Source organism: Paenibacillus thailandensis (assembly GCF_042685365.1).
Classification (GTDB): domain Bacteria; phylum Bacillota; class Bacilli; order Paenibacillales; family Paenibacillaceae; genus Paenibacillus_AP; species Paenibacillus_AP thailandensis.
In genome coordinates, this window is the sequence record NZ_JBHUMY010000001.1 from 1 (window position 1) to 115343 (window position 115343).

91 protein-coding genes, 3 pseudogenes and 1 riboswitch (1 of these 95 running past the window's edge) are annotated in these 115343 nt (G+C 55.3%); of the genes and pseudogenes, 23 read left to right on the forward strand and 71 right to left on the reverse strand.

Annotation, left to right across the window (positions count from 1 at the left end; translation table 11 throughout):
• Positions 1 to 268: 268 nt before the first annotated feature.
• The 12 genes and pseudogenes from ACFSW5_RS00005 to ACFSW5_RS00060 form a co-directional block, all read right to left on the reverse strand.
• Positions 269 to 907 (reverse strand): UPF0158 family protein, encoded by a 639-nt coding sequence (locus ACFSW5_RS00005; RefSeq protein ID WP_054799813.1) that lies wholly within the window; start codon positions 905 to 907, stop codon positions 269 to 271.
• Between the two features lie 12 nt (positions 908 to 919).
• Entirely contained in the window at positions 920 to 2053 is a 1134-nt protein-coding gene (locus tag ACFSW5_RS00010; protein WP_379268393.1) for a DUF6155 family protein, read from the reverse strand.
• 88 nt (positions 2054 to 2141) lie between these two features.
• On the reverse strand, positions 2142 to 2297 hold the full coding sequence (locus ACFSW5_RS00015; protein WP_157462203.1) for a hypothetical protein: 156 nt from the start codon (positions 2295 to 2297) through the stop codon (positions 2142 to 2144).
• 296 nt (positions 2298 to 2593) lie between these two features.
• On the reverse strand, positions 2594 to 2863 hold the full coding sequence (locus ACFSW5_RS00020) for a hypothetical protein (RefSeq protein ID WP_074730222.1): 270 nt from the start codon (positions 2861 to 2863) through the stop codon (positions 2594 to 2596).
• A 217-nt stretch (positions 2864 to 3080) separates the two neighbouring features.
• Positions 3081 to 3347 carry a type II toxin-antitoxin system RelE family toxin gene (locus ACFSW5_RS00025; protein WP_023554895.1) on the reverse strand — a complete coding sequence of 89 codons (267 nt, stop codon included), beginning with the start codon at positions 3345 to 3347 and terminating at the stop codon, positions 3081 to 3083.
• On the reverse strand, positions 3331 to 3567 hold the full coding sequence (locus tag ACFSW5_RS00030; protein ID WP_023554896.1) for a hypothetical protein: 237 nt from the start codon (positions 3565 to 3567) through the stop codon (positions 3331 to 3333). Before ACFSW5_RS00030 ends, ACFSW5_RS00025 begins: the two co-directional genes overlap by 17 nt.
• A 346-nt stretch (positions 3568 to 3913) precedes the next feature.
• On the reverse strand, positions 3914 to 5188 hold the full coding sequence (locus ACFSW5_RS00035) for a Wadjet anti-phage system protein JetD domain-containing protein (protein WP_083351195.1): 1275 nt from the start codon (positions 5186 to 5188) through the stop codon (positions 3914 to 3916).
• Between the two features lie 24 nt (positions 5189 to 5212).
• Positions 5213 to 8668, reverse strand: a complete 3456-nt coding sequence (locus tag ACFSW5_RS00040) for an ATP-binding protein (protein WP_379268398.1) — start codon at positions 8666 to 8668, stop codon at positions 5213 to 5215.
• Positions 8637 to 9245, reverse strand: coding sequence for a DUF4194 domain-containing protein (locus ACFSW5_RS00045; protein ID WP_023554899.1), 609 nt, complete (start codon positions 9243 to 9245; stop codon positions 8637 to 8639). The genes ACFSW5_RS00040 and ACFSW5_RS00045 overlap by 32 nt, the downstream gene beginning before the upstream one ends.
• Positions 9246 to 9251: 6 nt before the next feature.
• Positions 9252 to 10670, reverse strand: coding sequence for a Wadjet anti-phage system protein JetA family protein (locus tag ACFSW5_RS00050; RefSeq protein ID WP_023554900.1), 1419 nt, complete (start codon positions 10668 to 10670; stop codon positions 9252 to 9254).
• 301 nt (positions 10671 to 10971) lie between these two features.
• A pseudogene (locus tag ACFSW5_RS00055) lies at positions 10972 to 11166 on the reverse strand (RNA polymerase subunit sigma-70); the annotation flags it as partial.
• Between the two features lie 165 nt (positions 11167 to 11331).
• Positions 11332 to 13065, reverse strand: coding sequence for a hypothetical protein (locus ACFSW5_RS00060; RefSeq protein ID WP_379268400.1), 1734 nt, complete (start codon positions 13063 to 13065; stop codon positions 11332 to 11334).
• Between the two features lie 311 nt (positions 13066 to 13376).
• Here ACFSW5_RS00060 and ACFSW5_RS00065 point away from each other — a divergent pair, with 311 nt between their 5' ends.
• The 7 genes from ACFSW5_RS00065 to ACFSW5_RS00095 all read left to right on the forward strand — a co-directional run bounded on the left by ACFSW5_RS00065 (position 13377) and on the right by ACFSW5_RS00095 (position 22347).
• On the forward strand, positions 13377 to 14354 hold the full coding sequence (locus ACFSW5_RS00065) for a sugar phosphate isomerase/epimerase family protein (protein ID WP_379268402.1): 978 nt from the start codon (positions 13377 to 13379) through the stop codon (positions 14352 to 14354).
• Positions 14351 to 15022 carry a hypothetical protein gene (locus ACFSW5_RS00070; protein WP_379268404.1) on the forward strand — a complete coding sequence of 224 codons (672 nt, stop codon included), beginning with the start codon at positions 14351 to 14353 and terminating at the stop codon, positions 15020 to 15022. Before ACFSW5_RS00065 ends, ACFSW5_RS00070 begins: the two co-directional genes overlap by 4 nt.
• Before the next feature lie 72 nt (positions 15023 to 15094).
• Entirely contained in the window at positions 15095 to 17374 is a 2280-nt protein-coding gene (locus tag ACFSW5_RS00075) for a helix-turn-helix domain-containing protein (protein ID WP_379268406.1), read from the forward strand.
• A gap of 377 nt (positions 17375 to 17751) precedes the next feature.
• Positions 17752 to 19386: an extracellular solute-binding protein gene (locus ACFSW5_RS00080; RefSeq protein WP_379268408.1), complete on the forward strand. Its 1635-nt coding sequence runs from the start codon at positions 17752 to 17754 to the stop codon at positions 19384 to 19386.
• Positions 19383 to 20351, forward strand: coding sequence for an ABC transporter permease (locus tag ACFSW5_RS00085; protein WP_379268411.1), 969 nt, complete (start codon positions 19383 to 19385; stop codon positions 20349 to 20351). Before ACFSW5_RS00080 ends, ACFSW5_RS00085 begins: the two co-directional genes overlap by 4 nt.
• A gap of 16 nt (positions 20352 to 20367) precedes the next feature.
• On the forward strand, positions 20368 to 21240 hold the full coding sequence (locus ACFSW5_RS00090; RefSeq protein ID WP_379268413.1) for a carbohydrate ABC transporter permease: 873 nt from the start codon (positions 20368 to 20370) through the stop codon (positions 21238 to 21240).
• A 30-nt stretch (positions 21241 to 21270) separates the two neighbouring features.
• A complete protein-coding gene (locus tag ACFSW5_RS00095) occupies positions 21271 to 22347 on the forward strand; it encodes a hypothetical protein (protein WP_379268415.1) in 1077 nt (358 codons plus the stop codon).
• Positions 22348 to 22485: 138 nt separating this feature from the next.
• On the opposite strand, the gene ACFSW5_RS00100 is transcribed toward ACFSW5_RS00095, so the two are convergent.
• Positions 22486 to 24813: a family 43 glycosylhydrolase gene (locus tag ACFSW5_RS00100; protein WP_379269778.1), complete on the reverse strand. Its 2328-nt coding sequence runs from the start codon at positions 24811 to 24813 to the stop codon at positions 22486 to 22488.
• Positions 24814 to 25228: 415 nt separating this feature from the next.
• Here ACFSW5_RS00100 and ACFSW5_RS00105 point away from each other — a divergent pair, with 415 nt between their 5' ends.
• Positions 25229 to 25969 carry a hypothetical protein gene (locus ACFSW5_RS00105; RefSeq protein WP_379268417.1) on the forward strand — a complete coding sequence of 247 codons (741 nt, stop codon included), beginning with the start codon at positions 25229 to 25231 and terminating at the stop codon, positions 25967 to 25969.
• 114 nt (positions 25970 to 26083) lie between these two features.
• Here ACFSW5_RS00105 and ACFSW5_RS00110 read toward each other — a convergent pair whose 3' ends face one another.
• The 9 genes from ACFSW5_RS00110 to ACFSW5_RS00150 form a co-directional block, all read right to left on the reverse strand.
• A complete protein-coding gene (locus ACFSW5_RS00110) occupies positions 26084 to 27010 on the reverse strand; it encodes a TauD/TfdA dioxygenase family protein (protein ID WP_379268420.1) in 927 nt (308 codons plus the stop codon).
• A 218-nt stretch (positions 27011 to 27228) separates the two neighbouring features.
• On the reverse strand, positions 27229 to 28572 hold the full coding sequence (locus ACFSW5_RS00115) for an LLM class flavin-dependent oxidoreductase (RefSeq protein ID WP_379269780.1): 1344 nt from the start codon (positions 28570 to 28572) through the stop codon (positions 27229 to 27231).
• A 63-nt stretch (positions 28573 to 28635) separates the two neighbouring features.
• Positions 28636 to 29412 carry an ABC transporter permease gene (locus ACFSW5_RS00120; RefSeq protein ID WP_379269782.1) on the reverse strand — a complete coding sequence of 259 codons (777 nt, stop codon included), beginning with the start codon at positions 29410 to 29412 and terminating at the stop codon, positions 28636 to 28638.
• Positions 29413 to 29527: 115 nt separating this feature from the next.
• Positions 29528 to 30391: an ABC transporter ATP-binding protein gene (locus ACFSW5_RS00125; RefSeq protein WP_379268421.1), complete on the reverse strand. Its 864-nt coding sequence runs from the start codon at positions 30389 to 30391 to the stop codon at positions 29528 to 29530.
• A gap of 12 nt (positions 30392 to 30403) precedes the next feature.
• On the reverse strand, positions 30404 to 31450 hold the full coding sequence (locus ACFSW5_RS00130; RefSeq protein ID WP_379268424.1) for an ABC transporter substrate-binding protein: 1047 nt from the start codon (positions 31448 to 31450) through the stop codon (positions 30404 to 30406).
• Between the two features lie 261 nt (positions 31451 to 31711).
• Positions 31712 to 32527, reverse strand: coding sequence for a carbohydrate ABC transporter permease (locus tag ACFSW5_RS00135; RefSeq protein WP_379268426.1), 816 nt, complete (start codon positions 32525 to 32527; stop codon positions 31712 to 31714).
• A 21-nt stretch (positions 32528 to 32548) separates the two neighbouring features.
• A complete protein-coding gene (locus ACFSW5_RS00140; RefSeq protein ID WP_379268428.1) occupies positions 32549 to 33427 on the reverse strand; it encodes a carbohydrate ABC transporter permease in 879 nt (292 codons plus the stop codon).
• Position 33428: 1 nt separating this feature from the next.
• Entirely contained in the window at positions 33429 to 34691 is a 1263-nt protein-coding gene (locus ACFSW5_RS00145; RefSeq protein WP_379268431.1) for an ABC transporter substrate-binding protein, read from the reverse strand.
• Positions 34692 to 34721: 30 nt separating this feature from the next.
• On the reverse strand, positions 34722 to 35864 hold the full coding sequence (locus tag ACFSW5_RS00150; RefSeq protein ID WP_379268433.1) for an LLM class flavin-dependent oxidoreductase: 1143 nt from the start codon (positions 35862 to 35864) through the stop codon (positions 34722 to 34724).
• A gap of 274 nt (positions 35865 to 36138) precedes the next feature.
• Here ACFSW5_RS00150 and ACFSW5_RS00155 point away from each other — a divergent pair, with 274 nt between their 5' ends.
• Complete coding sequence (locus ACFSW5_RS00155; protein WP_379268435.1) at positions 36139 to 37053, forward strand: helix-turn-helix transcriptional regulator; 915 nt, start codon at positions 36139 to 36141, stop codon at positions 37051 to 37053.
• A 139-nt stretch (positions 37054 to 37192) separates the two neighbouring features.
• On the opposite strand, the gene ACFSW5_RS00160 is transcribed toward ACFSW5_RS00155, so the two are convergent.
• From ACFSW5_RS00160 to ACFSW5_RS00185, 6 genes are all read right to left on the reverse strand, one after another.
• The gene (locus ACFSW5_RS00160; protein ID WP_379268437.1) at positions 37193 to 38134 is read right to left on the reverse strand and encodes a carbohydrate ABC transporter permease; all 942 of its coding nucleotides are present in this window, start codon (positions 38132 to 38134) and stop codon (positions 37193 to 37195) included.
• Positions 38135 to 38995, reverse strand: a complete 861-nt coding sequence (locus ACFSW5_RS00165) for an ABC transporter permease (RefSeq protein WP_379269784.1) — start codon at positions 38993 to 38995, stop codon at positions 38135 to 38137.
• 162 nt (positions 38996 to 39157) lie between these two features.
• Positions 39158 to 40843: an ABC transporter substrate-binding protein gene (locus ACFSW5_RS00170; RefSeq protein ID WP_379268439.1), complete on the reverse strand. Its 1686-nt coding sequence runs from the start codon at positions 40841 to 40843 to the stop codon at positions 39158 to 39160.
• Between the two features lie 99 nt (positions 40844 to 40942).
• Complete coding sequence (locus ACFSW5_RS00175; RefSeq protein ID WP_379268441.1) at positions 40943 to 42490, reverse strand: response regulator transcription factor; 1548 nt, start codon at positions 42488 to 42490, stop codon at positions 40943 to 40945.
• Positions 42487 to 44316 (reverse strand): sensor histidine kinase, encoded by a 1830-nt coding sequence (locus tag ACFSW5_RS00180; RefSeq protein ID WP_379268443.1) that lies wholly within the window; start codon positions 44314 to 44316, stop codon positions 42487 to 42489. Before ACFSW5_RS00180 ends, ACFSW5_RS00175 begins: the two co-directional genes overlap by 4 nt.
• Before the next feature lie 22 nt (positions 44317 to 44338).
• The gene (locus tag ACFSW5_RS00185; protein WP_379268445.1) at positions 44339 to 45916 is read right to left on the reverse strand and encodes a response regulator transcription factor; all 1578 of its coding nucleotides are present in this window, start codon (positions 45914 to 45916) and stop codon (positions 44339 to 44341) included.
• Between the two features lie 200 nt (positions 45917 to 46116).
• On the opposite strand from ACFSW5_RS00185, the gene ACFSW5_RS00190 reads away from it, so the two are divergent.
• Entirely contained in the window at positions 46117 to 46746 is a 630-nt protein-coding gene (locus ACFSW5_RS00190; protein ID WP_379268447.1) for a polysaccharide deacetylase family protein, read from the forward strand.
• 41 nt (positions 46747 to 46787) lie between these two features.
• Here the strand turns inward: ACFSW5_RS00190 and ACFSW5_RS00195 are convergent, their stop codons facing one another.
• Entirely contained in the window at positions 46788 to 47408 is a 621-nt protein-coding gene (locus ACFSW5_RS00195; protein ID WP_379268449.1) for a cyclase family protein, read from the reverse strand.
• Between the two features lie 3 nt (positions 47409 to 47411).
• Positions 47412 to 47846, reverse strand: coding sequence for a zinc ribbon domain-containing protein (locus tag ACFSW5_RS00200; RefSeq protein WP_379268451.1), 435 nt, complete (start codon positions 47844 to 47846; stop codon positions 47412 to 47414).
• A gap of 211 nt (positions 47847 to 48057) precedes the next feature.
• On the opposite strand from ACFSW5_RS00200, the gene ACFSW5_RS00205 reads away from it, so the two are divergent.
• On the forward strand, positions 48058 to 49173 hold the full coding sequence (locus tag ACFSW5_RS00205; protein ID WP_379268453.1) for an NADH-dependent flavin oxidoreductase: 1116 nt from the start codon (positions 48058 to 48060) through the stop codon (positions 49171 to 49173).
• A 307-nt stretch (positions 49174 to 49480) separates the two neighbouring features.
• On the opposite strand, the gene ACFSW5_RS00210 is transcribed toward ACFSW5_RS00205, so the two are convergent.
• Positions 49481 to 57925, reverse strand: a complete 8445-nt coding sequence (locus ACFSW5_RS00210) for a GH36-type glycosyl hydrolase domain-containing protein (protein WP_379268455.1) — start codon at positions 57923 to 57925, stop codon at positions 49481 to 49483.
• 430 nt (positions 57926 to 58355) lie between these two features.
• Here ACFSW5_RS00210 and ACFSW5_RS00215 point away from each other — a divergent pair, with 430 nt between their 5' ends.
• Positions 58356 to 59024 (forward strand): HAD family hydrolase, encoded by a 669-nt coding sequence (locus ACFSW5_RS00215; RefSeq protein WP_379268457.1) that lies wholly within the window; start codon positions 58356 to 58358, stop codon positions 59022 to 59024.
• Positions 59025 to 59134: 110 nt separating this feature from the next.
• Here ACFSW5_RS00215 and glgB read toward each other — a convergent pair whose 3' ends face one another.
• From glgB to ACFSW5_RS00260, 9 genes and pseudogenes are all read right to left on the reverse strand, one after another.
• Positions 59135 to 61213, reverse strand: coding sequence for a 1,4-alpha-glucan branching protein GlgB (glgB, locus tag ACFSW5_RS00220; protein WP_379268459.1), 2079 nt, complete (start codon positions 61211 to 61213; stop codon positions 59135 to 59137).
• Between the two features lie 349 nt (positions 61214 to 61562).
• Positions 61563 to 62843, reverse strand: coding sequence for a right-handed parallel beta-helix repeat-containing protein (locus ACFSW5_RS00225; RefSeq protein ID WP_379269787.1), 1281 nt, complete (start codon positions 62841 to 62843; stop codon positions 61563 to 61565).
• Positions 62844 to 63461: pseudogene (locus tag ACFSW5_RS00230) on the reverse strand (LamG-like jellyroll fold domain-containing protein); the annotation flags it as partial.
• Positions 63462 to 63684: 223 nt separating this feature from the next.
• Positions 63685 to 64188 carry a preQ(1) synthase gene (gene queF, locus ACFSW5_RS00235; RefSeq protein ID WP_379268461.1) on the reverse strand — a complete coding sequence of 168 codons (504 nt, stop codon included), beginning with the start codon at positions 64186 to 64188 and terminating at the stop codon, positions 63685 to 63687.
• A 31-nt stretch (positions 64189 to 64219) separates the two neighbouring features.
• Complete coding sequence (gene queE / locus ACFSW5_RS00240) at positions 64220 to 64951, reverse strand: 7-carboxy-7-deazaguanine synthase QueE (protein WP_379269789.1); 732 nt, start codon at positions 64949 to 64951, stop codon at positions 64220 to 64222.
• 2 nt (positions 64952 to 64953) lie between these two features.
• Positions 64954 to 65391 (reverse strand): 6-pyruvoyl trahydropterin synthase family protein, encoded by a 438-nt coding sequence (locus ACFSW5_RS00245; protein ID WP_379268463.1) that lies wholly within the window; start codon positions 65389 to 65391, stop codon positions 64954 to 64956.
• Positions 65388 to 66059: a 7-cyano-7-deazaguanine synthase QueC gene (queC, locus tag ACFSW5_RS00250; protein ID WP_379268465.1), complete on the reverse strand. Its 672-nt coding sequence runs from the start codon at positions 66057 to 66059 to the stop codon at positions 65388 to 65390. The genes ACFSW5_RS00245 and queC overlap by 4 nt, the downstream gene beginning before the upstream one ends.
• A gap of 122 nt (positions 66060 to 66181) precedes the next feature.
• Positions 66182 to 66225, reverse strand: a riboswitch (PreQ1 riboswitch).
• 219 nt (positions 66226 to 66444) lie between these two features.
• Positions 66445 to 66900, reverse strand: coding sequence for a hypothetical protein (locus ACFSW5_RS00255; RefSeq protein ID WP_379268468.1), 456 nt, complete (start codon positions 66898 to 66900; stop codon positions 66445 to 66447).
• A 107-nt stretch (positions 66901 to 67007) separates the two neighbouring features.
• Positions 67008 to 67682, reverse strand: a complete 675-nt coding sequence (locus tag ACFSW5_RS00260; protein ID WP_379268470.1) for a sulfite oxidase-like oxidoreductase — start codon at positions 67680 to 67682, stop codon at positions 67008 to 67010.
• Positions 67683 to 67883: 201 nt separating this feature from the next.
• Between ACFSW5_RS00260 and ACFSW5_RS00265 the strand changes: the two genes are divergently transcribed.
• Together ACFSW5_RS00265 and ACFSW5_RS00270 are read left to right on the forward strand one after the other, a co-directional pair.
• Positions 67884 to 68678 (forward strand): DUF2935 domain-containing protein, encoded by a 795-nt coding sequence (locus ACFSW5_RS00265; RefSeq protein WP_379268472.1) that lies wholly within the window; start codon positions 67884 to 67886, stop codon positions 68676 to 68678.
• A gap of 189 nt (positions 68679 to 68867) precedes the next feature.
• Entirely contained in the window at positions 68868 to 70250 is a 1383-nt protein-coding gene (locus tag ACFSW5_RS00270; RefSeq protein ID WP_379268474.1) for a hypothetical protein, read from the forward strand.
• 102 nt (positions 70251 to 70352) lie between these two features.
• On the opposite strand, the gene ACFSW5_RS00275 is transcribed toward ACFSW5_RS00270, so the two are convergent.
• A complete protein-coding gene (locus ACFSW5_RS00275) occupies positions 70353 to 70790 on the reverse strand; it encodes a MarR family winged helix-turn-helix transcriptional regulator (protein ID WP_379268476.1) in 438 nt (145 codons plus the stop codon).
• Between the two features lie 377 nt (positions 70791 to 71167).
• On the opposite strand from ACFSW5_RS00275, the gene ilvD reads away from it, so the two are divergent.
• Positions 71168 to 72856, forward strand: coding sequence for a dihydroxy-acid dehydratase (gene ilvD, locus ACFSW5_RS00280; protein WP_379268478.1), 1689 nt, complete (start codon positions 71168 to 71170; stop codon positions 72854 to 72856).
• Between the two features lie 58 nt (positions 72857 to 72914).
• Here the strand turns inward: ilvD and ACFSW5_RS00285 are convergent, their stop codons facing one another.
• The 5 genes from ACFSW5_RS00285 to ACFSW5_RS00305 all read right to left on the reverse strand — a co-directional run bounded on the left by ACFSW5_RS00285 (position 72915) and on the right by ACFSW5_RS00305 (position 78301).
• Entirely contained in the window at positions 72915 to 74006 is a 1092-nt protein-coding gene (locus ACFSW5_RS00285) for a sensor histidine kinase (protein ID WP_379268480.1), read from the reverse strand.
• Positions 74003 to 74677: a response regulator transcription factor gene (locus ACFSW5_RS00290; protein WP_379268482.1), complete on the reverse strand. Its 675-nt coding sequence runs from the start codon at positions 74675 to 74677 to the stop codon at positions 74003 to 74005. The genes ACFSW5_RS00285 and ACFSW5_RS00290 overlap by 4 nt, the downstream gene beginning before the upstream one ends.
• A gap of 29 nt (positions 74678 to 74706) precedes the next feature.
• Positions 74707 to 75519: an ABC transporter permease gene (locus tag ACFSW5_RS00295; protein WP_379268484.1), complete on the reverse strand. Its 813-nt coding sequence runs from the start codon at positions 75517 to 75519 to the stop codon at positions 74707 to 74709.
• A complete protein-coding gene (locus ACFSW5_RS00300; protein WP_379268486.1) occupies positions 75516 to 76547 on the reverse strand; it encodes an ATP-binding cassette domain-containing protein in 1032 nt (343 codons plus the stop codon). Before ACFSW5_RS00300 ends, ACFSW5_RS00295 begins: the two co-directional genes overlap by 4 nt.
• Before the next feature lie 362 nt (positions 76548 to 76909).
• The gene (locus ACFSW5_RS00305) at positions 76910 to 78301 is read right to left on the reverse strand and encodes a polysaccharide deacetylase family protein (RefSeq protein ID WP_379268488.1); all 1392 of its coding nucleotides are present in this window, start codon (positions 78299 to 78301) and stop codon (positions 76910 to 76912) included.
• Positions 78302 to 78499: 198 nt separating this feature from the next.
• Here ACFSW5_RS00305 and ytvI point away from each other — a divergent pair, with 198 nt between their 5' ends.
• The gene (gene ytvI / locus ACFSW5_RS00310; RefSeq protein ID WP_379268490.1) at positions 78500 to 79678 is read left to right on the forward strand and encodes a sporulation integral membrane protein YtvI; all 1179 of its coding nucleotides are present in this window, start codon (positions 78500 to 78502) and stop codon (positions 79676 to 79678) included.
• Between the two features lie 2 nt (positions 79679 to 79680).
• On the opposite strand, the gene ACFSW5_RS00315 is transcribed toward ytvI, so the two are convergent.
• The 12 genes and pseudogenes from ACFSW5_RS00315 to ACFSW5_RS00370 form a co-directional block, all read right to left on the reverse strand.
• Positions 79681 to 81585 carry a peptidoglycan D,D-transpeptidase FtsI family protein gene (locus tag ACFSW5_RS00315; protein WP_379268492.1) on the reverse strand — a complete coding sequence of 635 codons (1905 nt, stop codon included), beginning with the start codon at positions 81583 to 81585 and terminating at the stop codon, positions 79681 to 79683.
• Between the two features lie 147 nt (positions 81586 to 81732).
• Complete coding sequence (locus ACFSW5_RS00320; RefSeq protein ID WP_379268494.1) at positions 81733 to 83949, reverse strand: methyl-accepting chemotaxis protein; 2217 nt, start codon at positions 83947 to 83949, stop codon at positions 81733 to 81735.
• A gap of 223 nt (positions 83950 to 84172) precedes the next feature.
• Positions 84173 to 85426: a peptidase U32 family protein gene (locus ACFSW5_RS00325; protein ID WP_379268496.1), complete on the reverse strand. Its 1254-nt coding sequence runs from the start codon at positions 85424 to 85426 to the stop codon at positions 84173 to 84175.
• 88 nt (positions 85427 to 85514) lie between these two features.
• The gene (locus ACFSW5_RS00330; RefSeq protein WP_379268498.1) at positions 85515 to 86447 is read right to left on the reverse strand and encodes a peptidase U32 family protein; all 933 of its coding nucleotides are present in this window, start codon (positions 86445 to 86447) and stop codon (positions 85515 to 85517) included.
• Between the two features lie 26 nt (positions 86448 to 86473).
• Positions 86474 to 87553 (reverse strand): endolytic transglycosylase MltG, encoded by a 1080-nt coding sequence (gene mltG / locus ACFSW5_RS00335; protein WP_379268500.1) that lies wholly within the window; start codon positions 87551 to 87553, stop codon positions 86474 to 86476.
• A gap of 116 nt (positions 87554 to 87669) precedes the next feature.
• Complete coding sequence (locus ACFSW5_RS00340; protein WP_379268502.1) at positions 87670 to 87981, reverse strand: DUF1292 domain-containing protein; 312 nt, start codon at positions 87979 to 87981, stop codon at positions 87670 to 87672.
• Positions 87981 to 88280, reverse strand: coding sequence for a DUF1292 domain-containing protein (locus tag ACFSW5_RS00345; RefSeq protein WP_379268504.1), 300 nt, complete (start codon positions 88278 to 88280; stop codon positions 87981 to 87983). The genes ACFSW5_RS00340 and ACFSW5_RS00345 overlap by 1 nt, the downstream gene beginning before the upstream one ends.
• A gap of 8 nt (positions 88281 to 88288) precedes the next feature.
• Complete coding sequence (gene ruvX, locus ACFSW5_RS00350) at positions 88289 to 88705, reverse strand: Holliday junction resolvase RuvX (protein ID WP_379268506.1); 417 nt, start codon at positions 88703 to 88705, stop codon at positions 88289 to 88291.
• 20 nt (positions 88706 to 88725) lie between these two features.
• Positions 88726 to 88988, reverse strand: a pseudogene (locus ACFSW5_RS00355) (IreB family regulatory phosphoprotein).
• 52 nt (positions 88989 to 89040) lie between these two features.
• Entirely contained in the window at positions 89041 to 91674 is a 2634-nt protein-coding gene (alaS, locus tag ACFSW5_RS00360; protein ID WP_379268508.1) for an alanine--tRNA ligase, read from the reverse strand.
• 392 nt (positions 91675 to 92066) lie between these two features.
• Positions 92067 to 93134 carry an AI-2E family transporter gene (locus ACFSW5_RS00365; protein WP_379268510.1) on the reverse strand — a complete coding sequence of 356 codons (1068 nt, stop codon included), beginning with the start codon at positions 93132 to 93134 and terminating at the stop codon, positions 92067 to 92069.
• A gap of 308 nt (positions 93135 to 93442) precedes the next feature.
• Positions 93443 to 94003 (reverse strand): TetR/AcrR family transcriptional regulator, encoded by a 561-nt coding sequence (locus ACFSW5_RS00370; protein ID WP_379268513.1) that lies wholly within the window; start codon positions 94001 to 94003, stop codon positions 93443 to 93445.
• A gap of 133 nt (positions 94004 to 94136) precedes the next feature.
• On the opposite strand from ACFSW5_RS00370, the gene ACFSW5_RS00375 reads away from it, so the two are divergent.
• Together ACFSW5_RS00375 and ssuE are read left to right on the forward strand one after the other, a co-directional pair.
• Positions 94137 to 95375 carry an acyl-CoA dehydrogenase family protein gene (locus ACFSW5_RS00375; protein WP_379268515.1) on the forward strand — a complete coding sequence of 413 codons (1239 nt, stop codon included), beginning with the start codon at positions 94137 to 94139 and terminating at the stop codon, positions 95373 to 95375.
• A 21-nt stretch (positions 95376 to 95396) separates the two neighbouring features.
• Positions 95397 to 95939, forward strand: coding sequence for an NADPH-dependent FMN reductase (gene ssuE / locus ACFSW5_RS00380; RefSeq protein ID WP_379268517.1), 543 nt, complete (start codon positions 95397 to 95399; stop codon positions 95937 to 95939).
• Between the two features lie 58 nt (positions 95940 to 95997).
• Here the strand turns inward: ssuE and ACFSW5_RS00385 are convergent, their stop codons facing one another.
• From ACFSW5_RS00385 to cymR, 4 genes are all read right to left on the reverse strand, one after another.
• Positions 95998 to 96201: a hypothetical protein gene (locus ACFSW5_RS00385; RefSeq protein WP_379269791.1), complete on the reverse strand. Its 204-nt coding sequence runs from the start codon at positions 96199 to 96201 to the stop codon at positions 95998 to 96000.
• The gene (locus ACFSW5_RS00390; protein WP_379268520.1) at positions 96201 to 96752 is read right to left on the reverse strand and encodes a PRC-barrel domain-containing protein; all 552 of its coding nucleotides are present in this window, start codon (positions 96750 to 96752) and stop codon (positions 96201 to 96203) included. The genes ACFSW5_RS00385 and ACFSW5_RS00390 overlap by 1 nt, the downstream gene beginning before the upstream one ends.
• Positions 96753 to 96859: 107 nt before the next feature.
• Entirely contained in the window at positions 96860 to 98011 is a 1152-nt protein-coding gene (locus tag ACFSW5_RS00395; RefSeq protein WP_379268522.1) for a cysteine desulfurase family protein, read from the reverse strand.
• 14 nt (positions 98012 to 98025) lie between these two features.
• The gene (gene cymR, locus ACFSW5_RS00400; protein ID WP_379268524.1) at positions 98026 to 98445 is read right to left on the reverse strand and encodes a cysteine metabolism transcriptional regulator CymR; all 420 of its coding nucleotides are present in this window, start codon (positions 98443 to 98445) and stop codon (positions 98026 to 98028) included.
• Between the two features lie 250 nt (positions 98446 to 98695).
• Between cymR and mnmA the strand changes: the two genes are divergently transcribed.
• Positions 98696 to 99832 (forward strand): tRNA 2-thiouridine(34) synthase MnmA, encoded by a 1137-nt coding sequence (gene mnmA, locus ACFSW5_RS00405; RefSeq protein ID WP_379268526.1) that lies wholly within the window; start codon positions 98696 to 98698, stop codon positions 99830 to 99832.
• A gap of 223 nt (positions 99833 to 100055) precedes the next feature.
• Here mnmA and ACFSW5_RS00410 read toward each other — a convergent pair whose 3' ends face one another.
• Complete coding sequence (locus ACFSW5_RS00410) at positions 100056 to 101396, reverse strand: hemolysin family protein (RefSeq protein ID WP_379268529.1); 1341 nt, start codon at positions 101394 to 101396, stop codon at positions 100056 to 100058.
• A gap of 526 nt (positions 101397 to 101922) precedes the next feature.
• Between ACFSW5_RS00410 and ACFSW5_RS00415 the strand changes: the two genes are divergently transcribed.
• Entirely contained in the window at positions 101923 to 102495 is a 573-nt protein-coding gene (locus tag ACFSW5_RS00415; RefSeq protein ID WP_379268530.1) for a copper resistance CopC family protein, read from the forward strand.
• A complete protein-coding gene (locus ACFSW5_RS00420; protein WP_379268532.1) occupies positions 102492 to 103577 on the forward strand; it encodes a copper resistance D family protein in 1086 nt (361 codons plus the stop codon). The genes ACFSW5_RS00415 and ACFSW5_RS00420 overlap by 4 nt, the downstream gene beginning before the upstream one ends.
• Positions 103578 to 103850: 273 nt before the next feature.
• On the opposite strand, the gene ACFSW5_RS00425 is transcribed toward ACFSW5_RS00420, so the two are convergent.
• Together ACFSW5_RS00425 and ACFSW5_RS00430 are read right to left on the reverse strand one after the other, a co-directional pair.
• On the reverse strand, positions 103851 to 104105 hold the full coding sequence (locus tag ACFSW5_RS00425) for a hypothetical protein (protein ID WP_379268534.1): 255 nt from the start codon (positions 104103 to 104105) through the stop codon (positions 103851 to 103853).
• Entirely contained in the window at positions 104102 to 105418 is a 1317-nt protein-coding gene (locus ACFSW5_RS00430) for a replication-associated recombination protein A (RefSeq protein ID WP_379268536.1), read from the reverse strand. The genes ACFSW5_RS00425 and ACFSW5_RS00430 overlap by 4 nt, the downstream gene beginning before the upstream one ends.
• A gap of 297 nt (positions 105419 to 105715) precedes the next feature.
• Between ACFSW5_RS00430 and ACFSW5_RS00435 the strand changes: the two genes are divergently transcribed.
• Positions 105716 to 106294 (forward strand): GNAT family N-acetyltransferase, encoded by a 579-nt coding sequence (locus tag ACFSW5_RS00435; protein ID WP_379268538.1) that lies wholly within the window; start codon positions 105716 to 105718, stop codon positions 106292 to 106294.
• Between the two features lie 27 nt (positions 106295 to 106321).
• Positions 106322 to 107818, forward strand: coding sequence for a methyl-accepting chemotaxis protein (locus tag ACFSW5_RS00440; RefSeq protein ID WP_379268540.1), 1497 nt, complete (start codon positions 106322 to 106324; stop codon positions 107816 to 107818).
• A gap of 153 nt (positions 107819 to 107971) precedes the next feature.
• Here the strand turns inward: ACFSW5_RS00440 and ACFSW5_RS00445 are convergent, their stop codons facing one another.
• The 6 genes from ACFSW5_RS00445 to ACFSW5_RS00470 all read right to left on the reverse strand — a co-directional run.
• Complete coding sequence (locus tag ACFSW5_RS00445; RefSeq protein ID WP_379268542.1) at positions 107972 to 108727, reverse strand: tRNA threonylcarbamoyladenosine dehydratase; 756 nt, start codon at positions 108725 to 108727, stop codon at positions 107972 to 107974.
• Positions 108728 to 108874: 147 nt separating this feature from the next.
• Positions 108875 to 110689: an aspartate--tRNA ligase gene (gene aspS / locus ACFSW5_RS00450; protein ID WP_379268544.1), complete on the reverse strand. Its 1815-nt coding sequence runs from the start codon at positions 110687 to 110689 to the stop codon at positions 108875 to 108877.
• A gap of 204 nt (positions 110690 to 110893) precedes the next feature.
• Positions 110894 to 112147: a histidine--tRNA ligase gene (gene hisS, locus ACFSW5_RS00455; protein ID WP_379268546.1), complete on the reverse strand. Its 1254-nt coding sequence runs from the start codon at positions 112145 to 112147 to the stop codon at positions 110894 to 110896.
• Between the two features lie 658 nt (positions 112148 to 112805).
• Positions 112806 to 112964, reverse strand: coding sequence for a hypothetical protein (locus tag ACFSW5_RS00460; protein WP_379268548.1), 159 nt, complete (start codon positions 112962 to 112964; stop codon positions 112806 to 112808).
• Positions 112965 to 113035: 71 nt separating this feature from the next.
• Positions 113036 to 113479: a D-aminoacyl-tRNA deacylase gene (gene dtd, locus ACFSW5_RS00465; RefSeq protein ID WP_379268550.1), complete on the reverse strand. Its 444-nt coding sequence runs from the start codon at positions 113477 to 113479 to the stop codon at positions 113036 to 113038.
• Positions 113480 to 113508: 29 nt separating this feature from the next.
• A protein-coding gene (locus ACFSW5_RS00470) for a RelA/SpoT family protein (RefSeq protein ID WP_379268556.1) crosses the window boundary here: on the reverse strand, positions 113509 to 115343 show its 3' portion. The gene runs 349 nt beyond the window's last position; the window shows 1835 of its 2184 coding nt (coding positions 350-2184); its start codon lies beyond the right edge, outside the window; it ends in the stop codon at positions 113509 to 113511.

Sequence of the window (115343 nt, forward strand, 5' to 3'; positions counted from 1 at the left end):
TCCATGTCAAGTCCGGCACCAAACTTTGGCATAACCGAGTTTACACAAAATTCTTGACAGACTCATCATCTTTGCAAAATCGCATACATTCTGCTCAAGACCAAATAAACGTTTCATGTCTCGATAGTGTCGAAAAAAGACTGCGTTAGCTTGATCATTGGGATAACCTAATTGTTGAAGTTCCGAAATGACCGCTTGAGCATACAGCTTAATCATCGTCTGTCTTGAAGAACGTTTCACCGGTATCCCCTGCCCAAACATTTCTTGATTACTCGAGAATCAACTTCACTTCAATGGATTCCAACCAATCAGAAACACGTTTGCGATTCTGCTCTTCAACAAACTGGTAATACCGCTCTAACTGCTCGCTGTCGGAAGATAACGCATCCTTGAATCTTCGGAATATTCTCTTGCCGCCGCTTAATATGTGCATCAAAGTGGATTGCAGCTTTTTATCTTCAACCGTTTCCGCAAAATCAACCATGTCGGTATATCCTTCATCCGACTCCCGTTTCGGTATCCGAAAGTAAATTTCATTAAAGCCTTCTTCAATGATCTCGCTTAATTCTTCGTCCTCTTCATCCCGGTCAAACGTTCGCAACGTGACAACATCTCCAGTTTCGATATTCAGGAAGGACTCTATTCCTTCTACGTACATGTCGTATGCATCCACAATCTCCTGAAACTGCTGCTTGGTCAATTTCAATTCTTTCATAGGTTCTCCCTCAGCTACTATCGCTTTGATCAACTCGCCGCGTTGTTCCGCCTCATATTCCTCCCACGTGGTTCCATACGGGAAGCCGCCATCCGTATATCCGGCGATAAAATAGAAATTCTCGTCTTGTTCCAACAGCCCCGTGAATTCCGCTTTCTGACCGGTCCGCTTATTTTTCTTCCTGCCGCGCATTAAGTTCCCCACCTAAATCCATCTTATTTGAGCGTGCAGATTAGCCAAATTGTCATGAAAACCCCAGCCGATCCCTTCTGTTTTCGAAACCACGGCTTCAAGGCGCTCCTCGAATTCGTCGAACAACTCGGCTGTTTCATCTTTATTTACTTGATCAATGATATCGGCATACATGGACACCATGCTGTAGTAGAAGCGTTCATCAATATCCCCGTAGCTTAGGGTGAAATCAACTCCATTTTCAACGTAGACCAGCTTCAATTCCAGGGCGTACCTGGCATTTCCAGTCAATCTTTCGAATTCCGAGATCGCATGTTTCGCTTCCTGGAGTCTCAGCTTGCCAAATCCCCGCTCAGGGAAAAACTCTTTCTCAACCTTCTTGCAATACTCTTGAAAGAGAGACTCTACTGCTTCATCGCCCAGTATTCTTACAGCAAGAAACTTCTCCATATCTTTGCTGGCGCCATGACAAGCCTTCACCAAATCGATAAGCTGGTCGCTATTTAGCTGCTTCAGATGCTTATTCAGAGCAGACTTCGTCAGCTTCACAGGCTTTTTCCCTGCCGGCCGCTTAACCAGTGACTTGGGGATCAGCTTGTCCTTCTGTCGCTCAAGCTCCTGATTCACTTCTTCGCAGGAGAAATGTTCGGGATCATATCCTTCTCGAACCCAGCCTATAAAATGATCCCGCTCCGGATGATTGGGAGTAAGCAGTACTTCCAGCATATGCTGATGCCCCCACACGCCTCCCACATCTTCCTGCGGACAGCCGCGGGCACCATCTAGACACAAGGGTGCCGGGTCGGATGTCGATGCGTCGATTTTGATCAACGTAACCGTGTGCTGCCAATCATCTCCAAAATCATACACGTATGTAAATACGGTGTTTTCTTCGTGAACATGCTTCTGAACGATTTCTCTTCGAGCATTCAATACCTCTCGGTCTTCCATATCTGCGAATGTCGGATCGGGCAGACCGATCACCTTTTCTTTCACATGAAACTCGTATAAATGGTAATTTTCCCATCCCATGACCGATTGGATGATTTTGTGAAGCTGATGAAACGTCACGTCCGGATGAAATTGAAACTCCCGCCAAATCTTCGGGGCAATCTCATTCAGTTCGATTCTGCATCTATAAACCATGATCGTCTGTTCTCCTTTTAAGTATTCCGAGTATATAAACAATCCCACTGTATCCCGGTTGGAATTACAATGGGTAGGCTATTTAGATTCATTCCCATTCTTCTTCGCGCATCCTTTTGATTTCATCAGTCAAATGCGCAGCTTGTTCCGGAGTTAAAACTCCAGCCGATTCAAGGATATCGTCAATGCTGCATTCATCCTCAGACATTTGTCGGTCCAACTTATTTGGCAGGGGCATAGCCAACTGTTCTCCTCCCAATTATAAATCTGAGCAATCATTTTCATTTCTCTCCGGGAAGGAACATTCTAAACTTCATTCTCCTGCTGTTCAAAAGAAATCCTAGACCTCTTCACAATGATACGCGACAGTCCCGCATAGGTCTGTCTTCCTCAGTATAAGCTTTGCCTATAATGGGATTGGTGAGTATAGCTTCTGTTTCAAGAATGAATAATTATATGAAATCATACGTTTTCTCGGGAGAAAATCACTCGCTGCGAAACTGGGAGAGCTTACTGCCGGAGACCATAAAACTACGCGGTTCATGATCGAAAGTCCTCGGGAGATAAGGATTTCAGTAACTCCGATGTGCTCAAGGCTTTGCCAAGCTTGAATTCCTTCCTGCTTTGTTCAATCATGACCTTCAATTCCGGATTAGACTCAACGTCAGCTTGAATGGACCGCTGCTCTTCCTCTTGCAAGACGAGAGTGAACTTTCCCTTTCCTGGAATATGAAAGTGGTACACGGAGTTGTCGCGGCTCATATTCGATATGTTCTCCATCAACTCTTCCGGTGAATTGACCTTTTCCATTCGATGTCACCCCATGTCATAAGCTTTTCCGCTCTTTTATCACCAGTATAACATAAACCGCCCCGAATCCTGTAGAAGCAGAAAACCGGTCCCCACGGACCGGCATATCGCCCATGTAGCTCGTCCACCCTTACTTCGCAAACCGCGCCGTTAGCTGAAATTGCTGAAGATCTGAAGAAAAGTAAAAAGGCCTACCCTGTAAGAATAGACCTAGAAGTTAAGATTTATATACATCACCACGAGAGCCAATTTTAATTACTTGGATAAGTAACTTATCATTCTCAACTGAATAAATAATTCGATAAGAACCCACTCGTAATCGATATTCGTCCATTGTTCCTTGCATCCTTTTGATATCGAGCTCTGGATGATAAGGGTCTTCACAGAGAATTTGTAGATGTTGAGTAATTCGAATACGATTCGTCCTATCTAATTTTTGTAAATACTTAAGAGCATCTTTATAGAACTCAATTGAGTAAGTCATCGATAACATCCTTAAGTTTAATACTCTCGCCACGTCTAAAGGATTCTTTAGCTTTTTTAATTGCTTCAATATCATCTTGAGTAGTTGGCTCATCATCCCAAGGGATATGACGATACTCTTTATTTGTGACTAATTTTTCCAAGAAATCAGCAGCGATTGGAAGGGCTTCTTCAGGTAATTGTTGAATTAATTTGTTCAAATGATCTTTTGAAACTGCCATTCGATCAACCCCTATCTAGAAAAGCTAAATTAATTTTATTATAACACGTACTTAATGAAATTTCATAAAGATCGTACGGGCTATTTCAAGGTAGTCAGCAACATCAGCTAACACCGTATTCACGCTTCGGGCCATACGGCCCTTGGTCTGCCCGAGGCATTTCGGGGGAGAAGATTCATGCAGACAACCCTGCGAACCTAACCGCGTCGCGGCCGGCAGCTACGCTGCCTTAAGGTTCTCGGATTCGTGAATACAAGAACGTTACCTGAACCCCTCGTCAAAGATGAGTGGTCTGGTTTTCCTCCATAACAAAAAGTCAGAAAGTTAATGTCCATTGTTTTCTTCTTTAATCCAATTCCACAATACTTTCCTGTTCCAAGCGTATCCTTCGATCAAGCATCGTTTGCAGCACCTGCCTCCAATGGGTCAGTCGGGTATCCTTTAGAGCCTCCTCAAGCTTTCCGGCATATTCATCGCTGATTGACGCCGCTGAGGACTCGTAACGAAGAAGCGTCTCCGCATCCATTAGCATGGGCCTCAGATTAGAAAAGAATTTCTTCCGCAGGTATTCAAAAATCCGGATTCCTCCCAGATCAATATCACCCCAATGATACACTTCAATGTTCTTTTCCGATGCCGAGGCCAAATGCTCTGCCAGTCTACACAAAAAGGATTGCAATGACCGATGGGGAAATCCCCCGGTATATAGAACAAGCTCTGTGTCGCGGAGCTCGGAAGCGTGTTCGAGCCACAGATGATAAGTCGCCAAGTTTTCAATTGTTACTATCCGAGTGGCAACTGTTTGCACTTGATACATTTCTTCCACCGTTTTATCCGATAAGCCAACCCCACCGGCAAACACTCCAATATCAACCTTACGACTGTCGGTAGTACGGAATGAAAGAGGCCCGCTTACCAGCACAATTTGTGGATTTTTGGCCACCCCGAGGAAATCAAGCCATTCTTCCTCGGTTTCACGCTCCTCTCCTGATGCCTGCTTGGCGAGCGAAAGCAACCTTCGTTGAACGTTTCTTTCCATGTGCTTGGAGTCCTTGAACAGCCTCTGGCTAAGTAATCTTATTGGAACGGCTCGCTCGAGCCTAGGAAGCTCCAGCAATACACAAACAAGATCCTTATACCCCTCTGGATCGTCCACCTCCAGGTGGGCAGTTTTACCTTCGGCTAGCGATACATCGGCTTGTTCAGACCACACCCTGACCCATTCCCAAGGATGGCGGGATAAGGGAGTAAGGATGTGCCGCAAGCGTTCCAGCTTGTCCCGCTTCGGCATCCGCCCCGCAACGCGATAAGCCGTCTTCAACTCACTCCATCGCAGATAGATTCTTTCCAACTGCTCGCCGGTGCGAAACCGGGCCCAATTGAGTTCAACAAGTCCGAGCCGCTCCAACTCGGAAGCTGCTTCGTTGATCCAAATTCGTTTACGGAAATCCATTTCGTCTGTATAATCTTGCCAGAATGGACTTTTGTTAAGAGATAGCTGCGGCCTTTGCTTGGAAGGCTGCCCGGTTACAAAAGACTGGCTTAACTCGTATTTGTCCAACAGGAGGTTTAGCAGCTGGGAGACAAATTTGGATTTATATGGCGTTTCATGAATCTCCAAGCAGATCACCCCTTACCATAAAATCTAGAATAAAAAGCCTTGACCGTTTCCTTCATCCGCATCATCGGCTGAGGGGGATTTCCCGTTGTCAACGTTCGATAAATTCGATGCGGCAGCCGCCTCAGCCTCATATTCCGCTATTTCCACGGCTCCCGCTCTCGCCATCTCGTCTTCCGCCCCGTTGTCCCATTTGTCAATCATGTCTACATAACACTGGTAGTTATGCTTGCTGACGAACAGCGTGGTGGACACCTCAGGAGCCATATGCTGCATCTTCTCATCGGGAACGGCGGCAATCAGCTGCAGACCCATTTGCTTAATCAACCGCAGACTGGATTGAATCCGCTGCTCGTCCATTTTATTGAACGCTTCATCGAAAATGACAAGCCGCGTGCTTTTTCCGGAATATAAGTGGTGGAAGGAAGCCAATATCGCAATATAGAACGGTGTCTGCGTCTCGCCTCCCGATTTCTCCTTCAGCACTTGCGAGAAGCGGTATTTGCCGTTGCCGGATGTTACGATAATATCGAAATCCAAGTATTGCCGATAGTCCGAGAACTCCTCCAATTGTCCGGCCTCACCTTTGACCAGAAGATCGAACAACTCATGCAGAACCTCGGTACGATCATTGTCCGGTAATTCGAACAATGAACCCTTTTCCAAAAGCATGGGATCCATCACGGCATCATAGAAGCGCTTGTAACGTTCACTAGGGGAAACCTCAAAATGATACTTGTCGTCGGAAAAAGGAAAATGCCTCAGCGCATAGTTCAGCTCGTGAAACTCCCTACGGGCCATCTCGATCGCTTCCCTTAACCGAAAAATAAAGTGGGACTTGAACTCCTCTTCCGATTCTTTCAAAGCCGCCGCAACTTTATCCTGATATTCCGGAATATTCAGGTGTTCGATCGTTTCAAGCAGCCGATCGTAATCCTCGTTCGTGACCTTCTGGATGTCGGCGATAAAATTTTGATCGATATTATATTTTTGCCGCATTAATTGCAGCTTGTTGAACTGGCTGTCGCGCAGTGTCTGCTGACCCTTCCAGCTGCCTTCCCAATTTTGGATTTTCTGCCAAGCGGAGGCGGACGAATTGCATGCTTCTTCGTATCTTTGCATCGCTCCCGCTTCCCGCTCGCTGCCGTGCTCATTGATCCAATTCCGCCATGCGGCTTCGTACTCTTGCACCTTAATCCGAAGCAAGTGCAGCTTTCCTTCCGCTTCGGACTTTTTCGATTCGGTTTCCGTTTGCTTTTGGAGTAAGGATCCCCATTTTTGTTGCCACTTCTGTTCATCCTTCTTCCACTGCTCATACTCCGCCTGCAGCCGCTCCGCTTCGCTGAAATCGAGACCATTCAGTTCCTCTGTCTTCTGCAATAGCATTTCCGAGCATTCGTGGATATGCCGCATCAGGCCAAGATGGTCGGCAAGCTTGGTACAGCCCGTTTCCTTCAATTTGCCGATCCATTCGGAAAGGTGTTCACCCCAAGCATACAGCATGCGCCGTTCGTCCTGGGCAGACACCAGCTCGGAGCGGCGGATTTCCAACTGGCGGGCGATCGCTTTGGCGCCTATGAACGGAACCTCGTATTGCTCCTTGCGCATCTGCCGGGCTACCAGGTTGTTGTAAACCATGCATGATTGGGTCACCGCTGTACGATGGTGTCGCAGTTCCTGCTCGTTTGCAGCCTTCATCACCTTGCCCAGCAAATGCTCGACGTGCGCCTGGATTACGGGATGCTCCGCCTGCAGCTCGAGTGCCAGGGAACCGGTTACGGCCGTTCCCAAATACCGCTTCTCCTTCTCCGTATCGACGAGACCGACGCCTTCCAGCCGATAGGTTCGCTTCTCCCTTTCATAAATAGACAATGCCTCTGCGAAACATTCCGGTTCAACCAACAGATCGAAGCGCTGGGTGTTCAAATACCCTTCCACCGCATTACGCCAAAGCTCTTCCTTGAGCTCCATGTGCTCGCAAAACACCCAAACCGCCGAGCGGCCCCGCAGCCGTTCCTCCAAGATGCCCTTCAACTGGCGCACCGGTTCGGCATAGCTGCGCTTCTGCTGCTCCAGATCACGAATGATCGTTCTTAACTCTTCGATTCGAGCGTCCGTTTCACCCAGCTTTTCCTGCAACTGGTTATGTTGAACGAGCATCCTGTCACGCCACGCCGTTAGACCTTCTCCAATCTCAGCCAGATCCCGTGTCCACTCTTCTTCCTCATGGACTTCAATGATTCCGCAACGTGCCACAGCGTCAAGACGCGCCAGGCTCTCCTGATAACTGCGAAGCGTCTCCCTCTCTCCAGGCTTCCATGTCCAGTACGGATTGTCCGGCCAATCGTACAAGTTCGCCAATAGCTGAAGCTCCCGTTCAATTTGTCTCCGATACGTGAGCAAGAGCCTCTCTCCCTCGCTCTGTTGAGCGGTGAGCCGGGCAATGTCCTCGTGCAGCTCTTTCTTGCGCTTCTCCGCAGCATGGTTCTGCCAGCGCTGGTAAGCATCCTGCTGCTTGTCCCGGGCTTCCGCCTGCAACCGGGCGGCAAGGTCAATATCATCCGCAAGCTGTCGCAGCTCTTCTTCCAGCCGGACATTGTCCCGTTCGGTCTGCTCCAGATTCTCACTCTCGTAATCCGCTTTCAAGCGCCGGATCACATAATCCTGCTCAATGGCAGTCTCCTTGTATTTGGCATACTGGGCATAACACTCACGTATGGATTGCAGGTGCAGCTTCTTCTCCTGAAGATGCTCCAGCTCCTGGCGATACCGTTCGTGGATCTCGAAATTTTGCCGCATCAAATCCAACTGCAGCTCTTTTCGGTCGAGTATATAATCGTAGACAAAAGCACGGATATTCTGGATCGGCTTGAACGAGAGCGCTTTGGTGAATATTGTGAAAAACCGATCATGAAGCTGTCCCATCCGGGCGAGTAAGGCTTTCTGATAGTTGGTCTTGTTCCTTTCAAACAAAGCCTTTTTTCCGGAGAGCCCGCTGACCCTGACGCTTTCCCCACCGTAGCGCTTGCGGAATTCGTCTCGATTGAGCAGCTGGCCGTTGGATTTGACAAACTGCAAATCATCCAACCGCCGATCTGACAAAATGAAATACTCTTCTTCCCCGGTCGTGCTTCCTCGGTATACATCAATCGCTACCCCGACAACGAACCATTCCTTACGGTCCTCGTCCCGGAATTCAGCTGCAATATAAGTCGTAAAATCGCCGTCCCTCAAAAAGGAGCGCTCGTCGCTGCCGATTTTTCCCCTAAGATAATTGATAAAGCTGCGTTTGGCGTCATCGTGTGCAGCCGCATTGAACTTGATCATTCGATGATCAGCAACGAAAAGCACCTGCAGCGCGTCAATAATCGTCGATTTTCCCGCGGCGTTCTGTCCAGTGATCAACGTCTGTTTTCCGAATTCCAGCTCCTCGTCCTTGAAATAATGCCAGTTAATCAGACGCAGCCGCTTCATCCATTTCATCCAGCAATCCTCCCTCCGCGTTCGTCAGGTACAATTCTAGCTTATCAAGTAACGACTGCATCTCATCCGTCTGAATCATATAGATCCAAGTATGGAACAGCTTGAACCGGGCATCATCGGAACGAATGTCGGAATCCAGCGGTTCAATCAATTGGGCCTGTACACACAATCTAACCAGCCTGTCCAATGCGGTACGGTTTACCCATTCCAGCCGGAACGTCTCGTACTTGCTGCGAATTTCATAAAGGGTAATCATAGGATAATCCGCCAGCGATAGACCTTGCCTCTTCTCCTCATATAGTAAGCGCAGCACCAGCAGCCATAGTGTCTGTTCCCGGTCAAGCCTACGGCGAAGACGGCCATCGGGAATATGCAGATAGACGCATTCATGCCGCTCGTCCACGACAAGTTCCCAACCAAGGAATCGATAATAGCCCTCCAACGCGGTACGGTAGCGACGAATTGTCGCATACAACTCCCGGTCCTTGTCTTTGATCAGAAGGTTAACCTCCATGAGTCGCTGGATTACTTCTTTGACCTTCGATTGTTCAGAGTCGCTCAAATCTTGAAACATCATGAATCGTTATCCTCCCCGCTCTTTACGGACAATGTCGTGATTGTGGAATCGATATCTTCCGACACTAACCGTCTGCCGCTTGCCTTGCCGGTCCAAGCTGAAACGCGAGCCACCATCCGAGCCATACAAATAAACATACCCCAGCATAAGAAATTCCTCGGCACTACTTGGAGCGAGCTCGATCAGTTCCATGCGCTTTCGGTCACCAAGCCGGGTCATGACGTAATCATCCACTTTTTTACGGGTAATGGCCTTGCGCATTTTCTCTACGTTCCTCTGTCGCAGCTCCTCCATCACGTGTGCCGGAATCGGAACCGTAACATGGGTCTCCGGCTGATGAGCCATCCTTCGGCGGCGCGGCGGCAGGAGTGACTGCTCTGACCATCCGCGAACCTGATTAATCGCGAACAGCGAGTATTCCGCATCCTGCTTTTGCTGGCCGAGCAACTCCAGCAGACGTGTCAACCGGCGGTCCAATCCTTCATGCTGCTGACTCAAATATCTGGCCCGGTCGTAGGAAGAACGAAGATACTGGTTATGCCGCACATCAATCTGATAGAAAATCTCTTCCAGCCCGACAAAGGTTTCTTCAATGAAGAATAAAGCTTCCTTGACGGCATATTCCGCTTGTTCAACCGTTTCATACAGCTCGCTCTTGACGCCGTCCATTGCAGCTTCCTGCAGCAAACCCCGATCTAGGAGCCACTTCTGAACCGTATGAAGGATTTGAAAACGATAGCGCGCCACATGATCCGACGTTTTGAGCCGGTGATAGCTTTTATCTACAATTTGCGATTTATAGGTTTCAAAATGATGGTCCAGCACTTCGCGAATCGAAGTTTTTTGAACAACTGTCTCCATGTGATGCTTCATATTATTGTATAACCCAATCAATTCATGGCGAAATTGCCTTGTTACCTGTGCCGCCTCCATTACGGCGAAACAAGGGCGCATTTTGGCCTCCTCGCCGGTAAGAAGCTGATAAGTTACAAAAGCAAACCGTTGATATTCGACCGTCCGTGCTTCGCATAATTCCTGAAACACCGCAATCAGCCGGCTGGCATAATGGGGAAGTACAATATAAGCTTCGAACTGGCTGCGGGTTTCCACATCAATCCACTTCGCCCGTTCCAGCCGTCGCAGCAATGCATTGGCCTGAGCTCTGGAGACATCCTCTAACGTAAGCTGATCCTCTCTTCCAGCTCCAACCGGCTCATCCTCATCGGCAGAAATGACCATACCCGTTTCTTGTTGAGTCTCCAGCAGCTCCTGCAGCAGATCCCGCATGACTTCATAGCGAATGCCGAACCGCTCCCTTTGCGAATGCTCGTATAAAAGCAGCAGTGCTTCCGCATATATCTTCCGATTGGAACCCGTCAGAAGATGAAATAATCCTTCCGGTACTACATCAAACAAGTTCATCATACCGCGCGCATACCCTTTCGGAGAAAAATGTCGATACTTTATTATACTAGATTTGGAAGATATGAAGTATGGTAGAATACGGCTATTCCCTTCAATCTTAATGGCAAGCTCCATTGGTATACGGAATACTTGCCGTACAAGGCTCTCAAGTATCGGTATTAACTCCAGAAGAAGCAGAAAACCGGCCCCCTCGGACCGGCTGATTCAGGCTCCATATAGCTCGGCCCACCTCACCGCACAAACCGCCCGCTGCACACAAAACGCGCTGCTTCCTGACGTCGGTTCGTGTTCACAACGTGTTGACGATATGCGCGACGAGCCGCAAGTTATGTTCGATCAGCAAATTGCGGGAATGCTGGTTTCCCTCCGCCATAAGCTGCAAGTGCTTTAACTCTTCGTCCTCATGAAGCGGCTGCGGAAATGCGTTGTTTTTGACATACGAAACGAGCAGCATCAGCTGTTTGATGAAAAGCGCAATTGCAGCGAAAATTCCCATGAATAAGCACCTCCAGGTTCGGATAGCCGTTGGACGGCAAGCCCGCCCCGGCGCACATTGATGTTCGTTCTACATTGTATGTGGGCGGCGGCCTATATGTGCCTGTACCGAAGCAATTACCGAAAACCGGCGGTGCTCTCCTGTCCCTCGGGACCCAACCTTCCGTTATGCGCCGGGGCGTCCGGACAACCTGAGCGTGAAGGTCGCATCGATTGGCGTTACGAGATTTACTTTAACCGCCTGACAGTTCGCCGGCACTTCCGCGCCGCGGATTCCGTCGGCATAATGCTGAAGGAAAGCGCCTGTCAGCTCGATCCATTCGTCTCCGCAGCTGCAGCGGATCGTCTGATCCCGCCAGATCCGGGCTTTGCCGTCGCCGGAGTCCGGCAGCCAGCTTCCTCCGCTAATGTCGACTTCTTCGCCAAAAAGAAACACGATCTGAGTTACGACATCTTCAGGCGAAGCGGCGCGAATCCGCAAATCCCACCCGGCGGCCGTTTCGACCGTTTCAACCGTTACTTCGAGCCTTTGCGAATGGGTCAGCGGCCGCAGCTGGTGGGGCAGCAAATACCACGGACTGGTCCCGCTTGCCGCCGGAATCGGCCCGTAATAGCCTTTTTCGGCTGCCGCAGTCAAGCGGTAGCCGCTTTCGAGCTGTTCCAGCCGTTGAAACTTTATCGTGCCCGGACCGAAGGTCGAAGCCAGCTGCACGCCCAAGAGCCGGACACCGTTATGACGCAGCGCAAAAAAAGAAGGCGCCTCCGTCATGACCGTAGCGCTTAAGCCTTTATCCCGTATGCGGGCGACCGGCGCTCCCGCTTCCGTATGCAGAGAACTATGGAAGATCCGTCCGTGATGTCCCGCCCCTTCCATCCGGTTAAGCAAAGCCTCCCTGTCGAATGTACCGTTGATCACGATGCGGTAACGGTCCGGCAGCAATTCGGGACGGGCCTCTCCTTGATGCCGCCAATCCGGGTGAAGCAGATGGCCTAGCAAAGCATTGTTGGGAAGCGGTCCGGGATGCGTCATCCCTTCGCCGATATAAGCCGCCATCGCCTCAAACACCGGATCGTTATCCAGCTTGGCCATCAGCTTGTATGCGGAATAATATTCGTCCATCTTATAGATTTGGCCGAAGTCTTGCCGGCCGGAGTAGTCCGTTACAACCTCCCCGCCGGGATGCACCAAATACAACATCATTTTCAAGTTGCGCCGCACCGGCTCATACAGCTCGGGACGGTCCAGCGTCGCAGCGCTGTGGCACAGCATAATATTGCTGACGGTATTGTAAATGCCGTTGCTCCTTTCCGTCCATTCGCCATCGGGCGTTATATCGATGCCTTCCGCGAGCCACTGGGCGGCCCGATCCTTCAGCGCTTCTTCGCCGAATAACCGGTATAACGAACCAAGGGCGGCGGTGAGCACCCACCGATGGTTGGGCGTATGGCAGCCGCCTGTAAGCATCGCCGGAACCGTCCGCTCCAAAAACAGGCGCAGCGAAGCCGCCGTCCGGTTAAGCTCCTCCCACGGATGACCGATGAGCAGCCGGTACAGCTGCGTCAGTCCAACCACGACAAAAGCGGTATCCGGCGGCGAATGATAATTGGTCCAGCCCGGCGAGACGGTTCCGTCCTCATGCTGAAACCGAAGCATAAACTCGGCGGCCAGCTCCAGCCTCTCCAGCAAAGGCCCGTTGCGGTAATAGACCGAATCCGGATTCACAAGCGCCGCTCCCCATATCGCCATTACTTTGGGCGTGTTCATATGGCTGGGCCAAGGAATGCCCGTCGCGCTGTCGGCGACGCCGCCGTAATAGCGGCTGGACGGGTCCGTCACCTGCCGCTCCGATTCTGCCGCAGCCCATTCGTCGTTGATGGAGACAAGCCTTTCATAAGACATGGTGTTAAACCCTCCATTGTAACATTTGAAAAAAATGCCTTTCGTTCCCCAAAATTATAGACAGGCATCTTCCGCCTGAAAAGCGCTTTTGGCGTAATTAACCAAATCATAACAAATCGTCGGGCGTCGCGTTCCGGTAATCGTTCCTGCAAAAATTCCCTCAATTTAACAAGAACTTAATTTTTCTATGACGTTTCCTTAATATTCAAAAACGATAATGAGTACGCTGACAGAGAAGCTGAAACGACTTCGCCGACCTTGTCCAAGAACGGGCGGTTTCGGCGATTGAGATAAAAGGAGCTGAACGGTGCATGGTCCCGCAAACGGACAAGCAGGAATACGCTTTCTCCACCTGCTGGAATATTAAGCGGCATGCCGCTGACGGAAAAGGAATGATTGAGGAAATCAAAGAGCTTGGCTTCCGCCGGGTCGAGCTGAACTACAATGTAACGGAACGGCATATGGAAACGATCGAGCCGATGATCGAGCGCGGCGAGATCGGCGTCTCCAGCGTACATAACGTGTTCCCGTTCGTAAACGATCCCGATTACGGTACGGACTCCGTGCTGCTTGGCTTCGACGATCCGGTTAAACGGAAACGGGCGGTCGAGCTGCTCCTCGGGTCGATGGAGCATGCTCATCGCTACGGCGCTCAGGCAGTCGTCGTCCACCCCGGAGAGGTGCCGTTCGAGCATAATATCGATGCCGAGCTTAAAGCGCTCTACAGGGGGCAGGGACGCGAGTCATCCGCTTACCGCGAGCTGTGGGCCGTCATGTTGGAGCGCCGCGAGCGGCTGGCCCCGGCTTATTTGCGAACGATTCGGGAAAGCCTCGAGGAAGCGTGCAATATCGCGGCGCGGAAGCAATGGAATGTCGCCGTCGGCATCGAAACCCGCTCCCGCTGTTACCAGATGCCTACGCTGACGGAAGCGAAGGAAATCTGTTCGCAGCTTGCGGGCGCCGGCGTCTATCTGTGGTACGACATCGGGCACGCAACCATGATGGAGCGGATGGGGCTGTACGATAACGGCGAGCAGCTTGCCGGCGTTCTCCCTTATATTTACGGGGTGCATATCCATGAAACGGTGGAGCTGTCCGATCACTGGTGCCCTTATATCCATAGCGGCGACGAGGCGGATTTCGACCGTTTCCTGCCCGCCATCGCGCAGGCGACCGTCAAGGTGTACGAATTAAAGGCAGCCTGCACACCGCATGAAATTCATGAATCGCACCGGAAAATGACAAGCAAGCTGGACAAGCTGAACCGGCAGGAGGAAGAGGCGGTATGAACCGGCGGGATGAAGTGGCCGTTGCGGATTGGATGACTTATGCTCCTTATCTGCTGTTTGACCTTCGCGAGCCGTTTTATCCGGACGCCGTAGGCGTCACCGTATTGGATAAGCCCGGCCCTTCCCCTTCGTTCTACCGGACCTTCGAGTTCGACGAACCGGGTTTATCGCGCATTATCGAATATGCCATTTGGTGGGATTATGAAATCGGCCATTTGTACGAGCTTGAACACGTATGGGTTTACGTCGGCCGGGACGGCCGGGTTATCGGCTGCGAAGCGAGCTTTCACGGCAAAGTGCTGCTCGGCCTGCTGAAGGACCGCAGCAATCTCGCGGACGGGACGCATGTGCGGTTATATTCGCAGCCGGGCAAGCATGCCTTCTCCCCCCTTCCTGACTTGTTCGAGCTGCTGCCCGGACTATACCGTGCGGCAGGCGAAGACGCCGGCATCGACGGCTTAATCGTCAACGATCTGTTCCGCGGCAAGTTCGAAACGAATGACCGCATCAACGGACGGGTGCGGCAATACTTACGGCAGTTTGCTTTTACGCCTTCGCTCGAATTTAAAGAGTACCGGATTCGGGAGGAGTTTCTTATGCCTTGGAACGAGCTGTACGAGCAAATTCCGGGCAGAATCGGGGCCAGGCTGAAGGAGCTTGGCATTTGAGCCGGCCCGTAAGGAGCCGGCCATTCCCTTTTAAGGACCTTTCATGTGGAATAAGCGGAGGTGAGGAGCGACATGTTTCAACGCAGCCGGCACGATATGCCGATCGTAAAAAAAGGATACAAACGCATGCTGCTGTCCTACTTGCCGCTCGTATTCGTCGCCATTTCCGCCGTCGTTTTCATATCCTTTATCGTCGTCACAGACATGACCGTCCGGGAAGCGGAACGAGCGGACCGGCTCTCAACCCGGCAGATTGCCGGCACGATCGAAGCCTCCGTTCAAGATATCGAACGAACCGTTCTGCAGGAACTTGCCGTTAATCGCTCGCTTTACAGCTTCTTAAATGCGGACCCCGCCGACGACGAGAGGCTGATTCAATACGAGCTTTCCGAGGATTTGCAGAAGCTGAGGGAAAGCTCGCCTTCCATTCAATCGGTTTATGTTTACCGCGCCGCGGACGGGAAAGTGCTTACCGAGAGGGAAATCGTGCCGCTCGTCCGTTTTGCCGACAAGGAATTTGTCGCGGCTCAGCTTCACGCCGACAGGACGCAGAAGTGGCTCCCCGTCCGGATGTTCAGGGATAGCGAATTGAACCGGCCGGAGGCGGTCACTTCTTATATTCAACGTTTTCCGCTGCCGCTCGGCAGCGACGGAATCGTTGTCGTTAACGTCAATGTCGGTCAGTTGGTTGGGGAGACGGTTACGTACAATGCGGACGACTTGTCTATTCTCGATATTCGGGACAGCCGCACCGGCGCCAGACTGAATCCGGCGAACGGCGTTATCGATCCCGCCGCAAGCGCCCCTGCCCCCGACCGGAATGTCCTCAGCTTTGCGCAGCAATCCCCTTATCTTGGGTGGACGTTTTACAGCGGCATTCAAAAAGGCCCCTTGTCCGCATGGGTTTCGGTTATCTCTTATGTCTGGGTCGGCATAGGCGTCTTCGTGCTGGCCGGCAGCTTGTTTGCCTTCGTTTATATGGCCAAACGCAATTACCGTCCCGTCGAGCTTTTGCTTGCGCGGATTCAGCAGTTTCCCCTTCAACAACTGCCGAAGCAGAAGGCGGCGGACGAATTCGCATACATCGAGCGGGCTTTGGAAGCTTTGGTGGAAACGAACCGGAAGCATGAGCAGCTCCAGCAGGACGGCTGGACGGCCGGCAAACGCCAATTCATCCGGGATTGGTTGGACGGTACCGCAACGGTCGACTCTGCAGAATGGCAAGAGAAGGCGGCTTATTTTGAAATCCCGCCCGAGAGCGAGTTCTGCCAGGCTGCCATTGTTCAGGTCGAAGGATTTCTTCCTTGGCAGCGACAGGAGGAACGGGAAAAACGGCTGCTCAAATTTTCGCTTGCCAACTATATCCTGGAACAGCTGCGGGAGTTCGGCCATCTCGAAACCGAATGGATTGAAGCCGACAAGCTCGCCCTCCTGATCCTGCGGCGGGAGCGGGCTTCGGAAGGCGACGTTGCAGGCAAGCTGAATGAGATTGTCGGATGGACGGGACGCCATCTAAATCTTCGCATTTGGATCGGAACGGGCCTGGAAGCCGTCAGCCAAGCCGATGCGGCCGTATCGTTCCGTCAAGCCTTCGAAGCGCTCGGCTATAAGCTGCTGCTTGGCCGGGTCGCCGCGTATGCGGACGTATCCGCAAGGCGCCAGCCTTCGGCATTTGCGTATTACCAGAGAATGGCGGAATGCGTTCAACAGGCTTACGGCCGGAATGACGGCTGGAGCGGGCAAGCCGACGCGATCTTCGAGCAGATGAAGGCGGATTTGCTCGCCGACGAGGAGATCAAAAGCATTATATTGCACGGAACGGCGTTGCTGCTGGAGGAAGCGGAATGCGTCGCCGATCCCGAAGTCCGTTCCCGTCTTCGAGAGATCGTTCTCTCCCTGCAGCGGTTAACCGAGCAAGAGACGCGAATGGCGTCCCTGCAGGCCGCATTTGCCGAGCGGCTCGAGCGCTTCTCCTTCCATTACGCCAACTATAAGAAATCGAACAAATACCAGGAAACGATTAACCGGGTCAAACGCCATATTGAGCAGCACTTTAACGATCCGGATTTGTCGCTGACCCAAATCAGCGAAATGTTCGGCTTGAAGCCCAAATACGCAAGCCAATTGTTCAAGGACGAGTTCGGCATGAAATTTGTTGATTTTGTCGTGATGCTGCGCATGGAGGAAGCCAAGAGGAGGCTTGTGGCGACGGACGATCCCGTACAAGATATCGCCCTGCAGGTCGGCTACGCCACTCCGATTTCGTTCGGCCGCATGTTCAAGAAGCTGGAGGGCGTCCCCCCCGGCGACTACCGAAAAATGAAGCTTCGCGCGACACAACCCAATTCGTAACGCCTTCCGATCTGCGTAAGGGTCCGGCCATATCGGTCCTTCGCGCAGCGTCGGCAGGCGTTTTTCGCTTCCGGCGGAGAAGCCGGCGCAACCATTATCCGAAAGCGGATGTTTGCAAGAGGAATTCCGGTGCACGGAATGCCGCAAATCCCTCGCCAGGACTGGATTTTCCCCTTATTCGGACGGAATCGGGTTCATAATCGGAATCAGGTTTATCCGCTTGATGCAAAGCCTTGCCGTTAGGCGGATTCCGCGGTGCGGCGCCATCGGAAAATCGTCTATTTCGGATCGTCCGGGAGCGCGATATAACAAAAATGCGGACCGGTTGGAGACTCGTTCGGACCGCAAATTATCGTATAACGGGAGGAAACAAAAGCGTGTTGAACCGATTGGCAACAACAAAAGCAAAAGCAAAAAAGCGGCCGTTCCAAAGGGCTTCCGTCCTGCTGTCATCGGCGCTTGCCGTATGCATGCTGTCCGCCTGCTCGGCGGAAGGCGCAGCGGAGCCGAACGCCGCTTCGACTCAAAGCGCCGCCGGCACGGACAAGCCCGCCGCGGCCGCAACGCTGCAAATCGAGGTGTACGAGCGCGGCGAGGCGCCTGCCGGCACTTCGGTGACGGACAACTATTTGACTCGATACGCCCAGAAAAATTTCGGCGACCCGAACGGGATCAAGCTGGAATACGTGCCCGTCCCCCGTTCGGAGGATGTACAGAAGCTGAACGTCATGATGGCTTCGGGCGAGGTTCCGGACATTATTTTTACGTACGATGAGAACCTCGTCTACAATTATGCGCAGCAAGGCGGCTTGCAGGAGCTGGACCAGCTGCTCGAAGAGCACGGCGCTAACCTGACGGCGTTTCTCGGAGAAGAAACGCTTGCTTACGGCGTATTCGAAGGCAAGCAATACGCCATCCCTGCCAAACGGGTGAATGTCGGCAAATACGCTACCTTCATCCGCCAGGATTGGCTGGACAAGCTGGGCTTGCCGGCCCCTCAAACGACGGAGGAGGTATACGAGACGCTCAAAGCGTTTAAGGAGAACAATCCCGGAGGCGTGGACTCGGTCATACCGTTCGGCTTTTCCTTGACGCCTTCCTCTTACGAGCCCGTCGTATGGGGCTTGTCGGAGCAAATTAGCGAGGAGCAGCGCGTGACGGAGACACATCAGCTCGGTTCCCGGGATTATCCGACCCTGCTGCCCGGCCATAAGGACGCGGTCCGGTTTCTGAACAAGCTGTACCACGAAGGCCTGATGAGCCTCGACTTTGCCTTGGACAAGGATGAGAAGAAGCTGAATCAGGATATCCAGACCGGCAAGGTCGGGATGTTTGGCGCGGATGGCCTGGAACCGCTGCAGGAAGTATACGGCAACTTGCAGACGAACGTGCCGGGCGCTTCCTTGAGCGCCATCGACCCGTTCACCAACAGCACGGGACAGCATTACAAGCCGCTGTATAAGCCTGCCGGCATGTACATTATTATTCCGAAAGAAAGCAAGCATGCGGCGGAAGCGATCCGATACCTCGATTGGATGGCGCAGCCGGACGTAATGCTCGCCATGCAAAACGGCGAGGAAGGCGTCCATTACAAAATGGAGCAAGGCATCCCGGTTCGCATCGATTCCGAGCAAACGAACAAGGACCTGTTCAATACCGGCGACATGGTCATTATTAGCAACGGCCGGGACTTCGGCGACGAAGAGCTGAACAAAACCGCATCTCTTATCGCGCTTCCCGAGCAATACCGCGAGCTCGGAAGCAAGGTTCTCGACATTATGGTCGCAGACGGCGTAAGCCCGGTACGCTTCGACAAGCCGCTGGAATCGCAGATCAAATACGGAACGATGCTGCAAGAGAAGTACGACGAGCTGATCGCCCGCTCCATACTGGCTAAGCCGGACCAATTCGATGCGACCTACGACCGGCTGCTGGCAGATATGATGAAGAGCGGCGGAGATGCGATTCTGAAGGAACGCCAAGAGCTGTATGAAGCGATGAAGAGCCAATGAGGACGAAGCATCTCCAGCCGCGCGAAGCTGCCGGAACCGCGAGGCTTTACGCCCCGGGGCGCGGCCGAAAGCTGAAGCTGTTCATCCGGAATTGGCAGCTTTATGCCCTGCTCGTCCTGCCGATTTCCTTTTTCCTGCTCTTTAAGTACGGACCCGTGTACGGCATTGCCGCCGCTTTCAAAGACTATAACCTGTTTAAAGGGCTGGCGGGGAGCGAATGGATTGGGCTGGACACCTTCCGCGACATATTCGAGAACCGGGAATTTTACATCGCGCTGCGCAACACGCTTCTGCTGAACGGGCTCGATCTGCTCGTTTCGTTTCCGGCGCCGATCATTCTGGCCATTATGCTTCACGAGCTAACCTCGTCCGCCGTCAAAAAGGCGGCGCAGACGCTGCTCTATTTGCCTCATTTCATCTCTTGGGTCATCATCGGCGGCATCGTCTACCAAGTGTTCGCGACGAATTCCGGCATCATCAACGTGCTGCTGGGACGCATCGGCATAGACCCGATTCCTTTTCTGTCGGACAAGGTCTACTGGACCGTAACTTACTTGGCAACCGGCGTATGGCAAGGAGCGGGCTGGGGAACGATCATTTATTTAGCGGCTATTACCGGCATCAACAAAGAGCTGTACGAAGCGGCTAAAATAGACGGCGCTGGCCGTTTCGCTCTCATCCGGCACGTTACGCTGCCCGGGATCAAGCCTACGATGGTTACCCTGCTCATCCTGAATTTGGGGCAAATGGTGCAGATCGGCTTCGAGCGCCCTTATGTCATAGGCAACGTGATGGTCAAGGACGTTTCGGAAGTGTTAAGCACCTTCACGTACACCGTCGGTCTGCAATCGGGGCAGTTTTCGTTTGCCACCGGAATCGGCCTGTTCCAAGGCATCGTAGGGCTCGTATTCATTCTTGCCGCCAATTTCGCAGCCAAGCGTTGGACAGGCAAAGGCATTATTTAAGAAAGGAAGATGTACGATGCGTACGGCGGTTAGCAACCGGCTGTTCAACGGAGTCAATACGGCGCTTGTCATCGTATTTTCTCTCTTGTGCCTGGCTCCTTTTCTACATGTGCTGGCCGTATCTTTAAGCTCCAACAATCCGATCCTGTCGGGGAAGGTGCTGCTCTGGCCGGTAGACGTCAGCTTCGAAGCGTTCAAGCGCGTGCTGTCCGACCCCGGCATGCTTCGTTCGCTGGCGTTCACGGCGATGCTCACGGCGATCTATACCGCTTTATGCATGATCATGACGACGATCGCCGCCTATCCGTTGACGAAGTCCGGCCTGCCGGGGAGAAAAGCGGTCATGCTGCTGATCGTGTTCACGATGTTTTTCAGCGGCGGCATCATCCCGGAATATATTTTGATCAAAGAGCTTGGCCTTACCAATACGATCTGGTCTCTTATACTGCCAAGCCTGATTAATCCTTTCAATATGGTCATTATGATCAGCTTCTTCGAATCGCTCCCGAGAAGTCTAGAGGAAGCGGCGGAAATCGACGGGTGCAGCCATTTCGGCATTATGATCCGCATTCTGCTGCCGCTCTCGATGCCGGTCATCGCCGCGTTAAGCCTGTTTTATGCCGTCGGCCGGTGGAACGGCTTTATGGACAGCTTGTTTTATATTACCGATCCCGATATGTATCCGCTGCAGCTTAAGCTGTATCAGCTTGTCATGAACAATATGGCGAACGACATTATGCAGATGGAAGGATTTCGGATGGTGGAACTGCTCCCCGAAAGCTTAAAAGCGGCAAGCATCGTCTTCTCCACTTTGCCGATATTGCTAGTTTATCCTTGGCTGCAGCGCTATTTTGTTTCCGGCATTATGCTTGGCGCCGTCAAAGAATAATTCATTTCAAGAGAAGGAGATGAAAGATCTATGTTTCCATACGGTAAAAAAATGATCGCTGCGATCGCATGCGCCTTGACGTTTGCTTCCTTCGCGCCGTTCCAATCCGCTCACGCGGCCGGAATGTCCGCTTCCGATCAAGCTGCGCTGGCCGGCTACTGGTCGCCCGTGCTTTATCAGGACGTCGGCGCCAACCCGGAAGCCGATATCCCCGTACCGGTCAATTTTGACGGCGACTGGTCCGCGCTCAACAGCTGGGACAACATCGGCAATTATGCCAAAGGCAGCAGCCTTCCGCTGAATCCAAGCGTTTATTGGTCCCTTGTCGAAACGGAAACCCATTACTACATTAGTTACGATTTCTTCTATGCAGCGCACGATCCAAAAGGATCGCTTGGCGACCATGAGAACGACATGGAAGGCATAATGCTTACGATCCGTAAAGCGGGAACGGAGAAAGAAGACGGTACGACCGTCACGAACCCGAACGGAGAGATCGAGCTTGTCCTTATGCCCCGCCACGCCAAGCTGGGCATGTATGCGCCGGCAAGCGGGGCCAGCTATGAGCCGGGACTCGATACCGTCTATTACGACGACACCTTTACGGTGGAGAACCATGCGACCGGCAAGCACATACCCGTGTACAGCGCGCAAAACGATGAATATTACACGGAATCGGAAGGCGATTTCGGGCACGCCCTTAAGCCATACAACGGCGGCGGCGCAAAAGGCGATACCGGTTATGTGTTCCAATGGGGCGGCGCAGGTTCGGCTGCCGGCAATATGAATGCCTCCGACAATTGGGAGGCCAAGCTGGGCGACTTTGACGACAGCAAGCGCATGAACTATCAGCTCATACCGCTGGAGACGTCGTTATGGCCGCTCCGCAACGACTTTACGCTTAACCTGTGGAGCAGCTACGGAACGTTCCTGGGCGACGACGGGAAGGACAATGCCGCCAATACGCCATGGGGCTGGAGCTTCGAAGGCTACCGCGATTTGGGTTCCGGACGGATGCTTTACGATCCGGCAGGCTTTGTGGATGCGCTGTTTGACGGTCTGGGGCAATTCTCGACCGTCTACCTGACCAACCCTTATAGCGGATAAAAGATACGGCCTACGAGCCGAATATGGATTTCGTACATTGGCAAGCTGCTTCAGGTTAAAAGCAAAAAAGGCGGCCGCCCGGATATGCCGGCGGCCGCCTTCCGTTCTTGAATCATTCCCTTAACCTCAAGCTTCCCCTCAAAGTCCGGCCAGCTCCCGGATCTCGTCCTGCGTCAGCGCTTTGTTGTAAATATATACCTCGTCCAAGCTGCCATTCAGATAAGGGTCCGCCGCATAGCGGCTTTTGCCGAGGTAGGCTTCCGTGGACGCCAGCTGGTTCGGGTTGAAGGTCATTTTATTGTTCGCCGCTACAAGCTCGCCGTTAACGTAAAGCTTGCCGGTATCGCCTTCGATCGTAACGGCGACGTGAGTCCATTCGTTTTGCGGCAGCGGGCCGGTTCCGAACAGGCTTTGATCGACGCCGTCGTGAATCGTAAACTGCAGCGAGCCGGAGGACGGCGTCAGAAACATGTTTTGGCCGAGGCTGCTGCCGAAGTCGAATATCCGCTGCCAAGCGCCTCCGCCTTCCCAATACACCCACGAGGCAAACGTAAAGTCTTCGGCATCGGCTACGAGGCCGGGCAGCTCCACGTAACCGTCCGTGCCGTCGAATTGCAGGGTTGCGCCTTGCTTGCCGTCCGGCTGCAGCGCAGCTCCTCCCTCTAGAACGCCATCGAGCCCATTGTCGCTCGAATCGACGATAACGCCGTCTGCGGCATCCTCAAAACCGTAATGCGCAAGCGTCGGCCCCTCCAGTTCGGCCAACACCGTCACATCAAACGATTTCCGGTCTTCGGCTTTGCCTTTGCGGATCGTCGCGGTAAGCGTCACTTCAGCATTGGCTTCACCCGCCGAAGGCCGCGTTACGACGCCCGAAGCGGAGACGACCGCTTCGTCCGAGGAGCTCCATTCGATGACGGTGCCCTGCGTCCCTTCCCCGGGAAGCTCGAGATTCCGGAAGACGGCGGACGTATCGCCCAGATCAAGATCTTCTTTAACGGCGGCTACCGCATCTTGGTCCTTCAGCTCCTCCGTTTGGCTTCCCCAGACGGCGACGCCGCTTGAAGACAATGCGGTAAACGTCACGACGGCTGCCTCGGCGGAAGAGTCCCACTCGCGGGCGAACACGCCTTTATAAGTTTCCCCGTCCAATTGAAGCTCTGCCGCTCCGTCCTTGTCCAAGCTCCATGTGCCTTGAACGGCGCCGGATACCGTTCCGTCCTTGTTCAGCTGGACGGCGACCGGCGTTTGAACGGCCGGCGTTATGCCCTTGCCATGGTCGATGAGCTTGTAGGTGCCGGACGCTTCGCTCGCGGTCACTTTTTTCACGTTATCCAGTCCCGCATAGCGGTAAGGCGCAACGACAGGCCAGCCGTCCTCGTTCATATACATTTCGTGAACGCGGATTTCATGCTCTTCTCCTCTTCCCGGGAACCGGGTATGGAAAATAAGATAATGATTGCCGGTTTCTTCATCGTAATAAGCGGAGTTATGACCCGGCGACACATAGCCGAGTCCGGCGCCTTCGCCCGGATCCCCGACGGCTCTCGTCCATTGGTAGTTGCCCATCAGCTTCACGCCGTACGGCTCGATCGATTTGTCGTCGAAGAGCGGCAGCGTTGGATCGGCTTTTACGTTGATCATGTCGTTCCCTTCCGCGTCGACGTACGGGCCGTCCGGATTGGCGGAGCGGGCCACGCGGATGTTGTAGCCGCCTGCGGCGTCCAGCCCCCCAAACGATAAGAACAGATAATAATAGTCGGTTTCGGGACTGTACAGGATGTACGGACCTTCGATCCGGCTATGGTTGCCGCCCGTGAGCTTTTTGCCGTAGCCTTGGCCGGGAACGATTTTGCCGGTGTCCGGGTCCATTTTCAAAATAAAGATGCCGCCGGAATAGGAGCCGTACACCATCCAAAGCTGGCCCTCCTGATCGTAAAACACGTCCGGGTCTACGACGTTCGGATGCACCGTCGCGTCGTAGATCGTGCCGTCTTCGCTTGGTTCCCCCCACATGCCGGATTTCAGCAGGATGCCAAGATCCTTGTAAGGGCCTTCAATATCGTCCGCGACCGCGACGCCCAGCGCCGATCTCGGCGAATCCCCTTTACAAGCGTTATAGTACATATAATACCGGCCGTCGTTCAGCTGAATGACGTCTGCCGCCCACAGCGTGCCGGACTGCGCCCAATCAAGCGTCTCCTTCAGCTCTTCCGTTACGTTCGGAATGAGCTTGTTGCCGTCCGCGACCCCGGAGGCGACCATCGTCCAGTTCATCAGGTCGGCCGACTTTGCCGCGGCGAGATGGGAACCGAACACGTAATATTCGCCGCTTACTTTAATGACGGAAGGATCGTGCACGGAGCCCTCCCGGAATACGGGGACGGGATCCGCTTTCTTTGCTTGCCCGCCTGCGGCTTGTCCGTCCGCGGCCGCCGCCGCGCTGCCGAGCGAACCGTTCAGCATGGTGAAGGCGGTCGCGACGAACGCGGCCTTTCGAGTTGCTTTCCACAGCTTGCGCAATGCTTTTCCTCTCCTTTTTTTGAATGGTTGTTCACAAGTAAAACGCTTACAAAGGATATTAGTTAATATAAATATTAATTATTAACTAATAATTAAATTTTAGCATGAAATCGTTTCCGCGATCAACAGGCGTCGGGGCGCCGGCCGGCAAATGAGCATTTTGGCTTACAAGAGACGGGACCCGGGAATCACGCGCCGCTTCCCCTCAATCGAAGTTTCCTCCACCTTCTGAACCGCCGGAATGCGCGCTCCCTTTCTGCCGTACGGCTCGTTTCGTGTTTAAATTTCGCGAACAAGGTCATGATGGCCGGTCTGATGTCATATCTTTTTAAAACCATGGGTATTGGAGGGGAAGAGCATGTCTGTATTGCGAATCGACGGAACGTCTCCCGAATGCGTGGAACAGGTGATACGGCAACTGGAGGATATCGGAAATATTCGCCGTTTCTCCGTATTTTCACAAGACATCCCTCAACGCTACTCGGATGTACCGGGCTTTTATATAACCGAAGACGGAGAACGGTATGAGAACAACTCGAGTTACCGTCTCATCCTGGAATGCGCGGAATCCGAGCGCGCGGTTTGGATCGAGCAGGCGGCATCCGGGGACGAAGAAACGGAGACGAACGGGACGGTCGAGATTTTGCAGATTTTAGGGGTGCGAATGGATTATAGCCGTATTGCGGCCGAAAGGACGATCCTGAACGAAAACGCGCAGGTCGAGCATAATCTCAATTTTATTATTCGGCAGAAGCAAACCGATGACGGGCCCGACGATTTAAGCAACGAGAAGCTGATGAAAGTGATGATGAAGTTCGATCGGCCGTACGACAAATGGAAAACGAAGGAGATGCTGCGAATGTTCGGCCGCATCGAGCCTCTCCGCGGTCTCGGCGGCGAAGAAGCGGAAATCTATTACTTCCGGACGCCGTTTGACACGAAGCAGGAATTGCCCCATTGCGCCACCAACAATGTTCTGACCTTGCACAAGCGATTGGAAGGCGCGGACGTGGAAACGATCCATAAGCTGGTGCAGCAAATCGCCGAGGAGCACCGTGCGGAAATCACGACAAGAATCTATGAAAAAACGCCTCAATGAAAATGGATGGGCCCATCCCCAAGCGCCAAAGACGGCTTTCGGGTGGGCCCTATTTATTGGATTCCGGCCGGATTCGGCTAAAGTCGAGCCGTCCCGTCAGGACGACGGCTCCCTCTACTTCCCGGCTTGAGCCTGCTTGTGCCGCGGCTCGGCTACGCGCGTAAAGCTGCGGCGGCCGTCGACGCTGACCGGCGCCTCGCCGTCGATCGTCACGCGGCGGACGACTCTGTGCTGATCGCCGTAATCGTTGATCGCGTAATGCTGCGTCGCCCGATTATCCCAGATGACGACGTCGCCCGCCGACCAGCGCCAGCGGACCGTATTTTCGAGCCGGGTAACGTGCCGCTGCAGCAGCGCCAGCAGCTCGGCGGAATCGGCCGAGGAGAGGCCGATGATTTTTTTGGCGAAGTGGCCCAATATAAGCGAACGCTCGCCGGTTTCCGGGTGGACGTGGACAAGCGGATGCTCCGTTTCGTAGTAGGTGGATACGAATACGTCTTTATGATGCCGCGCCGAAGCTTCGGATACCGTCTCGCGATGGGCGGCGTAGTCGTACTCGTTGGAATGGACCGCCCACAGATGGTCGACGAGATTGCGCAGCGAATACGGCAGCTTCTCGTAGGCCGCTGCCGTATTCGCCCATACGGTGTCGCCGCCGTACTCCGGAACGACTACCGCGCGGAGAATCGAAGCTTGCGGGTACGCCGCTACGAACGTGACGTCGGTATGCCACGAATCCGCCCTCCCGCCGTGCGCGGAGTTCAGCTCCAGCAAGTATGAGGTGCCGTCCTTGATCGGTACCGTCGGATGGGCCACCGGGCGGCCGAACAACCCCGCCAGCGCCTCCTGCCCCGCATCGTCCAGATGCTGCTGGCCGCGGAAGAACAGCACCTTGTGCTTGAGCAGCTCCTTTCGCAGTACAGCCGCCGTCTCCGGATCCAGATCCGCGCTTAAGCGGACGCCTTTCACCTCGGCTCCGATGCGTCCGGCGACCCGGCTTACTTCCAATTGTACGGCTTGATTGCTTTGAACGGTTGACATGGTCATTCCTCCTTAACGTTTTGCGGAGCGTTGCTCCTTGAATTTTCTTCGCAGCAAAATCGTGCTTCGGAAGCATTCGCTTCGTTTTGCGGAGCGTTGCTCCTTGAATTTTCTTCGCAGCAAAATCGTGCTTTTATCAATCATATCCGAGGCCCGCGCGACAAATTTAAACGATAACCGGGGCCGGATGTTGATCCTTCCTTTAGCCTGCAAGCCCGTTAGCGGGCGGCCGGCGCTGCGGAGGCAAACGAATTGGCCGGGCGCCGCAGGCCGAAATGCCCGCGAAGCGTCGCGCCTTCGTATTCGGTGCGGAACAGCCCGCGCCGCTGCAGCTCCGGAATGACCTTGGCCGCAAACGCGTCCAGTCCTTCCGGCAAAACAGGCGGCATGACGTTGAAGCCGTCGCTTCCGCCGTTCGTGAACCATTCCTCCAGCTGATCGGCCACTTGAACGGCCGTTCCGGCGAACGTGCGATGTCCGCGGGCGCCGGCCAGCCGGTGAATGAGCTGACGGATCGTCAGATTCTCCCGCCGCGCCAAGCCGGACACGAGCTCGAACCGGCTTTTGTTGCCGTTGATGCCGCGAATGTCGGGCAATTCGGGCAGCGGGCCGTCAAGCGGATACGAAGACAAGTCGACCCCGAGCATGTTTTTCAGCTGCTGCAGACCGTAAGCGGGAACGGTCAGCTCGTTCAGCTCCTGCTCTTTCTCTTTCGCTTCCGATTCGGTTTCGCCGATAACGGCGCATATGCCCGGCAGAATGAGCAGCTCTTCCGGCTCCCGGCCGAAGGCTGCGAGCCTCGACTTCAGATCGGCGTAAAACCGCTGCGCATCCTCGAGCGTCTGCTGCGCGGTAAACACCGCCTCCGCGTGTTGGGCCGCAAACGCCTTGCCGGCCTCCGAGGAACCGGCCTGCACGAGTACCGGATAACCTTGCGGCGGTCTCGGGATATTCAGCGGTCCCTGGACGCTGAACGTTTCGCCCCGGTGGGCGAGCACATGCACTTTATCCGTGTCCGCGAACACGCCGGTATCCCTGTCGAGAACGACGGCGCCATCCTCCCAGCTGTCCCAAAGACCCGTCGCGACTTTCAGAAACTCCCGCGCCCGCTCGTACCGCTTGCCGTGCTCCAGATGCGCCTCCGCTCCGAAATTGAGCGCTTCCTGCTCGCTGCCCGACGTCACGATGTTCCAGCCGGCCCGGCCGTTGCTGATATAATCGAGCGAAGCGAACTTGCGCGCCACATGGAACGGCTCGTTGTACGTCGTCGAGACGGTGGCGATCAGCCCGATCCGTTCGGTGACGGCGGCAAGCGCAGACAGCAGCGTAAACGGCTCCAGCCCGTACGATCCGCCGTGCTTTATGTTCCGGCCGACCGCAAGGCCGTCCGCCAGAAAGATCGAATCGAATTTGGCCTTCTCCGCGGTTTGAGCCAATTGCGCATAGTAGCGGATATCGTGTATCCGCTCCGGCTGCGTGCCGGGGTAACGCCAAGCCGCTTCGTGGTGCCCCGCGTTTAGCAGAAATAAATTCAGCTTCATTTGCCGCTTTGCTTTGCCCATCTTCTTCACGCCTTTCTTCCGCTTGTTTTTGTCTTGGTTTCGCAGCTCCGAGAGAAGCTGCATTCATTCGCCGTAAGCCTGCTTCCACCTCGTCAGCTTCCGCTCGATAAAAACGAGCGTATAGTTCACGGCCAAACCGATAGCCGAAATGGTAATAATGCCCGCGTACATCTCCGGAATCAGAAAGCTGAACTGCGCGTACTGAATCAAGTAACCGACGCCCGATTTGGCCCCGACCATCTCGGCCGCCACCAGAACGAGGATGGAACTGGCGCCGGCTTGCCGGACGCCGACGAAGATCGTCGGAATGGAGGCGGGAACGATCACCTTGCGGAACAGCCTGACCGGGGACAACCCCATGGATCGGGCGGATTTGACAAGCAGCGGATCGACGTTGCGGACCCCGCTGATCGTATTCAGCAGCAGAGGGAAGGTGCAGGCGTAAAATACGATGGCGATTTTCGACGTTTCCCCCAGCCCGAGCAGCAGAATGAACACCGGCAGGATGGCAAGCGCGGCCGTGTTGCGAAGCAGCTCCAGGAGCGGGTTTAAATATTGGGCAACCGGCTTATACCAGCCGATCGCAAGCCCAAGCGGCACGCTGACGAGCAGCGCCAGCGCAAGGCCCCCCGCCGACCGCAGCAGGCTTGCCTCCAGATGGTCGGCCATATCCCCCGACAGCAGCAATCCCCACCATGCCCGAAGCACCTCGCTAAAAGGCGGGAAAAACGTCCCGTCGACAATGCCGAGCCTCGGCGCCGTTTCCCAAACGAGCAGGAAAACGGCGATGGCGACGGAATTGCGGTACGCCGCGCGCAGCCGGGACCACGATGATTTCAACGCCTTCGGCTTGCCGTTTCGCGCGGTACGCCCGTGGACGGCGGCGTCCCCGGCATAGGCGTTCGGATTGCCATTAACGGCCGAATTCGCTTTAACGTTTACGTTCGCATTCGCGTTAGCCACCGGCGGCCACCCCTTTCTCCGCATCGCGTTCCTCGCCCGCTTCCGGGCGGTGCGCATGAGCGCTTTTGTCCTGTTCCAATTGCTGCGCTCTTGAAACCTCGTCCTTCAGCAGCTCCCAGATTTGATGGCGAAGCCGCGAAAAATCGGGGCTCGAACGCAAATCCTCCTCCGAAGAGCGGGCCTGAAAAGGAACTTCGATCACTTCCTTGATCGTGCCCGGACGGGAGGTCATCACCGCCACCCGTTGTCCGAGAACAACCGCTTCGTCGATGCCGTGCGTAATGAACACGATCGTCTTGCGCGTCGCCTCCCATATCCGCAGCAGCTCCCCCTGCAAAATTTCGCGCGTCTGCGCGTCCAGCGCGGCGAACGGTTCGTCCATGAGCAGCACCTCGGGATCGTAAGCGAGGCTTCGCGCGATGGCGACGCGCTGCTTCATGCCGCCGGACAGCTCGTGCGGATAGCGGTCCTCGAAGCCTTGCAGCCCGACGAGCCGGATGAATTCCCGGGCGCGCTCCCTCCGCTCCCGCTTTCCGGCGCCTTTGGCTTCCAGCCCGAACTCGACATTGCCAAGCGCCGTCTTCCAGGGGAATAAGGCGTATTGCTGGAACACGATGCCCCGATCCAGACCGGGTCCGGCGACCGGTTTCCCGTCGATCCGGATTTCGCCGCCATCCGGCCTCGACAAGCCGGACAGCAGATCCAGCAGCGTCGATTTGCCGCAGCCGCTTGGCCCGACGATGACCATAAACTCGCCCTGTCGGACATCCAGATTAAAATTTTGCAGCGCGGGCAGCCTTTCCGAATGTTTGCGGAACGATTTGTGCACATGCCGAATGCTGATTTTGGCCGTCATCGCTTAACCTCCTTACGGCTTCGCATCGGAAGCGAACGGGTTGAACTCGTTGGTGTACAGCTTTTTGCCGTCAAGCTCGCCGATCTTGAGCGTTCCTTCGTTTACAAGCCAATCGACCCACGTTTGAAATTCCTTCTCGGCGATGAGCCCGCCTGTGCCGGCGATGCCCGTGCTCTTCCAGTACTTGACATTGGACGCGTCCTCCTTGCGTCCGCGCTTCTCGATAATCGCCTCGTATCTGGCGATAACCTCCTCGCGCGGCGTCGTCCGCGCCCATTCGATCGCTTTGGCCGTCGCTTCGACGAATTTGCGCGTCGCGTTCGGATTGTTCTTTATAAACTCGTTCGTCAGCACGTAAGATCCGGCGCTGAACGTCCCGAACAAGTCCTTGTCGGTAAACAGCGGACGGATGCCGCCGCGCTCGAGCGCTTTGTCCCGCAGCACGCCTCCGAGCGCGGCGGCGTCGATCTGCTTCGCCCGGAGCGTCTGCTCGCCGGTCACCGGCGGAACGACGACAAGGGTAACCTGCTTGATTTCCTCCGGCGTCAGGCCTTCCCGGTGCAGATATTCTTTGATGACGAATTCGTGATGGGCGCCAAGCGTATTAACGGCGATCCGTTTGCCGATCAAGTCCTTTGCGGTGCGAATGCCGCTGTCCTCCAGCACGTAATACCCCGTCCACGTGTTGTCGTCGATGCCGTAATACGAAATGACGGGCGTAATTTGGGCCTTGGCTGCAAGCAGCTTCACGATCGCCCCGTTGAACGCGCCGCCGAAGTCGGTATCCCCGGTTACGACGGACTGAATGTCTTGCGGACCGCTGATCGTATTGCCGATAAACTTCAGCTTCAGCGGCGCCAAATATCCGAGATCCTCGGCCAACTCCGGATAAGTAACCGCGCCGACCGAACCTTGATAGCGCAGCTCGGCGACCTCCAGCCCGCCAAGCTCGGCGGCGCCGGCCGCCGAAGTCCCTTTGCCGCCGCAGCCGGACAGCGGCAGCAGCGCCGCGAGCAATAACGATACGGCCGCTGCGGCCAGTCGTTTGCTGTGATCCATCGTCTATCCCTCCGTCCTCCAAAAATAAAAAAGACGCTCTATCCAAACGATAGCCGTCTTCTCCGGTAGTCCGGTCGTTATTCCATATTTACCAATCCAATTACTAGGATTTGGTGAACATCTTACATGCGCCGCGCATCTTCCGTCAATAGTGCTTTAGACCTTCCATTCGTCCGACAAATCGCGACAATGCCGTGAAAGGCCGCAGCTCACGAAGAAAGACAATAAGCGGCCGCCGCAGACCGCTCGTTGTCTCTATGATCAACCTTTCAACGACCCCGCGAGCGCGCCTGAAATAAAATAACGCTGCAAAAAAACGAACAACGCGATCATCGGCAGCGAGACGATCGCCACCCCCGTAAGCAGCATCGGGTAATCGGTGACGTATTCTCCCCTGAATTGCAGCAAGGCCAACGGCAGCGTTAGCTTCCGATTGCCGGAAACGAGCAGCATCGGAAACAGCAGATCGTTCCAGACGATCACGAACAGAAAAGCCGACGTCGCGGCCACATACGGGGCGCATAACGGAAAGACGATTCCCGTCATTAAACGCCACTCCCCCGCCCCGTCGATCGAGCCGGCCTCGAGTATTTCCTTCGGCAGCGTCCGCATGAAATTCGCCAGCATAAACACGGACAGCGGAAGCAGCGTCGAAGCCGTTACCAGCATGAGCCCGGTCAAGCTGTTCGTCCAGCCCAGCTCCTTCACGAACCGGTAAATCGGGATCATGTTGACCTGCGACGGCACCATGAGGCCGGCTGCAAACAGCGCGTACATCCACGCTCCGGTCCGTCTTCCGGAACGAATAATCGCAAACGCGATCATACCGGCGAGCAGCAGCTCGAGCAAGACGGTGCCGACGGTGACGAAGACGCTGTTGCCGAAATAACGCAGCATGGGCTGCCCCTCGAAAATCGCCGTATAGTTATGGAAAGACAAAGCCGGCGGCAGGCCGACCGGATCCGCGTAAAACTGCGGCGTAGTCTTAAGCGAAGTGAAAACGACAAGCAGCAGCGGCGCAACGATCGCAATCGTAAAAGCGGCCAGGAACAGCCTTCCGGCAAGCCGCAGCAGCATGGGCATCCTCTCCTTTCCCCATCATGAATAAGAGGCGCGGTCCGCTCGCAGCACGCGAAACTGCAGCCATGTAATCAACGCGATAAGCAGCAGAAAAAACATGGACGCCGCGGAAGCCAAACCAAACGAGTAGTTCGTAAACGCCGTGTTATAGATAAAAGTCGACAATATCTCCGTCGAATATACGGGACCGCCGCCCGTCATCGTAAAGACAAGATCAAACGCCTTAAACGATTGAATGGTCGTATACGACACGACCACGGCAGCAGCCGGAGCGAGCAGCGGCCACGTGACCCGGAAGAAAACCTGCAGCCGCGTTCCGCCGTCCAGCTTGGCCGCTTCCAGCAGCTCGCGCGGAATGCTTTGCAGCCCCGCCACGAACAAGATGACCATCTGACCGATATGGGCCCACGACTGCACGGCCGCAAGCGAAAAAATGGCGATATGTGCGTCGCCCAGCCAATTTTGCGAAAGAACCGGCAACCCGATCCGGTCCAAGACGCCGTTAATGAGGCCGAGGGACGGATCGTACATAAACGTCCATATGAATCCGACCGACACCGACGACAGGATTGTCGGCACGAAATAAAGCGAGCGAAGCGCTGTCGACGCTTTGGAATTGCGCTGAAGCATCAGCGCCAGAACAAGCGAGGCGACCGTCTGGCAGAAGACGACCGCAAGCATGAACTTTAAGTTGTTGCCGATCGATTTGCGGAACACGATATGTTCGGTTAACGTCGCGTAGTTGTCGAGCCCGATATACCGGTAGGACGGCGATAAGCCGTCCCAGTCCGTAAACGAATAGTAAAAGCCGGACAATGTCGGATAAACGAACAAGGCGAGATAAAGGACGGTGCCGGGCGCAAAAAACAGCAGCAGAATCCGTTTTCCGTTCTTCATTTTATTTTCCCAGCTGCTGGCCGACGATCGCCTGCGCGTCCTCGGCCGCCTGCTCCGCCGACGTTCCGCCAAGCACCGCTTGGATCGAGCTCGTTACCGCCGTTTGGATTTCGGTATTCGTGATTGTGAAGCGCGGCTGGAAACGCGTTTTTTTCGTCGTCCATTCGGCGACCGCCTTCAATTCGGCGCTTGTGTACTCGACGTTTTGCACCGTTACGTTTTGCCCCGTGGCGTTGGCATATTCGCCTGCGTTTTCCGCTTCGCTCAGAAACGCGATAAATTTTTTCGCTTCCTCCGGATGCTTGGACTTGCCGTTGACGGCAAGCATAAACGTCGTCGTATGGATGCCTTCGTAGACTGCCTGGTCAGCCGGCACCGTAATCGGAGCGAGCAGCTTTTGCTCCAGATTCGGGTTATTTTTTTTGTTTTGCGCAAGCTGGTAAGAGCCCGTTGCCAGGATGGCCGCTTTCTCCTGCACGAACAAAGCGCCTGCGCCTTGATCCTTCGTTCCGAGCGCGTCTTTCTGGAAATACCCTTTATCGTTCAGCTCTTTAATTTGCGACAGCGTCTTGACCCACCATTCGTCGGTCAGCTTCGTTTCGCCGGCTTCAAGCTTCTTGAAAATGTCGGGATCGGGCGCGTTGTTCATAACCATCGTGTTCATAAACTGGCCCGGTCCGATGTCCGCCCCGGGGAAAGCGATCGGAACGATGCCTTCCTGCTTCAGCTTCTCCGCCATGGCAAGGAAACCGTCCCAGTCGGCAGGCGGCTCCAGACCGTATTTCTCGAACAGCTTAACGTTATAAATCGGCATGTTGTAGACGAGCTGGTACGGCAGCGCATACTGCTTGCCCTCTTTTTGCCCCGCTTCGATCAAGGAAGGCGTATAGCTCGATACAAACGCCTCTCCGGTCAAATCCGTAAACAAGCCGGCTTTGGCGATCGCTTCGAATTGAGCGCCCGGAAACGATGTGAACACGTCGCCGACCGAGCCGTCCAGCAGCTTCGCTTGAACGGTCGTCTGATATTGATCCGACGGAAACACCTGCTGCTCCACTTTAATGCCCGGATTTTCCGCTTCGAATTTCGCGATGAGCGAGTCGAACGCTTGAGCGTCCTCTCCGCGCCAATGCACGAAGCTGACCGTTACGGCGTCTGCGCTTCCGCCCGAAGCCGGGGAACCGCCGGTTTCATTCGATCCGCAGGCGGCAATCGCCGAGATCATAAACGCTGCTATAAGCACAAGAAACGTATGTCGCTTCATAATCGTTCACTTCCCATCTTTTTCGTATTATTACGGGCGAGCGGCTTCCCGCTCCGCCAGCTTGCGGCGAAGCAGCGGCATTAACAGCCGTCCCGAGATCTGAGCTTCTTCCAAATGCGGATATCCCGATAAAATAAACGTGCTGACCCCGGCGTCTACGAATTCAAGCAGCCGGTCCGAAATTTGCTCCGGCGTTCCGACGAAAGCGACGCCGCCTCCGCCGCGAACGGCGGTAAGTCCCGACCACAGGTTCGGTCCGATCATGTAATTTTCCTTCTGGGACCGGCTCCACAGCTCCATCTGGCGCTTCTGGTTCACCGCGTCGCTCTCCGCGTGCAGCTTGGCCCTTTCGTCCAGCGTCTCCCGGTCGACCCGGCTTATAATCCGCCAAGCGGCGGCCCAGGCTTCTTCTTCCGTTTCGCGGACGACGATCTGCGCCCGAATGCCGTATTTCAGCTCGCGGCGGATGCCTTTCGTTTCATCCAGCTCCTTCAAGTAGCCCTTCATGCCCGCAATCTGCTCCTTGATCCAGTCCAGCGGCTCCGTCCACATCAGGTATACGTCGGCGATTTCCGCTGCCGTCCGCTTGCCGGCTTCGGAGCTGCCTCCGAAATAAAGCGGCGGATGCGGACGCTGGACGACCGGCGGCTTGCACATTCCGCCCTCCAGCTCGTAATAGCTGCCGCTATAGTCGAATCCGGGCTGCGACGGGTCATGCGATTGCGCCCACACGCCTTTGACGATTTCCATAAACTCCTTCGTCCGGGCGTAGCGGTCGTCATGGCTGTTATGAAGCTTGTCTCCGGTCGCCTTCAAATCCTCTTTATAATGACCGGCGACGACATTGATCAGCACCCGTCCTCCCGACATTTGATCCAGCGTGGCCGCCATTCTGGCCGACAGCACCGGATTCATCAGGCCGGGCCGCATGGCGACGAGCGTTTTCAGTTTGTTCGTATGGGAAGCCACCCACGAGCCGACCACCCAGGAATCAAGACAATCGCCCCCGGTCGGGATAAGCGCAAATTCGTAACCCGCTTCCTCCGCGGCTCTAGCAACCTTGATCAAATAATCGTCCGTCGGTTTCCGCTCAGGCGGAACGCCGATAAATTCGCCGTCCCCCGTCGTCGGGATAAACCAGCCGATCTGCACGCTTGAATCGAATTGACTCATAATCAAGTTCCTTCCTTGCCGGGCGGCATTCGCCCTTATTTTTCTGCGGCGATGAGCGCTCATCGCCGTTTGATATTGTCCGGCCGAATAATTCCTACAAAACTGGTATGAATAATGCCTATTGGAATCATAGCAACGACGTCAAATGCAAGCAATGTCAATTTGCGTGGAACGTTTTTTAGCATTTTGTGGTATTCCATAATCCATCGCTCTATGATATAGTTTTCCTAGCGGAAAGGTTGTATTTAAGGCGTTCAAAGGGGGGTCAACAGCTATGCGCCCGAACATGAGAGAAGAGCATAACGAATTTCTGGAGATCTACTTCTTGAATCCTTCATCCTTCGAAATGGCCGGGGCGGCGTGGCCGATCCGGGTCGGCCATAACGCGGCCAAGCCCCATTACCGCATCGGTCCGCGCATAACGCCGTATTATTACCTGATGTTCGTGCTGGACGGCGAAGGAACGTTTATCCAGCATAACCGCACCTACCCGCTCCGGCGTCACGATATGTTCTGCTTATTCCCGCAAGTGACGCATGAATATTATACGAACCCCGAAAAGCCGCTAAAAAAACTGTTTGTCGCGTTTGACGGCAAAGGCGCGCTCAAGCTGCTGGAGCGCGCGGGGCTAAGCGCAAGACAGCCCCATAGGCCGGGCGTATTGACCGAGGAAGCTATTGGCCTTTTGTGGTCGCTGACGGAGCTGATCGGCAAAGGGGAAACGAATTATACCGATTTGGAGCGGTTAAGCGCCTTTTATCGCATATTCGATTGCTTGTCTCATCTCGCGTCGGAAGCGGATCACGCCGAAGCGCATTCGGCCTCTTGGCTGCACAGAGGCAAGGAAATATTATCCATTCATTATAACGACGGCATCGCCATCGAGCAGGTTGCGCAATACGTCGGGGTCGACCGCACCCATTTCAGCAAGCAATTCCGCAAGACGTTCGGCTTGTCGCCCGTTCAATATATTCAAAGTCTCAAAATGAAAGAAGCAAAGCTGCTCCTGCTGCAAACGGATTATAAAATAAGCGAAATCGCCCAGTCTGTCGGTTACCCCGACGTGTTCTCGTTTTCCAGAGCTTTCAAGAAGCTTGCCGGAATGTCTCCGAACCGCTATCGACAAGGATTGGCGGACGGAACGGTTGCGCCCCCGACCGTAACGGACGATCTTGCCTCGCATCGATAGCGCTGTCCGCAGCAAAAAGCCGCGGAGCGCCATGCCCCGTGGACAAACGTTTCCTTATTCATCGCAGCTTATCCGTGTTAAATATCGACTGTTTCATGGCGGCTTCCGGCAACATACCCGGATAGATGGCGACAGCCCGTTATTCCTTTACGCTGCCGACGTTTAAACCGACAACGAAATATTTCTGGAGAAACGGATAGACGAGAAGAATCGGGACCGACGCGACGATCGTCACCGCAGCCCGAATGGATAGCGGCGTCACCATCTCGGCGGCCGAATCTTTCGTCATGCCCGCTCCCGCCGCCACGCTCGGATTGCTGTTGGAATTCATGCTCGAGGACAGCAGCTTCATCAGTTCGTATTGCAACGTGCTCAGCTCCTGCTTCGACGATGTATAAAGGAAGGCGTCGAACCAAGAGTTCCACGCTCCGACGGCGACGAACAAAGCGATCGTAGCGAGCACCGGCTTGCATAGCGGAAAGATGATTTGAAGAAAAATTTTAAAGTCCCCCGCCCCGTCCATCCGTGCCGATTCGACCAGGCTTTCCGAAAGCGATCCGATGTAGGTCCGAATGACGATCATATTAAAGGCGCTGATCATGGAAGGGATGACGTACACCCAGAAGCTGTTCAGCAGATGCAAATCTTTGATGAGGAAATAACCCGGGATAAGCCCCGCGTTAAAATACATCGTTAAAATAAAGATAAGCGTAATCGGCTTGCGGAACACATATTCGCGGCGGCTTAACGTATAAGCCAGCATCGTCGTCAAAAAGACGTTCAGCACGGTCGACAGCACGGTCCTCGCCACCGAAATGAGGAAAGCGTCATAGATCGTTCCCGAAACGAACACCGCTTTGTAATTTTGCAGCGTCCATTCTCTCGGCAGCAAATAAATGCCGCCGCGAATCGTGTCGTTGCCCGCATTCAGCGATACGGCGATCGTGTTCAGAAACGGATACAGCGTCACGACGAGCAAACAAATCATAAATATCGTGTTCAGCGTGTGAAACACGGCCGGTTCGGCCCTGCCGCTTGAGATGCCTCCCCGCATACCCGGCCGGATTTGGCTTTTGTCCATCTATAACAACCTCTCTTCCCCAAGCCGCTTTGCGGTCCAGTTCGCGATCAGCAGCATCGCGACGCTGACGACCGTTTTGAAAATGCCGCCCGCGGTCGCAAGCGAATAGTTGCCCTGCGAGATGCCGTATTTCAGTACGAAAATGTCGATCGTCTCCGACCAGTCGACGACCAGCCCGTTGCCAAGCAAATATTGCACCTCAAAGCCCGCTTCCAAAATATGGCCGATCGACATGATAAGCAAAATGACAATGGTGGACTTGATGCCGGGCAGCGTAACATGGAGCATCTTCCGGTAACGGCTTGCCCCGTCGATTTCGGCCGCTTCGTAAAGCGCAGGATCGATAGAGGCGATGGCCGCCAAATAAATGATCGTATTCCAGCCGACCTCTTTCCACACATGGGAAGCGCCGACGATTCCCCAGAAATATTCGCCTTTGCTAAGCCACAGAATCGGTTCGTCGATCAAATGCAGCTTCAGCAATATATCGTTAACGATGCCGTCGGAAGCAAGCGACGTAGCCACAATGCCCGTTACGATAACCCAAGACAGGAAATGGGGCAAATACGAAATGGTTTGAACCGTTCTTTTCCAAACGACCTTCTTGATTTCATTCAGCAAGAGCGCCAGCACAATGGCCGTAACAAAGCCCAGCACCAGGTTGACGAGGCTCATGCCAAGCGTATTCCGGAGCACCCTAAGGAAATTGTCGTCGGTAAACAAAAACTTGAAATGCTTAAAGCCTACCCACGTCTGCTCGCCGAAGCTCCGCGCCGGCTTATAGTCCTGAAACGCCATCGACCAGCCCCAAACGGGCACGTAGGCGAACAAAATAATATAAAGCATAAGCGGAACCGACATAAAAATAAGCTGCTTTTGCCCCTTTATGACGTTCCATGTTACAAGACGCTTTGTTTTCGAAGCCGTCAAGGCGGCTTTCGTTTCCGGTATCGTTTCTTCCATACAAACGCTCTCCCTATATTCGGAAAGAGGAAGGCTGCCCCTCCTCTTCCCAATCTCATATCACTTGCTCCAGTTTTCGATCCGCCATCGGATCTGCTCGTTGATTTTGTCTTCGTACGCTTTTACGTTAACTTTGCCGATCTCGGCCGTGTATTCCGACCAGACCTTGTCGAACTCGCCGGGTTTGGCGAGAATCGCCTGCGGCAAATATTTGGTGGACAATTCGTTAAGCCTCGTATTGGCGATTTTCGCCTCCGAGCCTTCCACCAGATCGATCGTCCATGCCGGATAATAAACCTCGTTTTCCGGCGGCTCGCTGAAGAAGTCGACGTAGCTGGTATACCCGTAGGCGTCCAGTATTTTTTTGTCGTACGGATCGAGACCCGCCTGATATTCCTCCGGCTGGGCGGAAGCGTCCGTCGAATTGCCGTCGCTGAAGCTGCCTTCGATCTTGGGCAAGTATCCGTATAAGGTGTCGGCTTTGTTGGCGAGCTTCCAGGTGTTGTCGTTGAATTTGTCTCGCTGCTCCTGCGTCTTCATAAAGCGGCCGTCCTTCACGATATAATCCTCGCCCTCGACGCCCCATGTGAACAGCTTCTGCCAATCTTCTTGAATCAGCGTATCGAGCAGCTTGATGATTTTGACCGGGTCTTTCGCGTTGACGCTGATGCCGAAGCCGTTGTTCAAATTAAGCGGAGCGCGGTCCCGGTAATGATCCTTGATGCTCGTATCGTAGACGAGAGGAAGGCCGACGTAGGTCCGCTCCAGCTTTTTCTGCGTCAGCAGCGCGTTTTCCGCGTTTTGGAAATTCCAATGCTGGTCGAACATGCCAAGCACCGTGCCGCTGGAAAGTTTGGCCAAGTATTGATCGTAGTTCTGGACGAACGTCTCTTTGTCGATAAGCCCCTTTTGATTCATTTCGTTCAACTTTTGGTAATACCGCTTCGCGTAGTCCTTGTCCGCGAAAATTTCCGCCACGCCGTCCTTCACGACGACGCCGCCGTCGTTCGGGTGGCCGATCAGATGCTGCGGCGCGTTAAACAATCCCCAGTTCCGCCAGTCGTAGTTCAATATTTCGAATCCGATCGTCGGACTGCCGTCGATGGTCGGATATTTCTCCTTGTATTTGGCGATTAAGTCGAAATATTCGTCCAGCGTATTCACTTTCGGATAACCGAACTCCTCGAGCACCGCCTTTTGAATCCAGAAGGCCGGCCCGGCGTAATAGGTGCTGTTCAGCTTGCCGTTAAAAACGCCGTAGTTCGGCAAAATGTAAATATGTCCGTCGTTCGGATCTTTCATCATGTTCCAATACTTCTCGTAATGCTTTTTCAGGTTAGGCGCATGTTCCTCGATCAAATCTTCCAGAGGAATATAAGCGCCGGCCGCGGTCAGCTTCGTGCTGCCGGTCATCAAATCCGGATAATCCGATCCGGCGATCATGACCCCCAGCTTCTGGTTCAAGTCCCCGGCGAGAAACTCGAAATTGAAGCTTGCGCCAAGCTCGTCCTTGATCTTTTTGTAAATTTTGTTGTCCGGCGTCGGCTGCTGCCCGGCCGCTCCGATAAAGACGCTGATTTCAAACGGTTCAACCTTGTTCGGGTCGCCGCCGGCCGTTGCGGTCGCTCCGGCGTTGCCCCCGTTATCGGATTGCGCGCCGCCGCTGCAGCCCGACAGCACAACGGTCAACGCCAATAACGCCGTCAGACCGAACCGCAGCAAAGCGGTTGTCGTCTTGCCCCCCATATCTTCCACCTCCATCGTTTTTTTCGCAGGCTTTCTGTAAGCCCTTACAAATCTATTGTAAAAGCGCTTCTCGTCCCGAACTATGACCGAATTAAAGCTTTAATCCCGAAAAACTTTAGAAGATGACCCTCTAAATTCGTTAGGCGGCATTCCGATCCTTTTGACGAACTGCTTTAGGAACAACCCGTAGTTTCCGTAACCGACATGCTCGGCGATTTCGCCGGTTCTCAGCTTCGTTTCGCGAAGCAGGCGGACCGCTTCGTTTATCCGCAAATTATGAATCTGCTCGTGAAAACCGATTCCGTTTTTTCGCATCAACAGCTGCCCCATATAGACCGGGTTCAAATAAAACTTCTGCGCGAGCTGCTTGATCGTAATCGCCTCGCGGTAATGCTCCTCGATGTACCGGTTAATTTCGTTTACAATGCCGCGCGACTGAGCGGCCAGCCTCCTCCGCAGCGCGTCGATCGCATCAAGGCCGCATTCGAGCAGCCTTTCCATAAGCCGGGCCAACCCCAGCGCTTCGGCCGGCCTTCCCGCACGGCCGAACTTCTCCGGCCATTCCGCTTCGAAGACGCCGGCCTCCTCCATATATTCGCCAATCCGGCGCATCGTATGGACGGCGACTTTCGCGACGACTTCCGGAGCGGCATACGCTTCAAGGAAGGCCTGCTTCGCTTTCCCGACCGCTTGATCGAAACCGGTCCGGTCCATCCATTCGACCGCTTGCAGCATCTCCTTCACGAAACGCGTGTAATCGTGCCGATAGTCGAACGGCCTATGGCGGACGTTCTCATACTCGATCCATTGTCCGCACTCATCCGCGTAAAAGGCGTGTCGGAGCGCCTCCTTTGCCGCACGGTAGCTTTCGCCGATCCGGAGCAGAGACAGTACCGCCGTACCGACGGATATGGATGCGCCGCGCTCGGCATACCGCCCCATCCGCTTGCCGACATCGTGACCGCGGACGTCCCCATCCAAGCCCGCTTTCATTCCGTAGACGACGGCCAAATGATCTTCCAAGTCGATCCTATACGCCGGCGCTTCCTCGCGCGACACGGAAGCTACTTCCTCTCTCAGCTCGAGCAATACGGGGCCTTCGGCCCGGCACACGATAACGTTCCAATGATGCGAGCTTCCGGATAACCGTTCCAAACGCCGCCGTTCCTCGCCGCTAACCGGTCTTTCCGCCAGCAGTCCCTTCAACAGCGCAGCCGACTCCTCGTATTCGACGAGCCGCCCGATTCTGCGTCTTTCTTTCTGTTCCGCCAACTCGCGGTAAAGGTCTTGGAGTTCCCGTTCCGCCTCATCGGGAATAACCGGCTTTAATAAATAATGGTTAATGCCGTACCGCATCGCCTTTTGGGCATATTCAAATTCGCTGTACCCGCTTACAATGGCGAAGCGAACCGTTTCGCCCCCCGCCTCCCGCCGCCAGGCGGCAATCATGTCGAGCCCGTCCATCAAGGGCATTTTCACATCCGTCACGACCAAATCCGGCGACAGCTCGCGGATTTTGCGCAATCCATCCTCGCCGTTGCCGCAAGTGCCGCATATTTGAAAGCCTAGCCCTTCCCAATCGACCCATAGCAGCATCCCCTCGAGAGCGGCCGGTTCATCGTCGATCAGAAGCACCTTAAACGTCATGCTCCCTCCTCCTTGTTCATCCCGTAGTTTACCTCCAGCGGAACAGACGGCTTAAGCGGCAGCTTAAAAATGACCGTCGTACCGGCATTCTCCTCGCTGACAATATCGAAGACGACCTGATACCCGTAATAGAGCTCCAACCGCCGGTAAACGTTGCGGATGCCGATGCTTGCCCCGTCGGGATCGTCTCCCCGGACGGCTCGCATCACTTCCTTCACTTTTCCTGAGGCCATTCCTATGCCGTTATCCTCGATCGCAACCCGCAGCCAGCCGTCCGCGGACGAAGCGCTTATACGGATCGCGCCGGGCCCGTCGACGGCCTGGATGCCGTGCTTGCATGCGTTTTCGACGAGAGGCTGGATGCTCATCTTGGGCACAAGACAGCGAAGCGCCTCGTCCTCGATATGAAGCTCGTATTCAAATTTGTCCCTGAACCGGAACTTTTCGATTTTCAAATACATGTCGATAAAGTGGATTTCCTCCTGCAGCGGAACGATGTCCTCCTTCCAGTTGAGCAGCCTGCGGAGCAGCTTCGACAAGCTTTTAATGATATCCGCCACATCCAAGTATTGATTTTTGGTGCACACGACAAGCAACGCATTAAGCGTATTAAACAAAAAATGGGGATTCATCTGGCTTTGGAGAAAATTGATTTCGGCGCGAACCCGCTCGGCTTCCAAGCTTTTTTGCTTGATTTCAAGCTTGTAGACGTCGTTGATAAGCGACCGGATTTGCGTCGTCATCGCATTAAAGTTGCGGATCAACCCGCCGATTTCGTCCCGGCCTTCATCGATTCGGATCAGATCGAATTTCTCGTTGGACACCTTCTGCATATGCCGCGCAAGCCGCTTCACCCGGTAATTGTACGAACGAAGCATGATATAAATGAAGACGGCCGCGGTCAGCGTGACGGCGGCCGCAAGCGCAAGCACGGACACCCAGATGTCCTGCATCGCGCTTGAAATACGCGTCCCTTGCGGCAGCCCGATCAGCCGCCAGCCTTTTACGTATTTCGCGCTCCCGATCGCCGCCGAATAAATCTCTTCCTCCGCATAGCCGCCCGGCAGCTTGAAGAGCGGGTAATCTTCCAGCTGCTCGCCTGATTGATAGCCGCTTTGCGCCGACATAATGATCTCGCCCCGCTCGTTGACAAGGAACAAATTCAAGTAATTTTTTTCCCGAACGATAACGTCGTATATTTTGCTCGGGTCGATATCGATTCGCAGCAGCTTCTCGTACGTCTGAAACGAGTCATAATAATCCATCCGCTCGATAACGCTTATATAGGGGGTCGACAGCGTCGTATTGCTCGGATCGGCTGCACGGTAAGCCGCAACGATGACGGGATCGGACGATTGCCGCCACTGTTCGTACCAATCGCTACCGATGACGCTTCTATCGATGTAATGATAGTTTCCTCCGGAGACGATGGAAGGATTGTCCGTATAAATGCCGACTCGCAATATTTGATGGTTCACCGGAATATAACTGATTACCCGGTTGCGCAGCTGCTCGTCGAACGTACCGTAAAAGTCGGCCAGTCCTTCGTAACGGCGGTCCAGCGTTTCATACAACGTTTTATCCGTGCTTAAAGCATGGCTGACGGCAACCCCTCCTTCGATAAAGTCGTGGATATCCTTGCGCGCCCGTTCGAGAGAAATTTCCATGTTCTGCTTCTCCCTCGAGCGGACCAGATCGGCCATCCGATCCATAAACAGCATATTGATAACCAGGATCGGAAGCAGAACGCCCACGATCAAAATCATAATAAACTTATAATTCAGCGGGATGTCGTCGACCAATCTTCTAAATTTCACTGTTCTCATATGACCACCGATCCTCTGACGATTAGAGTCGCTTCGATTCCAGGCCGTTTTTATAAGCCGTCGGCAGAACGCCTGTCTGTTTCTTGAACTTAAGCACAAAGTAGTCGGCGTCCGGATAACCGACCTTAAGCGCAACCTCCCCGATCTTGAGCGGAGTGCAGGCAAGGAGCCGCTTCGCTTCCTCAATTCGTTTGTCGTTCAAATATTCGTTAAACGTTTTTCCCGTATGCTTCTTGAACAATTGACCCATATAGGCGGCATTCATATGAAACCGCTTTGCCATATCCCGAAGCTGCAGCTTGTTCCGGAACTCGAGATCGACGTAACGGATCGCTTGAAACATGACGTTCCGATCGTTTTTTGGCTTAAGAAGCCGCAGCGCCGAAGCCGTTTCGAGACATAAGCCGACGACATAGCGTTCCAGGGCGCGGTAATCCTTCATGTCGGCCAAGCTCCCGTGCTTCTCCCGCAGATTGTTCATCAATTCGTCCGGATCGCCGTTCAGTTCCGCGATTATCTTGCACAGATCCATTTCCAGATCGGCGGCGCATGACTTTGCGCCTTCAACATCCAGGCCGTGTTCAGCGCAGCATCGTATCGCGTCTGCCGCGTTATTCGATATCGGATCCGGCTCTCCTTCCTCTACCTGCGCCGTCAGAAGCTTGAACTTATGCTTAAGAACGACGCTCCGGTCCGGCTTCGGCTTGGGTGCGGTCGATTCGTCGCAGAAGACAACGCCTCCGCCGGCGTTGTCGCGATTTCGTTTAAGGGCTTCCAGCGCTTGCGCGTATAACTGCTTCATCTCGTTTAAGCCGTTGCCCCTGCCGCTTACGGCTACCAGGGCAGGCTGCCCCAAGCTCTCCGTCAAGCACGTATGGACACGGAATGCGATCTCCCGCACGTTGCGCTTATCAGCCTTGCCCAAGGCTCTTTCCTCCCCGCCGCCTGACGAGACAAGCAGCCCCGTTCTTTCCGCTCCGTCCCGAAACGGCGCGATGCCGTCTCCGCCGAATCCGGCTTCCTGCAGCAGAGTCCAAAGATCGGACCGGGAAGAAGCGGTGTCGACCATCATGCACCTTAGCTCCGCCCCCGGCGATATGCCAAGTTCCATCAACGCTTGCCTTTCCATAGCCGGTTCGCCTTCTTCCCGTATGAGACGGTTGATTAGACGCTCTGCGGCATATAACCGCTGCTTCGTCCTGCATTGCTCCGCAGCCTCCTCTTCGAGAAGCTGCTCGCCGAGTTTTGCCAACGCGGCGGTCACTTCATCGTCGTCGACCGGCTTTAGCAAATACGCGGCCGCGCGCTGCCGCATGGCCGACAAGGCGTACTGAAATTCGTCGTATCCGCTGAGCACGATAAATTTGGGAGGGTTCGGCAGCAATCGATTCGTTTGCTCAATGAGTTCCAAGCCGCCGAGCGCCGGCATACGGACGTCCGTTACGACCAGCTTCGGGCGAAGCTCCCGGATCAGCCGCAAAGCGTCCGCCCCATTGGCCGCTTCGCCGCATATCCGAAAGCCGGACCGCTCCCAATCGATCATCGATTTCAACCCTTCAAGCACCCAAGGCTCATCGTCAACCAGCAGCACGTTCCACATCGTTTACCGCTCCTCTTATTACAAAATCTGTATTGAAAGCGTATTCAGATTCTATTATACTTTAGTACGTTAACGTAGCAAGTTTTTAAGACGAGGAAGATTGGAGCTCTTTAAGCGTTCTTTTCGGGGACTTCCATCCGGATAAAGCGTCATAGACTAATGTGAAAGCAATTTCAAAAAGCGAAAGCGGGGTTTAACCGATGAATCCGGCCATGATGATAAGCAGAGTGAAGACGGAGAAAAAAGCGGTGGCGTTTACGTTCGACGACGGGCCGAATCCAATCTACACGCCCCAGCTGCTCCAAATTTTCGGGCAAACGGGCGGAAAAGCGACTTTTTTTATGCTCGGCAGTCAAATCGAAATACATCCGGAGGTTGCAAGGGCTGTTCATGCGCAAGGGCACGAAATCGGCAACCATACCTATTCCCATCCCCATCTGTCCAGGCTGAGCGGGCCGGAATGCTTGGAAGAGCTTGTCCGGACCGAGCAGCTCATCGTCGGAATAACGGGAACGAGACCGGCCGTGTTCAGGCCTCCGTATATGGATTACAACGAGCAGACGGCGGCCATAGCCCTTTCGCTTCAATACCGGGTTGCGGGGGCGGCCAACGTGGGAACCATGGACTGGGAGCAGCCGGGCGTCGACTTTATTGTCGACAAAACGAAGGAGACGTTGCGTCCGGGGAACATCCTGCTGTTTCACGACGGTTTCGGCGACCGCTCGCAAACGGTCGAAGCCGTCCGGCGGCTTGTCCTGGAGCTTACTTCGGACGGCTACAAGCTGGTTACCGTAAGCGGGCTTCTCCGCCTGGGGGAACCGGAAGCATGACGTCCGGCTCCCGCCGGCGGATTCCGCCTTTCCGGTGCAGGTTAGCATTTCGATACGCGCGCAATAATACGGGCAACGGAGGAATCCGCTTTGACGTTTAAAGGCAATGCGATAATTTCAAACGATGGCGCTCCGATCAGCCGGTCGACGTTCGCTAAATTTTCGGCAATCAGGATCCCGTTTTCGAAGAGGCGTTTATGAACGCGAAACGGCCATTTGTCCGGCGATGGCGTATCGAGGCCGACCATTTTAATTTTTTTGCGCACCAGCAGCTCGGCGAACGCATCCGTCAATACCGGATGTTCCCCGTAATAGGCTTCTTCGCCGTACAGCCGCCCCCAGCCCGTGTGCACAATAACGATATGGCCGTCCCGGATAAGGGCTTCGTACTCCTCCTTATAATCGATCGTTTCGACGCCCGCCGCGTCGATCAGGCAGCCCTCGCCGACGAAACGGTCAATCGGAAAATCGTTTAAGTACATGTCCGTCTCCGTCAAATGCATAGGGCCGTCGATATGGGTTCCGGCATGCATATTGATCGACAGCTGGTGGTTGACGTAGAAATCCGTGTGCAGCTGCCTGCTCTGAACGAGTCCCGTCTCCTCGTCTCCCGGATATACGGGCATGCCGCGTTCGATCCGCCGCGTAAGATCGATAATCATAGGTCAGGCCTCCGGATTCCGGCTTTCGAGTTCCTTGTTTCCGGCCGGCTCGATTTTGTCCGTTTCATAGTCGGTCACGTCGATGATTTCGAATTCCGAGCCGCATTTTGGGCATTCCCGCGCGTCAAACGCCACATCCGCGCCGCATTCGCCGCATACTTTCGTCTCGGACAGATTGGCGATCTTCTGAAGGTTTTGCTCGATCTCCCATTTCAGCTCCCGGATGCGGCTCAAGTGGGGCTCCAGCTGCTCGTTCGTCAACGTCTCCCCCGCCGATTCGGCCGCTTCGAACACCAGCTTGCCGATTGCCTGATACGATTGTTGAATGTCGCTTTGCTTCGACAGGTTCACCATCTTCAGCCGGTTGATCTCCACTACCGTTTTCGCCTTGCTGCCGGCCTCCGCGACTCCCGCCTTTAATTTGTCCAGAAAACTCATGCCCGCGACTCCTCCTCGCTATTCTTTCTCCAGGCCTTGCGATGCCGCAATTCGACATCATTCCGCCGTATAGTACATTTATGGAAGACGATAATAGAATAGCACACCTTTCCGTCCGTTTCATGCTCTCCGTTCCCCGCCATTTACGGGACATGGCGAAACGGAGCTTAGATACCGGGAAAGGGCGAATCGATAAATCCGGAGGGAACAAATGAATCCAGCCTACGCACCATTGTTTGAACCGTTCGCTTTGCGAAGCGGACTGCAGCTTCACAATCGCATCGTCATGGCCCCGATGACCAATTTCTCGTCCCATGACGACGGCACGGTATCCGACGCCGAAATCGCTTATTATGCGAGACGTTCGCAAGGCGTCGGCATGGTCATTACCGCCTGTACTTACGTAACGGCCAACGGCAAAGGCTTTCCCGGCGAGTTCGCCGGGCACGAGGACGCCATGATTCCTAGCCTCCGCAGCTTGGCAAGCGCCATTAAGGCGAAAGGCGCGAAAGCCGTGCTTCAAATATTTCACGGCGGAAGGGCGTGTCCGCCCGACCTCGTTCAGGGCGACGTCGTCAGCGCAAGCGCGGTGCCCGCGCCTGCAGGAGGCCCGGTTCCGCGTGCGCTGGAAGCCGAAGAGGTGCATGCGATCGTCCGCGATTTCGGCGAAGCCGCGAGACGGGCGATCGAAGCCGGCTATGACGGCGTCGAAATTCACGGCGCCAACGGTTACTTGCTGCAGCAATTTTTTTCTCCGCACTCCAACCGGAGGGAGGACGAGTGGGGCGGATCGCTCGAGAAACGGATGGCTTTTCCGTTAGCCGTTATTGCGGAAGTGAAGCGGGTCGCCGCCGCACACGCCTCATCCCCCTTCCTGATCGGCTACCGCTTCTCCCCGGAAGAGCCCGAGACGCCGGGCATCACGATGGACGATACGCTCCGTTTCGTTGACGTCCTGGCCGATCAAGGGCTGGATTATCTGCACGTCTCGTTAAACGAGTTCGATTCGAAGCCGCGCCGCGGCGCGGACGTAAGCAAGACGCGCCTTGAATGGATCGTCGAAACGGCGGCCGGACGAACGCCCGTCATCGGAGTCGGCTCCATCCATACGCCGGACGAAGCCGTCAAGGCGCTGGAGACCGGCATCGCGCTCGTTGCGCTTGGCCGGGAGCTGATAATGGAACCGGACTGGGTGCAAAAGACGGCCGAAGGCAAGGAAGCCGAGATCAAAGTGACGTTGAACAAAGCCGATCAAGAGCGTCTGGTCGTTCCGGACCCGCTCTGGCGGGCGATTATCGGCAGCCCGGGCTGGTTTCCCGTAGAATGAGACCAACGCTTATCGGAGTCGTTCGAAGGGGAACGACTCCGATAAGCAAACGTTATGACCGCCAATAACAATGCGGCTTTTCCCGATACGCGAAAACTTATAAATTGTTATGCGGCAAACAAACGCCGGCAAGCTAGTCTGATTAGACCAGCTTGCCGGCGTTTTTAGTCCGCGTCCATTCTTGCCATGCGGGGCCTGCGGCCGCAACGGGCCTCCCCAGCATTTCGCCGCCACTCGCGGGCTGCTTACATGTTCCGGGAGAATTAGTCCGCGAGGGACGCGGATACTTTGGCGTAGAGGCTGCCCGTCACGACCGTGGCGCGGCCGCGGTTCGGGGCGCTTCGCCGCCGACGGACGGCAAGGCTCGCGGAACGACGGGCGGCATATAAAATTCCGCCGAATGCTCAGCCCCGTCGTCGCGAAGCGGAACGGACAACGCCGGGCGGCCTTCCGCCCCGGCCTCCGCTTGCTCGACCGGCCGGCCGTCCAATTCGACGCGCCCTCCCCCGGTGTCCGCGTGCAGATTCACCTTCACGTTGTAAAGCGAGGAACCGAAACGGTATCGGAACGAGTATTGGGTCCACCCGGCAGGAACGGCCGGCAGCACGTACAGGCGGTCCTTGATGCGCCGGATGCCGAGAACCGCTTCGATTCCGGCCTGGTACATCCAGCCGGAGGCTCCGGTATACCAGGTCCAGCCCGCGCGGCCTTTATACGGCTCGCCCGTATAGACGTCGGCGGCCATCACATAAGGCTCGCCGGCATATTTGCGGACTTCTCCCGGGCTTTGCGCATGGGTAACCGGATTCAGCAGATGGAACAGCTCCATCGCCTTATCCCCATCCCCGAGCTCCGACCAGGCCACGATGCTCCAGATGACGCCGTGCGTATATTGAGCGCCGTTTTCCCGAATGCCGGGCGGGTAGCCTTGAATGTACCCGGGACTCGGGTCCGTCCGGTCGAATGCCGGCGTCAGCAGCCTCGCGACGGACAGCTCCCGGTCGACAAGCTCCCGGTCGAAGGAGCGCATCGCCTGCCGCGCCCGCTCTTCGGGAGCTCCTCCGGATAGGACCGACCACGATTGGGCGATGGCGTCGATGCGGCATTCGTCGTTCCGGTGCGAGCCGAGCCACGTCCCTTCGTCGGTGCACGCGCGGCGGAACCATTCCCCGTCCCACGCGTCGCGGTTGATCGCCTCCGCAATGCTGTCGCGGCGGGACCGGTACGCTTCGGCGCGCTCCGCGTCCCCTTTCAACTCGCAGACGGCGCCGAATTTGCGCAGCACGTCGCTCAGGAACCAGCCGAGCCATACGCTTTCCCCGCGCCCCTCGTCGCCGACGGAGTTCATTCCGTCGTTCCAGTCGCCGATGCCCATGAGCGGGATGCCGTGCTCGCCGCAGCGCGAAGCTTTTTCGATGGCGCGGACGCAATGCTCGTAGACGGTGCCGGAGCTGCCGGACTGCACGGTCGCCTCGTAACGCTCGTGCTCCTCCTCGGTCAGGACCGGGCTCGTCAAGAACGGCGCGGTTTCGTCCAGTATGCCGGTATCGCCGGTGTGGGCGATGTAGCGGGCTACGGCGTAAGGCAGCCACAGCAGGTCGTCCGAATATTTCGTCCGGATGCCCCGCTCCGTTTCCTCGTGCCACCAATGCTGCACATCGCCTTCTTCGTATTGATGAGCCGCATGCAGCAATATTTGCTTGCGCGTCAGATCCGGCCGCGTATGCAGCAGCGCCAGCGAATCCTGCAGCTGATCCCGGAAGCCGTACGCCCCCCCGGCTTGGTAAAAGGCGGTTCGCGCCCAGATGCGGCACGATAAAGCCTGATAGAGCAGCCAGCCGTTGAGCATAACGTCCATCTCCCGGTTCGGCGTGGATACCCGAATCTGGCCGAGCGTCTCCTCCCAATAGTTGCGGACGCCGGCGAGCGCGGATTCGCAGCCGTTCACGGTTCCGAACCGGCGGACGAGCTCGACGGCGCCGGCCCTAGACTCGGCCGCGCCGAGCAATACGACAGCCTTGCGCACGGAACGCGGCTCGATCGTCAGCTTCATGCGGACGACCCCGCAGCTGTCCGCGAAGGCTCCGGCGCTGTCCGGAAGCCCGGCGTCCGACAGCCCCTCCGGCGCGGCAAGGCTGCCCCCGCGGCCGATAAACGCCAGCCGGTCGGCCGTGTAGGAAACGGCCGGACGCCCGTTCGTACCGCCGGCTTCGTCCGAGAGCAGATGCAGAAAAGCGACCGAATCCCGGAACGTCTCCTGGTAGACGTTCCGCGCCAAGAGCGCCGCCGCTTCCTCCTCCCATTCGGTTACGACAAAAGGCGCATTCGCTTGGCGGCGTACGCCAAGCACCCAATTGACGTAGTAAGCGACGGAAAGCTCGCGCCGCTTGTCCGTGTCGTTGCGCAGCTCCAGCAGAACGAACTTGACCGGCTCCTCTTTGTCGACAAAAACGGTCATCCGCTGGGAGAGGCCTTCGGTTACTCGGGTAAACCGCGAGTAACCGAAGCCGTGCGCGACGTCGTACGCTTCGTTGCCCGGATCGGGCGCCGGGGCGCCGGACCATATTTTTCCGGTTTGTTCGTCGCGTATGTAGCAGATTTCTCCCGGAACGTCGAGCACCGGGTCGTTCGACCAAGGCGTCAGCTTGAACTCGCGGCTGTTCCGGTACCAGGTGTACCCGGTTCCGAGCTCGGTCACCATCGTGCCGAACGACGGATTGGCCATTACGTTGCTCCACGGGGCGGTCAAATATTTGCCGTCCCGCATCGTCACGACATACTCGCGCCCTTCGCCGGCAAAACCGCCCCAGCCGTTGAACATCGCGAGCCGGTCCGGAGCCGGCTCGGCAAACTCCGCGGCTTCCGCGGCGGAGCCGCCGGCCGGGGCGCGTTCCTCCGTTTCCGGCAGGAGGCGGAAGTCGGGCGGCAGCCCTTCGATCGTGGGCAGCCGCTCGGCTTCAAGCGCATCATGCTCGGATGCGCGCACCTCCGCCGCCGGAAGGTCGGCCGAAGCGTCTGCGGTTTGCGCATCGCCCAGTACGGCCTCGTCGTTCGCCGCATCGTTCGCCGCCTCGCGGATGCGAGAGTCGCGCAGCTTCCTTCTCCTGCCGCCCGCCCCAAGCTGGGCTTTCAAGCTTGGCCCGTCCGCCCGCAGCGACACGCGCGCCACCGCGGCGATCAGCGCGCGCTGCGCCTCGGTCAAGCTGTCCGCGTTCGCTTGAAAGACGCCGCCGGGTCCGGATAGGCCGTCTCCCGCCTGCTCGGCCGCCCGCCGGATCGCATCCTGCAGCTGCTGATAGTAGCCGCCGGCCTGCTCGATAATGAACAGCAGATCGAACGCAATGCCCTTGCGCTTCAAATACGCGTGGCCGGTTAACGCCTTCGCCGCAAACTTGATCTGCGACTGGTCGGCGATCGCCACGGTCGCGATCGGCAAGTCTCCGGATATGCCAAGCGGCCATAAGCCCGATTGGCCCGATGCGTTCGCCGCGATGCCTTCCGCCCGCTCTTTGCGAAGCGGCGACTGATACAGCAGCCGTCCTGCAAGAGAATGAAACTCGGAAGCCTCGAGCGCCGTCAAATGCTGATGGCGCAGATCGATGCGGCTGTGCGTCCAGGCCAGCTGAAACGCCTGCTCGGCCTGCCTCTCGCCGCAGACGGCCGCCGTCATCGCCAGCGCCTCCTCGCGGCTTGGGGCCATGCCCGTCACCGCAAACAGCTTCACCGACTCTTCCGGGCCGATGGAAATCCGGCGGCGCATCATAAAGCCCGGATTAAGCACCGCGCCCGTCGTGCCGGACAGCTTGCATTCGAGGCCGACCGGCCGCGCGAGGGAGTGGCCGCGGCCGACGAAGCAGGCGACGTCCGTCTCATATTCGGGCGGACCAAGCGTTTCGCACCCGGCCGACAAGCTGTGCGCCGCCCATACCGGCTGTTCGGAGCCGGTGCGCGGCCGTCTGACGGCAAGCAGGCTTCCCGCGGCGCTGTCGTATTCGGTTTTTACGAACAGCTTGCTGAATGCCGGATGCGCTTCGTCCGAAGCGGGCGGCGCCAGCGCCAGCTCGACATAGCTTGTCACCTCGACAATCCGGGTGTCCTTACCCGTATTCGTCAGCGTCAACCGGCACAGCTCCGCGTTAAGCTGCGGCGGCACGCATATTTCCAGCAGCGTCTCCAAATCCCCGTCCGCACGCTCGAAGCTGGCTTTGTCCAGCGCAAACCGGACCTTCTGCCTGTCCGCGGGCGTCCGGCACGGCTCGAAGGCCGGCGACCAGACGGTGCCCGCGGATACGTCGCGGATATAGAAGCCCGAGCCGGGAAGCTCGGCCACCGGATCTTCGTGCCAGCGCGACAGGCGGACGCCTCCGCTGGCGGAAAAGCCGCCGCCGTTGTCGGAGACGATTCGGGTGAAACTGCCGTTCGACAGCACGCACACTTCCGGCGTCGGGGCGGGGCCGTCGAACTCGCGCAGCGGGATGCGCGTGCCCGCCGCTTTCGCCGCCTCCTGCCGGGCGGAAACCGGCCTGTAGCCGTTCCGGATCATGGCCGGCTTCTCCGGTACCCGCTCCTGCAGCAGAAGCTCGGCGGCCTGCACGCGCTTATCCGCATGGAACCGCTCGACCATCGTATCCGGCAGCAGCATATTGCCGAGCGTCAGCAGGCTCATGCCGAGATGATGGGCCATGAAGCTTTTGACGACGATATGGTCCCGTCCCGCCGGCAGCCTGCCGCTCGTGAAATCGATCGCTTCGAAATAGCCGTGCTCCCCTCGCGCGCCAAGCTTCTCCATCCGCTCGAGAGAGGCGAGCGCTTCGCGTTTGTCCACGGGCAGCGCCATGATCGCCGCGTAAGGCGCCAGCACCAGATCGTTCTCCAATCCGCGCTGGAAGCCGAGCCCCGGTACGCCGAACGCCCGGTATTGGTAATTCATCTGGTAATCGAACGCGTAATAGCCCGATTCCGAGATGCCGAACGGCACGCCGCGCTGCGCCGCGTAATGGATCTGGCGCGCGACGACCCCTTTGTACGTGCAGTCCCATATCGTATCGCGGTACGTGCGCATCAACAGCGCCGGCATCAAAAACTCGAACATCGTCCCCGACCAGGAAAGCAGCGTCGCAAACTTGCCCGATTTCGTCATCGTCCGGCCCAGCTTGAACCAATGGGACGCCGGAACCTGCCCGAAGGCGATCGCCAGAAAGCTGGCCTGCCTTGCTTCGGAAGCGAGCAGATCGTACAGAATCGTCTCCCTGCGGTCGAGCGCCGCGTGATAGCCCAGCGCGAACAAGCCGGCTTCGCCGTCGAACAGCGGCCGGAAATCCGTCGCCCGCACGATCGCTTCGATCCGTTCGGCAATCGCGTTCGCCCGTTCCGTCAGAGACGGCCCTTCGCTTTCTTCGTCGCGGCGGGCCCAGTCCAGTATCCCTTGTTTGACGGCGATCAGATAGGCGATGAAGTTGCCGGAATCGACCGTCGAAACATAAAGCGGAGGCAGCGGCCTTAACGTCTCGGTATCGTACCAGTTGTACAGATGGCCGAACCATTTGTCCATTTTTTCGATCGTATCGAGCGTTCGGCTTACGCGCGTAAGCAGACCTTCCGTCGTAATAAATCCGAAATCTCTCGCCGTAACGGCGCAGGCAAGAGCAAGCCCGATGTTGGTCGGCGAAGTCCGGTGCGCCACGCCGACGGGCGGATCGATCTGAACGTTGTCGGGCGGCAGCCAGTTGTCGCCTTCGACCGCGTAGTTCTCGTAATACGCCCAGATTTGCGCGGCGAGCTCGCGCAGCTTCTCCTGCTCCGAAGCGGTCAGCGGCTCTTGACGGCCGCTGACCGGCGCCCCGTTGAGCCATGTCGCCAATGCGGGCGCGAGCAGCCACAGCACCGCTACGGTCAGCCCCATAGCAAGCGCCGCTCCGCTCGCATACAAGCCGGCTGCGAGGCTGAACAATACGGTTAGCGCCAGCCCGGGCCAATAGCCGAGCAGCGGCGCCCCGCGACCGGCCCCGTTTCTTTCGACCTCCGCCGAGCTTACCCATTCCAGCAGCCTTTTTTTGGACCAGGTTACCCGGTACGACGTCCGGACAATAGCGTCTGCCATGACAAAAGCCTGATAAGGCAGCGTTATAAGCGATACGGCCGACTGCCCGAGGGCGGCCAGCAGAAATTGCGGTTTTCTTACGATCCGCTTGGGATCGAACAAAGCCCGAATAAACGGCAGCGCCAGCGTGGCGAGGCCGATCGCCAGCAGCGCGGAGCCTGCTCCCCCGCCGATCAGCGCCCCGACGGCCAGCAGCGCAAATATAGCCGGCGGCATCAGGCTGCGGCGCATATTGTCCACGATTTGCCAGCGTGTCAGCCCGCCCAAGTCGACGGGCCGCCGATTGCCGTCCCGATCCTCCATATGGGAACGCAGCCACAGCACCAGCTGCCAATCGCCGCGGACCCAGCGGTGCATACGCTGCTGGTAAGCCTGGAACGTGGCAGGATGGCCGTCGACGATCTCGATGTCCGACAGCAATCCGCCGCGCAAGAAGCCGCCTTCCAGCAGATCGTGGCTTAATACGCGGTTTTCGGGTATTCGCCCGCTCAGCACTTGCCGGAAAGCGTCGATGTCGAAGATGCCTTTTCCCGTAAAAATGCCTTGTCCGAACGCATCCTGATACGGATCGGACATCGCAAAGGCGTACGGGTCGATGCCCGGCCGTCCGGCCCACAGCTTCGCCAGCCTCGAGCGCGATACCGCTTCGTAACTGATGCCGACCCGCGGCTGAAGGACGCCGTAGCCTTCCGCGACCCGGGTGCGCGAGCGGTTGAGACGCGCCCGGTTATAGGGCAGATGCATCGTTCCGACCATCCGCTTGGCGGCCCCGACGGGAAGCTCCGTATCCGCGTCCAGCGTAATGACGTAGCGGAACCGGTCCAGGGAAGAGCAGTCTCCGGCCGTGCAATGGTAGCTCGTTTCGGTTCCGCCGCGCAGCAGCTCGACGAATTCGACCAGCTTGCCGCGTTTCCGTTCCCAGCCCATCCATACGCCTTCGGCTTCGTTAAACTGCCGCTTGCGCTGAAAAAGCAAAAACGGCCCGGTCCCCGCTTCGGCATCGCCGTAAATCCGGTTCAGCTCGTCGATCCGGGATATCGCGGTTTGCCGGATGAGCTCGTCCGTTTCGGCTTCTTCCGACAATGCATCCGCATAATCGCCCAGAACGGCAAAGGCAAGATTGTCGTCCCGGTTGGCCAAATAATGCAGCTCGAGCCGGTCCATCGTTTCGTACACGTCCTCGGCTTTCGACCAGATGACGGGGATGACGACGATCGAAGCCGCGTCCTTGTCGATGCCTTGCGTATAATCGTATCGGAGCAAGGGCCTCGCTTCGAACAGCCTTCCGATCAAGCCGTGCATGACGGCTACGGCCCAATCGGTAACCGGCAGCGCCAGCACCAGAATGGCCGCGGCCCAAGCGAAGGCGTCCATCGGCCCGCGCTGCGCGGCGGCCGTTATCCAGCCCGCGGCCGCAAGCAGGACGGCGAACAGCAGCACCGTCCAGCTCAAATAAGCGCCGGTGCCGGGAAGGACGCGCAGCTGGCCGGAGAGCTTTCTTCTCGGATTGCCGCATTCCCGCAAGGAGCGGTAAAGCTCGCGTTGTCCCGGCGCGTCCAGCAAATAATAGGCGGCAAACGCTTGCCGCGGAAGAAGAGCCTCCCCGCTGTCCCGCTCGTTATTCCGTTCGGCCGGGTCGGCGGAATGCCGCTCGGCCAGCGCAACCGCTTGCTGGGCAACCATATTCTCCGGTACGCCGTAACGGGCAGCCAGCTTTTCCACTTGCCGCCGCAGCGTATGGCGGCTTTGCTCGTCCATCGCCGGGTAGCTGCCGGCATGCTCCTGCCGGAGCGTGCGTTCGGACACGCTCATCCGGCCGAAATGCATGGACCATTCCGCCCTGGACAAAGTCCGGAGCGTCTGGACCAGATGCCCGGCGGTCACTTCGTAGGACGCCTGCAGCTGATGCTCGTACATGATCAGCTTGTTAAGGCTTTCCGCCCCGTTGTCCAGCTTGCAGAGCAGCCACTCCCGCACTTCTCCGGCTTCTTCCGCCAGCTCGTTCAGCTGGCCGGCCAGATGAACGACGACTGCGGCGGATAACGGGAGCTGCTCTCCCGCCCGATCCAGCGCTTCGGACACGCTTTGCGCGTTTGGCCCCGATCGCCCTTCAAGGAACGGGGCCAATATCGTTTCGGCCTTTATGCAAGCGAGCCTTCTCTCCCGCACGTCGTCCATCAGCAAGGCAAGATGCCGGATGGCGGCGATGCGCAGCAGCGTCGGCAAAGACCATACTTCGGCAATGTTCAGCGACGCGACGTCCTGGTAAGCGTTCACGAAGCGGATGAAGCTTTCCGTATCCAGCGCGCCGTCGGTTTGTTTCAAATAATGCAAGCACAGATCCAAAACGCGGGGCTCGCCGCCCGGCTTCAGCCGGATCAACCGGCCGGCGAACTTGTCCTCCATGCCGCTTTCCACCGCAAAGGCTTCGCTCTCGATGTAATCCGCATGATCGGTCAGCCATTGTTCGGCCGGCTGAAATGCCCGCGATTCCGATTGCTTAAGCTCCGCGGCAAACGAGCCGAGCCGCGCTCGGTCGCTGCGGAACGCTCTTCTGAGCTGTCCGATCGACCGTGCGGAAGCTCGGACGGGATGATGTATAAGGGCCAGCTCGCGGGCCGACGCTTCTAGTTGTTCAACCGTTGGAATCATAGGTCCCCCTTGTGAATAGTCATTGACGAGGCAATTTTATGCGTACTTCCAAAAACGAACAGGGATGCCTTAACTAAATGTTCCCAACTTCATCCTGTTTTATTAACCACATCAGAATTTATAAGCTTCTCGTACCTGACGGGAGACCCAATTCTTATTGGCGATAAAATCCACCGCTAAACGCGGTCGCTCATCATCGAAAGGCATTGATGGAGATTTTCTCAATTTGCTATAAATTTCAGGGGATACGGACCGTTTTTTCCCGTTTTGTGCGACCGTTACCGGGCAAGCGGCCTGAGCTGCTTCTCCTTCCTTTCCTTGACTCCCGTTTCCAACTAATGTTATGCTTTATTTATAAGCATTACTTATAAAGCTGACATCACCCGCATTTTCAGTTCCCGTCAGCCGAATAATGGAAGGAGGGAATCGCGTGATTAAAGCCATTGTTTTTGATTTTGACGGCACGATTCTGGATACCGAGACGCCCTGGTTCGAGGCTTTCCGCGAAGCATACCGCGCAAGGGGGGCGGAGCTCTCCCTCGAAACGTTCTCGGCATGCATCGGCACCAGCCTTGATGCGTTTAATCCTTACGAATTTATCAATACCCTTATCGAGAAGCCGGTGGAGCCGGAGTCGTTCAAGAAGGAAATCAGGGACCGGCATGCCGCCCTGATGAAGCAAGTCCGAATGCAGCCCGGCATTCAAGCTTATCTGGACGCGGCGAAGCAAGCCGGCCTTAAGATCGGGCTTGCCTCCAGCTCCTCGCGCGCCTGGATCGACAAACATGTGAACCTGCTCGGCATCGCGCATTATTTCGATTGCATCCGCACCTCCGACGACGTGAACAAAGTCAAGCCCGATCCCGAGCTGTACAGGCAGGCGTTGGAAGCCTTGAACGTGAGTCCGCAGGAAGCGGTAGCGATCGAGGATTCCCCGAACGGATCGCGCGCGGCCGTCGCGGCGGGAATGCACTGCGTCGTCGTGCCGACCCCCGTGACGCGCTCGCTTGCTTTCGATCCCGCATGCCTAATGGCCGATTGCTTGACGGACGTGGAGTTCGAACGTCTTGTCGCCGATCCTCTCGCCTTGGCGAAATAGCGGTATCGACGGTTACGGCAACGATGGCATTGGCGATATCGACAAAAAAATCATCCTGAACGTCTCTCCGAAAGAGAGCGTCAGGATGATTTTTATTTGCCTATTTATTTTCAAACGCCGGTTCGGCTGCCGTTCGCGGGACGTTTCGCGCGTTGGCCGGCGGGCGCTTCCTTCCCGGCGGAAGCCGGCTTTTGCCTTGTCCGTCTTGTGCTGCGACCGGCCTGTTGTTCATGCGCCTCCGCTTCTTGCCCGGCCGGCCCGGCCGCCGAGCCGGAAGCCTTCTTCGCGGCCGGCTTGCGGCTTGCCTTCTCCCGCTTCAGCCACAGGACGGCAAGCGGCGGAAGCGTAAGCTCGATGCTGTAAGCGGCATTGTGCCACGGCTTGCGCTCGGCTTTCAGCAGCTCATCCGAAGCGATGTGCCCTTCCCCGCCATACTCGGGATCGTCGCTGTTCAACACGATCCGGTATCGACCCGAAGACGGAACGCCGATCCGGTATTTCTCGCGCCTGACCGGCGAAAAGTGGCATACGGCGATCAGCTGCTCGTCCTTCGCATTTCCTTTGCGGATAAAGCAGATGACGTTTTGAATATGGTCCTGGTGGTCGATCCACTCGTGTCCCCGCCAATCGTGGTCCCGCTGCCATAACGCTTTGTGCCGCAGGTACAAATGATTGATGTCTCTCGTATAACGGTGCATTCTCCGGTGCATCTCAAATTCGAGAACCATCCAATCGAGCTGCGATTCGTCTTTCCACTCGTCGTATTGGCCGAATTCGCCGCCCATGAACAGCAGCTTTTTGCCCGGGAACGCCATCATGTAGCCGATGAGAAGACGAAGCCCGGCGAATTTTTGCTCATAGGTGCCCGGCATTTTGTTAAGAAGCGATTTTTTGCCGTGAACGGCCTCGTCATGCGATAGCGGAAGCACGTAATTTTCGCTGTAGGCGTACACGACGGGGAATGTAAGAAGCGACTGGTTGGCCGCCCGGCAGATCGGATCCAGCTCCGCGTATTTCAGCGTATCGTTCATCCAGCCCATGTTCCATTTATAATTAAAACCGAGTCCGCCTTCGCTTGCGGGCATCGTAACGCCCGGCCATGCGCTCGACTCCTCCGCAATCATCATCGCGTTCGGGAACTTGGCGAACACCGTTTCGTTCAGCTTCCGCAAAAAAGCGATTGCGTCCGTATCCTCCTGCCCGCCGCCCGGATTGGGCCGCCAAGCGCTTTTGTCGAAGCTGCGCAGCAGCATGCTGGTGACCGCATCCACGCGAAGCCCGTCGACATGATACTTGTCCAGCCAGAAGAGAGCGCTCGAAATAAGAAAAGAGCAAATTTCGGGCTTGCCGTAATCGAAGCCGAGCGTTCCCCAGCCGGGCTTCTCCGCGATCAGCGGATCTTCGTGCTCGTAAAGCGGCGAGCCGTCGAATTGCCGAAGGCCGTGCGCATCCTTGACGAAATGGGCCGGCACCCAGTCCAGCAGCACGCCGATGCCGTTCGCATGGCACTCGTCGATAAGATGCATCAGGTCCTGCGGCGTTCCGAACCGGCTCGTCGCCGCAAAAAATCCGGTCACCTGATACCCCCAGGAACGGTCGTACGGATGCTCGGTCAACGGCAGCAGCTCGATATGGGTATAGCCCATATGTTTCACATAGGGGACCAATTCGGCCGCCAGTTCGGCATAACTGTAATAGCTGCCGTCCTCATGCCGCTTCCAGCTGCCCAGATGGACTTCATAAATGTTGACGGGGCCGGCATAGGGCGGTTTCCGCCGTTTCAGCCAAGCCGCATCCCGCCATCCGTAGCCTTCGATCGACTTGACGACCGAAGCGGTGCGCGGCTTAACCTCGCAGTAGAAAGCGTACGGATCGGCTTTAAGCAGGCGCTCCCCCGCAGCCGATACAATCTCGTACTTGTAAATCGTTCCTTCGGGCAAACCGGGCACGAACAAAGACCAGATGCCCGTCTCCGTCAGCCGCTGAAGCGGTATCCCCATTCCTTCCTCCCAGCCGTTAAAATCGGAGACCAGCCGCACTTCCCGGGCATGAGGCGCCCATACCGTAAACCTGACGCCTTCGCGCCCCTCTTCGGTGACGAGATGGGCGCCCATCCAATCGTAGCTGTCATAAAGCGTCCCTTCGTGAAATTTGCTCCACTCTTCCTGAATCCGCGTCGATGTCAGCATGCGTTCACCCCTGTCACCCAATTTTTTTGGAACGATTGCTCTGTTTCTATCGCCAATGCTGATTTATTCGATGCGAGGAGCTTATAATCCTGTTGGGCGCGGCAGCTATTCTGACAAAATGTCGCCGCTCCTACCTTTCATCGTCCGCAATAACGGAACCGGTGCAGCCCATACGAGCAGCTCGCACATAAAAAAGAACTGCCACGGCGCAATTGCGCCGCGACAGTTCCTTGAACCTCGCCGGGGCCGGTATCGTGCCGGCACGGGGCTCCTGCTTCGCACCGTTCCGGTGCGGGCCCGGACTAATGAACTTCGGCGGAATCGGCTTTCTAGGCCGGTCCGAGGCCGGCTACCTTGCGCCGATATTGGTGCCGGACGGGCTGCCCGAGCCGATCAGGTCGCTGCCCGAAGCCAGCTTCAGGAAATTGCCCAGGTTCGGCGAACCGTCCGCGTTGCGGCTGACGGATGGCGTCAGCGACACGAAATCGGCGGAGCTGGCCGACAGGCCTTTTGCGTTAACCGAAGCGTTGTTTTTCCACCAGACGTTCGTGCTGTTCACGTCGGTGCCGCTCGTCTTGTCGCTGGAGCCGCCGGCGTACGACAGATTGTTCGTAAACTGATGCGTTCCTTCGTCGAAGGCGAAGTTGCTCTGGCCGTTGCTCCAGGACGTGTTGTTCGTCATCGCGATCGAGCCCGGGTTGCTGTTGAACGTAAAGCCGTGTTTCTTGTTCTGGAAAGCGATGCTGTTCTTGACGATATGGTTAACCGCGATGTCTTCGCCGCCCAGCTTAAAGCCGTTGCCGTCGCTGTCCGTCGTGGCCGTGCCGTCGGATGTCGAGCCGTTCTTGTAGGCGATGCTGTTCAATATCGTGACGGGGCCGATCGCGCCCGTATCCGACTTCGTGTACAAATCCCATCCGTCGTCCACGTTATATGCCGCGATGCAGCCGTTGAACACGTTGCCCGGCCCGACGGTCAGCTTGGCGGCGAAGCCGTCCGCATCCTCGCCGTTGTCGGGATCGTAGTTGTCATGCGAGTAGGAATTGATAATTTCGTTGTAGCTGGGCCATTCGCTGTAACCGACGCTCGAGCTGTACCGTCCGAGCTGCAGGCCGGTATCGCGGTTATGATGGGTTTCGACGTTTTCGATCCGGTTATAGTTCCCCCCGATAAAAATGCCGTTGTCCCCCGCTCCCATAACGGTAATGCCCTTCACCAGCCAATAATGGCCGAACAGCTGCAGTCCCCGGTTGGACGATGCGAACGATTGCGCCGAAAAATCCAGCACCGGCTTCTCGCTGCCGTAAGCGGCGATCGCTTTCCGCTGATTGACGGACGCTCCGCTGTTGTCCCGTGCGATCGTCACGGTCGAAGAGAAGCTGTACGTGCCGCCGCGCATATAAATCGTTTTGCCCGCTTGCACCTTCGTCAGCGCCGCTTCGAGCGTCAACGGGCTTTCCAGCGTGCCCGCTCCGCTCGCCGATCCGTTAGGCGCCACAATGATGTCGCCGGTTATCGGCTCGGGCGAGCCGCCCGGATCCGGGGTCGGCGTCGGGGTCGGTTCAGGCGTCGGGGTCGGCGTCGGGGTCGGCGTCGGCTCCGAACCGCCGTCGACGGTGGCCACGACCACGTTATCGAATTTCGAGATCGTCTTGTAGGTCAGCACGCCGGCCGCGCCCGACGAAAGAGAAGAATCCGTCGCGGTCAGCTTCAAGTCGCCGTTCAAATAAAGCTTCAGCGTCTGTCCCGACATCTCCAGCTTCACCGTGTACCAGACGCCGGCGGACAAAGCGTAATCCACCGAAGCCAGCGTCGATGACGAGCCGCCCACTTTCTTCCGCAGCTCCAGCTTCCCGCCTCCGCTGTTATAAAGCGACGCGGCGTAATAGTTGTTGCCGTCCCGATAACGCCCCGTTACATAAGTACGGTTCGTGCCGTTGAAGTTGTCGACTTTCACCTTCGCTTCAACGCTGTAATCGGTCCATGCCAAGCTTCCCGCCGACGTTCGGCCCTCGCTGGTACCGGATTGATAGTACACATATGAGCCTCCATCCTGAACGACGGACCAAGAGCCCGTCGTTGCGGTCCATCCGGCGGCATTCCCGTCCTCGAAATCGTCGCTGAGCAGCGTGCTTGCCGACGCCGTCCCGAGCAGCGTAAACGGAAATACGAGCAGCAAGCCAAGCAAAGCAGCGGTCCACCGGAATTTTGACGACGAATTGAGCATGCGATAACATCCTCCCATCATTCCATAAATTTGTTAAACGCTTACAGCCCCTACATTACCCGCCGCATGCCGTGACCGCCATAATCATTATTCCATTCGTTCCCTTCGGCGTCCGCCGTAACCGGTTATTGCCGCAAGGCTTCCCCACAATAATCATTAACTCATATTGAAGCTTGCCCGCCCTTGCCAAACGAAATCGGCACCGTCCTTATGCAAGGGCGGTGCCGAATCAACTCATCCATTATTAACGATTGTCCACTTTCTCCGGATACATATCGTGGTTCATCATTCTGTGCTCGGCCATCTTCTCGTATTTCGTGCCGGGACGGCCCCAGTTCGTATACGGATCGATGGAAATGCCGCCGCGCGGCGTAAATTTGCCCCATACTTCGATATATCGGGGCTGCATCAGCTCGATCAGGTCGTTCATGACGATGTTCATGCAATCCTCGTGGAAATCGCCGTGGTTGCGGAAGCTGAACAAATACAGCTTCAGCGACTTGCTTTCGACCATTTTCAAATCCGGAATGTACGAAATATAAATCGTCGCGAAATCCGGCTGTCCCGTAATCGGGCATAGGCTCGTAAATTCCGGGCAGTTGAATTTCACGAAATAATCGCGGTACGGATGCTTGTTGTCGAACGACTCCAAAATTTCCGGCGCGTATTGCGACGGATATGCCGTTCCCTGGTTGCCCAGCAGGCTGATGCCTTGCCCTTGCAGTTCTTCCTTGTTTCTTCCTGTCATCGCTTTCTTCCGCTCCTGTTCTTATTCGGCGCTATACGCCCCGTTTATTTCCCCACAGCCATGTATGAAGCTGAGGCAGCACCCGAACGTCCCGCAGCTCGGTTGACGCCATCGTCCGCTCGACAAGCCGTTCGTAAGCCGCCATCGAAAGGGAGAGCAGCTTCTGGTTGTCTCTCTCGTTCAAATTCGAGTTGCCGGATTGCACGTACAACGGCACATCGGGATACCGGCGATGCACCTTTACGGCATAATCGAAATCGTCTTCGTCAAAGACGACGATCTTCAAGCTAAAGCCGTTCCCGTTCGACTGCAGCCGTTCGACAATGTCATCCAGCATGTCCCAATCCGTCGTCATGCCGGAGCTTGGCGGCTTCGGCGAAAGCGTCACTTCGTCGATCTCGAGCAGCCAATCCTGCCATCGGCTCCCTTGCGTTTCTACCGCAGTGCCGATGCCTTGCTCGCGAAGCAGCCGGACCAGCTCGCCCAGATGGCGAAGCAGCGCCGGATTGCCGCCCGACAGCGTCACGTGGGCGAACGTATCGCCGCCGACCCGCTTCAGCTCCTCTAAAACTTCGCAAGCGGTCATTAGCTTAATATCATCCTTGCCGCTGCCGTCCCAAGTAAAGGAGGAATCGCACCAAGCGCAGCTGTAGTCGCAGCCCGCCGTGCGGACGAACATCGTTTTCCGCCCAATCACCATTCCTTCCCCTTGCACGGTCGGCCCGAAAATTTCCATGACCGGTATTCGTTTCTCCGCCGTCATGCTCATGGGCGTCCCGCCTTCGGCCGATAAACGACGTAGCTGGTCGGCGTCTCTCTCAAAAATACTTGCAAGCAAACGGCTCCGTTGCCCTTGCCGTCCAAATAAGCCTGAACGAGCTCCGCGATCGTCCGTGCCACGTTTTCCGTCGTCGGATAGCGCTCGGGAACGTCTCCCGGAAACAGCTCGAGATGTTCGTTCAAGCTGCTATGGTCGAACCGGCCGTGAATAAGCTTCTTTATTTCCGAGAAGTTGGCGAGAAAGCCGGTCCGATCCAGCTCATCCCCGCCTATCGTAATGTTGCAAAAGTAGGTGTGGCCGTGCAGCCGGGCGCAATGGCCGGCGGCTTCGTCCGGGATAAAATGCGCCGCGGCAAATTGAAAATCTTTGTTCAGCTCGTAACGGTAATGATGCGGTACGGAAGAATAGATTTGCTGAATCATCGCACGCCCCCCGCTTCCTTTTGCGACAAATACTGATCCAGGCCTCTTTTGCGCAGCACACAGGACGGGCATTCGCCGCAGCCGTCCGCGATAATGCCGTTATAGCAGGTCAACGTTTTTTCCCTGACGTAGTCAAGCGCTCCCAGCTCGTCCGCCAGAGCCCAGGTTTGGGCCTTGTCCAGCCACATGAGCGGCGTGTCGATTACGAAAGGATAATCCATCGCCAAATTTAACGTCACGTTCAGCGATTTGACAAATACATCCCGGCAATCCGGGTATCCGCTAAAATCGGTCTCGCAGACGCCCGTTACGATATGCTTTGCGCCGGACTGCTTGGCCAGCACCGCCGCAAACGACAGGAACAGCAGATTTCGTCCGTCCACGAACGTCGTCGGCAGCCCGCCTTCCATTTGCTCTATGGCAATGTCGTCCCGCGTCAGCGCGTTTGGCGCAAGCTGGTTCAGCAGCGACATGTCGAGGACATGGTGCTTCACCCCAAGCTCGCGGGCGATCGAAGCCGCGCATTCCAGCTCCAGCTTATGGCGCTGGCCGTAATCGAACGTTACCGCCTCGACCGACGCGAATCTTTGCGTTGCCCAGAACAGGCAGGTCGTGCTGTCCTGTCCTCCGCTGAAGACGACAATCGCTTTTTCTTCCTTGTTCTTCATGGTACGATCTCCTCCTTGTTATACCGGCGTTTCTACCGATAAATCGATGCGAGACGATCGTGAACACACACTCTTAAATGTAGTAAAAAAACAAAAAAATGGCAGCGCAAACAGCGACCCCATTTCAAATAGTTTTTTATAGAGGGAGTTCGCGAACCTCTCCCGGCGAGCGGCAAATTGCCTCCGGCCGGATTTTATTATGATGTTTTGCTCCATGGGTACTATACCACATACGCTTCCTGTTGTTAAGTGCCGCACGCGGACAACCGCTCGGAAAGTGCTGGAGGAGGAGCTTCTCCTTCACCACCCCCTTCGATAGGAGCGGCTCCAGCCGGCAAAAACAAAAAGCCGCCTTGCGGCGGCTTTTTCAAAAGCTATGGCTTCGTTATCGGTGCGAAGCTTTTTTCCGCTTCTTTTTTGATTTGACAAGCGGCTTGGAGACGGCTTTGGAAATATAGGGCTTGTACCCGCTTTTCTCGCTTTTGTGCCCATGATTTCCGCTTTTGTGGTGCCCGTCTTTATCGTCTTTATCGTCTTTTCCGCTTTTATGCTCGCCTTCCCATCTTTGATAACCGCCGGAATAATGCCCGTTCGGCTTATGGCCCCAAGAATGGTGGTCCTTGCCTTTATCGTGATGGGGACCGTTATTGTTGTCGCACTCGTCGCGAACCTCGTACTTGCAAATATGCCTGTAAACGGGAACGAAGTGGTGGCGGGTTACGACCTCGATCGGATGAACCACTTCGACGAATTGCGGATGGAACACGTCGCGGTATACCTTTTTGGGCGGATCTACTACCGTGATACCCGAACAATGCGGACCGCAGCACATATCAAGCATCTCCTCCTCTTGTAGTCTTCTACACTATACGGGAGAAGGCCATGCTTTGCTTGTGCCAAAGCCTTGCGGCACATATGCCTCGGCAAACGGGCGTCCGAATCTGGCGGTTAGTCGAAATCTTTCCCGTGCCATTCGTCTTCCGGCAGGTCGAAATCGTCGCCTGAATAGCGCTGCTCCTTGAACGGATCCGCGTAATTGTGGAATCCGTTTTGTTCCCAGAAGCCGGGACGGTCTTCTTTCATAAATTCGATGCCCCTGATCCACTTCGCGCTTTTCCAGAAATAAAGATGCGGCACGACAAGACGCAGCGGCCAGCCATGCTTGTCCGTCAACGGCTCCCCGTCGAAGCTGTGCGCCAGCAGCACGTCCTCTCTTGCGAAATCCGCAAGCGGCATATTCGTTTCGTAATCGTGGTCGGCATGGATCATGACATGCTTCGCTTCGGGCTTTACGCCGAGCAAAGGAAGCAAATCCGCGACGCGCACTCCCGTCCACGTCGTATCCAGCTTGGACCAACGGGTGACGCAATGGATATCGTTCGTTTGCGTCGTCTGCGGCAATGCCATCAATTGTTCGTATGTAAATACTTTTTCCTCTTCCACTTCGCCGAAGACCCGCAATGTCCAAGTATTAAGATCGTACTGCGGCACCGGACCTTCATGGAGTATCGGAAAACGTTCCGTAACCGTTTGCCCCGGCGGCACGCGGTGCGCCAGCTCCGGCGCGACGTTCGCCTTCAGCGCGGGATTCGCTCGTTTCAGCCGTTCAGCCTTGTTGTGCAATGGGAATTCCCTCCTGTTCATTAGCTGAACTTATTGTACACTTGGACGTTGAGCCGCGCAACGACAGAGATTGGCAGCCGAATTCGGACTTCTTCCGCCTCGCCGTTGACATTCCATCGCCGCCAAAAAATCAGGCAAATGTTCAATCCCCTTCTCATATACTTCTCTGGATGCTTTAGCCGACGAGAGGAGGTCATATTGATGAACGACGCCTTGTTCGAACACCGCTTTTGGCTGCAAATATTGGGCGACCACGCACGGCTCATTATGAACGCTTTGTCGCCGAAGGAGAAGGACGACATCCGGCAAGCGGAAGCGTTTATCGGCTTATTCGACGGGCTTCTGGCGGAAGCGCGCAAAGGCGATGCCGCATCCCGACTCCCCAAGCTTAACGCGGAAGCGCTGAAAGCGACGCAGGAGCTGAAAGCTTTTAAGCTGAACCTGCTTGGGCGGCTGCTGGCGGGCAAAGTAAAGATCGGGTTTACGCCGACTTTCCTGAACCATATGGTAAACGAACTGGAGGAATACGAACGGATATTGAATGCGCTCATTGCCGGCGGGCCGGTTCCCGTCTTCCATCCGCTCCATCACGATATGCTGTGGCTGCAGGATGCCGTCGGCCACGCCGCTTCGATTGCGGGCGACCTCGACTTGACGGAAAAAAAGCTGATCAAGCAAAGCGAAAAGTTTCAGAAGCATTTCGAAAACTTTTATTTGAAGGCGGTCGAGATGGCCGGCTACATGCGGACGCAGTTGAAAGACTTCCCGGCGTTCCGCAAGTTCCATAAGGATATCGATCTGGAAATGAAGGTATTCATGCATTTTCTGCAGGAGCTGGAGGAGATGGAACTGAAGGAAGAAGTGCTCGACCGGATCGCTCCGCTTATACCCGACCATATGTACCGGGAAGAATGCTACTATTTAATGAAGCTCGGGCAGTTCGGTCTCGTCCCGGCTCCGAATTGCGATCCGGCGAGGCCGCGGGTAGAGAGCTGAAATGCCGTTTCGTTTTCGGTCGGCTTAGCGGCGCGGATGCATTTCGCATCTGCGCTTTTCTTTCCGGTTTCCTATTTCATAACCGAATTGCGCCCTATTTCTCCATTCGAATGATTGACAGCAATTAACAAACGATGCTATGCTATCCTTCAAATTCATAGCAATTAGATGAAATTAGGAGGAATTACGATGGGGAAACACCGGAAATTAAACGTTGCATGGACGGTTGCGCTGGCCATTGCGCTGACGGGCGCGCCGGCGCTCGCCTCGGCCGCAAGCGGCGCTGCGGCAGCCGTCTCCGCTCCTGCCCAAGCGGTAACCGAAGCCGACGATTATGCATTGTATTTGGACGAGAAATTCGGCATCGACTTCTCGGGCACCGTAACGAAAGGCGAATACATTGAAGCGGTTGCCCGCATATTGAAGCTCGAGGAGCCGGATGAAGCTCCCGTCTTCGCCGATCTCGACGCAAGCAGTCCTTATTACGCCTCCGCGGCTGCGCTGTACGAGCAAGGAATCCTTACTTCCGCTTCGGTTGAGCCGGATCGCCCGTTAAGCGGCGCCGGGGCCGTCTATATCGCCGTCAAAGCCGCGGGCTTAAGCGAGCTCGCCTATACATACCCGGAAGCCAAAACGTCTTCGGCCCTGGGCAAGCTGGGCTTCCGCATCGAAAGCTTCTCCTCGTCCCCTGCAGCGGCCCAGGAGCTTGCAGCCGCGGTCGACACAGGCTTGCTGCCGGCGGAGCTGTACGCTTCCGTCAAGGGCAAGTCTGCGACCGAGCCGCTGGCCGAATCGCTGCTTGTCGGCATATTGTCCGCTAAAGGAGAGTATAAGCATTATATCGGTTATACGACCGACGCCGACATTTTCCTCAAGCTTCAGGACGCTTACCGTACCGCCGACCTGATCGAAGCGCCGGAGCTGCAAGCGGTCGTCGACACCGCCTTGAAGCAAGGCTTGGTGACGGGCTATAACTTGAAGGATGCGCGTTATGACGCAGGTTTCGTCGACTCGTTGTCCTTAACCTACGGGCATGACAACGGCAAGCATGCCGTTCAACTGATCGGCTTGCTTCGCAGCGAAGGCATCCGGGCCAAAGTGCAGCTCGAGCCCAAAACGTCCGCTTTCATATATATGAAGGAATGGGGCGAGCCCGTGCAAACCGACAGCTATAAGGTCGTCCAAATCGAAAACGGCAATTATATCGCTTACGCGAAAGAATACGATCTCGCCTTCGAATTCGACAGCGCCGCCGACAAAGCCAGGTTCGACGGCATCATCACGCAATACGCGAAGAAGGACAGCGAAGACGAGAAAGGCCTTATCGCTTCCTCATGGTGGCAGCCGCTTTACTATTCCGTAACGGAGCTTGACGGTTATGTCCAAATCGCGAACAACAAACTCACGGGTTCGGGCCCGTATTACGCCCAATCTTTTTCGCTTGCGGAACAATCCGCGGCCATCTCGGAAGGATTTAAGTCGCTGGCGGACGGCAAAGGCGCGCAAGTATCGAACGACACACTGTGGGTAGACGAACCGTTTTACCGCTATTTGCTGGGCGACGCCGCCTGACGCAACGTCCGGCTTCAAAAAACAAAGGGTCTGTCTCCGGGAAGGAGCAGACCCTTGTTAACGAACCAGTAACCGCATTCGTAGAGGCGAAGCCGTGTTTGCTTAAGATTGGAAATCGCTTTCTAAATTATTCGCCAGTTTTTTGAAAAGCCGAATCGCGAACTCGATCTCCTCTTCGGTCAAATTCCGAAACAGCTTCAGCATGATTTTGTCCCGGACTCTGTCGATCTCGCAAATCAGCCCGTGCGCCCGCTGCGTAATATGCAGCATAACGATGCGCCGGTCCTCCTCGCTCCGCCGCCGCTCGACGTAGCCGAGCTGTATCAGCTTATCGACGATTCCCGTCACCGCGCCGTTCGTAATGCCAAGCAGCTCCGCGGCTTCGGACGATTTCAGCGGCCCTTTCTCCGCGATGTTGACAACCAGCTTGCCGTGCGTTAAATTAAGTCCTTGCTTCGCAATGCTTTCGATGCTTTCCGCGCTGATCCGATGCCATTCCGCATTCAGCTGTTTCCGCACGTGGCGGAAGATGGTATCCATTTCCCTTAATCTTACAGCCTGATCTGACAAAGACGGATTCATTCGTTCAACCCCGTTCGTGATTTCATCCTCATTGTACCGATAATTGTTCTCACAGTAAAGATAAAATCGTTGAAGAACATGGCTGAAAGCGGGCCTTTCGGCCTAGATGCCGCTCTGCCCGTTTAAGGAATTAACGCGATTAAGCAACGCAAACCGTTATAGCCATCGGTTGTCCAATATGTTAAACTTTTAATTATCGACATTATTTTTAAGGTCATTCCAATGGCCCGTTTTTTGACCAGAAAGTAAAAACGAAAGCTAGGCCAACTTCCGATGCGAGTTTTGTTCGAAGCAGCTCGGGAAGTACCGCTTACAAACTTTTAGGAGGGACTCATATGTCGGCGAAGAAAAAAATGCGCTCTGACATGATCAAAAAAGGATTTGACCGCGCTCCCCACCGCAGCCTTCTGCGCGCAGCGGGCGTTAAGGAAGAAGATTTCGACAAGCCGTTTATCGCGGTTTGCAACTCTTATATCGATATTATTCCGGGTCATGTGCATTTGCAAGAATTCGGCAAGCTCGTGAAGGAAGCGATCCGCGAAGCGGGCGGCGTTCCGTTCGAGTTCAATACGATCGGCGTCGACGACGGCATCGCGATGGGCCATATCGGCATGCGTTACTCGCTGGCAAGCCGCGAAATTATCGCCGACTCCATCGAAACGGTCGTTAACGCCCACTGGTTCGACGGCATGGTCTGCATTCCGAACTGCGATAAAATTACGCCGGGGATGATGATGGGCGCGCTCCGCGTCAACATTCCGACGATTATGGTCAGCGGCGGCCCGATGAAAGCCGGACGGACGAAGGACGGACGCGCCATTTCCTTGACCTCCGTATTCGAAGGCGTCGGCGCCCATATGGCCGGCAAAATCGACGACCAGTCGCTGCTCGAGCTTGAGCAATACGGCTGCCCGACATGCGGCTCCTGTTCCGGCATGTTTACGGCCAACTCGATGAACTGCCTCGCCGAAGCGCTTGGCCTCGCGATGCCGGGCAACGGCACGATTCTGGCGGTATCGCCGGAACGCAAAGAATTCGTCAAACAATCGGCCCGCCAGCTGATGAAGCTGATCGAAGACGATATCCGCCCTCGCGACATCGTGACGGTCGACGCGATCGATAACGCGTTTGCCCTCGACATGGCGCTTGGCGGCTCGACGAATACCGTTCTCCATACGCTTGCGATCGCGCATGAAGCGGGCATCGAATACCCGATTTCCCGCATCAACGAAGTGGCGAACCGCGTACCGCATCTGGCGAAAATCGCCCCGGCCTCGGATTACCATATCGAAGACGTGCACAACGCGGGGGGCGTAAGCGCCGTGCTGAACGAGCTGTTTAAGAAAGAAGGCGCGCTTAAAGGCGAAACGCTTACGGTTACGGGCAAAACGCTGCGCGAAAACGTCGCCGGCTGCGAAATCGTCGACAAGGACGTTATCCATCCGCTCGACAACCCGCACAGCGAACGCGGCGGCCTTGCCGTATTGTTCGGCAATCTGGCTCCGGAAGGCGCGATCGTCAAAGTCGGCGCTATCGACAAATCCGTCGGCGGCTACCATAAAGGCCCTGCCATCTGCTTCGATTCGCAGGACGACGCTCTGTACGGCATCGCCAACGGCCATGTGAAGGAAGGACATGTCGTCATTATCCGCTACGAAGGGCCTAAAGGCGGCCCGGGCATGCCGGAGATGCTTGCGCCGACTTCGCAGATCGTCGGCATGGGTCTCGGCGCGAAGGTCGGCCTCGTTACCGACGGCCGCTTCTCGGGCGCGTCCCGCGGCATCAGCATCGGCCACGTATCGCCTGAAGCGGCCGAAGGCGGCCCGATCGCTTTCGTTCAGGACGGCGACATCGTCGAGCTTGACATGAACAACCGCACGATCAACGTGCTGATCAGCGACGAAGAATTCGCGAAACGCCGCGCCGAATGGAAAGGCTTCGAGCCGAAGATCAAATCCGGCTACCTGGCCCGTTATTCGCATCTCGTAACCAACGCCAGCATGGGCGGCGTTATGAAAATTTAATTTGATTTACCTGCTGCAAAACGATAGGCAGCCACCTTATTGTAAGGTTGGCTGCCTATTAGTTTGCCATTCCTTCTTCCGCCGTAAGCGGCAGAGAGACCGTAAATTCGGCGCCTTCTTCCGGCTTGCTGCTTACGGATATCGTGCCGCGGTGCATTTCGACGATTTTAAGCGCGATCGATAAGCCGAGGCCGCTGCCGCCGGCGGAGCGGTTGCGCGATTTGTCCGCTTTGTAGAACCGTTCGAAGATGCGCGGCTGATCCTGCTCGGGAATGCCCGGTCCCGTATCGGCGATACGGACGACCGCATGCCGGTCGTCGGCGGTCAGAACGACGGAGACGGAGCCCCCCTGCGGCGTAAATTTAACCGCATTATGAATAAGGTTCACCCATACTTGGCTCATTAAGCCTTCGTCCGCCGTCACTTCAACCTCTTCCGCTTCCAGGCTCATGTTGATCTCTTTCTCTTCCCATTGCGGCTCGCAGGCTAGAATAAGCGACATAAGCTGCTTATCCAGCCGGTATGGCGACGGGCGGAACGGCTGCCGGTCCGAATCCAAATTCGCCAGCCTCAGCAAATTGTCGCTAAGCTTGGATAAACGGATGCATTCCGTCTCGATGATCGACAAATACCGATGCCGCACCTCCCGGTCCAGACGATCGTTTTTGAGCGCTCTGGCAAATCCGCTGATCGACGTAAGCGGCGACCCGATTTCGTGCGACACGTTCGAGATAAATTCTTGCCGCAGCTCTTCCATCGCTTGCAAATTCGCCGCCATGTCGTTGATGCTCTCGACCAGCTGCGCATAAGGATGCCTCTGCCGCTGCTTCTCGTTCAGCCTGCCAAATTCCGTTTGAAGATTGACTTGAAAGTCGCCGCGCGATATCCGCCTTAACGCCTCGAGCAGCTCCATAAAAAAACGGTGTTGCTTCGGCCTGAGGAAACGCCCTACGAACATGACACCAATCCCGAATACGATAAACCCGAGCGCGGCATTCACCAGAAAAACGACTAGGGCATGAGGCTCCCAGCCCAAGCGGACGTAAATCGCTTCCGTCGCATAAAACACGGCCGTCCAGCTGAGTGCCAGCGCCGTCAACACGAGCAGGACATTTCCCGTAATGACGAGAAAACCCGGTTCACGCCTCATCGCCGCACCTCCAGCCGATAGCCCAAGCCTCGGATCGTGCTGATCCGAAAGCCATGCTTCTCCTCCGGAAACCTCTCCCGCAGACGCTTGATATGCACGTCGACCGTCCGCTCGTCGCCTTCGTAATCGTATCCCCATATATCCTCGATCAGCTGATCGCGCGTAAACGTCTTGCCCGGATAGCCGGCGAGCTTGAACAGCAGCTCGAACTCCTTCAGCGGCAGCGTTATTTCTTGATCGCCCGCTCGGCATTCGAACGTATCGCGGCGCAGCGCGACATCGCCGATCTGCACCGATTGAGAAGCCATAATGCGGTATCTCTTCAATAAAGCCTTGACGCGCGCAACGAGGATCATCGAGTCGAACGGCTTGACCAGATAATCGTCCGTCCCGAGCGCAAAGCCTTTGACGACCTGCGTCGTTTCGCCTTTGGCCGTAAGCATGAGCAGCGGCAGGTCGGTCCGTTTGCGCAGCTCCCGGCACAGCTCCCATCCGTCCATGCCGGGCATCATGATATCAAGGATAACCAGATCGATCTTCGATTGCTCAACAATGCGGAGGGCGTCCGATCCGTCCTCCGCCTCGACCACTTCCAAACCTTCCAGCCGCAAAAAATGTCCAACCAATTCGCGTATATGCGGGTCGTCGTCGACCGCCAATACTCGGGTCATTCCGTTCACTCCTTGTATAGCCGTTTCGTTTATGTCCGCCGCATATAAGCGCGTACCGTAAGCGGCGCAAAAATCGCCACGATGACGGCCGCGCCGGCGAGGGTGATGGCAAGATCCGCTCCGGCCGTTCCGGCGTTGGCAAGATCGCGGACGGCGTTGACGAGATGCGAGATCGGGTTGACGTTTACGAACCATTGAAGCCAGCCCGGCATGGTGTCCACAGGGACAAAGGCGTTGGAAATAAACGTAAGCGGAAACAGCACGAGCATCGATATTCCCTGAACGCTTGAAGCCGTGCGCGCAATGACGCCGCAAAAGGCAAATATCCAACTGATCGCAAAGGCGCAAACAATGACCAAGAGCGCAGCGACGGCGACGTATCCCAAGCCGCCTTCCGGCCGGTAACCCATCACATACCCCATTGCAAAGGTAAGCACAGTCGCAATTGTATACCGGATCGTGTCCGCCAGCAAGGCCCCCGCGAGCGGCGCGATGCGGGCGATCGGAAGCGACTTGAACCGGTCGAACACCCCTTTGTCCATGTCCTCCCGCAATTGAACGCCGGTAACGACGGATGTCGTAATGACGGTTTGCACCAGAATACCCGGGATGATGACCGGCAAATAATTAAGCGTGTTTCCCGAGATGGCTCCGCCGAATATATAGGTGAACATTAACGTAAAAAGAATCGGCTGGAGCGTAACGTCAAACAACTGCTCCGGCGTCCGCTTGATTTTCAGAAGCCCCCGATAAGCCATCGTGAGCGAGTTTCGCACGGATTGCCCCAAACTCGAATATTTTCTCAATTGGCGGTTAAAACCCGCTACGGCATCGTTTCTCATCCTGCCAATTCCTCCGTTTCGTTCGATTTCCCTGCAGCCTGCGGGTCTTCTTGCTTGACGCCATGTCCCGTCAACATTAAAAATACTTCGTCAAGGGTCGGCTTTTGAACGCTCATCTCGGTCAGGCGTATTCCCGCCGAACGGAACGCAAGAAGCAGGTCGGTCACTTTCTCCCCGTCGGCCATCGGCGCGGTTATTTTTCCGGCTTCCGCCGATACGGTCGATTCTACCTTCAGCACTTGATCGACGATTTGACGCGCTTGGCCGATGTGATCCGTCCGCTCCACCTTGAATTGCAGCGACGACGCCCCGACCGATGCCTTCAAGTCGTCGACCGTGCCTTCGGCGACGACCCGGCCGCGGTCGATGACCGCGATCCGGTCCGCCAGTTGATCCGCTTCGTCGAGGTATTGCGTCGTGAGCAGCACGGTTGACCCTTCCTTCACCAGCCGGCGAATCGTCTCCCACATTTGAGCGCGCGTTCGCGGATCCAGTCCGGTCGTCGGTTCGTCCAAAAAGATAAGCGGCGGCTTCGCTATCAGGCTTGCGGCCAAATCCAACCGGCGGCGCATCCCGCCGGAAAAGCTTTTGAGCGGACGTTTGGCGGCTTCCGTCAATCCGAATTCCTCCAGCAGCTCCGCGGCCTTGCGCTTGGATTCGGCGCGGCCGAGGCCAAGCAGCCGGGAGAAAATAACAAGATTCTCCGTTGCGCTAAGCGATTCGTCAACCGAAGCGTATTGGCCCGTCACCCCGATCAGCTGGCGGACGATATGCTGCTCTTTCGCGACATCGTGCCCGAAGATGCGCGCCGAGCCCGCATCGGGGCGCAATAAAGTAGCCAACATTCGAATGGTCGTCGTTTTGCCGGCCCCGTTCGGGCCAAGTACGCCGTATATCGAACCGGCCCGCACGTTCAGCTCAACCCCGTCAACCGCACGCTTATCGCCAAACGTTTTGACAAGCCCCGACGCTTCAATAGCCCACTCGCCGGAACCCGTCTTCGATTTCCTTCCGTATTCGTAATCCATCTTTCGTTCCTCCCCGTTTATGTTTGAAAATTTGTCTAAAACTCCGATTGGAGTAATTGTCACAACGGGATCGTAACTTGCTAATATGAACTGAATATGAATTGCGCGGTCACCATCCCAACCACCTCCTGAGAAGGGCCCCAAAGGGCTTGCCCCCTCCGGTCTCCCCAAAAGAGCGTAACTGCCGGGCGGCCGTCTTCGGCAATCGGTCGAAGGTAAGCCCGTTTGTTCGCTTGTCCTTGCGGACAAAGCGTAAAAACAAAGGGAGACACAAAGGCTTACGGAGCGTAAGCCTTTGTGTCTCCCTTATGTCTCGCGTCACGATGCGATCCCGTCGCTTCACACCGGTGATCTAAATCCCGTTACAATGCCGGCGTATTGCCGCGCATCGGACTCGGATCCCCGTCCTCCCGCATAACGGCCGGCGGCGCGGCGGCTGTTCTCGTGGCGTTGCGCAAAGCCGCGAACTGCTGTTTCTCGTCGGTCGCGAGCGGCAGCAGCCGGTTCATCGGCATGATCAAGATTTGCGGTTTCAAATCGTTGCTGCCGGGTTTATTATTGGTCAGCACCCGCATCAGAATGCGAAGATAAACTTTGGACGAACGCGCAAACCATCCGTCCGGCAGCGGAAACAGCTCGAAGCCGATCCGGTCGGCTCCCCGATGCACCATCGTGACGCCGTATACCGCTTTGGCTTCCCTTGCCTCTTCGTCATGCGCCAAGTAGCCGGCAAGCTCGGCTAGCCCGTGCTCCGTCTCGCGCTTCAGCTTGACGGTAGCCGCGATCGGCGACTTGGAGTTCATGGCGATGGAGGACAGCTTGCGGTTGTCGAAGTGGATTTCGATGACCGGATCGCCTTTGACGATGCGCCGGCCGTCGGCAAGCTCAAGCGGTTTGCCGCCGTAACGGATTTTCCGGTAATGAAAGATGGAGCCGCCGTGCTTTAAGCGAAAAACGGCCTGAAACGCTTTTTCGTACACGAGCCAGCCCGCGATCAGCGTTTTTTTCCACATCGGCGTCCGCTGTTCTTTCCGTTTCTTCTCGTTGCGTTCGGTTATATCCATCATCTCGTCAATCGCCACGAACCTGAACCCCCTCCTTGTGCCTTCCTCCAATACATATTCGAGCGCCTTCAGCATCTCCCCCGGCGCCTCGGCATCCGCTCCCGGCGTTCTGCCGCAATCGTGCAGCAGCAGCACCTCGCCCGGACGAAGCTTCCGCATGATGCGGCGGGTCAGCTGCTCCGCTCCCAACTTGACGTTCCAGTCTCCGAACAGCGAAGACCATAATACGATCTGATGCCGCGTGCTGCTCCTGAAGTCGAAGCAATTCATGATTCCCCAAGGCGGGCGGTAATATGCCGCGCGGATTCCGATCGCTTGCTCGATGATGTCGTTCGTCTGCTGAATATGGCGCGTCACTGTGCGCGGAAGCATAAACCAATTCGATTTATGAACGTAATTATGAATGCCGATGACATGTCCTTCTTCGTGCATCCGCTTCAGAAGCTGCGCCTTGTCTTCCGCATGCGAGCCTACGACGAAAAAAGTGGCCTTGGCGTCGTAGCGGGCCAGAAGCTCAAGGAGCTGCGGCGTATATTCCGCGTCGGGTCCGTCGTCGAACGTAAGGGCGATTTCTTTGTCTGCCAGCCCTTTCTTGAATACCCGAAATCCGAACAACCGGCTTACAAGCGCAGGGATGAAGGCGTAAAGCGTCATGAAGTAAAAGGCCCATAGAAGCAGGTTATTTATCATTTTGTTTCCCCACCGTTATCATGATATAGTAAGAAAAAGCTTCTACCGAAGCCTATTCGATGAAGGGGCCCGCCTTCAGCGGTCCCAAAGTCTCATAATTTTAATTGTATCATATTGAAAAAAAATTGAGGCCAACTTTTCCTAAAATCCGGTACAATCGATTACAAAAAATATCGTTCATAAAGGGGAAAATTAACGATGCTTCCATTTTATAAGAAATATTGGCGGACCGCCTTCGATATCGGCCTGATCGCCTTGACGGTCTATTTGACGATGCTCGTTTTCAGCTACCTTTACAAAATCGCCACGCCTATTTTTTACGGCTTTCTCATTTATTTATGCATCGAACCGCTCGCCAGCCGGCTGAACCGGATCGGAGTCAAAAAATCGATCGCGTCCGGCATTTCGATCCTTCTGTTTACGCTTATTATTTTGGCGGCTTTCTCCGGACTCGGCTATATGGTGACGGTGCAAGGTTCCGAGCTGATCGACCGATTGCCGCAATACCAGGAAGTGCTGACGGAGCAAATCCAGAAGTACACTGCGGAGCTGCAAGGTCAAATCAATTCGCTGCCTCCGGATTGGTCGAACCGCTTCGCCGATCTGGTCAACGGCATTGCGACCACGCTCCAAAACATAGGCAAAAACGTGCTGAACAGCCTGATCGGCTACGTATCTTCCTTCTCGACGTTTGTGTTCAATTTCGTGCTGGGCATTATTTTGGCTTATTTCCTGAGCATCGAGATCAAAAGCTGGAAGCGGTTCGCGACCGAGAAGACGCCCCGCACGTTCAAAACGGCGTTTTTTTTCTTGCGGGACAACGTATTGAAAGGGATTGCCGCCTACATTAAAGCGCAGGCCAAAATGATTACGATCACGTTTCTCGTCATTTTAATTTCGCTGCTGCTGTTGGGGGTCGAGCATGCGTTTCTCATCGCCCTCGTTTGCGCCATCTTTGACATTTTGCCGCTGCTTGGCGTCGGCGCCGTCTTTGTTCCTTGGATTATATATTTGCTTATTATCGGCAAAATATCACTGGCAATTTGGCTGGCCGCGTTATTTATCGCCGTGGTGCTGGTCCGTCAAATCTTGGAGCCTAAAATTACGGGCGACACGCTTGGCGTCTCCGCCTTTACGATGCTGGCGTGCATGGTCGTGTCGCTATCGTTGTTCGGCTTCTCCGGCGTCATTTTGTCCCCGATACTCATTATTCTGATCAAGGCGCTGATCGACCAAGGCTATTTCCACCGCTGGATCCGGCTGCCGCAGGATGAATACGACAATCCGGGTTATGCCGGAGCCGGCGCGAACGGAAGCGAAACCGGCCATCACGCGCCGAAGGCGGACGACCAGGGGGAAACCGCTTCATCGTCCTGATACTATTGCATTCCAGGAGTCCGGGTCCCGGATTCGTTACGGTCTTCGGCTTCAGCTTCGGCGAGCAAGTCCATAACGCCCCTGAATATGGCCGTCGCTTGGTTGCGGCTGTCGGGCGGACGGTATTCGCTTAATACGGCGACCGCGTATCGGGGCTTTCGAACGGGGCCATAACCGGCAAACCATTGATGGTTGAAGCGGACGGACCCAAGCGCCGTCTCGGCCGTGCCGGACTTGCCGGCAACGGTCCAACGCCCTTCCCGTATCGAGCTGCCCGTTCCATGATCCACGACGGCTTCCATGCCCCGCATCAGCTTCCGTGCTGTTGCGGGGCTTATTTGTCCGTAAACGTCCGAATAAGGCGCCTTGCGGGATTTCAGCTTGGCCATCCGGACGCCGTTCGCGTATCTGATTTCGCTGACGATGCGGGGCTCCGTCACTTTCCCGCCATGCAGCAGCGTAACGATCAGATTGGCCGCCTGCAGCGGCGTCATGCGGACATCCCTTTGCCCAATGGCGCTTTGGGCCCGCGCTCCCCCGTCGGCTTCCGGGAACGGCTGAGCGGCATTTCCTTGATCGTGCCCCGCTTTCCCCGCCTCTTCGGGCGTGTAAAAGACGGAGCCCGCTTCCTCTTCCGGCAGCAGGCGGAGCTTGCGCCGCAGCAGCTTGTACGGCTTCTCCGTACTCCAGCCGACCTGACGCCCGACGCCAAGCGCCAGCGCGGTACGCTCCAGCTGCTCCGCCGTCAACCGCTCGCCGAGCGTCGCAAACACGATATTGCACGATTGGGCCAGCCCTTCCCGCAGCGTCAGCGTTCCATGACCGCCTTTTTTCCAGCAGGATAAACCGTATTTGCCGTATTCCCCGTCGCAGCTGAACGTTTCCTTCTCGCTCGTAACGCCCGCTTCAAGTGCCGCAGCTTCCGTCACGAGCTTGAATACCGAGCCCGGCGGCACTGCTTTCAGCGCATGATTAACGGCCGACTCGTCCGATTCGAGCCGTCTCGGATTCATGCGGGGCCGGGATACAATGGCGACAATGTCCGCGTTGCGGGCGTCCAGCACGACGATGGCCCCTTGCTTCAGCTTTGCCTCGTCCGCATACGCTTCGAGCTTCCGCTGCAAATCCAGATCCAGCGTCGTGACGACGCTTAGAGGGTAATAGCCGTTGTCCGGGCGGACAAGGCGCATGCCGAGCCCTTGAAGCGGCATATTGCGGCCGTCGGTGAAATACATCGCCGACGTCCGGCCTATGCCGCGCAGCAAGTCGTCAAGCGACCGCTCAAGGCCGGATCCGCCCGTCAGGTCGGTCAATTTTCGCCTGCCGGCCTCTACCTCTTTTCCGTGTTCGGCTTGCATCCATTCGGGGTGCTGGCTAATATACCCGATCGTCTGAGCCGCGTTAAAGCCGTCTAAATACCGGTTATGATAAGGCAGCACCTTAACGCCGTCAAGCCTAAGTTCCGAAAGCTTCCGCCGCTGTTCCTCCGCAAGCCGGATCGGCGTCTGCTCGCCTTGCCGACTCCAATAGGCTGGCCGCTCGAGCTGATGCCAATATTGTTCCAGACCGGCCGCCGTGACGCCAAGCAGCGCAGCGAGACGCTTCATTTGCAGCCGATGTTGTTCGGATGCAAGCGCCTTAGGGTCGATCGGAAAAAAAGCAAGCGAGCTGTACGTTTCGCCCGTCAACGCTTGTCCGTTCCGATCCACGAAATCTCCTCTCCCGGTATCGATGACTAGGCTGTGCTGCCGCTGGATAACGGATGTTCTTCTCCAGTCCGCCTGTTGCGCGGGAGCCTTGACGGGAACCCCTCCGACGCCCAGCAGCTGCAATGCCCCAAGGCGAACAATATAGATGAAGAAAATGGCGGTAATAACGGATGCCGCTATAAACAGGCGCCGATGCATGACTGTTCCTCCAGACGTAAGTATCTGTTCTATTTCTTCACCAATCCCGGAGGCGTCATACATCCTAACCCGCTTCGGATAAAAAAGCCGCCCCGCCTCTTTCGGCTTGCGCCGGAAGGGTCGGGACGGGCGGATGAACGGCTTGATTTATTCGAACCGGAAATTCGACAACGACATTTTAAGCTCGTTGGATACGGTATCCAGCTTCTTGGACAGCTCCACAAGCGCATCGCTAACAGCCTGCTGCTCGTTGCTGAGGGAAGCGACCTCCTCCGAGGTGGCCGAAGATTGCTGCGCTACGGCGCTTACGTTGTTCATCGCATCGGACAATATCGTCTGCGATTCGTCCAGCTTGCCGATCGATGCGGTGACGGAATCCAGCTTTTGGGCGAAATTGCCCATATTGCCCTGCACGGACAGGAACAGCTGATTCGCTTCCTTAACGGCAGAAATTTGCTCCTGGAACAACGGATAGGCATCGGATAAGACGCTTACCGTTTCTTCGATTTCCGTTTGAATTTTTTGCGTAAATTGGCCGACGATGTCGATCGATTGGCGGGATTGTTCGGCCAGCTTGCGAATTTCGTCCGCTACGACCATAAAGCCTTTGCCGGCGGCACCGGCTCTGGCCGCTTCGATGGCGGCGTTCAGAGACAAAATATTCGTTTGCTTCGTCACGTTGTGCAGCACGTCCAAAATCTTAACAATGGAGCCGGTACTTTCTTTTAATTTATCGACCTTCTCCACCATGGCGCGAGTCATTTCCTCGGTCATTCCCGTCTTCTCCATCAACGAGGACATATAGGCGGTACCTTGGGCGCTCGCCTGCTCTACGTCCGCCGCAGAGGCGATCATTTGATTGTTCGCTTCGATGACCGACTTCATCTGTTCGTTGATCGCGTTAGACAGATCGCTTCCTTTCTCCGCTTCTACCGCAAGGCTGGAAGCGCCGTTAGCGATTTCCTCGGTAGCGACCGATATTTCTTTCGCCGATACGGCCGTCTTCCGCGAAGCTTCGGACAACTCGCTTGCCGTATGCAACACGTCGGTTGCCGAAGCCATGGAACGTCTCGCCAAATCGCTGATTTGCTCCATCATGTCGTTAAAGCTTGCGCTCAGCTGGCCGATTTCATCGCTCCGTCTGCGCTTGCCTTTAAGCTTGGAACGAACGGTCAAGTTGCCTTTGCTGCCTTCGTTCATCAGCTTGCTGATCTGAACGAGCGGAACGGAAATCGGAAGATGAATGCCGAAATAACCGATAACCAAAGCCGCGACCGCCGCGACGGCAACCGCAATCCACGTCATCACCCGAATCGTCTCGGCGTCTTCGACCAGCTGGTTGACCGGGATCGTGCCTACCAGCTTCCAATTCATCGTTTCGAACGTTTGATAAACGGCAAGCACCTCGTGGCCGTCGGTCGTTTCGGTTGTGATCGCGTCCGAATTCGCGTTATCGCCTTCGACCGGCAGCTGTACAATAAAATCTTGGTTGATTTGGCTCTCTTCGCCTTCGCCTTCGGTAATGTATTTATTGTCGCCGTCGACGATCGCGACTGTGCTGCCTTCGCCCAGGTCGATGCGGTCCAGCCGCTCTTCGATCGAGCTTAAGCGAATGACCATGAGCAGCACATATGAAGTCGTATTCGTCGAAGTGTCTTTAAGCATTCGGGCGACCCCGATCATCGGCTCGCTGGATATCGCCAATCCTTCGACGTTCGGCGGAATCCACAACGTCTTGCCGTTTGCGTTCTGCACTTCTTTAAACCAGAGGCCCGCTTTCAAATTGTCGCTTTGCGTCGAGGCCGCCGATCCTGCGGTAATAACCGGCAAATTGTCTTTGAGCGGCAGGAAGTAGATGCCGGCGATGCTATTGTTGCCCACGATGTAGTTTTGCGCTTTTTCGGTAATGGCCCGCTGCGCGTTAAACGATTCGTATTGGCCGATATTCGTTTTCAGCTCATTGATCGACGCGTGCAAATCTTTGTCGGTGAGCAGCTGCATCGTCAAGTCTTCATAGTTTCCGAATACCGTATCCAAATTTTCCGCGACCTGGCCGATCGTCTGATCGCTCGCTTCCGATACTTTATCTTTGACAATATTTTTGGTCATGCTGAAGGAAAGCAGGCCGATCACAAGCACGCAGACGATAATGCTTAAAAAGATCATGCCGAACAGCTTTGCGCCGACGGAAAGCCTGCTTTTTTGCGCGCCTTCCGCAGCGTCAACGGTGGTCGCTGATTTCAAGGCCGCTGCCGACTTTTTGATCGCTGCCCACAGTTGCCTGCCTTTTTCTCCTAATGGCTTCTTGCCCGAAGAGAACGTTTCGTTCCCTTGCTTATTTCCGGTTTGTTTGTTTCGTTTCAAGAAAAGACACCGCCCTTTGCTTTATGTAGTCGATCGTTTGTACAGTTCGATTGCGCGAGAAAATGAATCCGCTTACTTACAATCTCATCTTTTATATCGGTCGAAAGAAGCAAAAATGTAAGATGAACCGGCCAATTCGATGCATTTTTTTTACCGGTTTCGTAAAATCCGCCGAATGCACGTAAAAAACGGCCGGATCGGGCGATCCAGCCGTTATGTCGGTTTATTTCATTTTTTTGCGCATCATGTCCATCGGTTTGACCGGGAAAAGCGTCCGCATACAAACGAGCTGCAGCGGATGGCGAGCGGCATCCAGCTTATTGCCGTCTTCATCCGTGATTTCGCCAACTTCTTGCTTAAAGTACGTGCCGTTCGGCCCGACAAACTCGACCGTTTGTCCCGGCTTGAAGTGGTTCCGCTGCTCGATAACGGCTATGCCCGTCTGTTCGTCGTAAGCGCGGACGACGCCGGCGAAATCGTACGGCACCGCTTTATCCTCCGGTCCGTAAATATGGTCCTCCGCACCCGGAATATCGAAGAAAAAGCCGGTATTGAGCGGGCGGTTCGCCGCCTTCTGAATTTCTTCCAGCCACTCCGGCTTGAGTTCGTAATGCTCAGGGTCGGCGAAATACGCGTCGATCGCCTGACGGTATACGTTAACGACCGTAGCGACGTAATGGATGCTCTTCATCCGCCCTTCGATCTTGAAGCTGTCGATGCCGGCTTCGATAAGCTCGGGCAAGTGTTCGATCATGCACAAGTCCTTGGAGCCCATCGTAAACTTGTCGTCCTCTTCGTTGACCTGCTCCTCGTCCAGAAACATATCGTATTTCCAGCGGCACGATTGGCAGCAGCCTCCGCGGTTCGAATCCCGGTCGGTAAAATGATTCGACAATACGCATCGCCCGGAGAAAGAAGAGCACATTGCGCCGTGGATGAACGTCTCGATTTCGATATCGACATGTTCCTTGATCTCGGCGATTTCCTCCAGACTTGCTTCGCGCGCCAGCACGACCCGCGGCAAGCCTTCGTCCTTCCAGAACTTCACCGTTCTCCAGCTTAACGTCGATTGCTGCGTGCTTAAGTGCACCTCCAGCTTCGGAGCGACGCGCTGCGCCACTTCGATAATGGCCGGGTCGGCCGCGATAATGGCGGCAATGCCCGCTTCCTCAAGCGATCGAAGGTACTCTTCAATGCCCGCGAGATCTTCGTTGTGCGCATAAATGTTGGTCGCCACAAATACTTTGGCGCCGTAGCGGCTTGCAAACTCAACGCCTTCCTTCATTTCCTCGATCGTGAAATTGTCGGCATTCGAACGAAGCCCGTAAGCTTGCCCGCCGATATATACGGCATCCGCCCCGTAATGGACGGCGAATTTCAATTTTTCCAGATTGCCTGCCGGAGCAAGAAGCTCCGGTCTGTCAAGCCGGTGTCTTTTGCCCCGGAAGCGCGGTTTTGTTGTTGCCGTCGTTGTCATTTTTCGTTTCGCCTCCTCGTTCGTTTGTTGGCGGCTGTACCCGAACGCGACCGTCTTGCGGAACGCGTCGGCAGCCTCCCATTGAGCTTTAATACACTTGTTCCTTGAAGAAAAAGCCGTACGTCAGCTCCCGGTTCGGATCCTGCACTTCCCGGATCGCTTCAAGCCAATTCTCGTTGAATTCGTATTGCGCCGGATTGGCGAAATAGGCGTCAACGGCTGCGCGGTACGATTTGACGACGATTTCGTTATAGGACAAAGGCTTCATAAAGCCTTCGATTTTCAAACTGTCGACGCCAAGCTCCAGCAGTTCATGCAAAGCGTCAAGCATGCAAATATCGTCCGGGCTCATCATATGCGTGCCGTACTCGTCCTCGTAGATCGGGTACCTTTCGCCCGGGCGTTCGGCTTCCGTCAAGTAAAGCCCTTCCGCCGTACGCAAGCCCGCCTGCCGTTCGCCTTTGCCCTGATGCTCGAGGAAGCTTCCGATCAGCGAACGTTTCGAATGATAAATATTCGTCATTCCGTGCACCTGCACCTGTATTTCAAGCTCGGTATGCTGTCTGATCTCGGCGATTTGCTCCAAATTCAGTTCCCGGGCAAGGACAAAACGGGTGGCGCCGCGGCGTCCCCAATAATTGGCCGTCGAATAGTTGGTCGACGTCATCTCCGCGTTCCAATGAAGCTTAAGACCCGGCGCCGCTTCCCGCGCGATGGCCAGCACGGCCGGATCTCCGAATACGATTGCGTCCGCGCCGGCTTCCGCCACCCGCTTCATATAAGCGGGGAGCTCCTCCACCGTCTTGTTGTCCATGATGTTATTGACGGAGACATAAATGTTGACGCCGCTCGGTTTCGCCAGTTTGACCGCCTCCGCGATGCCGGCCTCGTCGAATTGTCCCGGCAATCTCATGCCGTATTTGGTTTCCCCAACGACGAATGCGTCCGCCCCCGCCGCGATGAGAACTTTCATCTCGTCCAAAGAGGCCGCAGTCGTCAGCAATTCCGGTTTATTCCTCATGTTGCTTGCTTCCTCCTTCTCCGGCGTTACTTTTTGCTTATTTCGATATTGTCCAAGTGCTCCTCGTACGTTCGCGCAAACAGATGGGTTTGCGAACCGTCCTTCTTCGTCACGTAATAAAAATAATCCGTGTCCGCAGGATGTAATGCCGCTTCGATCGAAGCGATGCTTGGGCTCGCGATCGGTCCCGGCGGCAAGCCGTCCACTTGGTAAGTATTGTACGGGCTTTCCACCTTCAAGTCGCTTTCCATCAGCCGTTCCTTCGGTTTGTCCAGCAAATATTGCACGGTCGCGTCGATTTGAAGCGGCATCGGCTTGGCGAGACGATTGTAAATGACGCTTGCCACGATCGGGCGCTCCTCGTCCACAACCACTTCGCGCTCGATCAGCGAAGCGATCGTGAGCAACTGATGCAGCGTAAGCCCCCGTTCTTCCAGCTCGGCTTGCCAATCCTCTCCAAGCTCGGCCAGCTTGCGATCCGTTTCCGTCAACATGCGCTCTATAATGTCTTCTTCCGTGCTGTCCTTCTTCATCTCGTACGTTTCCGGGAATAAATAGCCTTCAAGCCGTTGATGCAGCTTATCGTCTTCCGGAATGGACCGGACAGCCTCCGCGTCGCCCCAAGTCCGCTTCTCGCCCGCCAACGCCAGAAACTTATCTTTGTTCACGATGCCTTCTTCCGCCAGCTTGTCCGCAATTTGCAGCACGGTGTAACCTTCCGGAATCGTAAAGCGGATCGTTTCCTCCGCGACCGTATCGCCGGCGTTCAGCTTCGCGACGATTTCCTCCTTGGTCATGCCCGGCGCCAGCTCGTAACGGCCGGCCTGGAAGCGGCTTCCTTCGTTCTCGAACCTTAAATAATATTTAAAAAGAAACGAATTCCGAATAATGCCTTGCTCCTCCAGCAGGTCCGACACCTGGAAGGCCGACGTTCCGGGCTGAATTTCGATCGTCTTCGCTTCGCCTTCGGCGGCGGGCCTCAGCCCGTTCCATATATACAAAGCAACGCTGCCTGCCCCGATGATGAATATAGCCAAAATCGTCAAAATGACCCATAAGGTAATGCGGCTCCGCTGCGGACCCGCATGCTCTGCTCGGTTTGCCAATTGAAAACTCCTTCCGGGGAAATCGATAATCAAACGCATCATCAGCTCGCACATCATGAAAAAGAGCGGTGGTCGCCGCTCTTTTTCCAATAAGTTCTATGCCGGACCCATTATGTTCAAGGCGTTTCGTCCCCGGCGAACAGCATATCGTCATAAGCTTCCGCCGCAAGCTCCCATTCCTCGTCGTCTTCAATCGTCTCAAGCTCCGGTTCGTCATCGGAACCCCCGACTCGGAACATCTCCACCTCGTCGTCCTTCCGCATCGCATCCGACTGAAGCGCCGCGTAAACCTTGTCGCCTAGCCGGAACTCCGCCTTAATCCGGAACGTTTGCTCCTCTCCGTCTTCGCCGTAAAGGACGACGGAAGGACCAAATGCGGATTGAAGGCGATGGAGCGGAATCGGAACTTCGCGATCGCTTTCGGGCATCAGTTGTCTTCCTCCATCTCGCCAAGCAGCGTATTGAAGGTTTCTTCCACCATGCTCCATTCTTCTTCGTCTTCGATCGTATACAGCTTCAGGTCGTCGCCGTCTTCTTCGTAGCGGAAAGCGTAGACTTCGTCTTCGTCCTGGCTGTCGCCGCCTTCAAGTGGGACGACCATCATATATTTCTGATCGGAACCGTCGACTTCGAACTTCATGATGACTTCGAATTCCTCTTCGTTGCCTTCTTCATCCGGAATATAAATGATTTCCGGCTCTTCGTACTGCAGATCGTCATTAGCCATCGTAACCCTCACCTTTTCGTTTTAGAATCGAGATAGTTTTGCAATATGAGCGTAGCGGCCATCTTGTCAATTACCTGCTTGCGCTTCTTGCGGCTGACATCCGCTTCAAGAAGTGTCCGTTCAGCGGATACCGTCGTCAACCGTTCATCCCAAAGGTGAACTGGCAAACCAAGCTTCTGCCGAAGCTGCTCGGCGAACGCAATGCTGATCTCGCCCCGCGGGCCGATCGAACCGTTCATGTTCTTGGGCAGACCGACAACGACCTCAGACACCTCGTATTCCTTGACCAACTCCGCAATCCGGTCCAATTCGCCGCCGTCCCTGCGTCGTTCCACCGTTTCCTTGCCCTGCGCCGTCCATCCGAACGCATCGCTGACCGCAACGCCGATGTTGCGGTCGCCGTAATCCAACCCCATCGTTCTCATCTTGTCCGGCTCCCGTTTCCTTATTGTTTCTTGTTGTTCAAATAGAACCGAACCAGCTCTTCGATGAGTTCATCGCGTTCCTTCTTGCGAATCAAGCTTCTGGCGTGTTGTGCCGCGGAATGTACGCGGGGTCACCGGACAGCAAATACCCGACGATTTGGTTGATCGGATTATATTCTTTCTCAAGCAAGGCTTCATATACGGTGTGCAAAATATCTTGAGAAGAAGTATCCGGATCTTCCGCTTTTACGTCAAATTTCATCGTTTTGTCCATGGAACTCATCGCCAGCACCTCGCTTTTCCAAACCGAAGTTCGGTGAGATTTACAATTCCTATCATATCATATTTGCTTGAGAAAGAACCAGTTCTTCCGCAAGTTTGAGCGCGTCGTCAAGCTTGCTTGCGTCCTTGCCGCCGGCTTGCGCCATATCCGGCCGGCCGCCTCCGCCTCCGCCGCAAACGGCAGCCGCTTCCTTCACCAGCTTGCCCGCATGCAGCCCTTTCTTCACCAGGTCCTGCGAGACGGACGCGACAAGGTTCACCTTGTCATCCTGCGCGGCTCCAAGCACGATGACCGACGACGGAAGCTTCGCCTTCAGCTCGTCGACGATGCCGCGCAGCGCGTCCATCGACGGCGCGCTTACTTTGGCCGTCAGAACGGTAACGCCGCCCACAGTCTTCGCCTTGGACTCGAGCGAGCCGGCTTCGATGCGGGAGAGCTTCGCTTGCAGCGACTCGTTCTCGCGGGAAAGCTCCTTCGTTTGCGCGAACAACGCTTCAATGCGCTTCGGCACGTCGGCCTGATTCGACTTCAGCAGCGCGGCCGCTTTTTTCAGCAGGTCGAGCTGGCTTTCCGAATATTCGTAGGCATGCCGGCCCGTAACCGCTTCGATGCGGCGTACGCCGGAGCCGATGCCGCTTTCGCTGACCAGCTTGAACAATCCGATCTGTGCCGTATTGCCGACGTGGCAGCCGCCGCACAGCTCGATGCTGTAATCCCCGACCTGCACGACGCGGACGATATCGCCGTACTTTTCGCCGAACAACGCCATCGCGCCCATTGCCTTCGCTTCCGCGATCGGCATGCTTTCGATCGTCACATCCGTTCCGAGCCAGATTTGCTCGTTGACGCGGCGCTCGATGTCAAGCAGCTCTTCCGGCGTAATGGAGCCGAAATGCGAGAAGTCGAAGCGCAGCCGTTCCGGCTCGACAAGCGAACCCGCTTGGTTGACGTGCGTGCCGAGCACTTCCTTCAGCGCTTTGTGCAGCAAATGCGTAGCCGTATGGTTCTTGACCGTATCGGCGCGCAATGCGCGGTCGACGGATGCCGTAACGGTGCTGCCGGTCTTGACCGTGCCGCTCGTTACGACGGCGCGGTGTACGGATTGTCCGTGCGGCGCTTTCGTGACGTCCTGGACGGAGAGCTCGAAGCCTGCGCCCTTGATCGTGCCGCGGTCGCCGATCTGACCGCCGCTTTCCGCATAGAACGGAGTACGGTCGAGCAGCACGAACACCTCGCTGCCTTCCGAAGCTTCTTCCGCAAGCGCCTCGTCTTTCACGATAGCCGTAATCGTCGATTCCGATACCAAATCATTATAGCCAACAAACTCGCTTTTAACCGTAAATTCGGCCAGCGGACCGCCTTGCACCTTCATGCTGCCCGACTCTTGACGGGCGGCGCGGGCTCGTTCCCGCTGCGCTTCCATCGCCGCGTCGAAGCCTTCCTTGTCGACCGTCATGCCGTTCTCCGCGGCAAAATCCTCGGTCAGGTCAAACGGGAAGCCGTAAGTGTCGTACAGCTTGAACGCGTCGTCGCCGCCGATAACCGAAACGCCCGTTTCCTTCGCGGACGCAACCAGGTCGGACAGCATCGCGAGGCCGTCGGACAACGTTTCGTGGAAGCGCTCCTCCTCCGTGCGGATGACGCGTTCGATAAATTCGGCTTTCTCCACCACTTCGTTGTAATAGACGCCCATGATTTCGCCTACGACCCCCGTCAGGCTGTACAAGAACGGACGGTCGATGCCAATCGTCTTGCCGTAGCGCACCGCGCGGCGGAGCAAGCGGCGGATAATGTAGCCGCGTCCTTCGTTCGACGGAAGCACGCCGTCGCCGACGGCGAATACGACCGTGCGGATATGGTCGGCGATGACTTTAAGCGCGACGTCGTCTTCGGTTTTCGCGCCGTATTGGACGCCGGCAATCTCGCAGGTGCGGCCGATGATCGGCTGGAACAGGTCGGTATCGAAGTTCGAATCCACGTCTTGAAGGATGGATGCGAAGCGCTCGAGGCCCGCGCCCGTATCGATGTTTTTGTTCGGAAGCGGCGTGTAGCTGCCGTCCTTATTATGGTTGAATTGCGAGAATACGAGGTTCCACACTTCGAGGAACCGCTCGTTCTCCCCGCCCGGCCAGCATTCCGGATCGTTCAGATCGCCGTACTTGTCGCCGCGGTCGTAAAAAATTTCCGTACAAGGTCCGCAAGGGCCTTCGCCGATATCCCAGAAATTGTCCTCCAGCTTATAGATGCGCGACGCCGGGAGGCCGATTTTTTCGTTCCAAAGCTTGTACGCTTCTTCGTCTTCCGGATATACCGTAACGGACAACCGCTCCGGATCGAAGCCGATCCATTCTTTGCTCGTCAGAAACTCCCACGCCCATGTGATCGCTTCTTCCTTGAAATAATCGCCGATGGAGAAATTGCCCAGCATTTCGAAAAACGTATGGTGCCGGCGCGTCTTGCCGACGTTTTCGATGTCGTTCGTACGGATGCACTTTTGCGAGTTTGTGATGCGCGGATTGTCCGGAACGACCCGTCCGTCGAAATAAGGCTTAAGCGGTGCCATCCCCGCGTTGATCCACAGCAGCGACGGGTCGTTGTGCGGAACAAGCGAGGCGCTTGGTTCGATATGATGCCCTTTGCTCTCGAAAAAAGCGAGCCATTTCGCGCGAATTTCACTTGCTTTCATTTCTAAACCCCTCCAAGTTCTGATAAAAATAATAAAGTCCCTGTCAAAATGACAGGGACGAAACGTTAAATCGCGGTACCACCCTGGTTACCGGCTAGCGGTATGCCGTCATTTCGGACAGCAAACGAAGCCAATCTCCTTGTACGGACGATAACGGGTCCCGCCGGCGAAGTTCGTTCGCGCTCCGAAATTAGCTTCGGCCTTCCTTCGTCATGACCGCCCTTCCAGCCGACGCAGAACCGCCGAACGGCGGAACATGCGAGGAGGCGTTCTCTCTGCTTGACGGGCTAAGGCGTACTTGGATTTCATCATCGCTTATAGCCTATGATCGGATACAATCGGATACCGATACTCATACCTTCATCCAATTATAGTTAAAGCGAAATCCATTGTCAAATGGTTTTGCGGCGGACATAATAGGCGAACAGATGCTGAACGATGACTTTCAGCGCCGCGAATATCGGCACCGCCATAATCATCCCTACGACGCCCGCAAGCTCTCCTCCGACCAGCAGCGCAAAAATAATCGACAGCGGATGCATGTGAAGGGTGCGTCCGACGATTTGCGGCGATACGACGTTGCTCTCCAAGATTTGGCAGGCGGTGTTGATGATCACGACCAAAACGACCATTTTGAGGGATACGGTCGAAGCGACGACAATGGCCGGAGCGGCCCCGAAGAACGGCCCCAAATACGGAATAATGTTTGTAATCGCCACGACTCCGGCGAGCAGGAGCGGATACGGGATGCCGATGATTTCGTAGCCGATGTAGGCCAGCACCCCTACTACGATGCAGACGATAAATTGTCCGCGGATATAATTTCCGAGCGCTTCGTCGATGTCCTTCATCATCCGCACGACGTTTTTCCGGTGGGATTTGGGGACGTACGTAATGACGGCCCGCTCGAACACTTCGAAATCTTTCAAAATGTAAAACGCCAGAAACGGGATAATAAACGCGATGAACACGGCGTTGACGACGGCGCCGAGATTGTTGATGAACGCGGTCAGCGTCGCCGTTATTTGCTTCTCGAGAGCGGCCAGAGCTTTGTTAAGTCCCGACCTGACGCTTTCCGGCAGGAACGAATTATTCAGGTCGGTCACAAGGCTTTCGGCCCGCATCGTCAGCTCCGGCACATGGTGATTGAGCTGCTCGATCTGTTCCAGAAACATCGGTATCATATTGACGATAATGACGGTAAGGGCCGCCAAAAAGACGGCATATATGAGGAGCACCGCCACTGTCCGCGGCACTTTCCGCTCGTGAAGCAAGGTTACGACCGGGTTGAGGACGTAGGAAATGATCATCGCGATTAGAAACGGGGCCAGCACGGCCTTCAAGAACGCGTATATATGTATAAAGACCGGCTTGACCTGAAGCAGCAAATAAACGGCCAGCAGGCCCAATATGAAATAGACCAGCCATGTGAACAGCCGGCTCTTCGTGAACCGCTCCACCGATGTTCACCTCTTTGCGCAGCATAATTACGGTATAGTTACTCCGCCGTATCTCGTACAGTATATGTACAAGCATGGCGTTCAATACCTCCCCCCTCTAGGGACCAAGGGTATGCACCCTCTGGACACCGGCTTACACCACCCCCCACCCCCTCCTGAGGAGGGGGCTCCAAGGGGCTCGTCCCTCTGGACACCCCAAATCAGCGTGCCTGCTACGCGGCCGTCTTCGACAATCGGCCTGAGCTAACCCCGCTTGTCCTGACGGACAAAGCTTTACTTCTTGCTGCTTGCAAACGCCTGCTAACGATTCATTTATTGCTATGGCAATTCCAGTCTGTAAATAGATGCAGCTTTTTAAATACGTTTTCTTGATCAATAGGCATATTGTTTTCAATCCACCAATTTAACACTCCAAGGACGGCTCCAACATAGCCTTCTATAGCAATTTGCAATTCAATCGAGTTGTCCTCGAACGAATAAATTTCAATCATGTGCTGCTTAATGCCCAATCCCATCTCTCTTCGTAACAAATTCCTCAATGAATCCCTTTCCTCGGCTAGAAGCTGCGAGAACAATTTTTTATGTTTTGCTGCTATTGAAAATAGCTCTTGAAAACTTTCAGACGGAGTAAGCCGGCCTCCGGCGAAATTAAACTCATCCTCGGCAATTTGCCTTAGCGCATGTGAAAGCAGGTCAAACTTGTCATTAAAATGAGTATAAAACGTGGTTCTATGTACCATGGCTAAATCACAAATTTGCTTCACGGTTATGGTTTCAAAAGGGTGTTTTTCCATTAACCCCAATAATGCATCGTAAAGAAGCTTATGAGTTCTTCTCACCCGCAAGTCTTCTCTCGTTTGGTTATCCAAGACAATTCCCTCTTTCTGTATCGTTTTTCGACATATTGATGATTTTATCGGTTGTTTCATTTCATTCTACACCATAATATTTAAACTATAAATACACGTTATATATACATGTGTAGAAAAAAGGAGTGGAATTATGGCTAACTTAAGTGCAGATCATCAACTTACTGCGGTTGAACGACAATTACTCCAAAATGCCGCTGAGCTGGTTCCTTATCTTCAAAACTATGCAACTAAAATCGATGAAGACCGGCATATTCCGGATGAGGTTATTCAGAGAGTTTCGGAGGCAGGGCTTTTTAAGCTCGGCACATTAAAAAAGTATGGCGGTCATGAAGTTAGTATCCGTGCAATGGTCGAAATTATTTCCGAAGTTGCGAAAGGAAACGGTTCTGTCGGATGGGTCGTTCAAATCATAAACGGAAATAATTACACCGCTTCGTTGTCCTTACCTTCCGAGGTTTTGGATTCTGTCTTTAATCAGGATGAGGAAGTGCGTTTCTGTTCTGTATTAGGGCCGCGTAAAGCGGTTATGAACAAAGTAGAGGGAGGCTATTTTGTAGAGGAAGGCTTTTGGGGATTTGGTTCCGGTTCCAAACATGCCACCCATGCATTATTAAACCTGTTGGATGCGGAGTCCATGCAAGAAAGCAAGGGATTTATGCTGGCCGTTGTACCGATGAGTGAAGTAACAATTGTTGATGATTGGTATACGATGAGTCTCAAAGGATCGGCAAGTAATAGCTTGAAAATGAAAAATGTATTTATTCCTGAACAATTTGTAGTCCGCCAGGACATGATTGATATGGATTCTTCACCTGTAGAATTAAAGGGACTTGACAGGTATAAACCTTATGTAAATGTTATCAGTGCCATAACGACAGGGATAAGCGCTATTCTCGGACTTGCCAGAGGGGCAGTGGAGTATTTCGTCGAAAAAGCGCCTCATAAAGGGATTACAATGACTATCCATACTTCTCAAGCGAATGTTGGTCATATTCAGTATAAAGTAGGACTTGCAGCCATGAAGGTTGAATCCGCCCACCTCCATATTAGTCGAACGATTGATAATTTAGAGTATCATGTTCAGAGCGGAGAAAAATTCACCTTAAAAGAATTTGCTCAACTCCAGACGGATATCGCTTATGCGGCTATGTTGTGTTGGGAAGCAGTAGATATGCTAATGGCAGAAAGCGGAGGAAGCGTCATTGCCGATTCCAACCGCTTGTCTGGAATATTCCGCGACATTAGAGGCGGGGCTAACCATGCGCTTACTACAGCCTCAACCGGACTGGAGCTATACGGTAGAGTGCTGATGGGCTTACCTCCGCAACATATGATAACGCTTGGTGCAGCAGCGCATTTTGTAAAATAAACGGGTGCGGAGGAGCGGCAAATGAGAAAAATAACGATCATATCCGGAAGCCCAAACGAAAGATCCCGAATAAACGGTGTAATCAATTATGCGAAATCAAAACTGGAACAAAACGGATTCGATGCGACGGTTATTGACGTACCTTCACTGCCTGCGGAAGATTTAATACACGCCAATTTTAACAGTAAGCCTATACGGGCTGCGCATGCAAAAGTTGAAGAAGCGGCGGGCATTATTATTGCAAGTCCCGTATATAAAACAACTTATACCGGGGTTCTCAAAACCTACATTGATTTATTGCCCCAAAAAGGCTTTAAAGATAAAATCGCAGCTGCCTTCTTTGTAGGAGGAACCGTTTCACATTTGCTTTCAATAGACTATGCACTAAAACCTCTATTGGCGTCTATGGGAACGAAATGTTTTGCCGAAAATGTATTTGCGGCAGATAACCAAATCGAGCGTATTGAAGACAACGAACAAAAGATACGTTTTCAATTAGCGGATGAAGTAAAACAACGAATTGACGCTTCTGTTTTGGACATGATTGCTTATTGCACGCATTAACTAAAAAAGCCGGCAGCCGCTTTCGACGAAGCAGCTTGCCGGCCTCTTTTAAACTTCACTAATTGGCGTGAACTTCTGGCATATCGATGTCGTCGTCAAAGAACAAGTCGTCGAGCGAGCTTAACGTGCCGTCTTCTTCCACCTGGTAGACCGACATTTTATCCCCGCTGACCGTTAGCTCGATGAAGCAGCCCCAGCAGTAAAACTGGTGGGAACCGATTTTCCCGATATCTTTCGAATTGCAATTAGGACATCTCATCATCATCTAACATTTCTCCTATCGTTCGAATTGGAAGCTGCGACCGGCTCCAATTCCGCTTCACTGACAGCAGGAACAATAATCGCGTCTTCCCCGAGCAGCACGGCATCCGGATCCTCCGGAGCCCGCAGCCATCTGCGCCCCTCCATCAAATCGGACACGAACCCGTCCGTAAGCTCATAACCTATTATCTGTGTACCCTGATGCGGGTAAAAATAAACATCCGACACGCGCCCGAGTTGAACGCCTTGCACCGTCACGACAGGCATGTCCTTTATCCGGACTACCCCTGTCAGGAAAGAGCGCAATATATCCGACGCCCTGACGACCTGCACGGCATCGGCTTCCGCGATAAATACCGCATCCTCGCCGCAAGTCATCACCGCGTTCCAGGGCACGACCTTCGCATGGCGGGACATCAGCCCGCTTCTTTCCATGATCAGGCCGACAAGCCGCCATCGCTCGTCGAACCACGCGTCCTTGACCTTTCCCATCCGCTTTCCGTTCTTCATGACAAATACGGGGAGACCGATCAGCTGCTGAAGTTTAATCATGCTTAAACCGGGAAGCCTCCTTGAGGGCGAAGCTTGTCCGGTCAAGCAGCGCATGCAGACCGCGGTTGCGGGCCGGTGACGCTTTATGCCTGTTGCCGGAAGCTTTGCTAAATAGTACGGACGCGTCTGACGATGGTTGCAACGATTTGAGCCGCGTCCTTTATTTCCTCCTCAGTATTTCCCAATCCGAAGCTAAACCGTACGGCCGAATTGAGCCTTTCTTCCGAAAGCTCCATCGCCTTAAGCACATGGGAGCGTTCAAGCGACCCCGACGTGCAGGCGGAGCCGCTGGACGCGGCGATTCCCGCCATATCCAGATTCATGAGCATCGTTTCCGTATCCGTTCCAAGAAAGCTGATATTCGCGATGTTCGGAAGCCTCGTTTCGGGATGGCCGTTCACCGCGATGCCGTCTTGACCCAGTTCGCCGATAAGGCTCTCTATCCATATAGTACGAAGCTTATCCAAAAAAGGTTGCTTGACATCCCGCTCGTTTACACAAATTTCAACGGCTTTTGCAAATCCGACGATTCCCGCGACGTTCTCCGTTCCCGCCCGGCGCTTGCGCTCCTGCGACCCGCCGTGCTGCTGCGGAACAAACGGCGCTCCCGTCCGCAGGTACATCGCCCCCACGCCTTGCGGCCCGTTAATTTTATGAGCGGAGAAGCTCATGAAATCAACGGGCATCTCGTCTAGCCGGTACTCGAATGTTCCCAGCGATTGAACGGCGTCCACATGAAAAAGCGCCCCTGCGGCCTTTGCCAGCTCGCCGATCGCGGCGATAGGCTGCAAGGTGCCTACTTCGTTGTTGCCGTGCATGACGGAGATAAGTCCGGTCGCCGGCGTTATGGCCGCTTTCACCGTTTCCGGGGAAAGCGTTCCGCGCTCGTCGACGGGCAGAACGGACAGCCGGAACCCTTCGCTCTTCAGCCATTCGCAAGTATGAAGGACGGCATGATGCTCGATTGCGGATGTAATGATATGGTTTTTCCCTTGTTTGCGCATTGCGTATGCCGCGCCGATCAGCGCGGCGTTATCGCTTTCCGTGCCTCCCGACGTGAATACGAGCTCGGACGGCTTGCAGCCGATCGCGGCCGCAATCCGGTCGCGGGATCGCGTCACAAGCTGCTTGGCCGCTCTTCCGTAAGCGTGCATGCTGGACGGGTTCCCTCCGGGACCCTGCATCACTTCAAGCATCGCCTGCGCTACGTCCGGATGCATCGGCGTCGTCGCCGCATGGTCGAAATAATAAGTTTTCATCGCGCTAACCCTCTTTAAATGTAGAACATATAGCTGTCCATTTCGGAATCCGATTTGTAATTGATCAAATCCGCCAGCGTCGTATTGTCGAGTACGACCGCAATGCTGTCGCGTATGCGCAGCCACAGGTCGCGTTTCGCCGGATCGTCCTCTTCCTCGAAATCAACCGGGGAGATCGGACCTTCCAAAATGCGGATAATATCGCCTGCCGTAATTTGCTCCGGCTCCTTCGACAGCACGTAGCCGCCGTACGCGCCACGGATGCTTTTGACCAGACCGGCATTGCGCAGCGGCGCGACAAGCTGCTCCAGATAGTGTTCGGAGAGCTGGTTGCGTTCGGCGATGCTTTTAAGCGAGACGGGCCCTTCCCCGAATTTGGTCGCAAGCTCCATCATAATCGTTAGACCGTAACGGCCTTTCGTTGAAATTTTCAAAAACGTGCACCTCTTTCTAATTGTAAAGAAATCTTTCGTTTGGGAAATGCTTCCGATCTTTCGTTCGCTGCTTATGTCAAAAAAACGTTAAGCTTATAAATCAAGGTATTCCCATATCAGTCCTATGTTAACATATACCGATGGCGCCGTGTCAAAAAAGGCGGTTCGAATTCATGAAAAAGTTTTCGCACTGTGGTACAATGATGGAATCTTTATATTAAGGATAAGCTAAGTCAGGCGGTGATTATAGATGAGTAAATCAAATGCGGAGACGCGCGTTGTCGTCGGCATGTCCGGCGGCGTCGATTCGTCCGTCGCGGCATTGCTGCTGAAGCGGCAAGGATACGACGTCGTGGGCATTTTTATGAAAAACTGGGACGACACCGACGAATTCGGAGTGTGCAGCGCCGAGGAGGATGCGGAAGACGTCCGCCGCGTCTGCGACCAGATCGGCATCCCGTACTATACGGTCAATTTCGAGAAGCAGTACTACGACAAGGTATTTACCTACTTTCTCGACGAATACAAGCGCGGCCGGACGCCTAACCCGGACGTCATGTGCAACCGGGAAATCAAGTTCGGCGATTTTCTGAAAACCGCGCTTGAGCTTGGCGCCGATTATTTGGCGACAGGGCATTACGCCCGTCTGGCCGATGCGGAAGACGGCAGCAAGCAGCTGCTTCGGGGCGTAGACAACAATAAAGACCAAACCTATTTCCTCAGCGCGCTCAACCAAGGGCAGCTGGCGAAAGCAATGTTCCCGATCGGGCATTTGCCCAAGCCCGAAGTTCGCCGCATTGCGGAAGAAGCCGGTCTGTACACCGCAAAGAAAAAGGACAGCACGGGCATCTGCTTTATCGGCGAGCGCAATTTCAGAACGTTCCTGAGCAGCTATCTGCCTGCGCAGCCGGGCGATATGGTCGATATTCGTACCGGCGAGGTGAAGGGCCGGCACGACGGCTTGATGTATTATACGCTCGGTCAGCGCCAAGGGCTGGGCATCGGCGGCTCCGGCACAGGGGAACCTTGGTTCGTTGCGGGAAAGGACCTCGAAAACAACCGGCTCCTCGTCGTTCAAGGCGAGCGGCATCCAAGCCTTTATTCCAGCGGGCTTAAAGCAACCGGCATGAACTGGATTCCGGCCGCGCAGCCGGACGGTCCTGTCCGCTGCACGGCGAAGTTCCGGTACCGCCAGCAGGATCAAGGCGTTACCGTAACGCTGAACGGCGACGGCACGGCGGATATCGCCTTCGATCGGCCGCAGAAGGCCGTTACGCCGGGGCAAGCCGTAGTCCTGTACGACGGCGACGTCTGCCTCGGCGGGGGCACGATCGACGTTGTGCACCCGGTCGACGAAGCCGCTTTTGCGGCGGTGACCGGACGTTAAGCGCGCCCGCTCCTAGAGTGTAAAGGCTTCATCGCACCTTTGAGCCAAAAACGATGAAGCCTCCGCAAGTCGAATATAAGAGCCGGTGCGATGCATTATTGCATCCATCCCGGGAATCCAAAACAAAACGGCATCGAAGCGAAAGCAACTTCGATGCCGTTTTTATTTTTTCCGACCGTGTCCGCGCGGGCGGACGCGGGCAGCAATGTTACTATCATCCCGCTCAACCGCCGCCTTCGGCGGCTGTCTCTCCGCGGTTCCGTTCGTTGCGGCGTATCCCGATCCGGGATATGCGCAAATGGTCCGTCTCCTCGACGATAAACACGATCCCGTCGCCGTAGCGTGCCGTCTGGCGCTCCGCCGGCGGCATTTCGATGCGGGAATACAGCCAGCCTCCGATCGTATCGAAATCGTCGCTGGAAATATCCAGACCGAAAAAGCTGTTCACTTCCTCGATTAACATCAGGCCGCTGACGGAATAGCTTCCGTCCTCCCGTTTTTCGATAATCGGCCGCTCTTCGTCGAATTCGTCCTGAATTTCGCCTACGATCTCCTCCATAATATCTTCGAGCGTCACAAGCCCGGACGTTCCGCCGTATTCGTCGATCAGAATCGCAAGCTGCGTTTTTTTCTTCTGCATCAGCTTCAGCAGCATGCTGATCGGCATCGATTCCGGCACCGAGGTGACCGGCCTCGCGATTTGCCTGATATCTTGCAAGCTCCGGCTCGTATCCTTCAGCAAATCTTTTATATGAATAAATCCGATTATATTGTCCTTGTCTTGCTCGCATACCGGGTAACGGGTCCGCATATGCTCCAGCGCAATCCGCTTGTTCTCTTCCATCGTCAAATTGGTGTACAAACAGATCATTTCCGTACGGGGGATCATAATTTCGCGCGAATTCGTCTCGGCAAACTCAAAAATATTGTCCACGAGCATGTATTCGGTATTATCGATATGTCCGCTCTTATGGCTTTCCTCCATAAGGAGGCGGATTTCTTCTTCGGTATGGGCCGTATCCCGTTCGGAGGCGGGCGTAATGCCCAGCAGCAGAACGAATCGGTTGGCCAGGCCGTTCAACACCCATATAAAGGGATACATAAGCTTATGGAACCAGACAAGCGGAACCGCCGTAAGCAGCGTCACGGTTTCGGCTTTGCGGATCGCAATGCTTTTGGGCGCAAGTTCGCCGAGGACGATGTGGAGGATCGTAATCATAGTAAACGCGATAATAAACGAAACGGAATGGACAACAACTTCGCTGCGGGCGCCGGCCCATATAAAAAAAGGCTCGATGACGTTCGCGATCGCCGCTTCGCCGATCCAGCCAAGGCCAAGGGAAGCGATCGTGATGCCGAGCTGGCACGCCGATAAATAGGCATCCAGATTTCCGGTCAGATGAGCGGCGAACCGGGCTTTGGCGTTGCCCTCCGAGACAAGCGAGTCGATTCGGCTGCCGCGGACTTTAACCATGGCGAACTCCGCGGCGACAAAAAAACCGTTCATAAAAACAAGAAACAAAACCAATGCCAATTGAAGCGCTAACGGTAAAGGATCAATCAAGCAATCCCTGCCAGCCGGACAGCCGTCCGGCGGCAGGCGCACCTCCTTTAAAAGTTAGTTCTGACGGAAGAAGTTGGAGTAATTCAGTTTATTCGCCAACGCCCCATCTGTATGCACCTATCTTTACATAAGCGATAAATCGTTCGAAGAGAAGTGCTGCGAACGGCGGCTAATGTTCATAAATCCGCTACGTTTTCCTCATGTTATTTTCAGCTTTGCATGCTTTCAATCTGTTATAATTGCTTACAGCGCTCACAAAACTAAGCGAACGCTTCCGAAGCGAGTTTTGTTCGAAGCCGCTCAAGAAGTAACGCTCACAAAACTAAGCGAACGCTTCCGAAGCGAGTTTTGTTCGGAGCCGCTCAAGAAGTAACGCTCACAAAACTAAGCGAATGCTTCCGAAGCGAGTTTTGTTCGAAGCCGCTCAAGAAGTAACGCTCACAAAACTAAGCGAATGCTTCCGAAGCGAGTTTTGTTCGAAGCCGCTCAAGAAGTAACGCTCACAAAACTTTTAGGAGGAAAAACATTGAAACGTATTCTCATCATCGCGCTTATGCTGTTGTTTGCCGTACCCGGCTTGGCTTCGGCACACTCCTATATGGAGCAATCGACGCCCGCCAAGGACGAAACGGTTGCCGCTTCCCCCGACCAAATTACGATGACTTTCAATACCGATATCGAGAAGCTGAGCAGCTTCAAGCTTTATAATGAAGCGGGCGAAGAAATGCCCGTAAGCGGCATTTCCGTTAACGGAGCCGAGCTGAGCGGAACCGTCGCGGAGCCGCTTGCAAACGGAGCTTACACCGTCAAGTGGGTCATTATCGGCGAAGACGGCCATACGGTGAACGGGGAGTATGCCTTTACCGTCGCCGCCGAGGAACAGGCCGCTTCTCCATCGCCCGCCGCTTCGGAAACCGCGACTCCGGAAGCCTCCGTCGAACCGACGGCGACGCCGGCACAAAGCGCAGCCCCGGACCAAGCCGATAACGGCAGCGCAAATGCGGAAACGAATAACCCGAACATGGGCGCGGCGATCGCGATAGGCGTCATCATCATCGTGGCGGCCATTATTCTCATTTTGAGGAGCCGTAAAAAATGATCTATGTCAGCGAGGCATTATTGTATATTTGCTTCGCCCTTTTGACGGGCACTTTTATTATCCGGACAGTGCCGGAACGGCTGAGGCCGGACATCCGCGTCGGCAACGGCGTGCTTCTCGTTTGCGCCTTGGCCGTTCCGGTCTTGTCCTTTGTGCCTATACATAATACGGCCGTTATTTTTGCCCGCGATTTCGACATGCCGTATTTTACGATATTACGGCAGGTATTGTCCGACATCGACGCCGGCAAAGCATGGCTATGGACGTTGATCGGTTCATTGGGGCTTGCGGCGCTGCTAGCGCTTAAATCGTTCCGGGACGACAAACATATGCCCAAGGTCGGCTTGTTCATTACGTTTTTATTGATCGTTTGGCTCGGATACGCAAGCCATTCGGCTTCGCTTTACGGGATGAAAGGCGTTATCGTACATAGCGCGCATTTTTTGGCGGTTGCCGTTTGGATCGGCATTTTGTTCGTTGCAAGCTGGTTTTCCCGCAACGGCGAGAACTGGCCGGCATTCGTACGGTGGTTCTCGCCGGTCGCGATCGTCTGCGTACTGATCAGCATCTCGGCCGGGCTTATTCTGATGTCCTTTACGACGCCCCAATACGTCCAATCCTGGATCCTTCCGTACGGCCAAATGCTGCTGATCAAGCATCTGCTTCTTTTGCCGCTGCTGTTGTTCGCTTATACGAACGGGTTCGGCTACCGCCTCAAGCTGCTCCGTAACGAGTCGTTCAACCCGCGGCCGTGGATCCGCGCCGAAAGCTTGTTTGCGCTCCTGGTCTTGATCGCGACGGGCATATTGGGACAGCAGACGCCGCCGCACGACGTGAGTGAAACGCTGCAATCGGTTTCGCCTTCGCCGGTCTTTACCGCGATTTATAAAGGCAGCTTCAGCCCGGATATAAAGCTGGCGCTCCATCTGCCGCCCGAAAGCTTGCTGTTGCTCGCCGCCGCTATTGTAATGGCAGCAGGCTTGATAAGCATGTACCGCGGCAACCGGTTAAAGCTCGCCTTCGCCATGGGCGTTCTCGTTACGCTGTTCGGCTATTTCGGCCTTATGTTTGCAATTGCCTAACTTCAATCGAAACAAAAAATCCCGCATCCGGTTCGATGCGGGACTTTTGTTTCGACGTACATCTGAAAATTACGAATACGGCTCCATTGCGTTTCAAACGGGACTAGGTCTCATTCGATCGGAAACCTCTTCCTATGGCCTACTCTTCTATGCCGCGATATTATTTGGATACCGCGAAGGCAAGTATAACAAGCCCCCACAACAGCAGGCTGATCGGCAGTCCGTGTACAATCCCTTTAAACATATCGTCATTCCTCCGGCTCTATTAGATCCTTATTGCAACCTTAAGGAACGATCGTAAGCCACTACTTCTATCCTAACCGAAAAATCGTTCCGTATATGTATATCGGCCCGAAGTTCCGGTTCTTTAATACCATATTCGAAATTTATTGGAAACTTTTCAACATTTTCAAGGACCAAAAGCACCGCCGCCGTAATCAACGCCAAAAAACCGCCCTTCGCCAATTGGCGGAAAGACGGTTTCTCAAACGAACCAAAAGAATCTGGAGCCGCGTCCGGCCGCATCATTTCGGACGGTTGTTCCTCCGCCGCTCCTGATTTAGCCGGATTTTGCTTTCGGTGCCCTGCTCGGTCGCCCGGTAAAAAACCGCTCCCTCCAACCGCTCCGGCAAGTACGACTGCTCGACATAATGGCCCGGATAATCGTGCGGGTATTTGTAGCCCGAATGACCCAGCTGCTCGGCTCCTTTGTAATGGGTGTCCCGCAAATGAAGCGGAACCTCCGCCGCGCCCCCGCTTTCGATCGCGTTCATGGCGTTGCCGATCGCGAGCGCGACGGCGTTGGATTTTGGACTTTCCACCGCAAACAAGATCGCTTGCGCAATATTGTATTTCGCTTCCGGAAAGCCGATTTTGTGGTAGGCGTCCATCGCCGTAACGGCCTGCACCATCGCCTGCGGATTGGCCATGCCGATATCTTCGCTGCAAGCCACGATCAAGCGGCGCAAAAATACCATCGGGTCCATCCCCAGCTTCTCGACCGCGTACAAAAACCAATACAGCGCCGCATCGCTCGAACCGCGGATGCTTTTATGAAAGGCCGAAAGCACGTCGTACTGCGTCGACTCGTCGGCTCTTACCGCCCGGTTGCGGATCGATTCCTGCGCGACCTCCATCGTAATGCGGACCGAGCCGTCAGGCTCGGACGGCGTCGTGACGGCGGCCAGCTCCAGCGCGTTTAACGCTCTCCTTATATCGCCGCCGGCCATCGCCGCAATATGCTCCAGCGCTTCCTCGTCCGCATGGATCGTCAAAAACCCGAGCCCGCGCTCCTTGTCCGCCAGAGCCCGCTTCATTGCCTCAAGGGCGTGCCGCTTCGTCAGCGGCTCCAGCTGGAACAGCGTCGAGCGGCTTAGCAGCGCCCCGTTTACATGATGGAACGGGTTCTCCGTCGTCGCTCCGATAAAGATAATGATGCCTTGTTCCACGGCCGGCAGCAGCGCATCCTGCCTCGACGTGTTGAACCGGTGCACCTCGTCCAGAAACAAAATCGTCTTCGTCCCGTACATCGACTTGTTCATCTTCGCCCGGTCGATCACCTCGCGCACGTCCTTGACGGAAGCATCCACCGCATTCAGCTTGACGAATTCTCCGGCCGTCCTCTTGGAAATGATGTGCGCGAGCGTCGTTTTGCCGCAGCCCGGAGGGCCGTAAAGCAAAATAGACGACACCTGGTCGCCTTCAATCGCCCTTCGCAGCAGCTTGCCCGGCCCGACGACATGCTCCTGCCCGATATATTCGTCCAGATTGTTCGGACGCATCCGGTCCGCAAGCAATGTTGCCCTTGGCTTCTCCGCTTCCTGATACGTAAACAAATCCATCTTAACCACGCAGCCTCGTTGTTTTACTTCATTAAATCATAACACATCGTACACTTGTTCGCCACTGTAAGCTCCACCGTTCCGCCTAAACAACAATAGGTCTTTATGCCTAGTTCTATGGAATTATTTAAATGCGCAAATGTTGCGCCGATAATGGTAATAGTCATATTTTACCTGTAAAGGAGAAACCTAATAACATCTTTGTGCTCAGTCTCCGAAGGTAAGTGGCTCTAATTCGAGAGGGAACTTATAAAACAAAAATAGAAAAAGAGAGAGGAGAAAAGGAGCTGCAACCTATTGTTTAAACGAGTGGAAACCGATTGGGAACTGGCCAGATTCAACGACATTTGGACAACCGTATGGAAGGAGAAAGGGTACGAGCTCGAATATTCGGACGAGGTGCTCGAGAGATATGTCGCGATCGCGGGGGACGGCACGATTGCCGGAACCGCGGAGATCAAGCCTTACCGTTTGAACGGAAGCGCCATTAACCGGGTCGCTCCGTTCGCCCGTCACCCGAAAATCGCGGACAACCCGGGCCAGGTAGCCGAAATCGATAAAATGGCCGTCTTGCCCCAATACCGGGGAAAGCTTGTATCCGATCTGCTTTCGTCTGCCGTTTATTGCGCCGAACGGTACCGTTTCCGGTATTTCGTTTCCCTTCTGGAGCCCGTCTTTTTCCGTGCGCTTCGGATCAGCTACCGCGTACCCATGGAGAAAATAGGCGAAAAAACGTATTATAAAGGCGACGACGTCATTCCCGTTATTTTTGAAATGGAGGAGATTTATACGCACAAATCCAAATACGACTGGCTCGTGCCCGCCCGGTTGCCGGAGGCGCTTGCGCCGGCAAGCTTAAACCGGCGGGCTCAATGATATTGATTAGAGAAAAGGTTGGGTGAAATGAACAACGAGTTTATCATTTTGGACAAGCGCAACCGCTTGTTCGTCAAAATTTTATGGGGCCTGCTCGCTCTCGGCATTTTGGCCGACCTAGGGGCGGGAGTCGGCATGGAGCTCGTATTGACGCTTGTCATTGCCGGCACTGCGGCGTGCGGGGTCGCCACTTTTTTGACTTACAAAAAAATAGGGGTCTCTTCGATCAAATATATCGTTCCTTGCATTCTTATGATGCTTGCGGTATTGCTGATCGTTTCCGATCCGAATCCGATCGTGAGCACCTATTTCCTGATTTACGTATTTATGGCCATCATGACGCTGTACGCCGACTATAAGCCCATTATTTTTACCGGCGTTTTGGGGCTGGGCGTCACCGCTTATCTGTTTCTTAATGACGAATACCGCGAGCGGCTGTTCCCCGGCGATTCTTTGCTGTATCTGTTTTTGTACATCATCTTCGCGACGATCGCCTTGTCCGCATCGGCCAAGTTCAGCCAGTCGCTTCAAGCGCAAGTATTGCGCGAGCGAAGCGAAGCGTTAAGCTCCAAACAGCTCGCCGAGCAGCTTGTCGACAAGCTGAAGTCGTCGATTCTAATACTGGACGAGTTCAGCAAAGAGCAAAAGCGCACGGTCGAGGGCGCGGGCGCCATTTCCCGCGATGTAACCGCAACGTTCGGCGAGATGGCCGCATCGATCGAAAAGCAAACGGTAATGGTCGTCGAAGCCGGCGAAGCGATCCATACGATCGACGAAGCGGCGGGACAGTTGGCAGCCGGCTCGGACCAGCTGCAGCGCTACGCCGCGGACACTGCGCTTCTAACTGCGCAAGGCAGCGGCCAGATCGAGACGTTAACGACGGAAGCCGAACGCGTTCACCGCATTATGATGGGAACCGTCGAATTGATGGAACGGCTAAATTCGCAAAACGATCAAGTGGGAACAATCGCCAAATCGATCGGCGAAATATCCGAGCAGACCCATCTGCTCGCGCTTAACGCGGCGATTGAAGCGGCCCGGGCCGGCGAGCAGGGACGCGGCTTCGCCGTCGTCGCCGCCGAAGTCCGTACGCTCGCGGATCACGCGCAAACGGCCTCCAAAGAAATCGCGGCTATTCTTGAAGGCGTCGCTCTCCAAATCGCCGCGGTCAACGAGCAAATTTTGCTTGGACAATCGGCCGTATCCGTCAGCTATGAGGCTACCCGGCAAGTCGAGACCGTCATTCGCCGCATTCACGAAAATACCGCCGTAGTGCAGAAGCAATCGGCCGAAGTGAGCGGCTCGACCTCGAAGCTGGCCGAGCAATATGCGACGATATCGAAAGAAATGACGAATATCGCGGCGACGACGGAGGAAAACATGGCTGCCGTTCAGGAAGTATCCGCCAGCATGGAAAATCAGGACGTCAAAATAAGCCAGCTGGTCGAAGGCTATATGCAGCTCGACCAGCTGGTTAGCGAACTGAAAGAGCTGGTCGACCGGCAAGCCCGTCAAGCCGATTAACCCAAAGCAGCCGGCCCACGGGCCGGCTAACGATTGTTTAGCGTCGAATAGAATAATCTGTTGGTCTGAAAAAAAGAGCTCCTTGCAAGCCGGTCATAGGCTTGAAGGAGCTCTTTTTTGCTAACTATCGAATTGTTGCGCGGTTACGTCAACTCAAACGGAAATGCCGCCTTTTTCCAGCAGATCGCGAACAACGACGCTTACCATAATAAGCCCCGCTACCGGCGGCACAAACGCGTTGCTTGCCGGCGGCTGCTGCGCTTTGCGGATTTCCGGAGCGTTCTCCGGCACGATCCGCTGGGTCACATCCTCGCGCGGCTTCATCGGCTCCTCGTCGGAGAAGACGACCTTCACGCCTTTGCGGATACCGTCCTTCCGAAGCTTCTGGCGCACGACGCGCGCAATCGGGTCCGTGTGCGTCTTGGAAATGTCGGCAACCCGGAATCTCGTCGGGTCCATCTTGTTGGCGGCCCCCATGCTGGATATGACGGGAATGCCGCGCTCCAGGCATTGCTTGATCAGATGAACCTTGTACGAGATCGTATCGGATGCGTCGATCACATAGTCAAGCGGGTAGGCAAACAGCTGCTCGTACGTTTCTTCCGTATAAAACATCCGGAGCGCCACGGCGTCGCACTCCGGATTAATGAGCTTAATCCGGTCGCGCATCAGGTCCGCCTTCGGCTGTCCGACCGTTGTCGTCAACGCGTGGATCTGACGGTTAACGTTCGTAATGTCGACGACGTCCTTGTCGATCAGAATGACGCGGCCGACGCCCGTGCGGGCCAACGCTTCGGCCGCGATGGAGCCGACGCCGCCGATGCCGAGAACGGCGACGGTGCTGCCTTTCATCAGCTCCAGCCCTTCCGGGCCGATCGCCAGCTCCGTGCGTGAAAATTGGTGCAGCATAAGGTTGCGGCCCTCCTAAAAGTTTGGTGAGCGGTACTTCATGAATGACTTCGAGCAAAACTCCCTTAAGAAGCATGCACTTCGTTCGGCGAGCGTTATTTTAACGAATTGCTTCAAGCAAAATAAGCTTTGGGAGCAATCGCCTCGTTATTCTTTCGTTTCGCCGGCGGCCGCGGCTGGCTGCTTCGTCGCCGGGGCCGGCTTCAGCACCGTGCGGATATGAAGCTGCTCCAGCTGGGAAGCTTCGACCGGAGACGGAGCGTCCGTCATCGGATCGGTTGCGTTCGCCGTTTTCGGGAAGGCGATCGTCTCGCGCAGGTTCGTGCGTCCGGCCAGCAGCATGACGAGACGGTCGAAGCCAAACGCGATGCCGCCGTGCGGCGGAGTGCCGTATTCGAAGGCGTCAAGCAGGAAGCCGAACTTCTCTTGCGCTTGCTCCATCGTAAAGCCAAGCGCCGCAAACATTTTCTCCTGTACTTCGCGCTTGAAAATACGCATCGAACCGCCGCCTACTTCATATCCGTTCAGCACAAGGTCGTAAGCTTGCGCGCGGATTTGACCCGGGTCGGTATCGAACAGGTGCAGGTCTTCGTCCTTCGGACGGGTGAACGGGTGATGCTCGGCGACGTAACGGCCGGCTTCCTCGTCCCAGCCCAGCAACGGGAAGTCCACAACCCATGCGAATTTATATTGCGATTCGTCGATCAGCCCAAGCTCGCGGCCTACTTTCAGGCGCAGGTTGCCCAGCACGTCGGCGACGACTTTTTTCTTGTCGGCCGAGAACGTCAGCAGGTCGCCGTCTTCGACGTTCAGACGTTCGGTCAGCGCCGCGATTTCTTCCGGCTTCAGGAATTTGACGATCGGCCCTTTCCATTCGCCGTCCTTCACCGTAATCCATGCGAGGCCTTTGCCGCCGTAACGCGCCGCGAACGGCTGCAGGTCGTCAAGCTCCTTGCGGCTCCACGTTGCGCAGCCTTTTGCGTTCAGCGCCTTGACGACGCCGCCGCCGGCCGCTACGCTTGCGAACACCTTCACGTCGCTTGTCGACACGATGTCGGTAATGTCTTCGATTTCAAGCCCGAAGCGGAGATCCGGCTTGTCGGAGCCGTACTTGTTGATCGCATCGGCATAGGTGATGCGCTGGAACGGCGTCGGAATGTCCACGCCGATCGTTTCGCGGAACAAACGGGCTACAAGCTGCTCCATCATGTCAAGCAACTGGTCTTGGGACAGGAACGACGTTTCGATGTCGACCTGCGTAAATTCCGGCTGGCGGTCGGCGCGAAGGTCTTCGTCGCGGAAGCAGCGGGCGATTTGGTAATAGCGCTCAAGTCCGCCCACCATTAGCAGCTGCTTGAAAATTTGCGGCGATTGCGGCAGCGCATAAAATTCGCCTTCATGTACGCGGCTTGGCACCAGATAATCGCGTGCGCCTTCCGGCGTACTTTTCGTCAAAATCGGAGTTTCCACGTCGATAAAGCCTTCGCCGTCAAGGAAGTCGCGGAATATTTTGGCGGCTTTCGAACGGAGCAGCAGCGTCCGCTGCATTTCCGGACGGCGCAAGTCGAGGTAACGGTACTTCAGGCGGATATTCTCGTCAACCTCTACGCCGTCTTCGATCGGGAACGGAGGCGTTTTGGCCGGGTTCATAATTTCGATCTCTTGGACGCGAACTTCGATTTCGCCGGTCTCCAGGTTCGGGTTAAACGTTTCCGGATCGCGCTCGACGACCGTGCCGCGTACCGCAAGCACATATTCGTTGCGGGCGCGGTCGCCGATCGCTTGAGCGTCGCCCGAGAAATCCGGGTTGAACACGATTTGCACGATACCCGTCCGGTCGCGAAGGTCGACGAACAATACCCCGCCCAAGTCGCGGCGGCGTTGTACCCATCCGTTCAACGTTACGGTCTTCCCTACGTCCGCTTTGGTCAGCTGGCCGCATGCATGTGTTTTCAGCATCATCGTTTTTCATTCTCCTTTTTTTAGATGAATCATGTATTCATTTCATTCCGAAAGGGATTCCCTTGAAGCTTCAACATCTGGCTCTAAGTTTCTTTTCATGGAGTTGGCCTTCGGATACTAGAAACTTAAAGCCCAAACTCGCTCTCAATGGAATTCCCTTTCTCCATTCCATTTGACTTAGTCAAGGAGGTTAATTCGTTCAACCTATTTAGTTCCTGCAATCTCTTGAGCGAGACGATCCAGGGCCACGACTTTCTGCTCGCCGCTTGCCATGTCCTTAAGCGCGATTTCGCCGCGGGACAGCTCGTCGTCGCCGAGAATGGCGGTGAAGCGCGCCGCGTACCGGTCGGCCGACTTCATCTGCGCTTTCATCTTGCGCCCTTGATAGTCGCGCTCCGCGCGGATGCCGGCCTTGCGAAGCTCATACGCAAGCTGGGTAATGCGCCGCTCGGCCGCTTCGCCAAGCGCCACGAGATAGACGTCGACCCGATGCGGATCGGGAAGCTCGCGCTCTTGGTGTTCCAGCAGCATGATCGTGCGCTCAAGGCCAAGTCCAAGCCCGACGCCCGGCTGATCCGGTCCGCCGATCTCCGCCACAAGGCCGTTATAGCGTCCGCCCCCGCCGATCGTGTCGATCGCGCCGATGCCTTCGGCCTTAAACTCAAACGCGGTATGCGTGTAGTAATCCAGGCCCCGCACAAGCTTCGGGTTCACCTCGAACGGAATGGCCATATCGGACAAATAGGTCTTCACCTTGTCGAAGTGATTGCGGCATTCTTCGTCCAGACTGTCGAGAATGGACGGAGCTCCTTCAAAGTGCTCCTGATCCACCTTGCAGTCCAGCACGCGCAGCGGATTGCGCTCGATGCGGGATTGGCAGTCCTTGCAGAGCAGATGCCGCTTAGGCTCAAGAAAAGCAAGCAGTTTCTCGCGGAAGTTCGCCCGGACGGAAGGCGTGCCGACCGAGTTGATCTCCACCCGGACGCCTTGAAGGCCTACCTCGGTGTAGAAGGAGTACCCCAGCGCAATAACTTCGGCGTCCAGCGCCGGATCGGCCGAACCAAGCGCTTCTACGCCGAACTGGTGAAACTGGCGGTAACGGCCGGCTTGCTGGCGCTCATAGCGGAACATCGGCCCGATGTAATAAAGCTTTGCGATATCGGGCTCGCCGTACAGCTTGTTCTCCACGTACGAGCGAACGACGCCCGCCGTCCCTTCCGGACGCAGCGTAATGCTGCGATTGCCTCTGTCCGTAAAGGTGTACATTTCTTTCTCGACAATGTCCGTCGTTTCGCCGACGCCGCGCCGGAACAGATCCGTCGACTCGAACATCGGCGTCCGGATTTCCCGGAAGTTGAACCGGCGGCAAATATCGCGAGCGGTTTGCTCGACGAATTGCCATCTCTCCACCGACCCAGGCAAAATATCCTGCGTTCCCGGCGATTTTTGAAAAGACATCGATATCCCTCCCGACTCCGTATCAATTGTTGATTTTCGTCGTTCATCCACGCGAAGATCCCTAGAACGTAAAAAAGCTCCCGTCTCCTACAGCGTCATGCTGCAAGGGACGAGAGCGTTATCTCCCGCGGTGCCACCCACATTCCGGGTCTCCTTAATTGAGAAGGAACACCCGCTTCTTAAACGGTTAACGCCCGTTACACGCAATCCGATTACTGAAGCGCAAGGCTTAAAGCCTTTCCCGTTCACCGGTTGTCCTCCGGAAGGTCTGTTCGTTCAATCACCATAAGGACGCTTGCAGCCTAAGGCGCCCCTCTCTGGGTACGTGCATTGAATTACTTTGTTCCATCATAGGATCAGGTACGTTGATGAAGCTATACTGAATTTACATTATACATAAGCCTGCCCGCCAAGTCAAGCGGTGATCGTTGACCGGGGTCGTTCGATATGTTGACATGCACTCTTGGAGCTTCGAACAAAGAAAAAAGCCTACAACATCAATTGTAGGCGTTCCAATAAAAAAATTATATTCAAAAAAGGGGGTCGAAATGTATTATAGACCAAGCATGTTAAAGAACCGTTATCGAAAGATTACAAAGACGTTACAAAACAGAAAACGCAACCATGAGCGGAAGACCTTGTCATTCTTTACAGGCGGTCAAGTATGCCGGCGCGCGGCCGGCTTCCTTGCCCCCGGCTCGTCCGCCGCTTCCGTTCCCGCTTCAAAGCCGGCCATGATTTGCGCTTCCCGAAAGTCCGCATGGTACAGCTTGCGCGATTCGCGCTGCAAGCTTTGTTCCTTCCGCGATTGATGCATAACGTACAGTCTCCTTCGTGATGTCCGAATTGTCGTAAGCTAGACCATAGTATGACCAACCGCCTTAAAACTTAAAGCTTGCTGTCGATAATTAACGTAACCGGTCCACAGTTGACGAGGGACACGTCCATCATAGCGCCGAAACGCCCGGTGCGGACATCCAGTCCCTGAGCGCGAAGCGCTTCGTTGAACCGCTCGTAAAGCGGCTCCGCCAGATCCGGTCTGGCCGCCGCCATAAAGTTGGGGCGTCTGCCTTTACGGCAGTCCCCGTATAGCGTAAATTGCGAGATCGACAAGATTTGTCCCCCGACTTCCAGGACGGACAAGTTCATTTTGCCGCTCTCGTCTTCAAAAATACGCAGACCCGCCACTTTCTCCGCCATCCATTTGACGTCGGCTTCCGTATCCTCATGCGTAATGCCGACAAGCAGCACCAAGCCGCTATCGATGGCGCCAACCGTCTCGCCTTCGACCGTTACGGCGGCCTGCTTGCTTCGTTGAACGACGACTTTCACCTTATACCTCCGTTGCTTCCTATTCAGCTTTAGCTGTTCATAATGCGCTGTACGGAATAAATGTCTTTGACGCGTTTGATCTTCTCTACGACGGAAGACAAGTGTTCGACGTTGCGGATCAGAATGGTCATGTTGATGAGCACCATTTTGTCTTTGACCGAACGCCCCGTGACGGCGCTAATATTCGTCTTGCTCTCCGAAACCGCCTGCAGCACTTCGTTCAGCAAGCCGTTCCGGTCTTGGCCGGTAATCTCGATATCGACGCTGTAATTGTTCGATTCGATCGTCTGATCCCAAGCCACCTCAATGACGCGATCCGCTTCTTCCCCTTCGGTGCCGAACGGAATATTCGGACAATCCAGGCGGTGAACGGATACGCCGCGGCCGCGCGTAATGTAACCGATAATGGCGTCGCCGGGCACCGGATTGCAGCAGCGGGCGAACCGGACGAGCAAGTTGTCCACTCCCTTAACGGTTATGCCGTTTGTCGGTCGGTTCTTGCGGTCGCCGGGCGACTTGCTATCCTTCGCGTCCGCCATATCGATAACGTTCGACTTCTCCGCTTCCTTCCGCAGCTTCTCCGTCAGCCGCGTGCACACCTGGGCCGCCGTCAGCCCGCCGAAGCCGATGGCCGACATCATGTCTTCGATATCGTTAAACGTAAACTTCGTCGCAACTTCCTGAAGCTTATCGTCCGCCATCCAGACCGACGGCTCCAGCCCGAGCCGCTTGAGCTCCCGCTCGATCGCTTCGCGGCCTTTCGCGACGTTCTCCTCCCGCTTCTCCTTCTTGAACCATTGCCTGATCTTGCTGCGGGCATGGGAGGATTGCGCGATTTTGATCCAATCCTGGCTAGGGCCGTACGAATGCTTGGACGTCAAAATTTCGACAATGTCGCCGGTCTTCAGCTTATGGTCCAGCGGCACGATGCGCCCGTTCACTTTCGCGCCGATCGTCCGGTTGCCGACCTCCGTATGGATGCGATAAGCGAAATCAAGAGGCACGGAGCCGGAAGGCAGCTCGATCACTTCTCCGCTTGGTGTAAAAACGAATACAAGGTCGGAGAAGAAATCCATCTTCAGCGACTCCATGAATTCGGCCGCGTTTTGCGTATCGTTCTGCAGCTCCATAAGCTCGCGAACCCAGGACAAGCGGTCTTCGAATTGCCCGCCCGGCGCCGGAGCGCCTTCTTTGTAAGCCCAGTGGGCGGCGATGCCGTATTCCGACGTGCGGTGCATTTCCCAGGTGCGGATTTGCACCTCGGTAGGCTCGCCGTTCGGGCCGATAACGGTCGTATGCAAAGATTGGTACATATTCGCCTTCGGCATGGCGATATAATCTTTGAACCGGCCGGGCATCGGCTTCCATAACGTATGGATAATGCCTAACGTCGCATAGCAATCTTTAATGTTGTCGACGATGATTCGAATGGCGAGCAGATCGTAAATTTCGTTGAACTGCTTGTTTTTGGCGTGCATTTTTTTGTAGACGCTGTAAATATGCTTGGGACGGCCGGAAATATCGCCTTCGATGCCCATCTCGCCGAGCTTCTCCTTAATGCGCACGATAACGTCGGCGATATGCTGCTCGCGTTCGGCCCGCTTCTTCTTCATCAGATTGGCGATCCGGTAATATTGCTGCGGGTTCAAATAACGGAGGGCGATGTCTTCCATTTCCCATTTGATGGCCGAAATCCCGAGCCGATGCGCGATCGGGCAAAAAATTTCAAGCGTCTCGTAAGCGATGCGCCGCTGCGCCTCTTCGGACTGGAATTTCAGCGTACGCATATTGTGCAGCCGGTCGGCCAGCTTAATCAGAATAACGCGAATGTCCTGCGTCATGGCCAGAAACATTTTGCGGTAAT

Coding starts and splice junctions, on each gene's coding strand:
- ACFSW5_RS00040 (WP_379268398.1), bottom strand. CDS start 8,668: ATGAAATGGATGAAGCGGCTGCGTCTGATTAACTGGCATTATTTCAAG.
- ACFSW5_RS00195 (WP_379268449.1), bottom strand. CDS start 47,408: ATGATTATCGATCTTACGCGGCGGATCGAACGCGGCATGCCCGTATAT.
- ACFSW5_RS00155 (WP_379268435.1), top strand. CDS start 36,139: ATGCGCCCGAACATGAGAGAAGAGCATAACGAATTTCTGGAGATCTAC.
- ACFSW5_RS00210 (WP_379268455.1), bottom strand. CDS start 57,925: ATGATTCCAACGGTTGAACAACTAGAAGCGTCGGCCCGCGAGCTGGCC.
- ACFSW5_RS00270 (WP_379268474.1), top strand. CDS start 68,868: ATGGGGAAACACCGGAAATTAAACGTTGCATGGACGGTTGCGCTGGCC.
- ACFSW5_RS00175 (WP_379268441.1), bottom strand. CDS start 42,490: ATGACGTTTAAGGTGCTTCTGATCGACGATGAACCGGCCGCTCTCGAG.
- queC (WP_379268465.1), bottom strand. CDS start 66,059: ATGAAGAACAAGGAAGAAAAAGCGATTGTCGTCTTCAGCGGAGGACAG.
- ACFSW5_RS00420 (WP_379268532.1), top strand. CDS start 102,492: ATGATCTATGTCAGCGAGGCATTATTGTATATTTGCTTCGCCCTTTTG.
- ACFSW5_RS00255 (WP_379268468.1), bottom strand. CDS start 66,900: ATGCTTGATATGTGCTGCGGTCCGCATTGTTCGGGTATCACGGTAGTA.
- ACFSW5_RS00390 (WP_379268520.1), bottom strand. CDS start 96,752: ATGATTAAACTTCAGCAGCTGATCGGTCTCCCCGTATTTGTCATGAAG.
- ACFSW5_RS00315 (WP_379268492.1), bottom strand. CDS start 81,585: ATGCATCGGCGCCTGTTTATAGCGGCATCCGTTATTACCGCCATTTTC.
- ACFSW5_RS00340 (WP_379268502.1), bottom strand. CDS start 87,981: ATGCCCGAAAGCGATCGCGAAGTTCCGATTCCGCTCCATCGCCTTCAA.
- ACFSW5_RS00205 (WP_379268453.1), top strand. CDS start 48,058: ATGAATCCAGCCTACGCACCATTGTTTGAACCGTTCGCTTTGCGAAGC.
- ACFSW5_RS00295 (WP_379268484.1), bottom strand. CDS start 75,519: ATGAGAAACGATGCCGTAGCGGGTTTTAACCGCCAATTGAGAAAATAT.
- ACFSW5_RS00135 (WP_379268426.1), bottom strand. CDS start 32,527: ATGCTGCTGCGGCTTGCCGGAAGGCTGTTCCTGGCCGCTTTTACGATT.
- ACFSW5_RS00150 (WP_379268433.1), bottom strand. CDS start 35,864: ATGAGTCAATTCGATTCAAGCGTGCAGATCGGCTGGTTTATCCCGACG.
- ACFSW5_RS00265 (WP_379268472.1), top strand. CDS start 67,884: ATGAACGACGCCTTGTTCGAACACCGCTTTTGGCTGCAAATATTGGGC.
- ACFSW5_RS00005 (WP_054799813.1), bottom strand. CDS start 907: ATGCGCGGCAGGAAGAAAAATAAGCGGACCGGTCAGAAAGCGGAATTC.
- ACFSW5_RS00100 (WP_379269778.1), bottom strand. CDS start 24,813: ATGCTGAACGGTTCGCTCGGCAGCGCGGCGGCGGCCGCGGACGGACAA.
- ruvX (WP_379268506.1), bottom strand. CDS start 88,705: ATGAGAACGATGGGGTTGGATTACGGCGACCGCAACATCGGCGTTGCG.
- ACFSW5_RS00200 (WP_379268451.1), bottom strand. CDS start 47,846: ATGAGTTTTCTGGACAAATTAAAGGCGGGAGTCGCGGAGGCCGGCAGC.
- ACFSW5_RS00160 (WP_379268437.1), bottom strand. CDS start 38,134: ATGGACAAAAGCCAAATCCGGCCGGGTATGCGGGGAGGCATCTCAAGC.
- ACFSW5_RS00375 (WP_379268515.1), top strand. CDS start 94,137: ATGGCTAACTTAAGTGCAGATCATCAACTTACTGCGGTTGAACGACAA.
- ACFSW5_RS00070 (WP_379268404.1), top strand. CDS start 14,351: ATGAACCGGCGGGATGAAGTGGCCGTTGCGGATTGGATGACTTATGCT.
- ACFSW5_RS00020 (WP_074730222.1), bottom strand. CDS start 2,863: ATGGAAAAGGTCAATTCACCGGAAGAGTTGATGGAGAACATATCGAAT.
- ACFSW5_RS00180 (WP_379268443.1), bottom strand. CDS start 44,316: ATGAGAACAGTGAAATTTAGAAGATTGGTCGACGACATCCCGCTGAAT.
- ACFSW5_RS00300 (WP_379268486.1), bottom strand. CDS start 76,547: ATGGATTACGAATACGGAAGGAAATCGAAGACGGGTTCCGGCGAGTGG.
- ACFSW5_RS00285 (WP_379268480.1), bottom strand. CDS start 74,006: ATGAGGCGTGAACCGGGTTTTCTCGTCATTACGGGAAATGTCCTGCTC.
- ssuE (WP_379268517.1), top strand. CDS start 95,397: ATGAGAAAAATAACGATCATATCCGGAAGCCCAAACGAAAGATCCCGA.
- ACFSW5_RS00425 (WP_379268534.1), bottom strand. CDS start 104,105: ATGATGCGGCCGGACGCGGCTCCAGATTCTTTTGGTTCGTTTGAGAAA.
- ACFSW5_RS00275 (WP_379268476.1), bottom strand. CDS start 70,790: ATGGATACCATCTTCCGCCACGTGCGGAAACAGCTGAATGCGGAATGG.
- ACFSW5_RS00385 (WP_379269791.1), bottom strand. CDS start 96,201: ATGATGAGATGTCCTAATTGCAATTCGAAAGATATCGGGAAAATCGGT.
- hisS (WP_379268546.1), bottom strand. CDS start 112,147: ATGTCTTTTCAAAAATCGCCGGGAACGCAGGATATTTTGCCTGGGTCG.
- ACFSW5_RS00440 (WP_379268540.1), top strand. CDS start 106,322: ATGAACAACGAGTTTATCATTTTGGACAAGCGCAACCGCTTGTTCGTC.
- ACFSW5_RS00130 (WP_379268424.1), bottom strand. CDS start 31,450: ATGGATCACAGCAAACGACTGGCCGCAGCGGCCGTATCGTTATTGCTC.
- ACFSW5_RS00430 (WP_379268536.1), bottom strand. CDS start 105,418: ATGGATTTGTTTACGTATCAGGAAGCGGAGAAGCCAAGGGCAACATTG.
- ACFSW5_RS00395 (WP_379268522.1), bottom strand. CDS start 98,011: ATGAAAACTTATTATTTCGACCATGCGGCGACGACGCCGATGCATCCG.
- ACFSW5_RS00170 (WP_379268439.1), bottom strand. CDS start 40,843: ATGGGGGGCAAGACGACAACCGCTTTGCTGCGGTTCGGTCTGACGGCG.
- ACFSW5_RS00140 (WP_379268428.1), bottom strand. CDS start 33,427: ATGAAGAACGGAAAACGGATTCTGCTGCTGTTTTTTGCGCCCGGCACC.
- ACFSW5_RS00065 (WP_379268402.1), top strand. CDS start 13,377: ATGGTCCCGCAAACGGACAAGCAGGAATACGCTTTCTCCACCTGCTGG.
- mnmA (WP_379268526.1), top strand. CDS start 98,696: ATGAGTAAATCAAATGCGGAGACGCGCGTTGTCGTCGGCATGTCCGGC.
- ACFSW5_RS00190 (WP_379268447.1), top strand. CDS start 46,117: ATGAATCCGGCCATGATGATAAGCAGAGTGAAGACGGAGAAAAAAGCG.
- ACFSW5_RS00045 (WP_023554899.1), bottom strand. CDS start 9,245: ATGATGTTTCAAGATTTGAGCGACTCTGAACAATCGAAGGTCAAAGAA.
- ACFSW5_RS00290 (WP_379268482.1), bottom strand. CDS start 74,677: ATGACCCGAGTATTGGCGGTCGACGACGACCCGCATATACGCGAATTG.
- ACFSW5_RS00060 (WP_379268400.1), bottom strand. CDS start 13,065: ATGTCTTATGAAAGGCTTGTCTCCATCAACGACGAATGGGCTGCGGCA.
- ACFSW5_RS00145 (WP_379268431.1), bottom strand. CDS start 34,691: ATGAAGCGACATACGTTTCTTGTGCTTATAGCAGCGTTTATGATCTCG.
- ACFSW5_RS00095 (WP_379268415.1), top strand. CDS start 21,271: ATGTTTCCATACGGTAAAAAAATGATCGCTGCGATCGCATGCGCCTTG.
- queF (WP_379268461.1), bottom strand. CDS start 64,188: ATGACAGGAAGAAACAAGGAAGAACTGCAAGGGCAAGGCATCAGCCTG.
- ACFSW5_RS00010 (WP_379268393.1), bottom strand. CDS start 2,053: ATGGTTTATAGATGCAGAATCGAACTGAATGAGATTGCCCCGAAGATT.
- ACFSW5_RS00085 (WP_379268411.1), top strand. CDS start 19,383: ATGAGGACGAAGCATCTCCAGCCGCGCGAAGCTGCCGGAACCGCGAGG.
- ACFSW5_RS00105 (WP_379268417.1), top strand. CDS start 25,229: ATGTCTGTATTGCGAATCGACGGAACGTCTCCCGAATGCGTGGAACAG.
- ACFSW5_RS00110 (WP_379268420.1), bottom strand. CDS start 27,010: ATGTCAACCGTTCAAAGCAATCAAGCCGTACAATTGGAAGTAAGCCGG.
- ACFSW5_RS00165 (WP_379269784.1), bottom strand. CDS start 38,995: ATGTCGGTTCCGCTTATGCTTTATATTATTTTGTTCGCCTACGTGCCC.
- ytvI (WP_379268490.1), top strand. CDS start 78,500: ATGCTTCCATTTTATAAGAAATATTGGCGGACCGCCTTCGATATCGGC.
- ACFSW5_RS00125 (WP_379268421.1), bottom strand. CDS start 30,391: ATGACGGCCAAAATCAGCATTCGGCATGTGCACAAATCGTTCCGCAAA.
- ACFSW5_RS00050 (WP_023554900.1), bottom strand. CDS start 10,670: ATGATGAACTTGTTTGATGTAGTACCGGAAGGATTATTTCATCTTCTG.
- aspS (WP_379268544.1), bottom strand. CDS start 110,689: ATGATGCTGAAAACACATGCATGCGGCCAGCTGACCAAAGCGGACGTA.
- glgB (WP_379268459.1), bottom strand. CDS start 61,213: ATGCTGACATCGACGCGGATTCAGGAAGAGTGGAGCAAATTTCACGAA.
- alaS (WP_379268508.1), bottom strand. CDS start 91,674: ATGAAAGCAAGTGAAATTCGCGCGAAATGGCTCGCTTTTTTCGAGAGC.
- ACFSW5_RS00025 (WP_023554895.1), bottom strand. CDS start 3,347: ATGACTTACTCAATTGAGTTCTATAAAGATGCTCTTAAGTATTTACAA.
- ilvD (WP_379268478.1), top strand. CDS start 71,168: ATGTCGGCGAAGAAAAAAATGCGCTCTGACATGATCAAAAAAGGATTT.
- ACFSW5_RS00305 (WP_379268488.1), bottom strand. CDS start 78,301: ATGATAAATAACCTGCTTCTATGGGCCTTTTACTTCATGACGCTTTAC.
- ACFSW5_RS00445 (WP_379268542.1), bottom strand. CDS start 108,727: ATGCTGCACCAATTTTCACGCACGGAGCTGGCGATCGGCCCGGAAGGG.
- ACFSW5_RS00345 (WP_379268504.1), bottom strand. CDS start 88,280: ATGGCTAATGACGATCTGCAGTACGAAGAGCCGGAAATCATTTATATT.
- ACFSW5_RS00090 (WP_379268413.1), top strand. CDS start 20,368: ATGCGTACGGCGGTTAGCAACCGGCTGTTCAACGGAGTCAATACGGCG.
- ACFSW5_RS00325 (WP_379268496.1), bottom strand. CDS start 85,426: ATGACAACGACGGCAACAACAAAACCGCGCTTCCGGGGCAAAAGACAC.
- ACFSW5_RS00075 (WP_379268406.1), top strand. CDS start 15,095: ATGTTTCAACGCAGCCGGCACGATATGCCGATCGTAAAAAAAGGATAC.
- ACFSW5_RS00185 (WP_379268445.1), bottom strand. CDS start 45,916: ATGTGGAACGTGCTGCTGGTTGACGATGAGCCTTGGGTGCTTGAAGGG.
- ACFSW5_RS00030 (WP_023554896.1), bottom strand. CDS start 3,567: ATGGCAGTTTCAAAAGATCATTTGAACAAATTAATTCAACAATTACCT.
- ACFSW5_RS00245 (WP_379268463.1), bottom strand. CDS start 65,391: ATGATTCAGCAAATCTATTCTTCCGTACCGCATCATTACCGTTACGAG.
- ACFSW5_RS00115 (WP_379269780.1), bottom strand. CDS start 28,572: ATGGGCAAAGCAAAGCGGCAAATGAAGCTGAATTTATTTCTGCTAAAC.
- queE (WP_379269789.1), bottom strand. CDS start 64,951: ATGACGGCGGAGAAACGAATACCGGTCATGGAAATTTTCGGGCCGACC.
- ACFSW5_RS00460 (WP_379268548.1), bottom strand. CDS start 112,964: ATGCATCAATCGCGGAAGGAACAAAGCTTGCAGCGCGAATCGCGCAAG.
- ACFSW5_RS00330 (WP_379268498.1), bottom strand. CDS start 86,447: ATGAGGAATAAACCGGAATTGCTGACGACTGCGGCCTCTTTGGACGAG.